The organism is Streptomyces sp. AC550_RSS872 (assembly GCF_019049285.1).
Taxonomy (GTDB): Bacteria; Actinomycetota; Actinomycetes; order Streptomycetales; family Streptomycetaceae; genus Streptomyces.
This window is the reverse complement of sequence record NZ_JAGMUL010000043.1, coordinates 1-113635: the sequence shown is the minus strand read 5'-3', so window position 1 is coordinate 113635 and position 113635 is coordinate 1. Positions and strand designations below refer to the sequence as shown.

Genomic DNA, 113635 nt, shown 5'->3' with positions numbered 1-113635 from the left:
CAAGATCCAGCATCGATCCACGCTCACGGAGGCCCGTGATGGGCACCATCGTCATGTCCGGGACCGTCGTCCTGGTGATCTTAGGATTCGACAACCACCTCTACTGGCTGGCCGCCGTCGCGGTGCTCTTCCTCTACCTGCAATACGGCCGGAGCGCCTCCGCGCCGAGCGGCGGATCCGGGGGAGGGGCCTCGGCGGGAGGCTCCGCGCCCGCGGACTACCGTTCCTACCGCGACCGCCGTGACATGCAGGCCAAGTGGGAGCGCCGCTACCGCCGCGAGCGCCCCCTCGAAGCCCGTCGTCAGGAGCGCGAGAAGAGCAAGTGAGACCAGTTCCGCTGGTAGCCCGTCGGCAGCCCGAGGCGCCCCCGGTCACAGGCCGGGGGCGCCCCACAGCGGGAACCAGCGGCCCAGGTCCTGCTCGATCCGCAGGTCGTTCGTGAGGGCCGCCTTCACCCGCAGCTCCAACGGGTTGTCACGCCGTTCCGCGGTGCCGGCCAGCGGCGCGAACGGGTAGAAGGTGCCCCGCTTGTAGAGGTAGACGAGGGCGAGCCGTCTGCCCGCGTCGTCCTCGAACCCGGCCAGCGAGCACAGCAGTTGCGGCCCGAAGCCGTTGACCTCCATCGCGCTGTTCACCGCGTGCAGGTCGTTGACCAGCTCCGGCAGATCGTCGGGCTTGCGGGTGGAGACCAGCCACGAGTAGCCGTAGTCGTCCCGGGCCAGCCGCACCGGCCGCCCCTCGCGCTCGGCGTCCGCGTCGAGCAGCGCCTGCACCTCGCGGTGCGTCTGCTCGAACACGGCGCCCTCGACCGTGGCGAAGCACACCGCCCCGCTTCCGGTCGGCCGGAACCCGGCCGACGCCTCCAGGGTCACCGCGGCCGACGGCAGCCCGAAGAGCTGGTCGAGATCGGGCGCGACCGGCTTCGTACGGCCGAACAGGATGTCCAGCAGCCCCATGCTCACACCCCTCCGGGAGCCGCCGCCTCGCCCAGCTCGGCGGAGATCCGCCCCAGTTGGTCGAGCCGCTGCTCCAGGCTGGGGTGGGTGGAGAAGAGCCGTGCGACGCCGGGCTCCCGGCCCAGGGCGGGCGTGAAGTAGAAGGCGTTGAACGCCTGCGCCGTCCGCAGGTCCTTGGTCGGGATCCGGGCGATGTCGCCGGAGACCTTGGTCAGCGCGGAGGCCAGCGCCGAGGGCCGCCCGGTGAGCAGCGCCGCGGCCCGGTCGGCGGCCAGCTCCCGGTAGCGGGACAGGGCCCGGATCAGCAGGTAGCTGATCGCGTAGACGGCCGCGGACACCCCCATGACGGCGGCGAAGACGACGGCGGTGTTCTGGTCCCGGCGCCCGCCGCCGAACAGCTGCGAGTAGAAGGCGAACCGTACGATCAGCCCGGCGATCACCCCGAGGAACGAGGCGACGGTGATCACGGCGACGTCCTTGTGCGCCACATGCGACAGCTCGTGCGCGAGCACACCCTCCAATTCGTCCGGCTCCAGCCGCCGCAGCAGCCCTGTGGTCACACAGACCACGGCGTGATCGGGATTCCGCCCGGTGGCGAACGCGTTCGGCATGTCCATGTCCGACACGGCGACCACCGGCTTCGGCATGTCGGCGAGGGCACACAGCCGGTCGACGACCCCGTGCAGCTCGGGAAACTCCTCCCGCTCCACGACCCGCCCCCGCATCGCGAACAGCGCGACCCGGTCGGAGAACCAGTACTGCGCCCCCAGCAGCGCCGCCGCCACGACCACGACCAGCACCCAGGACTTCAGCAGCACGATCAACGCGGCGATGAACGCCACGTACAACAACCCGAGCAAAACCAGAGTGATCCCCATCCGGGCGGTCAACCGCCGGTCACTCCGGAACCGGCTCTGCATCTCGCATCACCCCGCGCACACTCAGGCACTCGTCCCACTGCCCAGTGTGCACCCGGTGACCCCCATGAACGGGTCGTGATCGGCCCCAGGGCCGGCAAAGGCCGCCCGGTCTCAGTACGTGCGGAAGTTGATGTAGCCCAGCAGCACGATCACCCCGGCGACGCAGCCGAGCACGATGGCCGTGGACACCCAGCCCGACCGGCGCTGCCGCCGCGCCACATGATCGGGCTCGGCCCGGAACGGCACCGGACCGGGCGGGTTGTCCTTCCAGCGGGCGGCGAGCATCCGGGCCCGCGCCGAGGGCTCCTTGTGCTCGGCGTCGTCCGCCCACCTCAGGTCGAACTCGCGCTCCTGGTCGTCCTGTTCGCGGCGCTCCGGCATCCCGTCCACCCCCGTGTCGTCTCAACCAAAGAATAGAACATACGCCCGCGCCCCCGCCGTCGGTACGACAGCGGGGGCGCGGGCGCGATGCATGGATCAGGCGTCGACGGTGTCGACGGTGTCGATCACACGTCGAAGTACAGCTCGAACTCGTGCGGGTGCGGACGCAGCTGCAACGGAGCGATCTCGTTCGTGCGCTTGTAGTCGATCCACGTCTCGATCAGGTCCGGCGTGAAGACGTCGCCCTGGAGGAGGAACTCGTGGTCGGCCTCGAGCGAGTCGAGGACGGCCGGGAGCGAGGTCGGGACCTGCGCCACGCCCGCGTGCTCCTCGGGAGCCAGCTCGTAGAGGTCCTTGTCGATCGGCTCGGCCGGCTCGATCTTGTTCTTGATGCCGTCCAGGCCCGCGAGCAGCAGGGCCGAGAAGGCCAGGTACGGGTTGCCGGAGGAGTCGGGCGCACGGAACTCGACGCGCTTGGCCTTCGGGTTGGAGCCCGTGATCGGGATACGCATCGCGGCGGAGCGGTTGCGCTGGGAGTACACCAGGTTGATCGGCGCCTCGAAGCCCGGGACCAGGCGGTGGTACGAGTTCACCGTCGGGTTGGTGAAGGCCAGCAGCGACGGGGCGTGCTTGAGGATGCCGCCGATGTAGTAACGGGCGGTGTCCGACAGGCCCGCGTAGCCGGCCTCGTCGTAGAACAGCGGCTGGCCGCCGGTCCACAGCGACTGGTGGACGTGCATGCCCGAGCCGTTGTCACCGAAGATCGGCTTCGGCATGAAGGTCGCGGTCTTGCCGTTGCGCCAGGCGACGTTCTTCACGATGTACTTGAAGAGCTGAAGGTCGTCGGCCGCGGCGAGCAGCGTGTTGAACTTGTAGTTGATCTCGGCCTGGCCGGCGGTGCCCACCTCGTGGTGCTGGCGCTCGACCTTCAGGCCCTGCTTGTCCAGCTCCAGGGAGATCTCGGCACGCAGGTCGGCGAAGTGGTCGACCGGCGGGACCGGGAAGTAGCCGCCCTTGTAGCGGACCTTGTAACCACGGTTGTCCTCGAGGGCGCCGGTGTTCCAGGCGCCCGCCTCGGAGTCGATGTGGTAGAAGGACTCGTTCGACGTGGTGGCGAAACGCACGCTGTCGAAGACGTAGAACTCGGCCTCCGGACCGAAGTACGCGGTGTCCGCGATACCGGTGGAGGCGAGGTAGGCCTCGGCCTTCTTCGCCACGTTGCGCGGGTCACGGGAGTACTGCTCGCCCGTGATCGGGTCGTGGATGAAGAAGTTGATGTTGAGGGTCTTGTCGCGGCGGAACGGGTCGACCCGGGCGGTCGACAGGTCCGCGCGCAGCGCCATGTCGGACTCGTGGATCGCCTGGAAACCACGGATCGACGATCCGTCGAAGGCGAGCTCCTCGTCCGGGTCGAACGCCTCGACGGGCACCGTGAAGTGCTGCATGACGCCCGGCAGGTCGCAGAAACGGACGTCGACGAACTTGACGTCCTTGTCCGCGATGAACTTCTTGGCCTCGTCGGCGTTCTGGAACATCCAGCTCCTCCTACTCCCGACCGTCCGACCGGGGTGGTAGTTCGTTCGTGCGGCCAGTGCGGTGGCACACGCTGTCCTCGACCCTAGGGACGGGTGATTTCTCGGGCGTGACCCATTTGTTTCGCATACGTTAACCGGACATCCCGTACCGCACCCCACCTGTCCGTATCGCAAAACGCGCCCAGTACCGTGGATGCGTGGACAAGAGGCAAGCAATCGGATCCTGGCTCTCGGGCCCCCGCGCGGCCGCCGAGGACGCGGGTGTCGACTTCGGATACCGGGGTCAGCAACTCGGCCTTCCGCAGGAGGGGCCGGGCTCCATCGCCCGCCCGGGACGGCGGCTCGGAGCGCTGGCCGTCGACTGGGGCATCAGCCTGTTGATCGCATACGGTCTCATCACCGACGGCTACGGCCAGGCGACCAGCAACTGGGCGCTGCTCCTCTTCTTCCTGATGGGCGTCCTGACCGTCGGCACCGTCGGCTTCACCCCGGGCAAGCGCCTCTTCGGCCTCCGCGTGGTCACCCTGGAGACCGGCACGGTCAACCCGCTGCGCGCCCTGGTGCGCACGGCCCTGCTGTGCGTGGCGATCCCGGCCCTGATCTGGGACCGCGACGGGCGCGGCCTGCACGACCGGCTGGCGCGGACCGTGGAAGTGCGCATCTAGCAGTCGTACGAGAGCACGAGGAAGGGGGCGCCCGGAGTGATCCGGGCGCCCCCTTCCTCGTACGAGCTTTCTCGTGCGAGGGAGATCAACGGGCCTTCGGTCCGCCCTTCGGCAGCTTCATGCCCTTGGGCATGGGCCCCTTCGGCAACGGCATGTTGCTCATCAGGTCGCCCATGGCCTTCAGCCGGTCGTTGGTGGCGGTCACCTGGGGGCCGGTCAGTACGCGGGGCAGCTTCAGCATGGTGGTCCGCAGCTTCTTCAGCGAGACCTGGCCCTCGCCGACGCCGACGATCAGATCGTGCACCGGCACGTCCGCGACGATGCGGTTCATCTTCTTCTTCTCGGCGGCCAGCAGGCTCTTCACCCGGTTCGGGTTGCCCTCGGCGACCAGGACGATGCCGGCCTTGCCGACGGCCCGGTGCACCACGTCCTGGCTGCGGTTCATCGCCACCGCTGGGGTCGTCGTCCAGCCGCGGCCGATGTTGTCCAGTACGGCGGCCGCCGCGCCCGGCTGGCCCTCCATCTGCCCGAAGGCCGCCCGCTCGGCCCGGCGCCCGAACACGATCGCCGACGCGAGGAAGGCGAGCAGCAGGCCCAGGATGCCGAGATAGATGGGGTGACCGATCAAGAAACCGATCGCGAGGAAGACACCGAAGGTGACGATTCCGACAGCCGCGAGTACAAGACCGATCTTCTTGTCGGCCCTGCGGGTCATCTTGTAGGTCAGAGCGATCTGCTTGAGTCGCCCGGGGTTCGCAGCGTCCGCTGCCGTGTCCTTCCTCGCCATGCCACGAAGTCTACGTGGCCCGGGGAGCACCGACGACGGCGGTGCCGTGACGGAGGGGGGAGGGGTCAGGGGCGGACGACGGTGACCTGGTCCAGGACGCGCTGTGCCTCGACCCGGTCCTTGGCGCGACGGCGGTCCTCCAGCACGGACGTCCAGGCGTTGCGACGGGCGGTGCGCTGACCGCTGCTCATGAGCAGCGACTCGACGGCACGCAGTGCAGTGGTGAACGACGGGATGGCGGTGGCGCGAACGGGCGCGGCCTGCATGGTGGAGGTCCCCCCTCGGGAATGGCGGCTTCGGTGAGTGGTGCACGGGGTGTACAACCAGGGTCACTGATTGGTGTTACCAGGGCGTGACCGACCGGTCAAACACCAATGAAGCCTTGATGTGTGGCCCGAAATGCTTGACGCGGCCCTGATGGGCCCCCTATCTGCGGGGACGTCCAGGACCGCGTCAATCGGCGGCTACCGAGGGGTAGTTGCTTGTGCGCAGATTCACACGCACGCAGTGGCACTCCGTGCCATCAGACGGCTTGCGAGGCGACGTAGGAACCGCCCCGCTGCGGAGCAGCTGAGCGGCGCTGTTCGATGGCCATCTGGTAGAGCCGTCCGGCGCGGTACGAGGAGCGCACCAGGGGCCCGGACATGACGCCCGAGAAGCCGATCTCGTCGGCCTCCTGCTTCAGCTCCACGAACTCCTGCGGCTTGACCCAGCGCTCCACGGGGTGGTGGCGGACGGACGGGCGCAGGTACTGCGTGATGGTCACCAGCTCGCAGCCGGCGTCGTGCAGCTGCTGGAGCGCCTCGCTGATCTCCTCGCGGGTCTCGCCCATGCCGAGGATGAGGTTGGACTTGGTGACCAGGCCGTAGTCGCGGGCCTCGGTGATGACCTTCAGGGAGCGCTCGTAGCGGAAGCCGGGGCGGATGCGCTTGAAGATCCGGGGGACCGTCTCGACGTTGTGCGCGAAGACCTCGGGGCGGGAGGCGAAGACCTCCTCCAGGAGCTCCGGTACGGCGTTGAAGTCGGGGGCGAGGAGCTCGACCTTGGTACGGCCGGCCTCGCGCTCGGCCGTCTGCTGGTGGATCTGGCGGACCGTCTCGGCGTACAGCCAGGCGCCGCCGTCGGGGAGGTCGTCGCGGGCGACGCCGGTGATGGTGGCGTAGTTCAGGTCCATGGTGACCACGGACTCGCCGACGCGGCGCGGCTCGTCGCGGTCGAGGGCCTCGGGCTTGCCGGTGTCGATCTGGCAGAAGTCGCAGCGGCGGGTGCACTGGTCGCCGCCGATGAGGAAGGTCGCCTCGCGGTCCTCCCAGCACTCGTAGATGTTCGGGCAGCCGGCTTCCTGGCAGACCGTGTGCAGGCCCTCGCTCTTCACGAGGTTCTGCATCTTCGTGTACTCGGGACCCATTTTCGCCCGGGTCTTGATCCACTCGGGCTTGCGCTCGATGGGGGTCTGGCTGTTGCGGACCTCCAGGCGCAGCATCTTGCGTCCGTCGGGTGAGACTGCGGACACGTCGGCTCCCTGTAGCTTCGATTCTTCGGCGTACACCAGGGTACGCCCGTGCGTTTTGCGTCTCCGGGCTGGGCAACCTTGCGGAACGTCGGCGCATTCCTCCGAACCCCACGTTCCCTCGCCCCCGCCGCCCCTACCCGTCCCATCCCCAGGGGCTCCGCCCCTTCGACCCCGGGTCGTTCTTCGGGTGCGGGCGAGTGGGGGGGCGCGCCCACGCGGCGGAGCCGCATATCGATACAGCCCGAGCCTCTTTCCGGGGCTCCGCCCCAGACCCCGCTCCTCAAACGCCGGAGGGGCTGAGTTCTCCAGCCCGTCCGGCGTTTGAGGACGAGGCCCGGAGGGCCGATGCGGGGGTCTGGGGGCGGAGCACCCAGGGACGGGACGGGTAGGGGCGGCGGGGGCGAGGGAACGGGGTTGAGTTATGCGGCCGGGGTCTTGTCGATCTCCCGGGGTTTCAGGTCCGCGTTCTCCAGTACGTCCTTCAGGTGCCGCTCCATCACCGGCAGCACCTCGTCGATCGTCACGTCCCGCCCGAGCTCGCCCGCCAGCGAGGCGACCCCCGCGTCCCGGATCCCGCACGGGATGATCCGGTCGAACCACTTGTTGTCCGGGTTCACGTTCAGTGCGAAGCCGTGCATCGTGACGCCCTTCGCCACCCGGATCCCGATCGCCGCGATCTTGCGGTCCTCGCGCCGCTGGCCGGCGTTGGAGGGGGCGTACGCGGGGCCGTTCAGCCGCGGGTCGAACTCCTCGTCGGTGAGCCGGGGGTCGAAGTCCAGGGCGAGGCCGCCGAGCGCCGGACGCCGCTCCACGGGGTCGCCGAGGACCCAGACCCCGCTGCGGCCCTCGACCCGGCTGGTCTCCAGGCCGAACTCCGCGCAGGTGCGGATCAGGGCCTCCTCCAGACGCCGTACGTGCGCCACGACGTCCACGGGGCGGGGCAGCTTCTGGATGGGGTAGCCGACGAGCTGGCCCGGGCCGTGCCAGGTGATCTTGCCGCCGCGGTCCACGTCGATGACCGGAGTGCCGTCCAGGGGCCGCTCGTTGTCCGCCGTGCGCCGGCCCGCCGTGTACACCGGGGGGTGTTCGAGCAGCAGGACCGTGTCGGGGAGCTCGTCCTCGAACCGCGCCGCGTGCACCCGGCGCTGCTCGTCCCACGCCTCCTGGTACTCGACGGCGTCCGCGCCGAACCCCATACGGACGAACCGCAACTCACTCACGGCAAGCGCCTCCCTAGAAGCACCGGAAAGTCGTAAGGCACAAAGCGTGCCTACGCCACTGTACGACCGGCTTGTTCGGGTGACGTCTCACGGTCTGCGTCAGCCCAGTAGGGCAATCCTCACACGATCGGATGAATGGGCGGCGAAATGTGCGATCGACTGCTTACTCTCCGCTACATTCGCGCCGTTCGGGCAGGCCAAAAGGGCTGCTCACCGGCAATCCGGGCACCCGCGGCCGCACCGGCCAGGCGAGGGCCCAAAGGCAGGAGACCGCACCGCAGATGACGGAACGACCCGCGCAGCGCACTCCCAACCGCCAGCTCGCCGCGCTCATCGCAGAAGCGGGATTCTCCAACGCGGGTCTCGCCCGCCGGGTGGACCAGCTCGGCCTCGAACACGGGCTTGATCTCAGATACGACAAGACATCGGTCACCCGCTGGCTGCGCGGGCAGCAGCCGCGCGGCACGACGCCCGCCCTCATCGCCGAGGTCTTCACCCGTCGCCTCGGCCGCCGGCTCTCCGCCCAGGACCTCGGCCTGGACGCCTGCGCTCCCGTCTACGCCGGGCTGGAGTTCGCCGCGACCCCCGAGGAGGCCGTCGACATCGTCAGCGGGCTGTGGCGCAAGGACTCCGGCAGCCACGCCGAACTGCGCAAGATCGCCTTCACGCCGGCCGGCCTCGTCGTGCCCAGCCGGGACTGGCTGATCGGCCGCGCCGACGAGAAGGTCGCCCGGGGCGAACCGCTCGCCCGCATCCCGGTCCAGGGCCGCCCCGCGGCCGTACCCCGCCAGCGCAGCCAGGCCGAGCGCGGCCCCGGCCAGAAGGTCACCGGCGGTGACATCGCCGCGCTGAGGTCGGTCGGCGAGCTGTTCCGCTCCCTCGACGACATGTACGGCGGCGGCCACGCCCGCCAGGCGCTCGTGCGCTACCTGGAGCACGAGTGCGAGCCGATGCTGCGCGGCACCTACGGCGAGCAGACCGGCCGCCGGCTGTTCCAGGCCGCCGCCGACCTCACGAGGCTCGCGGGCTGGACGTCGTTCGACATCGCGGCGCACGGGCTCGCCCAGCGCTACTTCGTGCAGTCGCTACGGCTCGCGCAGGCGGCCGGGGACCGGGCGTTCGGCTCGTACGTCCTGGTCACCATGAGCCGCCAGGCCGTCTACCTCGCGCACGGCCGTGAAGCCGTCCAGCTCGCGCGGGTGGCCCAGCAGGGCGTGGGCACCAGCGCGCCACCGGTCGTGCAGGCCCTGCTGCACGCGTGCGAGGCGCGCGGGCACGGCGTACTGGGCGAGGTGCGCGCCTGTACGGCCTCCCTGGTCCGGGCCGAGCGCGCCCTTGAAGCGGCGCGGCCCGGCGACGACGTGCCGCACTGGGCGCGGTTCTTCGACGAGGCGCAGCTCGCCGACGAGTTCGGGCACTGCCACCGGGATCTTCAGCAGTTCCGGGCGGCGGCGCAGCACGCCGAGCGCTCTCTGCAACTGCGGGCCCCCGCCTATGCCCGCAGTCGACTGTTCTGCCGGGTCGTGCTCGCCTCCGCGCGGCTGGGGCTGGGTGAGCTCGATCAGGCGTGTGTGCTGGGGGCGGAGGCTGCGGGCGCTGCCGCGGAGATGCGGTCGGTTCGGGCGGCTGAGTATGTCCGGGACTTCGAGCGTCGGTTGGAGCCGTATCGGGATGCGGCCCCGGTGCGGGGGTATCGGGACAAGGTGGCGGCGTTGCTGTAGGGGGCTCGTCGTAACTTCGAGCGGTTGTGTGCCGCGTGCGGCTCTCGTCGTGGCTGGTCGCGCCCGCGGCGGAGCCGCAAATCGACACAGCCCCGCGCCCCTTGGGGCGTTTACGCCGCCGCCTTTAAGGGTTCAGCCCTGTTCAGTGAGCCCGCTGCCCCCAGGTCCGTCAGGATCGCCGCCGCGGCCCTGTGGGCCGAGTGCAGGGCGCCCTGGATGGTGCTGGTGTCGCGGTGGTCGCCGCAGACGTACAGGCCCGCCAGCAGGCGTACCGGGCGGCGCAGGTCGTGGGGTGGGCGCATCGCGGGGACGGCCTCCGGGGTGTGGTGTACGGCGAGGGTCTCCCAGCGCGTGGTGGAGGTGCCGTAGAGGCGGGACAGGTGCATGCGCACGGCCGTGTCGATGTCGGGCGACGGGGTGCCGAGGACCGTCGAGGAGACGAGTGCCCGGCCGGCCGGTGCGCGGGTCGGGTCCACCTGGCTGATCACCGCCGTGTGGGCGACCGGGCCGCCCCGGTCGGCGTCGAGCAGGAGCGAGGCGCCGGTCGTGGGCGGTTCGTCGGTCGTGTGGTGGACGACGGTCACCGGGTGGAAGTCGGGTACGCGCAGGCCGGGCAGGAGCTCGGCGGCGGTCCGGGCGTCCGTCGCCAGCAGGACGGCCCGGCACCGTAGCTCGCCGTGTTCGGCGGTGGTGACGGAGGTCGTGGCGATCGACGTGACGCGTACGCCGGTGTGCACGGTGCCCGGCGGCAGTGCCTGGGCCAGCAGCTCCGGCAGTGCCTCGGCGCCGCCCTCGGGCACGCACAGGCGTCCGCTCGCGAAGGCGCGCAGTGCCAGGTCCGCGCACCGGCTGGAGGTCGTCAGTTCCGGGTCGCACAGCAGCGCGGCGAGCAGCGGCCGCAGGAAGCCGTCGATCGTGCGGGTGGGGACGCCGCGCTCCGCGAGGGCCTGCGCGGCCGGCAACTCCGGGCGGGCCAGCAGCCGTTCTACGGGGGCGGTGGCGAGACGGGCGAGCGCGGCGCCGAGCCGGGCCTGGTCGACGGCGGTGCCCAGCGGGGCGCCGGCGCGCACCCTCGGCAGGGTCGCCGGCCCGGGCATGCCGCGTACGGAAGCCGTCCTGGGCGTCCTGGGGGCGCTCGCCAGGGCGCGCACCGCATGGAGTGCGCCCCTCGCGCTCCGTGGCTTGGCGAACGCGCCCGCGCGCTGCCGGCGCCCGTCGCTGTGCAGCAGTACGCCCGGCGCGAAGGTGCGCAGCGCCAGCGCGTCGAGGCCGGGTGTCAGACGCAGTTCCGGATACGACGTCGACAGGAGCTGTCCGATGCGGTCGAGCCGGAACCCGTCGACCTTCTCGGTCGACATGCGGCCGCCCGGACAGGGGGCGGCCTCCAGGACCGCGGTCCTCACTCCTGCGCTGGTCAGCCGATGCGCCGCGGAGAGTCCGGCGACCCCGGCTCCCACGATGACGACGTCCGCCTGGTAAGCGGGCTCAAGCACGTGCCCCTCCTCGAGGTTTGCGCGGCCGGTGGAGACGTCATGCCCCCAACAGGCGTCGGAGATACCCGAGTTCGGGTCGAGGTTAGGGCCGTGATCGGTCAGAAACAGTCGCGCATGGACAGAGCACGGTCGCACGACGGTCGCATACGGACGTCCGCTCCTGCTCGGGCGTCACTGTGCGGCCGCCACGCCGCCCCCTCCGCTACGCGAGGGCCGCCCGGATCGCCCCCTCGATGTCCGGGAACGCGAAGGTGAAGCCCGACTCCAGCAGGCGCTTCGGCAGGACCCGTTGGCTGCCCAGTACGTCCCCGGCCATCTCGCCGAGGACTGCGCGCAGGACGGGCGCCGGGACTGCCAAGAGGGTCGGTCGGTGCAGCACGCGCCCCATGACTTCGGTGATCTCACGGTTCGTCAGCGGCTGCGGTGCGGTCACGTTGAAGGGCCCCGACAGGCCGTCGGTGTCGATCAGATGCCGGATCGCGGCCACCTCGTCGTGCAGCGAGACGAACGACCAGTACTGCCGCCCGTCGCCCATGCGGCCGCCCAGCCCGGCCTTGAACAGCGGGAACAGCCGTCCCCAGGCCCCGCCCCGCCGGGCCACCACCAGCCCCGTGCGCGGGAACACCGTCCGGACGCCCGCCTCCTGCGCGGGCGTCGCCGCACCCTCCCAGTCCACGACCAGCGAGGGCAGGAAGCCCTCCCCGGGCGGCGCGCCCTCGTCGACGGTCCGCTCGCCGGTCCCGCCGTAGTAGCCGATCGCGCTGCCGTTCACGAAGACCCGCGGCGGCTTGTCCAGCGAGGCCATCGCCTTGGCGAGCGCCGCCGTGCCCAGCACGCGGCCGCTCCGGAGCTTCGCCTTGTACGCCTCCGTCCAGCGCCGCGAGCCCACGTTCGCACCGGCGAGATTGACCACGGCGTCGCACCCGGCGAGCCCGGCCACGTCCACGTACTGCCGCTCGGGATCCCAGCGGACCTCGTCCGCCGAACGGGGCGCGCGGCGCACCAGCCGCACCACCTCGTGCCCGTCCGCGACCAGGGACCGCACCAGGGCGCCGCCGATCAGCCCGGAGGAGCCGGCCACCGCGATTCTTGAGAGTTCCATAACCTCATCCTGCCTCTGACCACACAGAATCCCGGTCGGCTCCCCGGCCCCCGGTCGTAGGGTGACGCCCATGTCCGATCCGTACGTACCCCGTATACGCGCCGCCCTGCCCGACGACGAGGAGGAGCTGGCCCGTCTCGACCGAGTCACGTGGTCCCCGCTGCACTCGGTCATGCCGCGACCGCGGCCGCCCTACCGGCCGTTCTTCGACGAGCGGCACGCCCCCGAGGACCATCTGGTCGCGGAGTCGGAACGGCGCATCGTCGGCTACGTCCGGCTGGCCCTTGCCACCGCGCTCGCCTGCAACGCGCACGTCCGGCAGATCCAGGGCCTCGCCGTCGCCGACGAGGTCCGTGGCCGTGGCGTGGGCCGGGCGCTGATCCGCGCGGCGGTCGGGGAGGCCCGCCGCAGGGGCGCTCGCCGGCTCACCCTGCGCGTCCTCGGCCACAACACACCGGCCCGCAAGCTGTACGAGTCCGAGGGGTTCGTGGTGGAGGGGGTTCTGCCCGAGGAGTTCTTCCTGGACGGGGCGTATGTGGACGACGTGCTCATGGGGCGCGGTCTCTGACGGCGCGGACGCGTGGGTGAGGTGACGCCTCAGGACGTGACGAGGTCGCCCGTGTCCACCGGCGCCGTCGCGTTCGCCGCGCGCCTCGCGTCGGAGGCGACCTCGGCCGCCGTCAGGACGTAGCCCGTCTCGTCGTCGGAGGTGGAACGGGCGAAGACGACGCCGAACACCTTGCCGTCGGTGGTCAGCAGCGGACCGCCGGAGTTGCCGGGGCGGACGGTGGAGCGGATCGAGTAGATCTCGCGGGTGACGGTCGCGTCGTTGTAGATGTTCTGGCCGGTCGCCCGCACCCGGTTCGCGACGGTCGCCGCCTGGAGGTTGAGGTCGCCGTCCTCCGGATAGCCGGCCACGACCGCCGAGTCGCCGCGCGTGGCGTCGTCGTCGAACCGGAGGACGGGGGCGCGCAGATCGGGGACGTAGAGCACGGCCACGTCCCGCTGCGGGTCGAAGAGCACCACCCGTGACTCGTACGACCGCCCGACGCCGCCGACCCGGACGCCGGGTTCGTCGATGCCGGCCACGACATGCGCGTTGGTCATCACGTGCTGCGGGGCGTAGACGAAGCCGCTGCCCTCGCGGCCCTGGGTGCCCGAGACGCCCTCGATCTTGACGGTGCTGAGCTTGGCGGCGTTCGTCGCGGCGGCCGTGACGCTGTCGCCGGAGGGCTTGGCGACCTCGGCGGTCGACTCGTTCTCGAACGGGTTGAAGACCTGCGGGAAACCGGCTTCGGTGAGGGCGGTGGTGGCCCGCGAGAACCAGGCCGGTGTCGTGTCCGGCATGGCGTCCTGCACGGTGCCGAGCAGCCGGGAGTCCCGGATCGCGGAGGTGAGCATCGAGGAGGAGGACGCGGCGAGGACACTCGCGGCCACCCAGGCCACGATCAGCACGGCCACCGAGTTGGCCACGGCCCCGCCGACGCCGTCGGCCACCCGGAGCGGCCCGCGGTCCAGCTCCCGGCGCAGCCGCAGGGCCAGCCGGCCGGCCAGCTCGTGCACCACCACGGCCGGGACCAGCACCGTGAGCACAGCGGTCACGGTCGCCTGCGTCGTACCCGGTGTGACCAGGTCCATCATCCACGGCAGGATCCATACGCCGATCACCGCACCGCCCACGAAACCGGCCAGCGAGACGCATCCGGCCACCAGTCCGCGCCGGTAGCCGGACGCCGCGTAGGCCAGGATCACCAGCAACAGCAGGATGTCGAGCAGGTCCACAGAGCCGCCTTTCTCTCGGACCCCTTAGTACGCGCGTAAGGCGCCCGTTGATCAGCACACGAACACATGCCGCCAGGAACCGGCCACGCCGCGTTCACCTGGAGAAACGCCCCGGACCGGGACGATGGTTCCACGGCGTGTCACACCACACATCGCGGGCGGACGTGATCCGTCGGACAGTAGGACCATGCGTGCCTTCCGACGGACCACCCGAGGGGTCTTCCGGCGAACACGGGGGAGACGAGGACCTCGTGTCGTACGAATACCGTGGGCTGCGGGGACGGCGTGGGCTGTGCGAAGGGGCGGGCCGGTGCGGCCGGGGGCTGAGACCGCGTGCCGGGGGGTGGCCGAGGGCCCCTTGCCGGGGGCTTCCCGCGATCCGGGTGCGGGTGGCCGCGGGCGGGAGGTGCCGCGGGGACCGGGCGGCGTGGGTGGCGGGCAGGGGACGCCGCGCGTGCCGGACGTCGCCCCCTTGCAGGGCGGTGCGCACGGGCCCGGGGTGTGCCGGGCGGATGAGCGGATCGTCCGGGATCGGTCGGCCGAGGGCGGGCGACCGGCTCGGTGGGAGGAGCCGGGCGGGGGAGCGGAGCAGGCCGTGCCGGACGGGTGGGCCGGGCCGGCGCGCGGTGCTTCGCCGCGCCCTCGTACCCGTACCCGTACCGGTACCCATACCCGGCCCCGCCCCAGGCCCCGGCGTCGGCCACGGCCTCGGGCCCGGTGGCATGACCGGGCTCGACGGGTGTCCCGGGCCCGGGCGCAGTCCCGGAGCCGGCGCCCGCCCAGCGCCGGGTTGCAGTCCCTGGGCTGGTTGCGGGCCCCGCGGGGGTGGCGTGCTCCGCCCGTTCTGCTCGTGCTGCTCGGCTGTCTGCCCGGCCTCGCCGCCGTCCTCGCGCTGGCGTTGTGCGCGAGCGGGGTCGAACGCGTCGTCGCGGCCTCCGCGCGGCCCGTCGCGGCGCGTCCCGCAGCCTCGCACCAGGCACCCCGGCCGCCCATCGTCCCGAGGTCGGCCTGGCTGGACGACGACACCCGGCGTGCCCAGCCACCACCGCGCTACGACGACAGGGTCGTCGCCGTCTTCGTCCACCACACCGACTCGCCCAACGGCTACGACTGCGCCGACGTGCCCCGCATCATCCGGTACGTGTACGCGGGCCAGACCGGGTCCCGCGACTGGGACGACATCGGCTACAACTTCCTCGTCGACCGCTGCGGCACCATCTACGAGGGCCGTGCGGGCGGCATCGACCGCCCGGTCACCGGCGCCCACACCCAGGGCTTCAACCACCGCACCACCGGCATCGCCGCCATCGGCACCTTCACAGCCGGGGTGCCCGTGCCCCAGGCCATGACCGACTCGATCGCCGCGCTGGCCGCGTGGAAGCTGGGCATCTCCGACACGGACCCGCGCGCGAAGGTCCGGCTGACCTCCAGCAACAGCCAGAGCCGCTACGCCTCCGGCGCCACCGCCCCGCTCCCGGCCGTCGCCGGCCACAACGAGGGCTACATGACGAGCTGCCCGGGTGCGGCCCTCACCGCCCGCCTCCCGGAGATCAGGGCGACGGCGGCCCGGCTACAGGGCAGAGGCTGACCTGCACAGCGCCGTGAGTGCGGTCCGCGCCCCTCCCCATGACCTCCCCGTGCCGGCTCACAAGAGGGCCCTCACCGCCGCCCCAGATAGACCCCCAACGCCCGCTGAAGCACCTTCCCCTGACTCCCCACCGGCAGCTCCCACTCCCCGAGGTACTCCACCGCCCGGCCGCCCGCTCCCGTCTTGAACACGAGCCGGCCGCGCAGCCGGTCCTCGGTGAGGGTGGGGGTGATGGAGCGGAGATCGTAGGTCCTGGCGCCCGCGGCTCGCGCGTCGCCCAGCATGCGCCACAGCAGTGCGCTGCTGGGCCGCAGTTCGCGGCCCCGGCGGCCGGACGCGGCGTACGAGTGCCAGACGCGGGAGCCGACGCTGATCATGAGTGCCGCGGAGAGCACCTCGCCGTCGTACTCGGCGACGTAGAGCCGCAGCCGGTCGTCGTCCTCGGCGTTCAGGGCCGCCCACATGCGCCGGAAGTAGTCCAGCGGGCGGGCCCTGAAGCCGTCGCGGGCGGCGGTCGCGGTGTAGAGGCGGTGGAACTCGGGCAGGTCGGCGGCCGAGCCCCAGGAGACACGGACGCCCGCCGCCTCGGCCGTACGCAGGGACTGCTCCCAGTGCGGCGCGAGGGCCCCGCGCAGCTCGTCCACCGAGCGCCCCGCCAACGGGATCTCACAGCCGTAGCGCGGCTGACCGACGCCGAAGCCGCTCCCGTCGTCCTCCTCGCACCGCCGCCACCCGAGTCGCCCCAGCCGCTCCGCGACGTCGAGCGCGTAGCCGTCGATGCCGTCCGGCGGCAGATCGCGCAGATGACGTACGCCGGGGTCGGCGACGCCCTTCGCCACGGTCGCCGCGTCCCAGTGACGTACGACGAGGGGCGGGCCGATCCGGACCGAGAACGCCCCGATCTTCTTCAGGTGGGTGACCAGCGGGTCCAGCCAGCGCTCCAGGCGCGGCGTACGCCAGTCGATCGCGGGGCCGTCGGGCAGGTAGGCCAGGAAGCGCCTGGTCCCGGGCAGTGGCCGGTACAGGACGAGCGCCGTCGCGACCAACTCCCCGTCCTCGAACCAGCCGACGCTCTCCGGCAGCCAGTCGGGCTTCACGTCGCCCCACTCGGGGATCTGGAGATGGCTCGCGTCGGGATACCGCCGCAGCTGGGCGAGGTGCTCCGCGCGCGGTATCTCCCGCACGAACAGGCTGGTCATGGGCGGGGTGCTCCTGGTCGGGGGCGGCCACCCTAAGCCGGAGCTCACGGAACGGGTCAAGAGACGGGGTGTGAACGTTCCCGGCCCACCCGGTGATGTCGGTCACCAGGCACTGACCGGAGGGGATCATGAGCAACAGGTAAGCAACAGCGAGAGCGCACCACGCCGTGGCCCAGCCGCGACGGCTCAGTCCTTGAACCGTTCCCACAGCTTGGGATACCGCTCCGCCAGCGCCCGTTCGTTCTCGAAGTCGACCGGCGTGCCCTCCGGTTCCGCGGGGGCCGGCGGAATGCCGAGGTCGGGGGCGACGGCGCCGGTGAGCTGTTCGTAGGCCTCGTCCGCGGCGTAGCCGAGCTCCTCCGCGTCGCCGTCGAACTCCTCGTCGAAGTCGTCCAGCAGATCGGCGAGCGAGTCGGGGTCGTGCACACCGCCTTCGTAGATCTCGCGGCCCTGGCCGATCAGCCAGCACCGGAAGAAGTCGAACGCGTCGTCGCTGGCGCCGTCCAGCAGAACCCAGGCGGCGCCCCACAGATCCCAGGTGTACGCGCGGTTGTAGCGGGCCTCGAAGTGACGGGCGAAGTCGAGCACCGCGTCGGGGTCCTGCTGGAGCAGCCGGTCCACGAGCAGGTCGGCCTGCTCCTCGGGATCGCCCTCGGCCGCCTCACGGGCGCCGTCCACCAGCTCCCAGAACTCCGTCTCGTCCATCACGGGTCAAGCATCGGCCCTGTGGGGGTGGGACGCACGTGGAGTGAGGCGGATTGTTATCGGCGTGCCGTACCTGAGCCGTACAGCGCGGCCAGTCGTATCGCGTCCCTCGCGAAACGCTCCCGCAGTTCCTCCGGCGCCAGCACCTCGATCTCCGGGCCGAGTGCCGAGAGCTGGGTGTGGGCGACCTCCTCGGACTCCACCGGGAGCGTCAGTGTCACCCAGCCGTCCCCGTCCGGGGCGCCCGCCGCCCGGAGCGCCTCCCGCGCGGAGTGCGGATCGACGGCGTACGGCAACCGGCGCACCCCGTCCGGCGACACCCGCACCACGACCTCGGCCCGCAGCAGGGAACGCGCGAACTGCTCGGCCCGCTCGTCCCAGAAACCCGGCAGATCGAACTCCTCGTCCCGCTCGAACCGCTCGGCCCGCCCGTCGGCGGGGACCACTGCCGTGAAGCGGTCGATGCGGTACACCCGATACGAGCCGTGACCGCCGTGACCGCCGTGACCGCCGTGACCGTCGCGTCCGCCGTTTTCCGCGACCCGTGCGCACAGGTACCAGACCCCCGCCTTCAGCACGAGCCCGTACGGCTCCAGCTCCCGCTCGACCTCGCGCTCCCCGCGCCGGTAGCGGGCCACGATCCGACGGTCGTCCCACACCGCGTCCGCGACGGCCGGCAGCAGGTCGGGGGCCTTCGGTTCCTTGAACCAGTTCGGTGCGTCCAGGTGGAACCGCTGGGCGGCGGAGCGGGAGGCGTCGCGCAGGGAGGGCATGAGGGCCGCCGACACCTTCAGCCGGGCGGCGGAGGCGGCGTCCTCCAGGCCCATCTCGCGCAGCGCGCCCGGAACCCCGGACAGGAACAACGCCTCGGCCTCGCTCCGTCCGAGCCCCGTCAGACGGGTCCGGTATCCGCCGATGAGCCGGTACCCGCCGGCCCGGCCCCGGTCGGCGTACACCGGAACGCCCGCCTCCGACAGCGCCTGCGCATCCCGTGTGACGGTCCGCTCGGACACCTCCAGCTCGCGCGCGAGTTCGGCGGCGGTCATGGAGGGCCGGGACTGGAGGAGCAGCACCATCTTGATGAGCCGGGCAGCACGCATGCGCCCATACTGCCTCGCCCCCGCCGCCCCTACCCGTCCCGTCCCTGGGGGCTGCGCCCCCAGACCCCGCTGTCGGCCCTGCGGGCCTCGTCCTCAAACGCCGGACGGGCTGAAAGAACTCAGCCCCTCCGGCGTTTGAGGAGCGGGGTCTGGGGCGGAGCCCCAGAGGGATGGGACGGGTAGGGGCGGCGGGGGCGAGGAACCGCCGACTACAGGCCGTAGCGCTCCCGCGCCTCCTTCACCGCCGTCGCCTTGACCTCGCCCCGCTTCACGAGCTGGGCCAGGGCAGCGACGACGATCGACTGGGCGTCGACGCCGAAGTGGCGGCGGGCCGCCTCGCGGGTGTCGGAGAGGCCGAAGCCGTCCGCGCCCAGCGAGGAGTAGTCCTGCTCGACCCACTGCGCGATCTGGTCGGGAACCTGGCGCATGTAGTCGGAGACCGCCAGCACCGGGCCCTCGGCGCCCTGGAGCGCCTGACGGACGTACGGCACCCGCTCCTCGCCCCGCAGCAGCGCCGCGTCCGCCTCCAGCGCGTCCCGGCGCAGCTCCGTCCAGGACGTCGCGGACCAGACGTCGGCCGCCACGCCCCACTCCTCGGCGAGCAGCTTCTGCGCCTGAAGCACCCAGTGGATCGCGGTACCGGAGCCCAGCAGCTGGATGCGCGGGGCGTTGGCCGCCGGGGACAGCTCGGCCGACTCCGCCGTGTTGAAGCGGTACAGGCCCTTGACGATGCCCTCGTCGACGCCGAGCCCGGACGGCTTCGCGGGCTGGGGGAGCGGCTCGTTGTAGACCGTCAGGTAGTAGAAGACGTTCGGGTCCTCGCCCGGCGCCGCCTCGCCGTACATCCGGCGCAGACCGTCCTTGACGATCGTCGCGACCTCGTACGCGAAGGCCGGGTCGTACGTCAGCGCCGCCGGGTTCGTCGCCGCGATCACCGGCGAGTGGCCGTCGGCGTGCTGCAAGCCCTCACCCGTCAGCGTCGTACGGCCCGCCGTCGCGCCCACCAGGAAGCCGCGGCCGAGCTGGTCGCCGAGCTGCCACATCTGGTCGGCCGTGCGCTGCCAGCCGAACATCGAGTAGAAGATGTAGAACGGGATCATCGCTTCGCCGTGCGTGGAGTACGCGGTGGACGCGGCGATGAAGTCGGCCATGGAACCGGCCTCGGTGATCCCCTCGTTGAGGATCTGGCCGTTCTTGGCCTCCTTGTAGTACATCAGCTGGTCGCGGTCGACCGGCTCGTACGTCTGGCCCTTGGGCGAGTAGATGCCCAGCGACGGGAACAGGCTCTCCATACCGAAGGTGCGCGCCTCGTCGGGGACGATCGGCACCCAGCGCTTGCCCGTCTCCTTGTCGCGGACCAGGTCCTTGATCAGGCGGACGAAGGCCATCGTGGTCGCCACGTTCTGCGAACCGGAGCCCTTGTCGAAGGACGCGAACGCCTTCTCCGCCGGGGCCGGCAGCGGGGCCACCGGGTGCACGCGGCGGGCCGGGGCCGGGCCGCCGAGGGCCGCGCGGCGCTCCTGGAGGTAGCGGACCTCGGGGGAGTCGGCGCCGGGGTGGCCGTAGGGGACGACCCCGTCGACGAAGTCGCTGTCCTTGATGGGCAGCTCCAGCAGGTCGCGCATCGCCTTGAACTCGTCCACCGTCAGCTTCTTCATCTGGTGGTTGGCGTTCTTCGACGCGAAGCCCTCGCCGAGGGTGAAGCCCTTGACCGTCTGGGCCAGGATGACCGTCGGCGCGCCCTTGAACTCGACGGCGGCCTTGTAGGCGGCGTACACCTTGCGGGCCTCGTGGCCACCGCGGGAGAGGTGGAAGCACTCAAGGATCTTGTCGTCGCTCAGCAGCTTCGCCATCTCGGCCAGCGCGGGGTCGGCCCCGAAGAAGTCCTGGCGGATGTAGGCGGCGTCGCGGGTCTGGTACGTCTGCACCTGCGCGTCGGGTACCTCGCGCAGGCGGCGTACGAGCGCGCCGGTGGTGTCGAGCTGGAACAGCTCGTCCCACGCCGTACCCCACAGCGTCTTGACGACGTTCCAGCCGGCGCCGCGGAACTGGGCCTCCAGCTCCTGCACGATCTTGAAGTTGGCGCGGACCGGGCCGTCGAGGCGCTGGAGGTTGCAGTTGATGACGAAGGTCAGGTTGTCCAGGCCCTCGCGGGAGGCCAGGGCGAGTGCCGCCGTGGACTCCGGCTCGTCCATCTCGCCGTCGCCGAGGAAGGCCCAGACGTGCGAGTTCGAGACGTCCTTGATGCCGCGCGCCGTGAGATAGCGGTTGAAGCGGGCCTGGTAGATCGCCGACAGCGGGCCGAGGCCCATGGACACCGTCGGGAACTCCCACAGCCAGGGCAGCCGGCGGGGGTGCGGGTAGGACGGGAGTCCGTTGCCGCCGGCCTCCTGACGGAAGTTGTCGAGGTGTTCCTCGGTCAGCCGGCCGTCGAGGAAGGCGCGGGCGTAGATGCCGGGGGAGGCGTGGCCCTGGATGTACAGCTGGTCGCCGGAGCCGGCCGCTTCCCCGGAGTCCTTGCCCTTGAAGAAGTGGTTGAAGCCGGTCTCGTAGAGCCAGGCCGCGGAGGCGAAGGTGGCGATGTGGCCGCCGACGCCGTGTTTGCTGCCCCGGGTCACCATGGCGGCCGCGTTCCAGCGGTTCCACGCGGTGATACGGGACTCCATCGCCTCGTCACCGGGCACGGCCGGCTCGGCGGAGGTCGGGATGGTGTTGACGTAGTCGGTCTCGAGGAGCTTGGGCAGCGCGATGCCGGTGCCCTCGGCCCTCTCCAGCGTGCGGCGCATCAGGTATGCGGCGCGGTGCGGGCCGGCTGCCTTGGCGACCGCGTCCAGGGAGGCCTGCCATTCGGCGGTCTCCTCCGGGTCACGGTCGGGGAGCTGGTCGAGCGCGCTCGGCTGGATGGCGTTGGGGTCGGTCATGTCGCCGCCTTCCTCAGTCGAAGGGGGTTCCCTCATCGGTAAGGGTTCGGGGGTGCCCTTTGTCTTTGGCAGGACAGGGCGGAGGGCCTCGGTGCGGTGACACCTTGCGGCTCTGCCGCGTGGCCCGTCGGCGACAATAACTCGCTGATCGATGATCGATCAAAGGGTTGAGGGCGAAAAGCTCTTGATCGCGAGAAAGTCGGCACCCGGTGCCTTTCGGGCAGGCACCGGGTGCCGCGATCCCCTGGGGTTTTCGCAGGTGAGGCTACGTTTGAGCGGGGCCGCGCTCAGGCCTCGTGCCGCGGCGCGCACCCGAGTACGTGTGCCTTGACGATCTCGGCGATCCGCGGATCCCGGCGCTGGAACGCTGCCACCAGCTCCTCGTGCTCCTCCGCGTACGACTGCTGCACCGTCCCCAGCCACCGGATGGACAGCGCCGTGAACACCTCGATGCCGAGGCCTTCCCAGGTGTGCAGCAGCACCGAGTTGCCCGCGGCGCGCACCAGCTCGCGGTGGAAGGCGACCGTGTGCCGCACCTGGGCCGTGCCGTCGGCCTCGCGGTCGGCCTGGTACAGGGCGGAGACATGGGGCTCCAGGGCGGAGCAGTCCTCGGCGAGGCGGTCGGCCGCGAGTTCCGCGGCGATGGCCTCCAGGCCGGCCCGGACCGGGTAGCTCTCCTCCAGATCGGCGGCCGTCAGGCTCCGTACGCGTACGCCCTTGTTCGGCGCCGACTCGATCAGGCGCAGGGACTCCAGCTCGCGCAGCGCCTCGCGCACCGGAGTCTGGCTGACCTCCAGCTCGGTGGCGATCCGCCGCTCCACGATTCGCTCGCCCGGCTGCCAGCGCCCGCTGATGATCCCCTCCAGGATGTGCTCGCGGATCTGTTCGCGCAGCGAGTGGATGACGGGGGCGGTCATGAGTGCTCCTTAGGGCGCGTTGACGTTTAGACAATACGGCCGGGGCGCTCCGCTGTGAGGGCCGACAACGGTGCTTTGGTGCAGGTGAGACGAGACTTACACGGGGTTCGGGTGGGCCGGGCGCCTAATGGGGTGGGGTGATCTGTCGATTGGCGGGTGCGGGTTGTTTGTCGCGGCGGAGCCGGCAGGGGCGCGGGGAACTGCGCGACCAGCCGGCGACTACCCGCACCCGCCCGACGACAGCCCGGACCGAGCTCTCAGGCGCCCCAAAAAGCGGCGCCCCGCCCGGAGAAGTTCCGGACGGGGCGCACTCGCAGGCTCAAAGCCCTGGTGTTGCCTTACAGACCGAGCTCAACCTCGAACTCGCCCGCCTCCAGGATGGCCTTGACCGCCGTCAGGTAACGGGCGGCGTCGGCGCCGTCCACCAGGCGGTGGTCGTAGGACAGGGTCAGGTACGTCATGTCGCGGACGCCGATGACCGTGCCCTCCTCGGTCTCGATCACGGCGGGACGCTTGACCGTGGCGCCGATGCCGAGGATCGCGACCTGGCCCGGCGGCACGATGATCGTGTCGAAGAGCGCGCCGCGCGAACCGGTGTTGGAGATGGTGAAGGTCGCGCCGGACAGCTCGTCGGGCGTGATCTTGTTGGCGCGGACCTTGCCGGCCAGGTCCGCCGTGGCCTTCGCGATGCCGGCGATGTTGAGGTCGCCCGCGTGCTTGATGACCGGGGTCATCAGGCCCTTCTCCGAGTCCACCGCGATACCGATGTTCTCGGTGTCGAAGTAGGTGATCGTGCCCTCGGCCTCGTTGATCTTGGCGTTGATCGGCGCGTGCGCCTTCAGCGCCTGGGCCGCGGCCTTGACGAAGAACGGCATCGGGGAGAGCTTGACGCCCTCACGGGCCGCGAACGCGTCCTTGGCCCGGGCACGCAGCTTCATCAGACGCGTGACGTCGACCTCGACGACCGACGACAGCTGGGCCTGCTCGTGCAGCGCCTTGACCATGTTGTCGCCGATGACCTTGCGGATGCGCGGCATCTTGACGGTCTGGCCGCGGAGGGGGGAGGCCTCCAGGGACGGCGCCTTCTTGGCAGCGGCGGCCGGAGCGGCGGCAGCGGCCGGAGCCGGAGCAGCGGCGGCGGCCTTCGCGGCCTCGGCGGCGGCGATGACGTCCTGCTTGCGGATACGGCCGCCGACGCCGGTGCCCTTGACGGTGGCCAGGTCGACGCCGTTCTCGGCGGCGAGCTTGCGCACCAGCGGGGTGACGTAGGCGCCCTCGTCGGTCGCCTGGGCGGCGGCCGGGGCGGCCGGAGCCGGGGTGACCGGGGCCGGGGCGGCCGGCGCGGGAGCCGGAGCCGCGGGCTGGGCCGGAGCCGGGGCGGCAGCGGCGGGCGCGGCCGGAGCGGCGGGGGCCGGTGCCGGTGCCGCGGGGGCAGCCGGGGCCGGGGCAGCGGCGGCGGGAGCCGGGGCAGCCGGGGCCGGGGCGGCCGCCGGAGCGGCACCCGCGACGCCGATGACGGCCAGCTTGGCGCCGACCTCGGCCGTCTCGTCCTCGCCGACCACGATCTCCAGCAGCGTGCCGGAGGCGGGCGCCGGGATCTCGGTGTCGACCTTGTCCGTCGACACCTCCAGCAGCGGCTCGTCGGCCTCGACGCTGTCACCGACCGACTTCAGCCAGCGGGTGACGGTGCCCTCGGTGACGGACTCGCCGAGCGCGGGCAGGACGACGTCCGTGCCCTCGGCGGAGCCGGCGCCGGCAGCGGCCTCGGCGGTGGGCGCCGGAGCCGGGGCGGCCTGCTCGGTGGACGGGGCCGCGGCCTGCGGGGCCGGCTCCGGCTCGGCGGCCGGGGCGGGCTCGGCGGTCGGGGCCGGGGCGGCCGCCGGGGCGCCGGTGCCGTCGTCGATCACGGCCAGCTCGGCGCCGACCTCGACCGTCTCGTCCTCGGCGACCTTGATGGAGGCCAGGACGCCGGCGGCGGGGGAGGGGATCTCGGTGTCGACCTTGTCGGTGGAGACCTCGAGCAGCGGCTCGTCGGCCTCGACGCGCTCACCCTCGGCCTTCAGCCAGCGGGTGACAGTGCCCTCGGTGACGCTCTCGCCGAGCGCCGGAAGGGTTACGGAAACCGCCATGGTTTCGGTTGCTCCTTACGAATTGCGGAAGTCTGTGTCGTCGCTAGGACGCGGAGTCGCTTCGTCGACCGAGGGTCAGTCGTGCGCGTGCAGCGGCTTGCCGGCCAGGGCCAGGTGGGCCTCGCCGAGCGCCTCGTTCTGCGTCGGGTGGGCGTGGATGAGCTGGGCGACCTCGGCCGGCAGCGCCTCCCAGTTGTAGATCAGCTGGGCTTCGCCGACCTGCTCGCCCATGCGGTCGCCGACCATGTGGACGCCGACGACGGCACCGTCCTTGACCTGGACGAGCTTGATCTCGCCCGCGGTGTTCAGGATCTTGCTCTTGCCGTTGCCCGCCAGGTTGTACTTCAGAGCGACGACCTTGTCCGCGCCGTAGATCTCCTTGGCCTTGGCCTCGGTGATACCGACGGAGGCGACCTCCGGGTGGCAGTACGTCACCCGCGGGACACCGTCGTAGTCGATCGGAACGGTCTTGAGACCGGCCAGACGCTCCGCCACCAGGATGCCCTCGGCGAAGCCGACGTGCGCGAGCTGGAGGGTCGGGACGAGGTCACCGACGGCGGAGATGGTCGGGACGTTGGTGCGCATGTACTCGTCGACCAGGACGTAGCCGCGGTCCATCGCGACGCCCTGCTCCTCGTAGCCGAGACCGGCGGAGACGGGCCCGCGGCCCACCGCGACCAGCAGGACCTCGGCCTCGAACTCCTTGCCGTCGGCGAGGGTGACCTTGACGCCGTCGGCGGTGTACTCGGCCTTCGAGAAGAAGGTGCCCAGGTTGAACTTGATGCCGCGCTTGCGGAACGCGCGCTCAAGAAGCTTCGAGGAGTTCTCGTCCTCGACCGGGACGAGGTGCTTCAGGCCCTCGATGACGGTGACGTCCGCGCCGAAGGACTTCCAGGCGGAGGCGAACTCGACGCCGATGACGCCGCCGCCCAGGATGATCGCGGACTTCGGTACGCGGTCCAGGACGAGGGCGTGGTCCGAGGAGATGATGCGGTTGCCGTCGATCTCCAGGCCCGGCAGCGACTTCGGCACGGAGCCGGTCGCCAGCAGGACGTGGCGGCCCTGGACGCGCCGGCCGTTCACGTCGACGGAGGTCGGGGAGGAGAGACGCCCCTCGCCCTCGATGTACGTCACCTTGCGGGAGGCGACAAGCCCCTGGAGGCCCTTGTACAGACCGGCGATGACACCGTCCTTGTACTTGTGGACCCCGGCGATGTCGATGCCCTCGAAGGTGGCCTTCACGCCGAACTGCTCGCTCTCGCGGGCCTGGTCGGCGATCTCGCCCGCGTGCAGCAGGGCCTTGGTGGGGATGCATCCCCGGTGCAGGCAGGTGCCGCCGACCTTGTCCTTCTCGATCAGGGCGACGTCCAGGCCCAGCTGCGCCCCGCGCAGGGCCGCGGCGTAACCGCCACTACCACCGCCGAGGATCACTAGGTCGAAAACGGTGCTGGCGTCGTTCGCCACGTCACGTCCTCCATGCATGTGCGCCTACGCCGGTCAGCGGTGACCGGTCGGCGGCTGGTGTCCGGCCGCTCTTTCTTCGGCCCTGTGGTGGGGCCCTGTCCTGCCGAGCCCCATCTTCGCACTTGTCCACACCGAACGAGACGCCGGGCCGGTGTGTGAGACGCCCCACGTTCAGTTGAGCGGATGCCCGAGGCGCATGAAGGAGGGGGCCCCGCCCTACCCGCGCGCGGAGCCCCCTTTTGTTCAGAGCAACCTCACCCCAGGTCGCCGGCCGCGGTGAGTTCAGCGAGCCGGACCAGGGTCCGCACCGCGCTGCCGGTGCCACCCTTCGGCGTGTACCCGAAGGGGCTGCCCTCGTTGAACGCGGGCCCCGCGATGTCCAGGTGCGCCCACGTGATGCCCTCGCCCACGAACTCCCGCAGGAAGAGCCCGGCGACCAGCCCTCCACCCATCCGCTCACCCATGTTGGCGATGTCAGCGGTAGGAGAGTCCATCCCCTTGCGCAGGTGCTCCGGCAGCGGCATCGGCCACGACGGCTCCCCGACCTCCTCGGCCGCCTCCACGATCGCGGAGCGGAACGCGTCGTCGTTGGCCATGACACCGAACGTCCGGTTCCCCAGCGCCAGCACCATCGCACCCGTCAGCGTCGCCACGTCCACGATCGCGTCCGGCTTCTCCTGCGACGCCGCCCAGAGGGCATCCGCCAGCACCAGCCGGCCCTCGGCATCCGTGTTCAGGACCTCGACGGTCTTGCCGCTGTACATGCGCAGCACGTCACCGGGGCGCACGGCGGAGCCCGAGGGCATGTTCTCGGCCAGTGCCAGCCACCCGGTGATGTTGACCTCAAGGCCCAGCCGAGCGGCGGCGACCACGGCGGCGAACACGGCGGCCGCACCGCTCATGTCGCACTTCATCGTCTCGTTGTGCCCGGCCGGCTTCAGCGAGATGCCGCCCGAGTCGTAGGTGATGCCCTTGCCGACGAGGGCGAGGTGCTTGTCCGCCTCGGAGTGCGTGTACGACAGCTTCACCAGCCGCGGACCGGCCGCCGAGCCGGAGCCGACGCCGAGGATGCCGCCGTAGCCGCCCTTGGTCAGCGCCTTCTCGTCGAGCACCTGCACCTTGATGCCGTGCTCCTTGCCGGCCGCCGTGGCGATGGCGGCGAAGGACTCGGGGGTGAGGTCGTTGGGCGGGGTGTTGACCAGGTCGCGGGCGCGGTTGAGCTCCTCGACGACGGCGGTGGCACGCTCGAGCGCGGCCTTGTGCTCCTTGTCGCGGGGCTTGCCGCCGAGCAGCGCGGCCTCGGCGAGCGGAGCCTTGCCGTTCTTCTTCGCCGATGCGTTCTTGCCGTTGTCCTTGTAGGCGTCGAAGGAGTACGCCCCGAGCAGCACGCCTTCGGCGACGGCGCCGACGTCACCGGCGTCGCCCAGCGGCAGCGCGAACGCGGCCTTCTTGGAACCGGCGAGGGCGCGGGCGGCGACACCGGCGGCCTTGCGCAGCGCCTCGCCGTCGTACTCGGCGTCCTTCTCGGGCGCGGCACCCAGGCCCACCGCCACCACGAGCGGGGCCTTGAACCCGGCGGGCGCGGGGAGCTTCGTCACCTCGCCCTCGGCACCCGAGGCACCGAGGGTCTCCAGGACGCCGGCGAGCCTGCCGTCGTACGCCTTGTCCACGGCCTCGGCGCCCGGTGCGACGACCGGGCCCGCCGCCTTGGGACCAGAGCCCTTGGCGACACCGATCACGATCGCGTCGGCGCGCAGGCCGGGCGCCGCGGCGGTGCTGAGAGTGAGAGCAGTCACGGTGGTGAAATCTCGCTTCCGATGTGAAGTTTGCGATGGCCGAAACGTGTGGGTCGACCGGGCCCGACGGCCGACCCTAGTTCCGCCCTGAAGATGCGGTCTCAGTGGGTGCGGTGTCAGCGGGGCCTTCCCCGGTACGGCGAACACTCGGGACGAGCCTACGCTCGTGTGAGCGTTCGCTCATTCCTGCCGCGTTCACCTGTCGGTGGCGTCACGGTTGTCGGTGGCGTCACGGTCATTTCTTGATCCTCTGCCTACACGCGCGCACGGCAGCGGGAGCGGCGGGGCGGCACGGGCGTACGGCTGTGCGGGGTGCAGGGCATCGGGGTCATCCTCGGGGTGTGGCGCGGGGCGTGCTGAGCGCCGGGCAGACCGGTGTCAGCCCAGTGTCAGCACCACGAGCGCGGTGGTCGCCGCCGTCTCCGCGAGGCCGCCGAAGACGTCGCCGGTGACGCCGCCGAAGCGGCGCGTGCAGTGCCGGAGCAGCAGCTCGGCGGCGACGAGCGCGGCGAGGACCGCCAGGGCGGTGCGGGCGATGTCGTACGTCCCCAGCAGCGCCCCCGCCGCCGCGGCGACCCCGGTCACCACCAGGGCGGCGGCCGCAGCAGCCCGTACCGGAACGACGCCGGCGACCGCGGCCCCCAGCCCCTCAGGCCGGGCCGCGGGCACTCCGGTGCGGGCGGCGAGGGTGAGCGCGAGGCGGGCGGCGACGGCCGAGACGACGGTGGCGAGGGCGCCCCGGGTCCAGGAGCCGTCGTACAGCCGGGAGAGCGCGGCCACCTGCGCGAGCAGCACGAAGACGAGCGTGATGACCCCGAAGGGGCCGATGTCCGACTGCTTCATGATCCGCAGCGCGTCCTCGGCGGGCCTGCCGCTGCCGAGCCCGTCGGCAGTGTCGGCGATGCCGTCCAGATGCAGCCCACGGGTGAGTACGGCGGGGACGGCGGCGCCGGCGACGGCGGCGAGGAGCGGGCCCGCACCCAGGAACAGCAGCACGAGCGCGGCAAGGGCGGCACCGCAGCCGAGGACGACCCCCACCAGCGGGGCGCACAGCATTCCGGCGCGCGCCGCCTCCCGGTCCCAGCGGCTCACCTTGACGGGGAGAACGCTCAGGGTGCCGAAGGCGAAACGGAGACCGTGCAGGGGCGGCGGGGTCATGGACACGTCGGCACAGTAGCCGGACGTCCGCTCCGCCAGGCGGCCCGCCCCTGACCCGGAGACACTGAAACCATGGGTGACTGGTGGCAGCGCAACATCGTCGAACCGGGGAAGCTCCCGCTGCTCCTGGCCCTGACCGCCTTCGTGGTCACCTTCCTCGTCACCCGGATCATCACCCGTCTCATCCGCGCGGGCAAAGGACCGTTCCGCAACATCGAGACCGGCGCCGTCCACATCCACCATGTCGTCCCCGGAATCGTCCTCACGGTCATCGGCGGCTTCTGCGCGGTGGCCGGCGGACAGCGGGGCTTCGGGTCCGCCGCGGCCGCGGTGGTCTTCGGGATCGGCGCGGGGCTCGTCCTGGACGAGTTCGCGTTGATCCTGCACCTGGACGACGTGTACTGGACCGAGGCGGGCCGCAAGAGCGTAGAGGTCGTCGTGCTCACCGCCGCCGTGGTCGGCCTGTTCCTCCTCGGCTACGCGCCTTTCGGGGTCAACGACCTCAGCGACGACGAGCTCCAGAACCGCGGGACGGTGCTCAGCACGATCGCCGGGAACTTCCTCGTCGCTCTGATCGCCCTCTTCAAGGGCAAGGCCCGTATCGCGATCTTCGGGGTGGTCATCCCCTTCGTCGCCCTGTTCGGCGCCGTCCGCCTGGCCCGTCCCGTCTCCCCCTGGGCGAGACGCTTCTACCGGCGCCGCCCGCGCGCCCGCGCCAAGGCCTGGCTGCGCGCCTACCACCACGACAAGCGCTGGATCGGGCCCAGCCGCAAACTTCAGGACTGGATCGGCGGCGCCCCTGACGTGGACCCGTCCCGGGCCCTGGAACGCCGCTGACGCACCGCCGACACCGCGCACAGCACCAGCACCGCCGCGATGGCCGCCAGGTGCTCCTTCCCGGCGAGGTTGTCCTCCAGTACCACCTCGACCACCATCGCCACGATCACCACCGCGGCGGTGACATACGCGCCGTAGCGCCACCCGAGGAAGACCGCCAGCCCCACCACGGCCGCCGACGGCCCCGTGTCCACGACCCGCGCGTCCGAGGCGGGCAGCCCGATCGGGTGGTCCGGGCCGAGCGCGATGCCCGCGCGCGCGTACAGTGTGCCGGCGAGGGTCGCGACGTAGGCGATGACGAGCGTCCGCCACCAGCCCAGACAGAGCTCCGCGATCCCGAACACCACCAGGATCTGCGCGAGCGCGCCCCACACCGGCAGGTCGAGGGCGGGTGCGAACAGCGACAACGGCGTCCGCGCGAGCGCCTGCCACAGTGGATCCTCGGCGCGAACGGCCCCGAGGTCCTGGACGACCCGATACCCCCAGGACTGGTTCTGCACCCCCTGCACCAGCCCCGTCAGACAGACGGCTCCCATGGTCATCGGCGCGGCCGCCCACCAGGGCCGCTCGGCCAACGCCCCCCGAACGGCGAGGTACAACGCTCCCCACTCGGCACGGGCCCGACGGCCGAGGGCGTCAGCTCTCACGAGTGGGGATCATATGCCGACAATCAGGACGAATCGCCCTCCTGCTCAGGCTCGGGCTCCTCCTCCGCCGACGTCTGCGAGTCCTCCGGCTTCTCCGGCTCCGGCTGCTCCGGGAGCTCTGCGGCCAGTGCCGCCGCGGCCTGGACCAGGGAGAGGGTCAGCAGGCCGCCGGCGCCCTCGCCGACCTTGACGCCCGGGTCGAGCAGGGGCTCCAGGGCCATGCGGTCCAGGGCCTTCGCCTGGCCCGGCTCCCCGCTGTCGTGTGCGGCCAGCCACCAGTCCGGCGCCCGGAAGGCGACCCGCTGGCCGACCAGCGCACAGGCGGCGACCACGACCCCGTCCAGCACGACCGGCATCTTCCGCACCGCGCTCTGGAGCAGGAACCCGGTGATCGCGGCGAGGTCCGCGCCGCCCACCGTCGCGAGCAGCTGGAGCTGATCCCCGAGCACGGGCCGCGCCCGGCGCAGCGCGTCCCGGATCGCCGCGCACTTGCGCATCCACGCCAGGTCGTCGATGGCCAGCCCGCCCCGCCCGGTGACGACCGACGCGTCGGTCCCGCACAGCGCGGCGACCAGCACCCCCGCCGCCGTGGTGCCGCCCACGCTCACATCGCCGAGCACCACCAGATCCGTACCGGAGTCGGCCTCCTCGTCGGCCACCGCCACCCCGGCCCGGAAGGCCGCCTCGGCCTCCTCCGGCGTCAACGCGTCCTCGACATCGATACGCCCGCTGCCGCGCCGCACCCGATGCCGTACGACCGCCTCCGGCAACGACTCCGGGTCGCAGTCCAGCGCCATGTCCACGACCCGCACCGGAACCCCGAGCCGCCGCGCGAGCACCGACACGGGCCGGCCGCCCTCGAGGATCTCCCGCACCAACTCCGCGGCGCTGCCCGCCTCGCGCGCCGACACCCCCAGCTCGGCGACACCGTGGTCGCCGGCGAACAGAACGACCCGCGGCTGTTCGATCGGCCGCACCGGCACGGCGGACTGCGCGGCGGCCAGCCACTCACCCAGGTCGTCGAGGCGCCCCAGCGCCCCGGGCGGCACGATCTGACGCTCACGGCGCGCCTCTGCGTCACGGCGTACCCCTCCGTCGGGGCGCTCGATCAGATCAGTGAAGTCGTCGAGATTAAGCGAGCTCATTCGCCGAACAGTACCGGCACCGGTCGAACAGAACGGCGCCACATGGCCCCCGCGGATCCCGCCACGTCACCACCCCATCCGTGTGACGTCGTTGCACCCAAGATCGACATCCCATACGTTCCGTTTTGCAGTGGATTGTCGGGGCATGGTCCGGGCATGCTCGCTCCACCCGCCGTACCCCCCGGGCGTACGCCCCCGCCGTACGCCCTCGCGCCCGGGAGCCGCTCATGACCGCGACCGCACCCTCCGAACGACACCGCGCCGACTGCGCGTTCACCCTCGCCGCCTGCCGGGACCAGCGATTCGTCCCCCGGCACCTACGCCTCACCCGGCTGCCGTACCGCCGGCTGAGAGCAGCGGCCCGCGCCGCGCTCCCCTTCCCCGAGCCGGAGAGCTGGCTGGACGTCGGCACGGGCTTCGCCCGCTTCCCGGAGGCTGCCAAGGAACTCTTCCCGTACACGGCGTTCGACGGCCTGGACCTCACCCACCGCGTCCTGGACGCCCGCGTCGCCGAGCGGGTGGAGGAAGCCCACGTCGGCCACCTCACCGACCCCCGCATCACTGCCCGCCTGCGCGCCCGCTACGACGTCGTCAGCATGTTCCGCCACCTCGAACACGCCCCGGACCCCCGCGCGGAACTCCGCGCCGCCCTCACGGTCCTGCGCCCGGGCGGCCACCTCCTCCTCGAACTCCCCAACCCCCGCGGCGTGTTCGCCGTACTCCTCGGCCGCCTGTGGATCCCGCACAGCCGCCCGGGCCACCTCCACCTGATGCCCCTGCACACCCTCTGCGAGGAACTGGAACTCCAGGGCTGCACGATCGTCTCGACGGACCACCGAGCCGCGCACATCCCGTACGACATCGCAGCCACGACGTCCCTGGCCCTGACGCGACTCCTGCCCTCACTCCTGTCCCGAGCGTGCGCACCCGTCGTAGCCGTGGCCTGGGCCCTTGACCACCTCCTGGCCCCGGCCCTGCGCCGCACTCGCTTCTCGAACGCGTACAGAGTCATCGCCCGCAAGGAAGCGCCCCGTTAGGGGCGCGGGGCTGTATTTGATGTGCGGCTACCGCCGCGTGGGCGCGACCAGCCACGAGGCAGCCGCAGCCGCACAACAACAATCCGCGGCACCCCCGTAGGCGAATCACCCACGAAGCACAACCGCCTGCCCCGCCACCACCAGCACCACCTGCTCGCATTCACCCGCAAACGCGGCATTCAGCCGCCCGAGTTCATCCCGGTACCTCCGCCCCGAAGCCGTGGCCGGCACAATGCCCGACCCCACCTCATTGGACACGGCGACAACAGTCCGCCGAGTCGCCCGCACCGCCTCCGTAAGCTCGCGCACCCGCTCCCGCAGCGCCCGCTCCCCACCCTCCGCCCACACCGCGTCGTCCCACGCCCCGGCGGAGTCCATCGCATCCGTCAGCCACAAGGACAGACAGTCGATCAACAACGGCGCCCCACCCTCGGAGAGAAGCGGCACCAGGTCACATGTCTCAGCCGTACGCCACGACCCCGGCCGCCGCTCCCGGTGCACGGCGACCCGCGCCGCCCACTCGGTGTCCCCGCCCCGCGTACCGCCCGTCGCCACGTACAGCACATCCGGGAAGGCCTCCAGCCGCCGCTCCGCCTCCACCGATTTCCCCGACCGGGCCCCGCCCAGCACCAGCGTCCGGCGCGGCACGTCCGGCACGTCCTCGTACACCCCCACCACCAGCGTCGTCCCGTCCGGCACCGCCCGCGCCCCCGCAGCGGCCAGCCGCCGCCGCAGCTCGGCGCCCGGCGGAGCGTCATGATCCAGATGTACGGCGATGACATCCGTCGTCGGCCCGAGCGCCCCCACCGCCCGCAGCTTGGCCAGCGCGTCCGGACGCCCCACGACATCGGCGACCACCATGTCGTACATCCCGACGGCCCCGTTCTCCAGCCCGGCCGGCGCGCCCCCCGGCGGCAGGTACAGCAGCCGCTGCCCGTCCGGCCCGGTGACCGCGTACCCCGTGCCCGGCGAGTCCATCGCCACCGCCCGCACCCGATGCCCCGTCAGCAGCGCCAACTCCCGCCCGTCCGGCACCCGCCCGGGCTGCGGCACCCCGCCCGGCACCTCGACGGCGGGCCCGTCGTGCGGATGCGACAGCAGCACCTGCCGCACGTTCCCCAGAGAACGCCCGGCCCGGGCCGCCGCGAACGCCGCCCCGGGCGTCAGATCCAGCAGCAGCGCCCCGTCCACGAGCAACGCGGTCGCCGCCCGCGCGGCACCGCCGAGCGCGCTCGCACACGCCGCGCACGGACAGTCGGGGCGGGGGAGTCCCGCGGGGGCACCGGTGCCGAGGAGAGTCAGTTCCACAGACTGATTTTCGCGTGTCCGCGCAGGTCTCGCGCATCCGACTAGGCTCAGGGGCAGGAGCCGGACCTCGATCCGGCCTTGGCTCTGCACGTGCTGACACCTTGGAGGCGTACATGGCGGCATGGACGTGGCGGTTCGAGAAGGCCGACGGGGCGGAGGTCCAGCCCGCGGTGCAGCCCGAGGAGTTCACCACCCAGGGGGACGCCGAGTCATGGATCGGGGAGCACTGGAAGGCGCTTCAGGAGGGCGGCGCGGACCAGGTGCGGCTGTTCGAGGACGCCAGCGAGATCTACGGCCCGATGAGCCTGCACGCCGAGGCATGAGCCCACGGGGCGAGGGCGTCCGTACGCCCTCGCCCCGCTCTCCCGCTCACCGCACCCTTACTCACCGCGACCTGGCTCACCACGTCACTGCTCACCCAGCGTCACATCCACCGTCTTCTCACTGCCGTTACGGGTGAACGTCACCGTCGTCCGCTCACCCGGCTTGTCGGCCGCCAGCGCCTCGGACAGGGACGTGATGGTGGTGATGTCCTCGTCACCCAGCCGGGTGATGATGTCCCCGCGCTCCAGACCGGCCCGGTCGGCCGCCCCGCCGGTCAGCACCTCGACGACGGCCACGCCCGCCGCCCGGTAGTCGTCGTCCACGACCGTACGGCCGGTGATGCCGAGCGCCGCCCGGCCCGAGTCGGTGACCCGGCCGTCCCTGATGATCTGGTCGGCGATCGACTTCACCGTCGACGCCGGGATCGCGAACCCGATGCCGGGCGCCGCGCCCTCCCCGAGAGTGGGGTCGACGGCGGCCAGGGTCGGGATGCCGATGACCCGGCTGTCCAGGTTCACCAGGGCGCCACCGCTGTTGCCGGGGTTGATGGCGGCCGACGTCTGCACCATGTTGGCGATCGTCGCGCCCGTACCCCCGTTGCCACCGCCCTCGGTGACGGTCCGTCCGGTCGCCGAGACGATGCCCTGCGTCACGCTGGACGACAGCCCGAGCGGGGAGCCCATGGCCAGCACGATCTGCCCGACCGCCACCTTCGACGAGTCCCCGAACTCCGCCGCCTTCAGTCCGTCCGGCACCTTGTCCAGCTTCACGACGGCGAGGTCCTGCTCCGGGTACGAGGAGACGAGCCGTGCGGTGAGTTCGTCCTCGCTGTTGGCGGTCATCACCCGGAACGTCCGCTCGTCCCCGACGACGTGCGCGTTGGTGACGATGTGCCCCCGGCCGTCGTAGACCACGCCCGACCCCAGGTCGTTCCTGGCCTGGATCTGCACGACCGACGGCAGGACGTCCTCGATCACCTTCAGATAGCCGTTTTGGAGGTCGTCGACCGCGGCGACCGCCTTCGGTACGGCGGCCTGCCGCGTCGAGTCCTCGTTCTCGCGCGTCGCCGAGGAGCCGGAACACGCTGCGAGGAGGCCGAGACAGCAGACGAGGACGGCGACCGCGACGGCCGGGCGCCGGGCACGGAAACGGCGAGCATCCATGCCCCGAGTCTCACCGCGGGGCCAGGACGAGGCGCGTCCTGCTCACCCGAACGGGATCAGCCGCGCACTCCGCACAGATGCAGCAGGGCCGCGACACCGCGATAGGGATCCGTCTTCCCGGCCCGCTCCTCGACCGCCAGCAACGTCTCCACGTCCGCCGGGATCTCCGCCCCGTCGGCCGCCGTATCGGTGAACACCCGCACCCCGTACCAGGCGTGCAGCGGCGCCGCGATCCCCGCGAGCGTCGCCGTCAGATCCGCCAGCCGGTCGGCCCGCGCGTCGAGCCCCAGCCGGTTCCGGTACGCGGTCGTGTCGAAGGCGGCCAGCGCCCCCGCCCAGTCCCCGGACAGCCCGGGCCGCATGGCCGGCGCGTCGCCGTTGCGCACCAGCAGCGACAGCAGCCCGCCCGGGGCGAGCATCCGGGCCAGCCCGGCCAGCAGCGGGTCGGGCTCCTCGATGTACATCAGCACACCGTGGCACAGCACGACGTCGAAGCTGCCCGGCAGAAAGTGGACGCCGGTGTCGCGCCCGTCGCCCTGGACGATGCGCACCCGCTCCCGGATGCCCTCCGGCTCGCCGGCGAGCTCCTCGCGGGCCCGCGCGATCATCTTCGGGTCCTGCTCGACGCCGGTCACCTGATGCCCGGCGCGGGCCAGCCGCAGCGCCTGGGTGCCCTGGCCCATCCCCACGTCGAGCACGCGCAGCCGCTGCCCGACCGGGAACCGTCCGGCTATCTGCTCGTCGAGCTGCCGGCCCACCAGCTCCTGCCGTACGACATCACGCAGCCCGCCCAGTTTGCTGAGCCAGGCGTCGGCCGCACCCCCGGAAAATGCAGTTGTGCTCAGGGCCGCTCTCCGCGCTTGACCTGAGGCTTCGGCAGCCGGAGCCGGCGCATCTGGAGGGAGCGCATCAGCGCGTAGGCGACCGCGCCACGCCGGTTGGTGTCCGGGAAGCGCTCGGCGAGCCGCTTCTTCAGACGGAAGCCGGTGACCACCGAGTCGAGCACGATCAGCACGATCACGACCAGCCACAGCAGCAGCGCGATGTTTTGCAGCGAGGCCACGCGCACCATGCTCAGCACGAGGATGACCACGGCCATCGGGAGGAAGAACTCCGCGACGTTGAAGCGCGAGTCGATGAAGTCACGCGCGAACTTGCGGACCGGACCCTTGTCACGGGCCGGCAGGTACCGCTCGTCGCCCCCGGCCAGCGCCTGGCGCTGCTTCTCCAGCGCGGCCCGGCGCTCGTCGCGCTGCCGCTTGGCGGCCTCCTTGCGCGACGTCGGCGTGTTGGCGACGCTGCGGCGCTGGGTCTGGGCCTCACTGCGCTTGGGCGTGGGGCGGCCCTTGGGGGCCTCGGGGTGGCGGGTCTGAGTGGAGTCGGTCACCGGCGCCTTGTCGGCGTCCTGGGCCTTCTCTTCCTTGGCACGGCTACGGAACACAAAACCCAAGGGTACGGGGTGCCGGCGGTTGGACCCCAGCCCCATGGGGAACGATCCGGCAACACCAGTCGTCCTAGGGGGACAGAGGGGACGTTGCGGACGGTCCGGGAGTCACCTACTCCTTACGCCGGAGCGGGAGCGTCAGCAGTCGTCCTTGGGGATGAGCGCATCAGTCCCCGAACAGTGCGTCAATGGATGCAGGGCCCGTACTGTGGGTTCTGTCGCAGAGCTGGAGCTGGACGTCAGAAGGGGGCGCGCGAAGCCCATGAGCGGTGTCATGAAGCGTATGGGGATGATCTTCCGCGCGAAGGCGAACAAGGCCCTTGACCGGGCCGAGGACCCGCGCGAGACCCTCGATTACTCGTACCAGAAGCAGCTGGAGCTGCTCCAGAAGGTCCGCCGCGGCGTCGCCGACGTGGCCACCTCGCGCAAGCGCCTGGAACTCCAGCTCAACCAACTCCAGCAGCAGTCGTCGAAGCTGGAGGACCAGGGCCGCAAGGCGCTCGCGCTGGGCCGCGAGGACCTGGCCCGCGAGGCGCTGTCGCGCCGCGCCGCCCTCCAGCAGCAGGTGACGGACCTGGAGACACAGCACGCGACCCTCCAGGGCGAGGAGGAGAAGCTCACCCTGGCGGCCCAGCGCCTCCAGGCGAAGGTCGACGCCTTCCGCACCAAGAAGGAGACGATCAAGGCCACGTACACCGCGGCCCAGGCCCAGACCCGTATCGGCGAGGCCTTCTCCGGCATCTCGGAGGAGATGGGCGACGTAGGCCTGGCGATCCAGCGCGCCGAGGACAAGACGGCCCAGCTCCAGGCCCGGGCCGGCGCCATCGACGAACTCCTCGCCTCGGGCGCCCTCGACGACCAGTCCGGCATGCACAAGGACGACATCCAGGCCGAGCTGGACCGGCTCTCCGGTGGTACGGATGTAGAGCTGGAATTGCAGCGCATGAAGGCGGAGCTGGCGGGAGGCTCGTCCTCGCAGCAGGCGATCGAGGGCGGCAACGGCCAGTCGCAGGCCCAGCAGCAGCCGCAGGACACCCCGCGCTTCGACAAGCAGTAGCCGACGGCCGGGGCCCACGCCGAGGAGGCGAGATGGGCGACATGATCGTCCGGATCATGGGTGAGGGGCAGGTGAAGCTGTCCGACAGTCACCTGCCCGAGCTGAACAAGCTCGACGACGAGCTCCTGACGGAAATGGAGAACGGCGACGGCCCCGGCTTCCGCCGCACCCTCACCGCGCTCCTCTCCAAGGTCCGAGAACTGGGTGACCCCCTGCCCGACGACTCCCTGGAACCCTCGGAACTGATCCTGCCGTCGCCGGACGCGACGTTGGAGGAGGTCCGGGAGTTGCTGAGCGACGACGGCCTGATCCCGGGGTGACCTGATCCCGGGGTGACCTGATCCCGGGTTGAGCTGACCCCGGGTTGGGCTGTATCAGCCGGCCCGCATCTTCAGCCCGTCCGGCGTTTGAGGACGAGGCCCGAAGGGCCGACAGCGGCGGTCCCGGGGCACAGCCCCCAGGGACGCGGACCACAACGCCGGTCACAAACACACGGACCTCCACTCAGCCCCCGTTCCAAGCCCCGCAGGGACGCCGTACGGTAATCAACCGTGAGCACCCTCGAGCGCGTCCGCCGCCATCTGAAAGCGCATCCCATGGCGCTGGACGCGGCACTTGCCGCGGCCGTCCTGGCCTGCATGGTCGCCGGCTCCTTCGTGGACCCGCACGGGGAGAACGAGGTCACCTGGGCCCTGCGCACCCCGGACGCGCTCAGCCTGCTCCTCATCGCCCTCGGCGCCGCGGCCCTGGTCTTCCGCCGCCGCGCCCCCATGACGGTCCTCGCCCTCACCGGCACCGCCTCCGTCGTCGAGTCCGTCACCGGCGACCCCCGCGCCCCCGTCGCCATGTCCGCGGTCATCGCCCTCTACACCGTCGCCTCGACCACCGACCGCCCCACCACCTGGCGCGTCGGCCTGCTCACCATGACCGTCCTGACCGGCTCCGCCACGCTCGCCGGCCCCCTGCCCTGGTACGCCCAGGAGAACCTCGCCATCTTCGCCTGGACCGGCATCGGCGCCACCGCGGGCGACGCGGTCCGCAGCCGCCGCGCCTTCGTCGCCGCCATCCGCGAACGCGCCGAACGCGCGGAACGCACCCGCGAGGAGGAGGCCCGCCGCCGTGTCGCCGAGGAGCGGCTGCGGATCGCCCGGGACCTGCACGACGTCGTCGCCCACCACATCGCCCTCGTCAACGTCCAGGCCGGCGTCGCCTCCCATGTCATGGACAAGCGCCCCGACCAGGCCAAGGAGGCCCTGGCCCACGTACGCGAGGCCAGCCGCTCCGCGCTCAACGAACTCCGCGCGACGGTCGGCCTGCTCCGGCAGTCCGGCGACCCCGAGGCCCCCACCGAACCCGCCCCCGGCCTCGACCGCCTCGACGAACTCGCCGGCACCTTCCGCAGCGCCGGCCTCCAGGTGGAGATCGCCCGCGCCGACCAGGGCACCACGCTCCCCGCCGCCGTCGACCTGGCCGCCTACCGGGTCATCCAGGAGGCCCTCACCAATGTGCAGAAGCACGCGGGCCCGGAGGCGAAGGCCGAAGTCAGCGTCGTCCGCGTGGGCCCGGACATCGAGATCACCGTCCTCGACGACGGCGCCGGCGACGACGAGACCGCCGAGGGCGGCGGCCACGGACTGCTCGGCATGCGCGAGCGCGTCACCGCCCTGCGCGGCACCCTCACCACCGGCCCCCGCTACGGAGGCGGCTTCCGCGTCCATGCGATCCTGCCGGTCAAGAGCCGCACCCGGCCCGCGGAAGACGCCGAATGACCACCGCGGCGACCACCGGAACGACCACCGGAACGACCACCGAAGACGCCTACGCCCCATGACAGACGAGGACCCCGCATGACCATCCGCGTCCTGCTCGCCGACGACCAGGCCCTGCTCCGCAGCGCGTTCCGGGTGCTGGTCGACTCCGAGCCCGACATGGAGGTCGTCGCCGAGGCCTGCGACGGCGCGGAGGCGGTGCGGCTGGCCAAGGAGGAGCGGGCGGACGTCGTCCTGATGGACATCCGGATGCCCGGCACCGACGGCCTCGCCGCCACCCGCATGATCAGCGCGGACCCGGCGCTGGCCCATGTCCGCGTCGTCATCCTGACCACCTTCGAGGTCGACGACTACGTCGTGCAGTCGCTGCGCGCCGGCGCCTCCGGCTTTCTCGGCAAGGGGTCCGAACCCGACGAGCTGCTCAGCGCCATCCGCGTCGCGTCCGGCGGCGAGGCCCTGCTCTCCCCGGCCGCCACCAAGGGCCTGATCGCCCGTTTCCTCGCCCAGGGCGCCGACGACGACCACGACCCGGCCCGCGCCGAGCGGCTCGACGCCCTCACCGGCCGGGAGCGCGAGGTTCTCGTCCAGGTCGCCGGCGGGCACTCCAACGACGAGATCGCCGAACGCCTGGAGGTCAGCCCGCTGACCGTGAAGACGCACGTCAACCGGGCCATGTCCAAGCTGGGCGCCCGCGACCGGGCGCAGCTCGTGGTGATCGCGTACGAGTCGGGGCTGGTACGTCCAAGGGCGGAGTGAACTCCATCCCGCATACTGCGCCGGGAGTAGGCGCCGTATAAGGAAATGGACCTGGGGCCTACGAAACCGGGGTCCCCGATGGCTCAGGGTGTAAGGGCGGGCGCTCACTTGTGCGCCGCGGACGCACCTGCCCACTTCTGCCGCTCACAGAAGAGAGACCCTGAACCCATGTCCTGGCTGTCCCGATTCAGCCTTGCCCAACGTGCCCTGATAGGCCTGATGTCGATCATCGCCATCGCCTTCGGTGCGATCGCGATACCTCAGCTCAAGCAGCAGCTGCTGCCGTCCATCGAACTGCCCATGGTGTCCGTGCTCGCGCCGTACCAGGGCGCCGCGCCGGACGTGGTCGAGAAGCAGGTCGTCGAGCCGATCGAGGACAGCCTCGAAGCCGTCGACGGCATCACGGGCGTCACCTCGACTGCGAGCGAGGGCAACGCCGTGATCATGGCGTCCTTCGACTACGGCCCCGACACCCAGCAGTTGGTCGCCGACGTCCAGCAGGCCGTCAACCGTGCCCGGGTGCAGTTGCCGGACGACGTCGACCCGCAGGTCATCGCCGGTTCCACGGACGACATCCCGACCGTCGTCCTCTCCGTCAGCTCCGACAAGGACCAGCAGGCCCTGGCCGACCAGATCGACCGGACGCTGGTGCCGGACCTGAAGGACATCGACGGCGTCGGCCAGGTCACCGTCGACGGCGTACGCGACCTCCAGGTCACCGTGACCCCGAACGACGCCAAGCTGGCCAGGGCCGGCCTGACCTCGGCGGACCTGTCCCAGGCCCTCCAGGCCGGCGGCGCCACCGTCCCGGCCGGCTCCTTCGACGAGGGCGGCGACAACCGCACCGTCCAGGTCGGCGGCGGCTTCACCTCGATCCAGCAGATCGAGGACCTCATGGTCACCGGCCAGGGCGCCTCGGCTTCCGATGCCGAGCAGAAGCCGGTCCGCCTCGGTGACGTCGCCGCCGTCGAGCAGGAGCAGGCCGCGGCCGACTCCATCACGCGCACGAACGGCAAGCCGTCCCTCGCCGTCGCCGTCACCATGGACCGCGACGGCAGCGCGGTCGCCATCTCGGACGCGGTGCAGGACAGGCTTGCGGAGATGCGCGGCGACCTCGGTGCGGGCGCCACGGTCACGGTCGTCAGCGACCAGGGTCCGGCGGTCAAGAAGTCCATCGACGGCCTGACCACGGAAGGCGCCCTCGGCCTGCTCTTCGCGGTCCTCGTCATCCTGGTCTTCCTGGCGTCGATCCGCTCGACGCTGGTGACCGCGGTGTCCATCCCGCTGTCGGTGGTCCTGGCCCTGATCGTGCTGTGGACCAGGGACCTCTCCCTGAACATGCTGACGCTCGGCGCGCTGACCATCGCCATCGGCCGTGTCGTCGACGACTCGATCGTGGTCCTGGAGAACATCAAGCGGCACCTCGGCTACGGCGAGGAGCGCGAGGAGGCCATCCTCAAGGCGGTCCGCGAGGTCGCCGGGGCGGTCACCTCCTCCACCCTCACCACCGTCGCCGTCTTCCTGCCCATCGGCCTGACCGGCGGCATGGTGGGCGAGCTGTTCGGCTCGTTCAGCCTGACGGTGACGGCGGCCCTGCTGGCGTCGCTGCTGGTCTCCCTGACGGTCGTCCCGGTGCTGTCGTACTGGTTCCTGCGCGCCCCGAAGGGCACCCCGGCGGACGCCGACGAGGCGCGCCGCAAGGCGGAGGAGAAGGAGGCGAGGAGCAGGCTCCAGCGCCTCTACGTCCCCGTCCTGCGTTTCGCGACCCGCCGCCGTCTCACCAGCGTGCTGCTCGCGATCGTCGTCCTCTTCGGCACGTTCGGCATGGCGCCGCTGCTGAAGACGAACTTCTTCGACCAGGGCGAGCAGGAAGTCCTCACCGTCAAGCAGGAGTTGAAGCCGGGCACCAGCCTCGCCGCGACCGACGAGCAGGCGACGAAGGTCGAGAAGCTGCTCGCCGGCACCGAGGGCGTGAAGGACCACCAGGTCACGATCGGCTCGTCCGGCTTCATGGCGGCCTTCGGCGGCGGCACCGACACCAACCAGGCGTCGTACCAGGTCATGCTGGAGGACTCGGCGTCGTACGAGGACGTGCAGGACCGTATCGAGGCGGGCCTGAAGAAGCTCGACGGCGCCGGTACGACCACCATCGCGGCCGGTGACGGCTTCGGCGCCCAGGACCTGAGCGTCGTCGTGAAGGCGGCCGACGGGGACGTGCTGCGCAAGGCGGCCGAGCAGGTCCGCGAGGCGGTGGCCGGCCTGGACGACGTCACGGACGTGACCAGCGACCTGGCGCAGAGCGTGCCGCGCATCTCGGTGAAGGCCAACGACAAGGCGGCCGCGGCGGGCTTCAACGACCAGACCCTCGGCATGGCGGTCGCCCAGGCGGTCCGCGGCAACACGGCGGCCCAGGCGACCCTCGACGACACCGAGCGGGACGTCGTCCTCAGGTCGGCCAAGCCTGCTACGACGCTGAAGCAGCTTCAGGAGCTGAGCCTGGGCCCGGTGAGGCTCGGCGACATCGCCGACGTGAAGCTGGTGGACGGGCCGGTCTCGATGACCCGCATCGACGGCCAGCGCGCCGCCACGATCACGGCGAAGCCGACCGGCGACAACACCGGCGCGGTCAGCGCGGACCTACAGTCCAAGATCAACGAGCTGACCCTCCCGGCGGGCGCGACGGCCTCGATCGGCGGTGTCTCCGAGGACCAGGACGAGGCGTTCGCCAACCTGGGCCTGGCGATGCTGGCGGCCATCGCGATCGTGTTCATGCTGCTGGTGGCGACCTTCCGCTCGCTGGTCCAGCCGCTGATCCTGCTCGTGTCGATCCCGTTCGCGGCGACCGGCGCGATCGGCCTCCTGGTGGCGACCGGCACCCCGATGGGCGTCCCCGCGATGATCGGCATGCTGATGCTGATCGGCATCGTGGTGACCAACGCGATCGTGCTGATCGACCTGATCAACCAGTACAGGCGGCAGGGTTACGGCGTCGTGGAGGCGGTGATCGAGGGTGGCCGGCACCGTCTGCGGCCCATCCTGATGACCGCGCTGGCGACGATCTTCGCGCTGCTGCCCATGGCCCTGGGCGTCACCGGCGAGGGCGGTTTCATCGCGCAGCCGCTGGCCGTGGTCGTCATCGGCGGTCTGATCACCTCGACCCTGCTGACCCTGCTCCTCGTCCCGACGCTGTACGCGATGGTGGAGCTCCGCAAGGAGCGGCGCGCGAGGAAGCGGGCGGCGAAGAGGGCGAAGAAGGCGGGCGTCCCGGACGAGCCGACCTCGGGTTCGGGCTCGGCGTCCGACGAGCCGGAACCGGCCGGGGTCTGACGTCCGGTCCGACCGTGCGGACCCTCTGAGTAAGAGGCAGCCCGCCCCAGGAGCAGTCCTGGGGCGGGCTGAGCCGTTCCTGGACCGGGTACGTCAGTGACGGGTACGGGCGTTGAGCCGGGCGGCCTGGCGGGTCAGGTAGTCCCGCTCGGCGAGGTTGGACGCCTTCTCGGCCGCCTCGGCGTACAGCCGCGCCGCCGTAGGCAGGTCGCCGTCGCGTTCGTGGAGGTACGCCGCCACCGCGGTGTGCCGGGGCAGCGAGTCGTCCAGCGCCGCGAGCGCGGCCAGCCCGGCGCGCGGTCCGTCGGCCTCGCCCACGGCCACCGCCCGGTTGAGCCGGACGACCGGGCTGTCGGTGAGGCGCGCGAGCTCGTCGTACCACTCGACGATCTGCACCCAGTCGGTCTCCTCGGCGGTGAGCGCGTCGGCGTGCAGGGCCGCGATGGCGGCCTGGGCCTGGAACTCGCCCAGCCGGTCCCGGGCGAGGGCCGCCTGGAGGATCCGGACTCCCTCGGCGATCGACGCGGTGTCCCACCGGCCGCGGTCCTGCTCGGCGAGCGGCACCAGACTGCCGTCGGGCGCGGTCCGGGAGGCGCGCCGGGCGTGGTGCAGCAGCATCAGCGCGAGCAGCCCCGCCACCTCGGGATGGTCGATCGCGGCCGCGAGCTGCCGGGTGAGCCGGATGGCCTCGGCGGCGAGGTCGACGTCACCGGAGTAACCCTCGTTGAAGACCAGGTAGAGCACGCGCAGCACGGTGGCGACATCGCCGGGCTGGTCGAACCGCACACCGGAGACGGTGCGCTTGGCCCGGCTGATGCGCTGCGCCATGGTCGCCTCGGGGACCAGACAGGCCTGGGCGATCTGCCGGGTGGTGAGCCCGCCGACGGCACGCAGCGTGAGCGCGACCGCGGACGACGGGGTCAGCGACGGGTGGGCGCACAGGAAGTAGAGCTGGAGCGTGTCGTCCACGTCGGGCGTGGGCCCGGGCGCCGGTTCCTCGTCGACGCGGTCCTCGCGCCGGCGGCGGGCGCTGTCCGCCCGGGCCTGGTCGAGGAACTTCCGCCAGGCCACGGTGACCAGCCAGCCCTTGGGATCCCGCGGAGGGTCGGCCGGCCAGACGCGGAGCGCCTCGACGAGCGCGTCCTGCACGGCGTCCTCGGCCGCCGCGAAGTCGGCTCCGCGGCGGACGAGGATCGTGAGCACGCTCGGCGTGAGGCTCCTCAGCAGGGCCTCGTTCATCAATGGCACTCGTCGACGCTGGGGTTCGCGGCCAGGAACGGACGCACCTCCAGCCACTCGTGGATCGGCTTGCCACCCGCGCCCGGGGCGGCCGACAGCTCCCCGGCCAGCTCGACGGCCCGCTCGTAGGTGTCGACGTCGATCACCATCCAGCCGGCGATGAGGTCCTTGGTCTCGGCGAACGGCCCGTCGGTGACCGGCGGCCGCCCCTCACCGTCGTACCGGACCCACGACCCCTCCGGCGCGAGCGCCTGCCCGTCGACGAACTCACCGGTCTTCTCGAGCCGGTCCGCGAAGTCGCGCATGTACTGCACATGCGCCGAGATCTCCTCCGGCGTCCACTGGTCCATCGGCACGTCGTTCACGGCGGCCGGGGCACCACGGTAGTGCTTGAGCAGCAGGTACTTCGCCATGATGGTCTCTCCTCGATGCTGTGCGACCCATTCTGGTCGCGTTCACCTCGGGGACGGAGCCGATCACGGGTTCTCGACATCGCCGTCAGATTTTTTTGAGTCACTGTGCCGGGCCGGGCGAACAGCGAACGAGGGCGGGCCCGACCGGATGGCCGGGCCCGCCCTCATGCACACGGCAATCGGTGTTCGCTCCCGGCTACGGCAGCGCCAGCATCCGCTCCAGCGCCAGCTTCGCGAACGCCTCCGTCTCCTTGTCGACCTCGATCCGGTTGACCAGGTTGCCCTCGGCCAGCGACTCCAGCGTCCAGACCAGGTGGGGGAGGTCGATGCGGTTCATGGTCGAGCAGAAGCAGACCGTCTTGTCGAGGAAGACGATCTCCTTGCCCTCCGGCGCGAAACGGTTCGCCAGACGCCGGACGAGGTTCAGCTCGGTCCCGATGGCCCACTTGGAGCCGGCCGGCGCGGCCTCCAGGGCCTTGATGATGTACTCCGTCGAACCGACGTAGTCCGCCGCCGCCACGACCTCGTGCTTGCACTCGGGGTGGACCAGGACGTTCACGCCCGGGATCCGCTCGCGGACGTCGTTCACCGAGTCCAGGCTGAAGCGGCCGTGCACCGAGCAGTGCCCGCGCCACAGGATCATCTTCGCGGCGCGCAGCTCGTCCGCCGTCAGACCGCCGTTCGGCTTGTGCGGGTTGTAGACGACGCAGTCCTCCAGCGACATGCCCATGTCCCGGACGGCGGTGTTGCGGCCGAGGTGCTGGTCGGGCAGGAAGAGGACCTTCTCGCCCTGCTCGAAGGCCCAGTCCAGGGCCCGCTTCGCATTGGAGGAGGTGCAGATCGTGCCGCCGTGCTTGCCCGTGAACGCCTTGATGTCGGCGGACGAGTTCATGTACGAGACGGGGACGACCTGCTCGGCTATGCCGGCCTCGGTCAGCACGTCCCAGCACTCGGCGACCTGCTCGGCCGTCGCCATGTCGGCCATCGAGCAGCCGGCGGCCAGGTCGGGCAGGACGACCTTCTGGTCGTCGGACGTCAGGATGTCCGCCGACTCGGCCATGAAGTGCACGCCGCAGAACACGATGTACTCGGCCTCCGGGCGGGCGGCCGCGTCCCGGGCCAGCTTGAACGAGTCACCGGTCACATCCGCGAACTGGATGACCTCGTCGCGCTGGTAGTGGTGGCCGAGCACGAAGACCTTGTTCCCGAGCTTCTCCTTGGCCGCGCGGGCGCGCTCGACCAGGTCCGGGTCGGACGGCGAGGGAAGGTCGCCGGGACACTCGACGCCGCGCTCGCTCCTCGGGTCGGCCTCACGGCCGAGGAGAAGCAGGGCGAGGGGCGTCGGCTGTACGTCGAGCTCCTGGGTCTGGGCGGTGGTCACGGCACGCACCCTTTCTGTTCTGCGGCTCGCCGGGACCGGAGAATCCGGACCCGGCGGGTCATGCGGGACACCTTCATCGACCTTCTCGTCGATTTGACGCTATCTATCATAACCGGTTCACGTCAGTTTGACGATGGCCATCATGTCGATGTGACGTGAATCCCGGTGAGGGGTCGGCGTATTCCCGAACGAGGCGTTTTCCGCTTCGCACGCCGTGTGCGAGCATGAAGAAGGACCGAAAGACAAGCGCCCGGCCCTGGAATGAATCCGCGGCACCGCCGGTTGCACTCGTCGGCAAGCAGTCTCCGTACAACCCGGGAGAGATGTAGATGTCCGTATCGGACGAGACCAGCACCGCCACCGACGGCATCATCCTGAGTGACGCCGCCGCGGCCAAGGTCAAGGCCCTGCTCGACCAGGAAGGCCGCGACGACCTCGCGCTGCGTGTCGCCGTTCAGCCCGGTGGCTGCTCCGGCCTGCGCTACCAGCTCTTCTTCGACGAGCGCTCGCTCGACGGCGACGTCGTCAAGGACTTCGGCGGGGTCAAGGTCGTCACCGACCGCATGAGCGCCCCCTACCTGGGCGGCGCGTCCATCGACTTCGTGGACACGATCGAGAAGCAGGGCTTCACGATCGACAACCCGAACGCGACGGGCTCCTGCGCCTGCGGCGACTCCTTCAGCTGAGGCAGTCCCCGGCTGAGTCCGGCCGCTGACACGCGGAAAGGCGGCGACCCCCTCCGACGGGGCCGCCGCCTTCCCGTGTCCGCGGACCCTTACCGGGCCCCGGACGTCTGCGGTGTCGCCGGGAGCCGCGCCCCGGGCTTCTCCAGCGGGACCGCCTGGCCGTCCGTGCCCACGACCTTCCGGTCCCCGAGCGGCTCGTCCAGCTGCACGGTCCTGTGGAACACCTTGGCGATCTGGATGCACACCTGGTCCGACTGCGACGTCTCGGTCACCCGCACCGTCACCTCGTCAGCGCCCTCGCTCGCCGTCACCTTGTAGTCGGCGCACACCCCGCCCGTGAAGGCCACGGTGAGCTCCTTGCCGTCGGCCGTGTAGCCGTCCGCCGCCACGTTCCGGATGACCGGCGACGAACTCGGCTCGTCCTTCGGCTTGCTCGGCCGCGGGGAAGGCTGCCCGGACGGCTCCTCGGACGGCGTGGACGAGGCCAGGTACTTCGGGTCGATCGCCGGATACGTCACCGTGAAACCGTCCTGCGCACCCGGCGACCGCACCTCGAACAGCCAGGACGGCACCAGCGCCTGCCGCGCCTCCACCTGGTGCGCGGCCAGCCCGAACACCGCCTTCTCGACCGTCAGGGTGTCCTTCGCCGGCGCCCCCGTCGACGGCTCCGCCTCACAGGGCGCCTCAAGCCGGTCCTTCAGCGGTACGGGGCTGGCGCAGCCACCGATGCCCATGCGGTGGTCGGCCCCCGGCGCCGCGTTCATCAGCCCGAGCGTCTTCTCGGCGTCCAGCACGGGGTACGTGTCCCCCTTCACCGGCGCCTTCAACTGACCGCTGCCGCCGACCACTTCGCCCTGGGCGCTCACGGTCACCCCGGTCGTCCAGCCGTACGTCGGCAGACCGCCCACCACCGGATTCGCGTTCACCACCCGCTGGGCGCCCATGAGCTGGCCGGCGTCGAGCTTCGCGTCGCCCTGGCCCACCGCCTTGAGCACCGGCGCGGCGGCCTTCTTCGCGGCGGCCTCACTCACCGGGGCGTCGGTCTGCCCGGTGGGATCCTGCCGGCAGACGGTGGTGCTCTCACAGTTGTCGGTGCCGGGGGAGTACCGGGAGAACGTCCAGGTCCCCGGCGCCCGCTTGTTCACCTGGAGGCTGGGCCCCGCCCCGTCCGTGGCCCCGACCCGCCAGGTCTCCCCCTGCGCGACCGGCTTCCCGTCCACCCCGAGCGCCTCCGCCAGCCGAGCCACCTCGCCCGCGCCGACCTCGCCGCCCGCCCGGTACACGGGCGCCGACCCGGGCCCGTCCGACAGCTCCCCGTCGACCTTGTAGGTGACGCCGTACGGGTTGGGCTCCCCGGGCGCGATGCCACCCGTACCGCCCGTACCGCGCTCGCCGTAGCCGTCGAGACGCAGCGGCGGCGGAGAGCCACCGTCGGCCGCCCCGGACGCCGTACCACCGTCCGACCCACCGGACGTGCTCGCGGCGAGATAGGCCCCGCCGCCCCCGACGAGCAGTACGGCGGCGGCGACGGAGGCGATGATCGCGGGGGAGCGGCGCCGGGGCGCATCGGAGACATCGGCGCCCTCGGCGGCGGCGACATCAGGAACGCCTGCGGGATCCGGCCCTGCGGCACCACCGGCCTCGGCGGCATGCTTGTCCCCGGTCCGGTCCTCGGTCCCGTCCCCGGTCCGGTCCTCGGTCCCGGCCTCGGCGTGGTCCTCGGTCCCGGCCTCAGCGCCGTCCCCGGCGTCGTCCCTTGCGTCGTCCTCGGCGTCGGCAACGGAGGACGCACCGTCCTCCGCGCCGCCGCCCGAAACCTCGGCCCCAGCGGCGTCCGCGCCCTTCTCCTGCCCGGCCACCTGCTCCTCGGCGGAGCCGTCGGCGCCCGTGTCGTCGTTCTCGGGTCGCTCGGTGTTCACCGCATCGCTCCTTCGGCTGCGCACATGTCCCATGACCCTGACCCGACCCTGTCAAAAGAGTCGGTCCGTCGGGTCGTATCCCGCATCCCCTTTACGGGGGACGCCGATGGGACGCAGCGGGGGAGCGCGCGGTTCCCCGAACGGCGCAGTCGGCTCAGTCGCCGTAGTCCGACATCGCGTCCAGCAGCCGTGCGGACCTCGGCGGCACGGTCACCCCGTGGATGCGTGAGGGGGAGACGGGACGGGAAAGGACACGATCGGGAGCGGCCCAGTGAGGAGCCATCCGCGCGCAGTCGCCCAGCAGTGACGCCAGGTCGACCTCCGGGTCGGCCGGAGCGGGGGCGCGGACCTCGAATTTCGTCATAGCGGCACCGTAGACACGCCGGACCTCGCGAAGAAAGATCTACTATCGGGTAGTTTTGGCCGCTTCAGAGTGCCGGTCACGAACGGTAGCGTGGACTGTCAATTCCGCCTCCCCCGCAGGAGACTCCTCGCCGTGCGCATCGCAGTCACCGGCTCCATCGCCACCGACCACCTCATGACCTTCCCCGGCCGCTTCGCCGACCAGCTCGTCGCGGACCAGCTGCACACGGTCTCGCTCTCCTTCCTGGTCGACAACCTGGACGTACGCCGGGGCGGCGTAGGCGCGAACATCGCCTTCGGTATGGGCCAGCTGGGCACGCAGCCGATCCTGGTCGGCGCCGCGGGCTCCGACTTCGACGAGTACCGGGCCTGGCTGGACCGGCACGGCGTCGACACCGGCTCGGTCCGTATCTCCGAGACCCTGCACACCGCCCGTTTCGTCTGCACCACCGACGCCGACCACAACCAGATCGGCTCCTTCTACACCGGTGCGATGAGCGAGGCCCGCCTGATCGAGCTGAAGACCGTCGCGGACCGCGTCGGCGGTCTCGACCTGGTCCTCATCGGCGCCGACGACCCCGAGGGCATGCTCCGCCACACCGAGGAGTGCCGCGCCCGCCAGATCCCCTTCGCCGCCGACTTCTCCCAGCAGATCGCCCGGATGGACGGCGACGAGATCCGGATACTGCTGGACGGCGCGACGTACCTCTTCTCCAACGAGTACGAGAAGGGCCTCATCGAGTCCAAGACCGGCTGGACGGACGAGGAGATCCTCTCCAAGGTCGGCCACCGCGTCACGACCCTCGGCTCGCGCGGCGTCCGTATCGAGCGGGCCGGCCACGACCCGATCGAGGTCGGCTGCCCCGAGGAGGAGCGCAAGGCCGACCCCACGGGTGTCGGCGACGCCTTCCGCGCGGGTTTCCTCTCGGGGCTGGCGTGGGGTGTCTCGCTGGGGCGGGCCGCGCAGGTGGGCTGCATGCTGGCGACACTCGTGATCGAGACGGTGGGTACGCAGGAGTACCAGCTGCGGCGGGCGCACTTCATGGAGCGGTTCGCCAAGGCGTACGGGGACGCTGCCGCTGAGGAAGTACAGGCTCACCTGGGCTGATCTCGCGACCGTTCGCCTGCCTCAGCGGGTTCGTTGTCGACTGCGGGCGTGTGGGGGCTGCTCGCGCAGTTCCCCGCGCCCCTGAAAGACGGGACGTTCAGGCCAACCGGCGGACCACGTACGCCGTCCCCTCCTCAGCCGGCTCCTCGCCCACGTACTCCTGACCCCGCATCTCGCACCACGCCGGGATGTCCAGGCGGGCCGCCTCGTCGTCGGCCAGTACCCGCACCAATCCGCCCACCGGCACCTCGCCGATGACCTTCGCCAGCTCGATGACCGGGACCGGGCACAGCTTGCCCAGGGAGTCCACGACCAGGACGTCGTCCCGTACGACCGTCTCGGCGACCGGCGCGCCCAGCTTCTCCCGCACCCCGGCCACCGTCCCCGGCAGCACCTCCAGGAACCGCTCCACGTCCTCCGCCGCCGTTCCGAACGGCAACGACACCCGCACATTCCCCTCACTCAGCACCCCCATCGCCCTCAGCACATGGCTGGGCGTCAGCGTGCTGCTCGTGCAGGACGAACCGGAGGACACCGAGAACCCGGCACGGTCCAGCTCGTGCAGCAATGTCTCCCCGTCGACATAGAGACAGGAGAAGGTGACGATGCCGGGGAGCCGGCGCACCGGATCGCCGACCACCTCCACGTCCGGCACCAACCCCGGCACCTGAGCCCGGATCCGCTCCGTCAGCTCCCGCAGCCGTACCGCCTCTTGGGCCGCCTCGGCCCGCACGGCCCGCAGCGAGGCCGCCGCGGCGACGATCGCCGGGATGTTCTCGAACCCGGGCGCCCGCCCCGACTCCCGCTCGTCCACGGGCCCTTGCGCGGCGAACCGCACGCCCTTCCGTACGACGAGCAGCCCGACCCCCGACGGCCCGCCCCACTTGTGCGCGCTCCCGGTCAGCACCGACCAGTCGCCCTCGACCGGCCCCCACCCCAGCGACTGCGCCGCGTCCACCAGCAACGGCACCCCGGCCTCCCGGCACACCCCGGCCACCTCGGCCACCGGCTGCTCGGTCCCCACCTCGTGGTTGGCCGACTGGAGACAGGCGAGCGCGGTGTCCGGACGCAGGGCCTCCGCGTACCCCCGCACGCTCACGGCCCCCGCACGGTCCACCGCGACCTGGGTGACCGACCCGCCGCCGGCCTCGTGCGCGTCAGCCGCGTGGAGCACAGAGGAGTGTTCGACCGCAGACACGATCAGGTGGCGTCCAACGCGCCGCCGCCCCGCCAGCACTCCGGAGACACCCGAGTGGACGGCTCTCGTCCCCGATGAGGTGAACGCCAGCTCATCGGCACGGCATCCCACAGCCTCGGCAGCGGCCTCCCGGGCCGCGTCCAGCAGCATCCGGGCCCTACGGCCTTCCCGGTACAGACGTGCGGGATCAGCCCACCCTTCATCGAGCGAGGCCTGTAGCGCCTGCCGGGCAACAGGATGAAGAGGAGCACTGGAAGCAGCGTCGAAGTAAGCCACACAGCAACGCTAAACGCCCGGTCCCTGCAACGTCCTTTCAGGGGCGCGGGGAACTGCGCGACAAGCCACAACGAGCCCGCAGCCGCCAATCAAGCGAACCCCCCACCCCACTAGGCCCCCCTCCCCGCGAACCCCCGGAGGGCGTCGGCTAGGGTTTGGTCCGCATAAACATCCAAACCCCTGCCCGTCGCAGGGCGGCGACCGACCAGCGAGAAGGCCAGGCCGCAGCCGATCCGCGCGGGCGAGACTCTCGGGAAGGCGCTACGTGAGTCCCAACGGCTCCGACCGCTCGCCGCGGCGCCCGATGCGGCGGAAGCTGCTGCAGGCAATGACCGCGGGCCTGGTCCTGGCGACAGCCACCGGTTGCTCGTACAACTGGGAAGACTTCCCCCGCCTTGGTATGCCCACCCCGACCACGGAAGAGGCTCCGCGGATCCTCTCCCTGTGGCAGGGTTCCTGGGCGGCTGCGCTCGCCGTCGGCGTGCTGGTGTGGGGTCTGATCCTGTGGAGCGCCATGTTCCACCGGCGCAGCCGCACCAAGGTCGAGGTTCCCCCGCAGACCCGGTACAACATGCCGATCGAGGCGCTGTACACGGTGGTCCCGCTCATCATCGTCTCGGTCCTCTTCTACTTCACGGCCCGCGACGAGTCGAAGCTCCTCCAGCTCAAGGACAAGCCCGACGTCACCATCAACGTCGTCGGCTACCAGTGGAGCTGGGCCTTCAACTACGTCGAGCCCGTCGACGGTTCCAGCGGCGACGCGAAGACGGCCAAGGAACTGGCCGCGATCCCGGACCGCTTCAAGGAGGACTTCCCGGCGAACGCCGGCGGTGTCTACGACGCCGGCACCCCCGGCACCCGGAACCCGCAGACGGGCAACCCGGGCCCCACCCTGTGGCTGCCCAAGGGCAAGACGGTCCGCTTCGTCCTCACCTCGCGTGACGTCATCCACTCCTTCTGGGTGGTGCCGTTCCTGATGAAGCAGGACGTCATCCCGGGCCACACCAACGCCTTCGAGGTGACCCCCAACAAGGAGGGCACCTTCCTGGGCAAGTGCGCCGAGCTGTGCGGCGTCGACCACTCCCGGATGCTGTTCAACGTGAAGGTCGTCTCCCCCGAGCGCTACGAGCAGCACCTCAAGGACCTCGCCAAGAAGGGGCAGACCGGTTACGTTCCCGCCGGCATCGCGCAGACGAGCCACGAGAAGAACCGGGAGACGACAAACCTGTGAGCATCCTCAACGAACCCCAGGGTGCCGCGGCAGCTGAGGACTCGTACGAGAACGAGCTGCCGGTCCGGCGCCGGCAACCCGGCAACGTCGTGGTCAAGTGGCTCACCACCACCGACCACAAGACGATCGGAACGCTGTACCTCGTCACGTCGTTCGCGTTCTTCGTGATCGGTGGCGTGATGGCGCTGCTCATGCGCGCCGAGCTCGCCCGGCCCGGTCTGCAGATCATGTCGAACGAGCAGTTCAACCAGGCGTTCACGATGCACGGCACGATCATGCTGCTGATGTTCGCGACGCCGCTGTTCGCCGGCTTCGCGAACTGGATCATGCCGCTCCAGATCGGCGCCCCCGACGTCGCCTTCCCGCGGCTGAACATGTTCGCCTACTGGCTCTACCTGTTCGGCTCGCTCATCGCGGTCGGCGGATTCCTCACCCCGCAGGGTGCGGCCGACTTCGGCTGGTTCGCCTACAGCCCGCTGTCGGACGCGGTCCGCAGCCCGGGCATCGGCGCCGACATGTGGATCATGGGTCTGGCCTTCTCCGGCTTCGGCACCATCCTCGGCTCGGTCAACTTCATCACCACGATCATCTGCATGCGCGCGCCGGGCATGACCATGTTCCGCATGCCGATCTTCGTGTGGAACGTGCTGCTGACCGCGGTCCTGGTCCTGCTCGCCTTCCCGGTCCTCGCGGCCGCGCTGTTCGCCCTGGAGGCGGACCGCAAGTTCGGCTCCCACATCTTCGACTCCGCCAACGGCGGAGCGTTGCTCTGGCAACACCTCTTCTGGTTCTTCGGCCATCCAGAGGTGTACATCATCGCGCTGCCGTTCTTCGGCATCATTTCCGAAGTCATCCCGGTCTTCTCCCGCAAGCCGATGTTCGGCTACATGGGTCTGATCGCGGCGACCATCGCGATCGCGGGTCTGTCGGTGACGGTGTGGGCGCACCACATGTACGTCACCGGAGGCGTCCTCCTGCCGTTCTTCTCCTTCATGACGTTCCTCATCGCCGTACCGACAGGCGTGAAGTTCTTCAACTGGATCGGAACGATGTGGAAGGGCTCGTTGTCCTTCGAGACACCGATGCTCTGGGCGACCGGCTTCCTGATCACCTTCACCTTCGGTGGTCTGACCGGTGTCATCCTCGCCTCGCCGCCGATGGACTTCCACGTCTCCGACTCGTACTTCGTGGTGGCGCACTTCCACTACGTCGTCTTCGGCACCGTCGTCTTCGCGATGTTCTCCGGCTTCCACTTCTGGTGGCCGAAGATGACCGGCAAGATGCTCGACGAGCGCCTCGGCAAGATCACGTTCTGGACGCTGTTCATCGGCTTCCACGGCACCTTCCTGGTCCAGCACTGGCTGGGCGCCGAGGGCATGCCGCGTCGTTACGCCGACTACCTCGCGGCCGACGGCTTCACCGCCCTGAACACGATCTCGACGATCAGCTCGTTCGTACTCGGCGCCTCGATCCTGCCGTTCTTCTACAACGTCTGGAAGACCGCCAAGTACGGCAAGAAGGTCGAGGTCGACGACCCGTGGGGCTACGGCCGCTCGCTGGAGTGGGCCACGTCCTGCCCGCCGCCGCGGCACAACTTCCTCACCCTGCCGCGGATCCGTTCCGAATCCCCGGCGTTCGACCTGCACCACCCTGAGATCGCCGCCCTCGACCAGCTCGAGAACGCCCCTCACGGTGAGAAGGCCCTCGCTGGTGGCAAGGAGGCCGGCAAGTGAAGATCCAGGGCAAGATGTTCATCTGGCTGAGCGTCTTCATCCTCGCCATGGCGGTCGTCTATGGCGTGTGGTCGAAGGAGCCGGCCGGCACGACGGCCCTCTTCCTGGCCTTCGGTCTGTCCATCATGATCGGCTTCTACCTGGGCTTCACGGCCCGGCGGGTCGACACGGGCGCCCAGGACAACAAGGAAGCGGACGTCGCGGACGACGCCGGCGAGGTCGGGTTCTTCAGCCCGCACAGCTGGCAGCCGCTCTCCCTCGCGATCGGAGGCGCCCTCGCCTTCCTGTCGATCGCGATCGGCTGGTGGCTGATGTACTTCTCGGCGCCGCTGATCCTCGTCGGCATCTGGGGCTGGGTCTTCGAGTACTACCGCGGTGAGAACCGCACCCAGTAACACGAGCTGAGCTCACAGGGGCCCGGACACTCCGCCAGGAGAGTCCGGGCTCCCGCTTTTGCAGCAACGTCCGTCACCCGTACGCCCTATCCGGCGCGCCGTGGGTGACGTGGCTTCCTAGCGTGAGGCCATGAGCCAAACACCGCGCAAGAGCGCCGTCATAGGCTGCTCGCTGCTGCTGATAGCGATAGGCGCCGGCACCGCCGGATGCAGCAGCGACGGCAACCCGCTGTCCGCCGAGCCCTACGACGCGGCCGACCAGATCGCCTTCAACGGCCCCACGGGCGACGGCCGGAAGGCCGACCCCGACAAGCCCCTGGAGATCACCGCCGAGGACTCCGACGGCCGTATCACGGACGTCACCGCCAGGGACGCCGCAGGACGCTATGTCGCGGGCGAACTCTCCGCCGACGGCACCCGCTGGCACAGCACCTCCCCGCTCGCCGCCAACGCCCGCTACACGGTCCGCGTGAGCACCGAGGACGAGGACGGCGCCCCCGGCCGCAAGGTCCTCACCTTCGACACCAGCAAGCCGACCAGCAAGAAGCACCTGACGGTGACCTTCGGCCCCAAGGCGGGCACCTACGGCGTGGGCCAGCCCGTCACGGCCGAACTGAGCCGGCCCGTCACGGACAAGAACCAGCGGGCGATCGTCGAACGGGCCCTCAAGGTCGAGTCCACCCCCGCCGTCGAGGGCGCCTGGCACTGGGTGAGCGACAAGGAACTCCACTACCGCCCCCAGGAGTACTGGCCGGCCGGCGCCACCATCCAGGCCCGCAGCAACCTCGACGGCATCAAGATCAGCGACCGTCTCTGGGGCGGCAAGGTCAAGCCCCTGCGCATCACCATCGGCGACCAGGTCATCGCCGTCACCGACGCCGCGACCCACCAGCTGACGCTCTACCGCAACGGCGAGGAGGTCCGCTCGATCCCCGTCACGACCGGCAAGCCCGGCTTCGAGACCCGTAACGGCGTCAAGGTCGTTCTGGGCAAGGAGTACTTCGTACGCATGCGCGGCACGAGCATCGGCATAGCCGAGGGCTCCGCGGAGTCGTACGACCTACCCGTCTACTACGCCACCCGCGTGACCTGGAGCGGCGAATACGTCCACGCCGCCCCCTGGTCGGTCGGCTCCCAGGGCTACGCCAACGTCAGCCACGGCTGCACCGGCATGAGCACCGCCAACGCCGCCTGGTTCTTCGAGAACATCCGCGAGGGCGACATCGTCAAGGTCATCAACTCGTACGGCAACACGATGGAACCGTTCGGCAACGGCTTCGGCGACTGGAACCTGGAGTGGAAGAACTGGCGCGACGGCAGCGCCCTGGTGGGCGGCACCCCTGAGGGCCCGAGCCCGAAGGAGAGGGCAAGGCTGAGGCCACAGAGCGTGTGAACGCCCTCAGGGGCAACACCGCCCAGGGGCGCGGGGAACTGCGCGACAAGCCACAGACGACCCGCAGCCGCCGTAGAACCTGCCCAATCGAGCTCTCAGGCGCTCTGAAGCCTCTTCGTCCGCAGCAAAGACGCCAACGCCGCCGCGAACTCCACCGGCTCAACCGGCAGCGTCACCGCGGCCTCGGCCCGGCTCCACGTGGCCAGCCACGCATCCTGCGGCCGCCCGATCAGCAGCAGCACCGGCGGGCAGTTGAACACCTCGTCCTTGATCTGCCGGCACACCCCCATGCCCCCCATGGGCACGGCCTCACCGTCCAGCACACAGACGTCGATGCCCCCCTTGTCCAGTTCCTTGACGACGGCGGCCGGCGTCGCGCACTCCACGAACTGCACCACAGGCACGTCCGGAGCGGGCCGGCGTCCGGTCGCCAACCTCACCTGCTCCCGGGTGTTGGAGTCGTCGCTGTAGACCAGCACCGTGGCGGTCGGCTGCATTGTTCCTCCGTGACGTCAGCGTCGTAAGGACAGGCCCGTTGGGCCGGATGCTACTCCCTTGAACACCACGTCAACACCGGTATGAACGGGGAAGACACTCCGAACGGCACCCCCCGGAGTGAGGGCGGGATAAGCGACCGACATAATGTCGGTCGTGGCGACAGCAACGACAGTAGACAAGGGTCACGCGCACCCGTCGGTCAACCGACCGAACCTCACCAGCGTCGGAACCATCATCTGGTTGAGTTCCGAGCTGATGTTCTTCGCGGCCCTCTTCGCGATGTACTTCACCCTGCGATCGGTGACGGGGCCCGATTTCTGGCACGAGAAGGCCGAGGCCCTGAACTTCCCGTTCTCGGCGACGAACACCACGATCCTGGTGCTCTCCTCCCTCACCTGCCAGCTCGGCGTGTTCGCCGCCGAGCGCGGTGACGTGAAGAAGCTCCGGGGCTGGTTCATCGTCACCTTCATCATGGGCGCGATCTTCATCGGCGGTCAGGTGTACGAGTACACCGAGCTGGTCAAGCACGAGGGCCTCTCGCTCTCGTCCGACCCGTACGGCTCGGTCTTCTACCTGACCACCGGCTTCCACGGCCTGCACGTGACGGGCGGTCTCATCGCCTTCCTGCTGGTCCTCGGCCGCACCTACGCGGCGAAGAGGTTCACGCACGAGCAGGCGACCGCCGCGATCGTCGTGTCCTACTACTGGCACTTCGTCGATGTCGTCTGGATCGGCCTCTTCGCCACGATCTACATGATCAAGTAGCCGGGCCCGATCCCGCGCGCGTTCCACAAACGCACATACCGAAGCATCGACGCAGAAGATCCTGACACCGGGGTAATCCGTGAAAAAGCTCTCCGCACGACGACGCCATCCGCTGGCGGCAGTCGTCGTCCTACTCCTCGCGCTGGCGTGCACGGGGGGGCTGTACGCCGTGTTCGCTCCCGCGGGCAAGGCGCAGGCCGAGGAAACCGCCCAGTCCCTCACCATCGAGGAGGGCAAGAAGCTCTACACCGTCGGCTGCGCCAGCTGCCACGGAACCGATGGTCAGGGCTCCTCTGACGGTCCGAGCCTGGTGGGCGTCGGCGCCGCCTCCGTCGACTTCCAGGTCGCGACGGGCCGTATGCCGGCCGCCACCTCCCAGGGCGCCCAGGTCCCGAAGAAGAAGAACATCTACTCGCAGGCCCAGATCGACCAGCTCGCGGCGTACATCGCCTCGCTGGGTGCCGGTCCGTCCATCCCGACCGAGGCGCAGTACGGCCCCGAGGGCGCGGACATCGCCAAGGGCGGCGAGCTCTTCCGCAACAACTGCGCCCAGTGCCACAACTTCACGGGCAAGGGCGGCGCGCTGACGGAGGGCAAGTTCGCCCCGACCCTCGAGGGCGTCGACCCGAAGCACATCTACGAGGCCATGCAGACCGGCCCGCAGAACATGCCGTCGTTCCCCGACACCACGCTGTCGGAGCAGAACAAGAAGGACATCATCGCGTACCTGCACGCGGTCAACAGCGACGAGACGGTCAACCCGGGTGGTCTGGAGCTGGGCGGCCTCGGGCCGGTCAGTGAGGGCCTCTTCGCCTGGATCTTCGGGCTCGGTGCACTGATCGCGGTCGCCGTCTGGGTCGCCGCTCGGACCGCAAAGGCCAAGAAGTCATGAGTAGCCAAGACATTCCAGAAAAGAACCTGCCCGCTGAGCAGGACGCCCACGTCGCGGTAGCGGACGAGAAGAACCCGTTCGCCGACCCCGGTCTGCCGCCCCACGAGCACCGGATCCAGGACATCGACGAGCGGGCCGCCAGGCGGTCCGAGCGCACGGTCGCCATGCTGTTCACGGTGTCGATGCTGGCCACCGTCGGCTTCATCGCCTCGTACGTGGCGATCCCGCACGACAAGTCGGTCTTCGTCTTCCCGATCGGTCACCTCAACGCGCTGAACTTCGCGCTGGGCCTGACCCTCGGTGCGGCGCTGTTCTGCATCGGCGCGGGCGCTGTCCACTGGGCCCGCACCCTGATGTCCGACGTGGAGGTCGCCGACGAGCGGCACCCCATCGCGGCGGAGCCCGAGGTCAAGGCCAAGGTCATGGCCGACTTCAAGCAGGGCGCCAAGGAGTCCGCGCTGGGTCGCCGCAAGCTGATCCGCAACACGATGTTCGGTGCGCTGGCCCTGTTCCCGCTCTCCGGTGTCGTGCTGCTGCGTGACCTCGGCCCGCTGCCCGGGACGAAGCTCCGCCACACGCTGTGGCGCAAGGGCGCGCTGCTCGTCAACATGAACACCAACGAGCCGCTGCGTCCCTCGGACGTCGCGGTCGGGTCCCTCACCTTCGCCAAGCCGGAGGGCCTGGAGGAGCACGACCACGACTTCCAGAACGAGATCGCCAAGGCCGCCCTGATGATCGTCCGGCTCCAGCCCGCCGACATCAAGGACAAGCGCGAGCTCGAGTGGTCGCACGAGGGCATCGTCGCGTACTCGAAGATCTGCACCCACGTCGGTTGCCCGATCTCCCTGTACGAGCAGCAGACGCACCACGTGCTCTGCCCCTGCCACCAGTCCACCTTCGACCTCTCCGACGGTGCCCGAGTGATCTTCGGCCCGGCCGGTCACGCCCTGCCGCAGCTGCGCATCGGCGTGAACGACGAGGGCTACCTCGAGGCGCTCGGCGACTTCGATGAGCCCGTCGGTCCTGCATTCTGGGAGCGCGGATGAGCACCACAGAGACCACCACGGGGACATCAGCCGCTGACGCGGCGGGCCGCTCTCGCGGGAAGGCACCGGCCGGCGAGCGCGTAGCCGACTGGGCCGACGGCCGGCTGGGGATCTACTCCCTGGCCAAGGCCAACATGCGCAAGATCTTCCCCGACCACTGGTCGTTCATGCTGGGCGAGGTCTGCCTCTACAGCTTCATCATCATCATCCTCACGGGTGTGTATCTGACGCTGTTCTTCCACCCGTCGATGAACGAGGTGGAGTACCACGGCAGTTACGTCCCGCTCCAGGGACAGCTCATGTCGGAGGCGTTCAGCTCCACGCTGCACATCTCCTTCGACGTCCGCGGTGGTCTGCTGATCCGGCAGATCCACCACTGGGCCGCGCTGATCTTCCTCGCGGGCATGTTCGTGCACATGATGCGCGTGTTCTTCACGGGCGCGTTCCGCAAGCCGCGTGAGATCAACTGGCTGTTCGGCTTCCTGCTGTTCGTCCTGGGCATGTTCACCGGTTTCACCGGCTACTCGCTCCCGGACGACCTGCTCTCCGGCACCGGTGTCCGCTTCACCCAGGGCGCGATCCTGTCCATGCCGATCGTCGGCACGTACATCTCGTTCTTCCTCTTCGGCGGCGAGTTCCCGGGCGTCGACTTCGTGGCCCGCTTCTACTCGATCCACATCCTGCTGCTGCCGGGCATCATGCTCGGCCTGGTGGTCGGCCACCTGATCCTGGTCTTCTACCACAAGCACACGCAGTTCGCGGGCCCCGGAAAGAACAACAAGAACGTCGTCGGCATGCCGCTGCTGCCGGTCTACATGGCCAAGGCCGGAGGCTTCTTCTTCCTGGTCTTCGGTGTCATCGCGATCATCGCGGCGGTCGCGCAGATCAACCCGATCTGGGCCATGGGCCCCTACCGGCCGGACCAGGTGTCCACGGGCGCCCAGCCCGACTGGTACATGGGCTTCGCCGAGGGTCTGGTCCGGTACATGCCGGGCTGGGAGATCAACTTCTGGGGTCACACGCTCGTCCTGGGCGTGTTCATCCCGCTGGTCCTCTTCGGCCTGGTGCTGATGGCCATCGCGGTCTACCCGTTCATCGAGTCCTGGGTCACCGGCGACAAGCGCGAGCACCACATCCTGGACCGCCCGCGCAACGCCCCGACGCGTACCGCGTTCGGCGTCGCCTGGGTCACGGTGTACATGATCGGTCTGGTCGGCGGTGGCAACGACCTGTGGGCCACCCACTTCCACCTGTCGATCAACGCCGTCACCTGGTTCGTCCGGATCGGCTTCTTCGTCGGACCGGTCCTCGCGTTCATCATCACCAAGCGGATCTGCCTCGGCCTCCAGCGCCGGGACAAGGACAAGGTGCTGCACGGCCGCGAGTCGGGCATCATCAAGCGCCTGCCGCACGGTGAGTACATCGAGGTGCACGAGCCGCTCAGCCAGGACGCGCTGCACACCCTCACCGCGCACGAGCAGTACAAGCCGCTCGAGATCGGCCCGACGGTCGACGAGAACGGCGTCGAGCGCAAGGTGAAGGGCTCCGAGAAGCTGCGCGCCAAGCTCAGCAAGTCCTACTTCGGTGAGGACGGCCAGATCCCCAAGCCCTCCGTCGAGGAGTACAAGGAGATCACGAGCGGCCACGGTCACCACTGACGCTGCGCCAGCCACGCCACGGTCGAGGGCCCCGTCCGGACACACGGACGGGGCCCTCGGCCGTGCGCCGGCCCCGTCCGGTCTTCGGACGGGGCCCTTCTCCGTACCCCGGCGCTGGATAGGGTGGACCCGTTGAGACTCGCGTCCCGTAGTGCGGGACACCACAACTGACCCAGGAGCGGCTTATGAGCGCTGTGACCCCCGCTGGAGGCGACACCGCGGCGGTCCGTTCCTGGCCCGAGGTGCTGAGCGCCCTGCTCGCCGGAGAGAACCTGAGCGCCGGCGACACGGCCTGGGCGATGGACCGCTTCATGAGCGGCGAGGCCTCCGACGCGCAGATCGCCGGCTTCATGGTGGCGCTGCGGGCCAAGGGCGAGACGGTCGAGGAGATCAACGGTCTCGTCGAGGCGATGTACGCCCACGCGCAGCCGCTGGACATCCCCGGACCGGCCGTCGACATCGTCGGCACGGGCGGCGACCGGGCCAAGACGGTCAACATCTCCACCATGTCCGCCATCGTGATCGCGGGCGCCGGCGCGAAGGTCGTCAAGCACGGCAACCGGGCGTCGTCCTCCGCGAGCGGCTCGTCCGACGTTCTGGAGAAGCTCGGCATCAACCTGGACCTGTCGCCGGAGGGCGTGGCACGGGTGGTGGACGAGGCCGGCATCACCTTCTGCTTCGCCGCCAAGTTCCACCCCTCGATGCGCTTCGTCGGTGGCGTACGGCGGGACCTGGGCATCCCGACCTCGTTCAACCTCCTCGGCCCGCTGACCAACCCGGCCCGCGTCACCGCCTCCGCCGTCGGCTGCTTCGACACCCGCATGGCGGGGCTCATCGCCGGCGTACTGGCCGAGCGCGGCTCCTCCGCGCTGGTGTTCCGCGGCGACGACGGCCTCGACGAGCTGACGACGACGGCCACGTCGAAGGTGTGGGTGGTCCGCGACGGCAAGGTGACCGAGGCGGCCTTCGACCCGCGCGACGTCGGCATCGAGCTGGTGCCGGTGGAGGCGCTGCGCGGCGCGGACGCGTCCTACAACGCCCACGTGGCACTGCGCCTGCTGAACGGGGAGACAGGGCCCGTACGGGACGCCGTACTGCTCAATTCGGCCGCCGCACTGGTGGCGCTGAACCCGACGGACGCCCCGCTCACCGAGCAGATCCGGGTCGGGATGGCGAAGGCGGCGGAGTCGATCGACTCGGGGACGGCGAAGCGGACGCTGGACCGGTGGGTGGCTGCCAGTAACGCGTAACCGATGCGCAGGTGGTCCCGCGATGCGGACATGGGTTGCGGGACCACGATCATTTCGCGTACGTTCTCGAACAGGTCATGAGTGACAGTCATGAGGCCCCGGCCGACTGTCCGGCAACCCTCCGTCCGTGGCGGGGTGCCCCGGGTGAAGACCAGGCCGTAGGCAGCGAGGTCTACGGCAAGCGCGGGCCCCTCTCGAAGCCAGGGGTCCTGGTCGTTCGAGGGAGTCTTCCGTGAGCAAGCGAATGCGATAGGGCCGCCGAGCCCCGCCTCCGCGCACCCTCTTCTCTTTCCGCATGCCGTCAACTCGCATGCCTTTCACGGGAGTTCCCCATGTCTGTCTCCACCGCTGCCCTCGACCAGACCATTTGCGCCCCGCTGCCCGTTCTCGGCCGTGATGTCACCGTCCCGCTCGTCACCGGCGGCGAGGTCACCTACGCGGCGCTCGACTACGCCGCCAGCGCCCCGGCCCTCCAGCGCGTCTGGGACGACGTCGCCGCCTACGCGCCGTACTACGGCAGCGTCCACCGCGGGGCCGGCTACCTCTCACAGCTCTCCACCGACCTGTTCGAGAACGCCCGCAGGACGGTCGCCGAGTTCCTCGACTGCCGGGCCACCGACCAGGTCGTGTTCACCCGGTCCACCACCGACTCCCTCAACCTCCTCGCCGCCGCCCTCCCGGCCGACTGCCAGGTCTTCGTCTTCGAGACCGAGCACCACGCCTCCCTGCTGCCGTGGAAGAATGCGCAGGTCACCTACCTCAACGCGCCCCGCACCCCGCGCCAGGCCGTCGAGACCCTGGAGCGCGCCCTCGCCGACCGCACGGTGTCGAATGAAGAGGGATACGGCCCGGCCCTGGTCTGCGTCACCGGTGCCTCGAACGTCACCGGTGAGCTGTGGCCCGTACGGGAGCTGGCGGCCGCGGCCCACGCGCACGGCGCCCGGATCGTGCTCGACGCCGCCCAGCTCGCGCCGCACCACCCGGTGAGCGTCCAGGACCTCGACGTCGACTGGGTCGCCTTCTCCGGACACAAGCTGTACGCCCCCTTCGGCTCCGGCGTCCTCGCCGGCCGTGCCGACTGGCTGCGCGAGGCCGAGCCGTACCTCGCGGGCGGTGGCGCCAGCCGCAAGGTCTCCCGGCGCGAGGACGGGGGAGTGGACGTCGAGTGGCACGAGAACGCCGCCCGGCACGAGGCCGGTTCGCCGAACGTCATCGGTGCCTACTCCATCGCCTCCGCCTGCAAGGCGCTGACGGAGGCGGGCTTCGACACGCTGGTCGCGCGTGAGCAGTACCTGATCGAGAAGGTGCGGGCCGGTCTCGCCGACGTTCCCGAGGTCCGGATTCTCTCCCTCTTCGGTGACGACGCCCCGCGCGTCGGTGTCATCTCCTTCGTCGTCGACGGCTGGAACAGCTCCCACTTCGCCGCCGCGCTCTCCGCCGAGTACGGCATCGGGGTGCGCGACGGCCTGTTCTGCGCCCACCCGCTGGTCCGCACGCTGCTGGGCAGCGACCCGCAGACCCAGGGCGAGTGCGGTGCCCCGGAGGCGGCGCCCGGGGAGAAGTCCCTCAACGCGATCCGGGTGAGCTTCGGGGCCGGCACGCCGGACGAGCATGTCGAGCGGTTCGTGAACGCCGTGAAGGAGCTCGTGACGGACGGCGCCCGGTGGAACTACCGCACCGAGGACGGGCGTTGCGTGCCGGACACCTCCGCGTGAGCCGGTAGCCGGGCGCCCAGCAGGATCATCCGCAGGGCGCGTTCGGTGGCGTCCGTGAGGAGCTCGGAGGCCCGCACCAGGGCCTCCGCCAGGGCCATCGGCGCCGGCAGGATCCCGCTGAACGCGTCCACACCCGGCACGTCGCGGGCACCCTCGCCGAGCGTGCCCGCCAGCACGAGCACCGGACGGCCGTACAGCTTGGCCCGACGGGCCACCTCGGCCGGGACCTTGCCCCGGGGCGTCTGGTGGTCCAGGGCGCCCTCGGCGGTGACGACCAGGTCGGCGCGGGCGAGGCGGGCGTCCAGGTCGAGGTGGTCCAGCAGGACGTCGAAGCGGGGGAGGAGGCGGGCCCCGAGCGCGGCGAGGCCCGCGCCCAGGCCACCGGACGCGCCGGTGCCGGGGCCGCCGTACAGGTCCGTGTCCAGGACGCCCAGGTCGCGGGTGAGGACACGCGCCCAGTTCTCCAGCCCAGCCGACAACTCCTCGACCTGCGCGGGCGTCGCCCCCTTCTGCGGGCCGAAGACGCGGGCCACGCCGCGCTCGCCGCACAGCACGTTGTACGGGTTGCAGGCGACGAGCAGTTCGACGTCCCGCAGGCGCGGGTCCAGGCCGGACGGGTCGATCCGGGCAAGCCGCGTCAACTCCCGTCCGCCGCGAGGTAGTTCGAAGCCGTCGGCGTCCAGCAGTCGGGCGCCGAGTGCCTGGAGCGCGCCGGCGCCCCCGTCGGACGTACCCGAGTCGCCGCAGCCGATCAGGACGCGCCGTACGCCCGTGTCGAGCGCGGCGCGCAGGAGTTCGCCGACGCCGTACGTCGTCGTGGCGCCCGGGTCGCGCAGGGCGCGGGGCACCAGGGACAGCCCGGCCACCGCGGCCATCTCAACGACCGCCGTGTCCTGGGAGCCGAGCAACGCGAAGTGCGTGCCGATCGGCTCGCCCACGGGGCCGGTGGCGGGCAGCGCGACGAGCCGACCACCGGTGGCGTCGGCGAGCGCGGCAGCGGTCCCCTCACCACCGTCCACGAGGGGGATCAGGTCGAGCACGGCATCCGGCAGCACCCGCCGCACCCCGTCGGCAATGGCTTCGGCGGCGGCTTGGGCGGACAGCGACTCCTTGAAGCCACTGGGGGCTACGACGACGCGGCTCAGCATCAGAAGGCTCCTAAGCAGGTTTTTAGGGGCGCGGGGCTGTGACACATGCGGCTCCGCCGCGTGGGCGCGACCAGCCACGACGGCGCGGCAGACGACGAACTGCGGCACCCCAACGGCGCGTCATCGAGTCACCGGCACACCAAGCACCGGCCACACCGCAACGGCAAACAGCAGCACCAGCCCGGCGGTCAGCGGAGCCAGCACCGCAGACAGCCGCAAAAGGTCGCGCGGCGCATACGTCGGCGTCCCGGGAAGGTCGGAGAAGAGCGTGACCGGCTTCGCGGAGGCCGGAAGCGTGTGGCAGAAACCGGCAGCCGCAGTGGACGCGAGCGCCGCCGCGACCGGATTCACCCCGGCCCCCACCGCCGCCGCGACCACCAGCGGGACCAGGACCGACGAGCGAGCCGAGCGGGACTGGAGAACGAGGTGGGCCGCCGTGCTGATCGCGATCACCACGGCCAGGAACACGAGCGGGCCGACCCCCGACGGGAGCCCGTCGACCAGCCACTTCGCCGCCCCGGAGTCGGCGAGCGCGACGCCCATCGCCATCGTCGCCGCCATGAACAGCAGCAGCGACCAGGGCACCGTCTTCAGCGCGTCCTTCAGATGCACGGTGCCGAGCGCGGGAGAGGCCGCCACCACCGCGCCGATCAGGGCCACGACGGCCGGCGGCACCCGGTGCAGCGGCTCGCTGCACCACAGCACGACGACCGTGCCGAGCAGCAGCGCGCACCGCTTCTCGGCCTGCGACCAGGGTCCGGTGACCGGCTCGTCGCTGTGTTCCTGGATCTGCTCGGGCGTGATGTGCACGGCGCCCTTGCGGTCCGCGCGCCGCGTGGTCGTCAGGAGTACGGCCTCGGCGGCCAGGTGGGAGGAGGCCACGGCCAGCGGCAGGCCCAGCAGCAGCCACTCGGTGAACCCGATCCGGTCACCCGTCGCCTGCCACAGCACCGACACGGTGATCAGATGCGCGCCCGCCCCGATCAGGGTCGCCACCGCCGACAGCAGGATCACGGTCGGGAACAGCAGCGCCAGCATCACCACCAGTCGCCGCCGGTCGGCCAGCACCTTGGCGAGCGCCAGGAACACCGGCAGCGCGAGCGCGGCCCGCCCGGAGGTGGCCGGCACCGCGAACGCCGTGACGACCAGGGCGGCCGTGGTCAGGTGCACGAGCTGCCGTACCGTCCGGGCGCCGCCGACCAGGAACGCCGCCGCCCGCCCCGCGAGCCCCGTCCGGGTCACCGCGGCCGCCAGCACGAAGGCGCAGATCAGCAGCCAGACCGTGGAGTCGCCGAGGGTGCCGAAGAGCGTGTCGCTGCTGATCACCCCGGTCACCGTGAGCGCGAGTCCGGCACCGAGCGCGATGTACGTGTCGTCGACCGGTGTGGCGATCCAGGCGCAGGTGGCCAGGGCGAACACGGCCAGGGTGAGGCGGGCGTCGGCGCCGAGTCCTGGGAAGTTGCCGGGCACGGCGAGCAGCGCGCACAGGGAGAGCGCCACGCACAGGGCCGCGCCCAGTCGGAGGTTCAGGGTCACGTCATCGAGGGTTCACCTCGGCCGTGAGTCCTCGATGAGCCGTACATGAAGGAGACTTCACGCGGACGGGACACGTCACGCGGACAGGCGGTACCCCACGCCCCGCACCGTCTCGACCCGTTCGGCCCCGAGCTTCTTGCGCAGCGCCCGTACGTACACGTCCACGATGTTGGAGCCCGGGTCGAAGTCGTAGCCCCACACGTGCGACAGGATCTGCTCGCGGGACAGTACCTGCCCCGGATGCCTCAGGAACAGCTCCAGCAGTACGAATTCACGGGCCGTCAGATCCACGGTCCGCTCGTCCGCCCGTGCCCGCCGTGTGCGCAGGTCCAGGGTCAGCGAGCCGGACCGCAGAACCGTCACCTCGGGCGCCCGGGCCGCCGTACGCAAGCGCAGGCGCACCCGGGCGAGCAGTTCCTCGAAGCGGAACGGCTTGGTCATCCAGTCGTCGGCGCCGCCCTCCAGACCGGCCACCGTGTCCCGTACGGAGTCCCGCGCGGTCAGCACGATCACCGGGACCGTCACCCGGGCCTCGCGCAGTTCGCGCAGCACCGTGAAGCCGTCCCGGCCGGGCAGACCGATGTCGAGGACCACCAGGTCGAAGGCGCCCGTGACGGCGTACTCGTACGCCGCGTCGCCGTCGCCGACGACGGTCGTGGTGAAGCCGTTGGAGCGCAGGCCCTTCTCGACGAAGGAGGCGATCCTGTCCTCGTCCTCGACGATGAGAATGCGGTTCATGTGTGTGCCTCTCCCAGGAGCAGGACGAAGGTGGCGCCGCCGCCGTCGGTGTCGCGCAGCCGTACCCGGCCGCCGTGTGCCTCCGCGATGGCCCGGACGATCGACAGGCCGAGCCCCGCCCCGGAGCCGCGGGCGGCGCCGCGCCGGGGCGTGCCGCGCCGGAACCGTTCGAAGATCACCTCGCCGTCCTGCGGCTGGACCCCGCACCCGGAGTCGGCGACGTACAGCTCGATGTCCGGCCCGTCGGCGCGGGAGCCGATCCGGACGGTCTGGCCGGGCGCGGTGTGCTGCACGGCGTTCTGGGCGAGCTGGACCATGGCCTGGGTGATGCGCTGCGGGTCCAGGGCGGCCTCGACGTCGGCGACCTCGGCGAGCTGCCAGTCCCGTTCGCCGAGGGTGCGGGCCTTGACGTAGACGTCGGCGGTGAGTTCGGCGAGCTGGACCGGTTCGGGGGTGACGAAGTCGGGGCGTTCGGCCTTGGCGAGCAGCAGCAGGTCCTCGACGATGCGGCTCATCCGGTCCAGCTCGTCGGTGACCAGCCGTATCGTCTCCTCGCGCTCGGCGGGGTCGTCGCCCATCAGCTCCAGATGGCCGCGCACGATGGTGATCGGGGTACGCAGCTCGTGGCCCGCGTCGTCGACGAACTCGCGCTGGGCGGCGAAGGCACGCTCAAGGCGGTCGAGCATGTCGTTGAAGGTCTCCGCGAGCGCCGCGATGTCGTCCCGCCCGTGCACCGGGATACGGCGGGTGAGGTCCTGCTCGGTGAGCTGCGCCGCCGCGGTGCGCACCAGCCGCACGGGCTTGAGGATCCGCCCCGCGACCGCCCAGCCGATGCCGGTCGTCATCAGCAGGGCGACGCCGGAGATGGCGAGGAGGATACGGAACTCCTCGTTCACCGCGCTCTGTTCCCGCCCGGGGTGGAAGGCGACGACGAACGCGGCCTCCGCCTCGCCGCCCGCCCGGGCGACCGTGACCTTGGCCCAGCGGATCTCGCCGGACGCCCGGTGCAGCGTGCCCGTGGCGTCGGGCGAGTCGAAGATACGGCGCAGGGCGTCGCGGTCCTTGTACAGGGGAAGGGCGACGGGGATGTCGCGCGGCTGGCGGAAGTGCGCCGGGGCGCGGCCCGGCCGGTCCACCAGGCCGATCAGCTCCTCGTCCGGGTCGGCGTACTGCCGTACCAGGAACTCCTCCAGCAGCCGTGACGGGTCGGTGAACGGACGGCCGGTCTCCGGATCGACGCCCCGCTCCTCGAAGTTGGCGAACTCACCGGCCTCCTGAGCGAGCAGGCCGTTCACCCGGTGGTCGACGTCCCGCAACAGGATCGACCGCGTGGTCGTCGCCACGGAGACGAGCCCCACGGCCATCACGAACAGCAGCCACAGCAGAATCCGAACCCGTGCGGAAATCCGCCGCCGCACAGGGCTAGGCGACGTCGTCACAAACACCGCCCCTCATCGGCGCGGGGCTGTGACATGTGCGGCTCCGCGCTGTCTCTCCGGCGAAGCGCTCAGCCGTCGTCCCCGACCTCACCCCGGTCGTCGTCATCGTCGTCACTCGCGGAGCCGTCGGTCACCGGGGGCCGGGAGACGACCGCGTCGCTCGGCGTCGGCGTCGGCCGGGTGGGCGTCGGGGTGGGGGAGCCGCTGTCCAGCTCCACCTTGGCCGGGACCTTGGGGGACTCCGGGTTGTCGGTGAGGGCGAAGCTGGTCGCGGCGATGCCGAGCGGAATCGCCACTACGGCGGCCAGCGCCGCGATCCGGTGCGAGAAGACCATGTGACCGAGCCTGCCCCCGGCACCCGGCGGTCAGGATGAGCCCAGGATGAAGAACTCTTCATCCTGGGCCGCGCGGGTCAGCTGTCCAGCCCGATGGCGAACGCGGCCTCGATGTCGTGCTGCGAGTACGTACGGAACGCCACGTGCGTGTCCGTCGCCTCCACCCCGGGGATCTTGCTGATCCGGCCCGGAATGACCTCGGCGAGATCCTCGTGCTGCTTGACCCGCACCATGGCGATCAGGTCGTACGTACCGGTGACCGAGAAGACCTCGGTGACGCTCTCCAGCGAAGCGATCCGCTCCGCGATCTCGGGGATCCGGTCCACGCTGGTCTTGATCAGGACGATCGCGGTGATCACGGCTGGTTCTCTCCCTCGGAGGCCGGAGCTGGGGCGGGCTTCACTCTAGTCGCAGGCCCGAACCGGGCCCACGCGCAGCCGAAGCCCAGTCCGAAGCCCACCAGGTGCGCCAGGTAGGCCACCCCGGGTCCCTGCGTCGCCCGCCCCGCCGCCACCCATTGCAGGGCCGCCCAGAAGGGCAGCACCACCCACGCAGGGAAACGCAGCGGCAGGAAGAGCAGGAACGGCAGCAGGCTTGTCACGCGCGCCCCGGGGAAGAGGAACAGGAAGGCGCCGAGAACCGCCGAGATCGCCCCGGACGCGCCGACCAGGGACTGGGTGGAGTCGTCGTTGGCGGCCGCGTAGCCCAGCAGGGCCAGGTAGCCGCAGCCCAGGTAGAAGAGCGTGAACTGGACGCGGCCCATCCGTTCCTCGGTCATCACGCCGAAGACGTAGAGGAAGAGCATGTTGCCGAGCAGGTGCACCCAGCTGCCGTGCACGAAGAGGGCTGTGGCGGGGGTCAGGGCGGCCCGGGGCGAGCCCTCGAACAGTTCCGCGGGAACGACGCCCCAGCGGTGGAAGTAGGCCCGCTGCGTGGCGAGCAGCTCGTCGCCGGTGCCGTACGCCGGACCGAGCCCGGCCGCCGGGCCGATCAGAAAGACCAGGCAGCACACGGCGATCAGGGCATAGGTCACCGGCGCCGACGGCCCCCGGACCGCGTTGCCGAAACGGGCCGAGAAGCGCACCGCGCGCCAGTTGCCGATCATGAACACAGAGCATGACGTAACGGGACGCACGTGCACAGACCGCCTCGCCGCCGGGGAGGTCCTGGGAACGGACGGGCGACGAGTACCCGCCAGGCCGTAGGGTAACGAGCCACACGCACCGGGGGCCCGGCGCGTCGCTGACAATAGAGGCCTAGAAGGAAAGAGCACGGTCACGATGACGGTTCCCTTGCCGACCGACACCACGCGGTGGCGCTGCACCCTCTGCGGCAACCTCACGCGTTTCGACGTGACGCGCTCGTCCAAGGTCGTGGAGTACGTGCACCTCGATCTGGCCGGTGAGCCCAAGGTCGAGGAGCGCGAGGTGCTCAGTGAGACCATCGAGTCGGTGCGCTGCCGCTGGTGCAACGCCGTGGACAAGGTGGAACTCGTGGACAGGCCGGGCGCCGGCTCCTGAGGGGAGCCGGCCCCGCACAGCATTGGGGTGTGACGGATGGTGGAGACACAAGGCGGGGGGCCGGGCGACGGCGCCGCCGAGGTGCTCGACCGTCCGCTGCCCGACGGCGTACGGCGCAGAGTCGTGCAGATCGTGTCCGACGGGTTCGGCGGACTGACCGTCGGCGAACTGCCCGCGCAGCTTCGGCAGTACGCCCGGTTCGCCCCGAACCGCCGGGCGAAGTTCGCCGGCAACGCGATGGCGGCGGCGCTGGAGACCGATCCGCTGTTCCGTCAGCGCATCGGGGAGAAGTTCAGAGAGGCCCAGCCGGAACTCACCGGCGCCCTCGACTCCGGTTCGGTGCCCGCGGCCGCGGATCCGCTCGACGTGGCGGCCGCGGCCTATGTTCTGCGGCCCACCGGCTGGGTCAAGCTGGTCACCGCGGCCGGCGAGGAGGCCCAGCGGGCCGACGCCGAGCGGGCCGACGAGGAGACCCGCGCCGAACTGGAGCGGCTGCGCGAGGAGCTCGCCCACGCCCGTGAGCACACCCGGCACGAGACCGAGCGGCTGCGCACCGAGCTGGACGCGGCGAAGAAGGAAGCGGAATCGCTTCACCGGAAGCTGCGCTCCGCCCTCAGTGACGTCAAGCGCGGCGAGGCCGCCCTGCGCAAGGTCCAGGGCGAGATCGAGACCGTACGCGCCGAGGGACACGCCCACGTCTCCGCCGCCGAGAGCGAGTCACGGCGGCTCAGGGCGCGGCTGAGCGAGGCCGAGGCGGCCCTGGAGGCCACCCGCAAGGCCGCGCGCGAGGGGCGCAGCGTCGAGGACATGCGCGTCCGGCTGCTCCTGGACACCCTGCTGGACTCCGCCCAAGGGCTGCGCCGGGAACTGGCGTTGCCGCCGGTCTCCGTACGGCCCGCCGAGACCGTCGACGCGGTCGAACCGGGCCGCATGACCCCGAAGGACATCGCCGCCCGGGCGCTGTCCGAGAACGACCCCGCGATCCTCGACCAGCTCCTCGCGCTGCCGCAGGCGCATCTGGTGGTCGACGGCTACAACGTCACCAAGACCGGCTATCCCCAGATGCCGCTGGAGAAGCAGCGCCTCAGGCTCCTCGGCCAGCTCTCCCAGCTCGCCGCGCAGACCGGCGCCGAGGTCACCTGTGTCTTCGACGGGGCCGAGCTGGCCGCGCCGGTGCTGCTCGCGCCGCCGCGCGGGGTACGGGTGCTGTTCTCCAAGCCGGGCGTGACCGCCGACGAGTTGATCCGCCAGCTGGTGCGCGCCGAGCCGCCGGGCCGGCCGGTCATCGTCGCCTCGACCGACCGCGAGGTGGCCGACGGGGTGGCCCGGGCCGGAGCGCGGCCGGTGGCTTCTGTGGTGCTTCTCAAGCGGCTGTCCTGAAACGCCAACGTACAGGCGCAATGCCCGAATTGGCATGAACTCTGGTCAACGTAGTGTCAACCCCGTGTCACACGATGTGAGTTGTGTGTAAAGAATGACGCGTGTGACGAGAATTTTCGTGTGAGGATTTGATCTGATCACAACTGGGTCACTAGGGTCTGGCGTCGAACCTCCGAGCGGGTGATCACTCAGAAGAAGGAGTTCACCTCCGTGGCGTCCCACCGTCGACCCAAGCAGCCGAGCCGAGCACGCGTGACCGTGCTGACCACCGCTGCCGCTGCTGCCGTGGCCATCTCTTCTCAGGCGGCCAATGCCGCCCCCAGCGAGAAGCCGAGCAAGGACGAGGTCAAGGCCAAGGTCGACAAGCTCTACGAGGAGGCCGAGCAGGCCACCGAGAAGTACAACGGGGCCAAGGAGAAGCAGGAGAAGCTCCAGAAGGAGATCTCCACCATCCAGGACAACGTCGCCCGCGGCCAGGAAGAGCTCAACGAGCTGCGCGACACGATGGGCCTCGCGGCCGCCGCCCAGTACCGCACGGGCAGCATCGACTCCTCCGTCCAGCTGTTCCTGTCGTCCGACCCGGACGACTACCTGGACAAGGCGTCCACGATGGACCAGCTGAGCGCCCAGCAGGTCGACTCGCTGAAGGAGATCCAGGCCAAGCAGCGCCAGCTCTCCCAGCAGCGCGCCGAGGCCTCCGACAAGCTCAAGGACCTCGCCTCCACCCGCACCGAGCTGGGCAAGAAGAAGAAGCAGGTCCAGGGCAAGCTCGCCGAGGCCCAGAAGCTGCTCAACACCCTGACGGCCGCCGAGAAGGCCGCGCTCGCCGCCGAGGAGCAGCGCGCCAGCCGCTCCGCCGCCGACCGCGTGGACCTCGGCAACGTCGGCTCCGCATCCGGCCGGGCCCAGGCCGCCTTCCAGGCCGCCCAGAGCCAGATCGGCAAGCCGTACGTCTACGGCGCCACCGGCACCGCCTCCTACGACTGCTCGGGCCTGACCTCCTGGGCCTACGCCCAGGCCGGCGTCTCCATCCCGCGCACCTCCCAGGCCCAGGCCAACGCCGGTACGAGGATCTACTCGCAGAGCCAGCTCAAGGTCGGCGACCTCGTCATCTTCTACGACGACCTGCACCACGTCGGCTTCTACGCGGGCAACGGCCAGATCCTGCACGCCCCGCGCAGCGGCACGGTCGTCCGCTACGAGTCGATCAACAACATGCCGTTCATGTTCGGCGTCCGGATCTGATCCCGGCCGAACCCCTGCAAGATCAACACCATGTGCCGCCCGAACGGGCGAATCATGACAACTCATGCTGACCCCACGCCCCGCCCATGACCTGCGTCAGAGGCGGGGCGTCACTTTGTGTGCCCGGCGCGGTCGTTGGTCGGCACCCCGGCACGGAGCTACTGTCTGCCGCGTTTCCCCCTCGCCGGGGAAGGTCCTTGTCGTCAGCGGAAGGAGAGCGGCTTCCCGTGAGGTCCCATCGCCGCCTTGTATCGCCCGGGTTCGACCGGGGCGCCAACGCAGCCCTGTGCGTCATGTCGGCCGCCGCCGCGGCCATCGGGGTCGTACCGGCCACGGCCGCGCCGCACGACGACACCCGGGCCAAGGTGGACCGCCTCTACGAGGAGGCCGAGAAGGCCACCGAGGCCTACAACAAGGCCGACGAGCGCGCCGACAAGCTGCGGGAGCAGGTGAACGACGCGCAGGACCGGATCGCCCGGCAGCAGGAGGACATCAACTCCATGCGGGACGCCCTCGGTTCGCTGGCCGGTGCCCAGTACCGCTCCGGCGGCCTCGACCCCTCCCTCGCCCTGCTGCTCTCCGACGACCCGGAGGACTACCTCGACCGGGCCGCCCGGATCGCCCGGCTCAGCGCCCACCAGGCCGGCGAGCTCAAGGACCTCCAGGACGCCATGCGCGAGATCGCCCAGGAGCGGGCCGAGGCGGCCGGGAAGCTCGTCGAACTGGAGAAGAGCCGCAAGACCGTCGCCGCCCACAAGCGGACCGTCGAGCACAAACTCGCCCAGGCCCGCCGGCTCCTCAACTCCCTCACGGCGACCGACCGCGCCGCCTACGACCGCGCCTCCCGCTCCGGCCGTGACGCCATGCCCGACTTCGGCAGCCTCGCCGCGCCCTCGGGCCGCGCGGCCGCCGCCATCGCCGCCGCCCACTCCGCCCTGGGCAAGCCGTACGTCTGGGGCGGCAACGGCCCCTACGGCTTCGACTGTTCGGGCCTGATCCAGTGGTCGTACGCCCAGGCCGGGGTCGCCCTGCCGCGCACCTCACAGGGCCAGCGGTACGCCGGCCGGCAGGTCCCGCTCTCCGAGGCCCAGCCCGGCGACGTCGTCACCTACCGCTCCGACGCCAGCCATGTCGGGATGTACGCCGGCAACGGCCAGGTGATCCACGCGCCCTACCCGGGCGCCCCGGTGCGCTACGACCCGGTGGGCATGATGCCGGGCGCGACGGTCACCAGGGTCTGAGCCGGGACGCGGCCGGTCCCGGCGACGGTCCGACGCGGGTCCGACGCGGGTCTGACCTACGCGCCTCCCCCGCCGTACGATCGGGAAATGGCTGGTCGAAGGCGGGCGTCGGGAACGCGAGTCGTCATCGCGCTCTGTCTGCTGCTCGTGTCGCTGGTCGGCTGCGGCGGGCGGCCCGCCACCGACAGTGCCAAGGCCGAGGTGCAGCGGGTCCTCGACCGGCGGGCCGCCGCGATCCTCGACCACGACGAGACGGCGTATCTGCGCACGGGCGCGCGCGACCGGTACGGCAACCTGCGCGCGGTGCCCTTCGCCGCCTGGTCCTACCGCCTGACCGGTCTGCGGCGCACCGGCGACACCGCCCGTGCCGAGGCCGAGCTCCGCTACCGCGTCCAGGGCTACGACCGGGCCCCCGTCAGCGTCGGCCGCACCCTGAGCCTGAGCCTGGACGTGGAGGGCCGGTGGTACGTCGACGCCGAGCGGCCCGCGAGGGGCTCCGCCGAGCAGCTGTGGGACCAGGGTGAGGTGAGCGTCGTACGGGGGGACGGCAGTCTCGTCCTGGGCGTCGGGCAGTCCGGCACGGCGCTGCGTTCGTACGCCGAGCTGGCGGACCGGGCGGTGCCGGCCGTGTCCCAGGCGTGGGGCACGCGGTGGCCTCGGCGTGTCGTCGTCCTCGTGCCCAGGTCGCTGGAGGGGATGGCCGGGCTGCTGGGCGCGCCCGCCTCCTCCTACCGGGGGATCGCCGCGGTCACCACCGGGGAGACCGGGGCCCCGGCGAGTGCGCCCGCGGACCGGATCATCGTCAATCCCGATGCGTACGGCGTCCTCGGCGGCACCGGCAGGCAGGTCGTCCTCACCCACGAGACCACCCATGTCGCCACCCGCGCCCACACCACGGCTGCCACCCCGCTGTGGCTCTCCGAGGGGTACGCCGACTGGATCGGCTACCTCGGCACCGGCCGCTCCCCGTCCGAGGCCGCGCCCGAGCTGTCTCGCGCGGTGGCGGAGGGGCGGGTGCCGGAGGAGTTGCCGGTCGACGCGGACTTCGGTTTCAGCGGTGACGGGGGCAGGCTGGCGCGGGCTTACGAAAGCGGGTGGATGGCCTGCCGGATGATCGCGGATCGGTGGGGGGAGGTCAGGCTCGCGGAGTTCTATCGGGCTGTGGGGGAGCATGAGGGGCGGGCAGGGGCGGTGGAGGAGGCGCTGAAGGATGTGCTGGGGACGTCGCTGGAGGAGTTCACGGGGGAGTGGCGGGAGTATCTGCGGGCGCAACTGGGCTGACAACGGTTTCCTCGCCCCCGCCGCCCCTACCCGTCCCGTCCTTCTGGGGCTCCGCCCCAGACCCCGCTCCTCAAACGCCGGAGGGGCTGGGATTAACCCCCACCCACCGCAGGGGGCTACGCCGGGCCTGGATATCTCAGCCCGTCCGGCGTTTGAGGACGAGGCCCGGAGGGCCGACAGCGGGGGTCTGGGGGCGCAGCCCCCAGGGATGGGACGGGTAGGGGCGGCGGGGGCGAGGAAACTCGGTGTCAGGACGGCAGGGACGTTTCCTTGGCGCGGGGGGTCTGGGCCGGCATCTTGAGTGGGGGCGTCCTGGTGACCGTGGAGCGCCAGAGCTCACGGGCCGCGAGGAGGGTGGCGAGGACCAGCAGGCCGTTGCGGAGGAAGAGGAGCGTGACACCGAGGCCGTCACTGGCGACCACGTGGGAGAACCACACCGGGAACTCCAGCACCGTGACGAAGGACGCCACGAGCACCAGCCCCACGGGAAGCCTCATGCGGCTCTCCCGGAAGCAGAGGCACACGGCCGCGAGACCCACCAGCCACACCATGTACTGCGGACTGATCACCCGACTCGTCGTCACGAACATCAGCACCGCCACGAAAGCCCCGTCCGGGAGCGTGTGGACGTGAGACCGCCGCGCCCGCAGCCGCCACACCAACAGCCAGCCGAACGCCAGCCCGCTCAGCACGAGCGCCGCCGCACTCACGACGTCGACATACGGACCGAGGAACTCCACCGAGCCGTAGTTCAGCAGCACCTGCCCGTCCCAGCCGAACTGCCGGGCCACATGGAAGACCAGCGCACCCAGCGACTCCACCTCCGTGCCCCGATCGCGCTGGAAGGTCAGGAAGGCGAAGGCCCCGGGCATGGCGAGGGCGAACAGCGCCGCCAGCACGCCGGCGGTCAGCGCGGCCCAGAGCCAGGAACCGCGCCTGCGAGCCGCCACCAGCAGCAGCACCGGCCACACCTTCAGCATCGCCCCGAGGGCCGTCAGCGCCCCCATCACCCGGGGATACCGCGGGGCCGCGAGCAGCGCGGCCACGGCGACACCGGTGACCATCACGTCGTAGCGGGCGTACACGGTCGGCCCGAGCAGCGGTACGCCCACCACCCACACCCAGGCCCCGCGCAACGTCCGGCCGGGGCGCAGACCGGCGTACAGCAGGAGCAGCAGCACGACCAGGTCGGCGGCGAAGCACAGGACGAAGAACGCCGACGGATAGTCCAGCCAGAACACGAGCGCGGGGGACAGGATCGGCAGCGCCGCGGCGGGCGGATACTGCCAGGTCACGTCGTCCAGCGGGAACGTTCCGGTGCGCAGCACCTCGTACCAGCCCTGGTAGATCACCGACACGTCGCTGGTGACGTCCGGGCCGGGAAAGACGTACACCTTGAACACGAAGAGCAGCAGGACCACCCTGGTCAGCGCCCAGATGCCCACAAGCCACGCCAAGGATCGCCGCGTGCCTGTCGTCTCCACCAGAACCCCTGCCGTTCGCTGCCCGTCTCAGTGCAACATGATGTCGTGTCCAGCTGTGTGCGGGCCACACACGTGGCCGAGCCCCACCTGTAAACAGCGGCTTCGGTAGGGTCGGCGGCGATGCACCAGACGCTGATCGTGACCAACGACTTCCCGCCCCGCCCCGGCGGCATCCAGGCGTTCCTGCACAACATGGCGCTACGCCTCGACCCGGAGCGGCTGGTCGTCTACGCCTCCACCTGGAAGCGGAGCCGGGAGGGCGTCGAGGCCACCGCCGCCTTCGACGCCGAGCAGCCCTTCACGGTCGTACGGGACCGTACGACGATGCTGCTGCCGACGCCCGGCGTGACCCGGCGCGCGGTCGGACTGCTGCGCGAGCACGGCTGTACATCGGTGTGGTTCGGCGCGGCGGCCCCGCTCGGCCTGATGGCCCCGGCCCTGCGCAAGGCGGGCGCCGAGCGGCTGGTGGCCACCACACACGGCCATGAGGCGGGGTGGGCCCAGCTGCCCGCGGCCCGGCAGCTGCTGGGGCGGATCGGGGAGTCGACGGACACGATCACCTACCTGGGCGAGTACACGCGTTCGCGGATCGCCACCGCCCTGACGCCGGCCGCGGCCTCACGGATGGTGCAGCTGCCGCCGGGGGTCGACGAGAAGACCTTCCATCCCGGGTCGGGCGGCGACGAGGTCCGGGCCCGGCTGGGCCTGACGGACCGGCCGGTGGTCGTCTGCGTCTCCCGACTGGTCCGGCGCAAGGGCCAGGACACCCTGATCCAGGCCATGCCGCAGATCCTCGCCGCCGAGCCGGAGACCGTACTGCTGATCGTCGGGGGCGGGCCGTACGAGAACGACCTGCGCAAACTCGCCCACGCCACGGGCGTCGCCGACTCCGTCCACTTCACCGGCCCGGTGCCCTGGTCCGAGCTGCCCGCCCACTACGGCGCGGGCGACGTCTTCGCGATGCCCTGCCGGACGAGGCGGAAGGGGCTCGATGTGGAGGGTCTCGGCATCGTCTACCTGGAGGCGTCGGCGACGGGCCTGCCGGTCGTCGCCGGTGACTCGGGCGGCGCGCCGGACGCGGTGCTGGACGGCGAGACGGGGTGGGTGGTGAGGGGAGGCTCCCCGGAGGAGGCGGCCGACCGCATCATCACCCTCCTGGGAGACGCCGAACTGCGCGCTCGGATGGGGGAGCGGGGCAGGGAGTGGGTCGAGGAGAGGTGGCGCTGGGACCTGCTGGCGGAGAGGCTTCAAACGCTGCTGTAGCGCAACGCCCTTGTCTTTCAGGGGCGCGGGGAACTGCGCGACAAGCCACAAACAACCCGCACCCGCCCACAACGAATACGTGGCACCCACTAGGCGGAACCCAATAATCCGCACATGCTGCGCACATGACATCAAACCTGATGCAGCGTCAGCTGACAAGACGTCAAATCCTCGGCATGGCGGCACTCCAAACCGCAGCCACGCTCGGCTTCACCCGCATCGGCCTCCAGTCCGCCCGAGCAGCCCAGCCCGACGCCGTCGAATCCGCCCCCGCCATAGTCGTCGGTTCCGGCTACGGCGCCGCCGTGGCCGCCCTCCGCCTCGGCCAGGCCGGCATCCGCACCCTCGTCCTCGAAATGGGCCGCCTCTGGAACACCGCCGGCCCCGACGGCAAGGTCTTCTGCTCCACCGCCGCCCCCGACCGCCGCTCCATGTGGTTCCGCACCCGCACCGAGGCCCCGCTGGCCACCTTCCTGTGGCTGGACGTCGTCAACAAGGACATCAGCCCGTACCCGGGAGTCCTGGACCGCGTGCACTACGACCACATGTCCGTGTACGTGGGCCGGGGCGTCGGCGGCGGCTCCCTGGTCAACGGCGGCATGGCCGTCACCCCGCTCCAGTCCTACTTCGCCGAGCAGTTCCCGACCGTGGACACCGCGGAGATGTACCGCACCTACTTCCCGCGTGCCCGCTCCATGCTCGGCGTCAACACCGTCGACCCCGCGTGGTTCGAGTCGACCGAGTGGTACCGCTTCACCCGGATCTCCCGTAAGCACGCGAGCAACGCCGGTCTGAAGACCACCTTCGTGCCCAGTGTCTACGACTTCGGGTACATGCAGCGCGAGGCGGCCGGGACGGCCACCAAGTCCGCCCTCGCCGGCGAGGTCATCTACGGCAACAACCACGGCAAGCGCAGCCTCGACCAGACGTACCTCGCCTCCGCGCTCGGCACCGGGAACGTCACCATCCACACGCTGGAGCGGGTGAAGTCGATCAGCCGGTCCGCCGACGGGACGTACGTCCTGGCCGTCGACCGGACCGACGACACCGGTACCGTCGTGGAGACCAAGGAGTACGGCTGTACGTACCTCTTCCTCGGCGGCGGCAGCGTCGGTACCACCGAACTCCTCGTCCGGGCGCGGGAGTCGGGCACCCTGCCCGCCCTGGACGCCGGCGTCGGCACCGGGTGGGGGACCAACGGCAACGTCATGCTCGGGCGGGCCAACCACCTGTGGGACACCGTCGGGGCGAACCAGTCGACCATGCCGGTCATGGGCATCGACGACTGGGCCAACGCAGCCAACCCCGTCTTCGCCGAGATCGCGCCCTTGCCGACGGGCCTTGAGCACTGGGTCAGCCTCTATCTGGCGATCACCAAGAACCCGGAGCGCGCGTCGTTCTCGTACGACAGCGCCACCGGAGCCGTGAAGCTGGGGTGGAGTGCCGCCCAGAGTGCCGTGTCCGTGGGGATGGCGAAGAAGCTGTTCGACCGGATCAACCGGGCGAACGCCACGATCTACCGGTACGACCTGTTCGGCTCGGGCAACAAGGTCTTCGCCGACGACTTCACGTACCACCCGCTGGGCGGGTGCGTGCTGGGGAAGGCGACCGACGACTACGGCCGGGTGAAGGGGTACTCGCGGCTCTACGTCACCGACGGCTCGCTCGTGCCCGGGTCGATCGGTGTGAACCCGTTCGTGACGATCACCGCGCTCGCCGAACGCACGATGGCGCGGGTCCTCGTGGAGGACACCGCGCCATGACGCTTTTCCGGAAGGGGCCCTACTTCTGGTAGATCGCCTCGATCTCGTCCGCGAAGTCCTTCGCCACGACGTTGCGCTTGAGCTTCAGCGACGGCGTCAGATGGCCCGAGTCCTCCGTGAACTGGGAGGGGAGAATGCGGAACTTCCGCACCGATTCCGCCTTCGACACCGCGGCGTTGCCGTCGTCGACCGCCGACTGGATCGCGGCCAGCAGGTCGGGGTCCTCGTGCAGCGACGCCGCGGTGGAGCCCGCCGGTTTGCCGTGGTCGGCGCACCAGCGGCCCAGGAACTCCTCGTCGATGGTGACCAGCGCGCCCACGAACGGCCGCCCGTCGCCCACCACCATGCACTCGGCCACAAGCGCATGCGCCCGGATGCGGTCCTCGATCACGGCCGGGGCGACGTTCTTGCCGCCCGCGGTGACGATGATCTCCTTCTTGCGGCCGGTGATCCTGAGGTAGCCGTCCTCGTCGAGCGTGCCGATGTCGCCGGTGTGGAACCAGCCGTCGGCCAGCGCCTCCTCGGTCGCGCCCGGGTTGTTCCAGTACTCCTTGAACAGGTGCTCGCCGTGCAGCAGCACCTCACCGTCGTCGGCGATACGGATCACCGAGCCCGGCAGGGGCTGGCCGACCGTGCCGATCTTCTGGCGGTCCCAGGGGTTGAAGGCGGTGGCGGCGCAGGACTCGGTCAGGCCGTAGCCCTCCAGGACCGTGAAGCCGATGCCGCGGAAGAAGTGCCCGAGCCGCTCGCCCAGGGGGGCACCGCCGGAGATGGCGTACTCACCCTTGCCGCCGAGGACCGCGCGCAGCTTGCTGAAGACGAGCTTGTCGAAGACCTTGTGTTTGATCTTCAGGCCGACCGGCGGGCCGGACGGCGTGTCCAGCGCCTTGCTGTAGGCGATGGCCGTGTCCGCCGCCTTGTCGAAGATCTTGCCCTTGCCGTCGGCCTGCGCCTTGGCGCGTGCGCTGTTGTACACCTTCTCGAAGACGCGCGGCACGCCCAGGATCAGCGTCGGGCGGAACGCGGCGAGCTCGTCCGTGAGGTTCTTGATGTCCGGGACGGTGCCCAGCTTGATCGGCGCCATCATCGGCGCCACCTGCACCAGGCGGCCGAAGACGTGGGCCAGCGGGAGGAAGAGCAGGACCGAGCACTCGCCGGTGCGGAACAGGGGCCGCAGGCGCTCGACGATGTTGCCGCACTCGGCGAAGAAGCTGCGGTGGGTCAGCACGCAGCCCTTGGGGCGGCCGGTCGTGCCGGACGTGTACACGATCGTCGCCGGGTCGTCGGCCTTCGCCAGCGAGCTGCGCTCCTCGACGGTCGCGTCGCTGATGTCCTGCCCGAGCCGACCCAGCTCGTCCACACCTCCGGCCTCGATCTGCCAGACGTGCTTGAGCGCGGGCAGCCGGTCGCGCACCGACTCGACGGCGGCGGTGTGGCCGTCCAGCTCCGTGATCATGGCGGTCGCGCCCGAGTCGCCGAGGATCCACTGCACCTGCTCGGGCGAACTGGTCTCGTACACCGGCACGGTGACCGCACCGGCCGACCAGATCGCGAAGTCGAGCAGGGTCCACTCGTAGCGCGTACGGGACATCAGACCCACCCGGTCGCCCGGCCCGACCCCGGCGGCGATGAGCCCCTTCGCGGCCGCGTGCACCTCGGCGAGGAAGGTGGTGGCCGAGACGTCCTGCCAGGCACCGCCCACCTTGCGGGCGATGACGGCGACGTCCGGGTGCTGCGCGGCGTTTCTGCGGACGATGTCGGTCAGGTTGCCGTCCGCAGGGACCTCGTACAAAGCCGGAAGGCTGAACTCGCGCAAGACTGCTGCTCCTCATAGGGCGCCGGCGCCACGACGTTGTGCGATGCGACGGTGCGGTCCATGGCTCGGGCAAGTGCTCTGGGATTCACATGTTGAAATCCAGAGCACGACTGGACCGACCGGACGTTACCCGCCGGTATGGCCTCTTCGACAGGGGGGTCCGGCGAGATGTTCGCTGCGTCACACGGATTGGTACCTCTGCGCGCACAGTAGTCGAGCCATCTGACGACTGGCCAGTAACCATCGGTTCGGCCGCCACTGTTCACGTTTGCCGCACATGCTTACCCTTGATCGTCATGGCACCGACACCGACGGGAAACCGCAGGACCCGCGTCCACGTGGTCAGCGACGTACACGGCAACGCCCGCGATCTGGCCCGGGCCGGCGACGGCGCGGACGCCCTGATCTGCCTGGGCGACCTTGTGTTGTTCCTGGACTACGCCGACCACTCTCGCGGCATCTTCCCCGACCTGTTCGGCGTGGAGAACGCCGACCGCATCGTGGAGCTGCGCACCGCCCGGCGCTTCGAGGAGGCGCGGGAGCTCGGGGCGCGGCTGTGGGCCGGAATCGGCTCGGACCGGTGGGTGGTGATCGAGAAGGCGGTGCGCAAGCAGTACGCCGAGCTGTTCGCGGCGTTCCCGACACCGACGTACGCCACCTACGGCAATGTCGACATGCCGCCCCTGTGGCCGGAGTACGCCGGACCCGGCACGACGGTGCTGGACGGGGAGCGGGTCGAGATCGGCGGGTGGGTCTTCGGCTTCGTGGGCGGCGGCCTGCGCACACCGATGCGGACCCCCTACGAGATCAGCGACGAGGAGTACGCCGCGAAGATCGAGGCCGTGGGGGAGGTGGACGTGCTCTGCACGCACATTCCGCCGGAGGTCCCCGAGTTGGTGTACGACACGGTGGCCCGGCGCTTCGAGCGGGGAAGCAAGGCGCTGCTGGAGGCGATTCGCCGTACCCGCCCCCGCTACTCCCTGTTCGGGCATGTCCATCAGCCGCTGGTCCGCCGGATGCGGATCGGGGCGACGGAGTGCGTGAACGTGGGGCACTTCGCCGGGTCGGGGAAGCCGTGGGCGCTGGAGTGGTGAGGTGGGGTGAAGTCGGCTGGTCGGACGCGCGGTAGCCTTCACGCTGCGCACGCGTGCGCACCACGACTTCTTACCGGACCGCTTCTGGAGGAGCCACGGCGATGGCGGAACACACCAGCTCGAGCATCACGATCGAGGCGGCACCGGCCGATGTCATGGGGGTGATCGCCGACTTCGCGCGCTACCCGGACTGGACCGGTGAGGTGAAGGAGGCGGAGGTCCTCAAGACCGACGGCCAGGGGCGTGCCGAGCAGGTCCGGCTCGTCATGGACGCCGGCGCGATCAAGGACGACCAGGTACTGGGGTACACCTGGACCGGCGAGAACGAGGTGTCCTGGACGCTGGTGAAGTCCCAGATGCTGCGGTCGCTCGACGGCTCGTACATCCTGAAGCCGGCCGGGGCGGGGGCGACCGAGGTCACCTACCGGCTGACGGTCGACGTCAAGATCCCGATGCTGGGGATGATCAAGCGCAAGGCGGAGAAGGTCATCATCGACCGGGCGCTGGCGGGGCTGAAGAAGCGGGTGGAGTCCGCCAAGTAGGGGTTGCGCCGTGGGGGTGCCGGTGCCTTGCCGGGTGCGAGCCCGTCGTGGCTGGTCGCGCAGTTCCCCGCGCCCCTCAGGGCGTTGCAGCTCGGCCGCGGGCATGCGTGCCGCCTGGGGCGGCACGGGTGGGCGCGGGCGGCGCCCCGTCAGCGCCGGATTGCGCGACACCCCCCGCCCAGCCAGAGCGCCGGGCACCGCGGAACAGGGCTGAACCGCGACGTCCGTTACGGTTCACCCCCATGCGCACCATCCTGATCACCGGACCGGGCGGCAGCGGCCGTACCACCGTCGCGGCCGCCACCGCGCTCGCCGCCGCCCGCGAGGGCACCCGCACCCTCGTCCTCAGCGCCGACCGCACCGACACCCTGGGCGCGGCACTCGGCGCGAGCACGGGGCCGGACCCGACCGAGGCCGCGGCGAACCTCACCGCGTGGCGGCCCGACGCGGCGACCGGGTTCCGGGACGACCTCGCCGCCTTCCAGGAGCGCGCCTCCTCCGCCCTCGACCTGCTCGGCGCCTCCCGGCTCGACCCGGAAGAGGTCACCCCACTGCCCGGCGCCGAGGAACTCGCGCTGCTGAGGGCGCTGCGGGACGCCGCGCTGGCCGAGGCGCACGACCTCCTCGTCGTCGACCTGCCGGCCACCCCGCACGCCCTCGCCCTGCTCTCCCTCCCCGAAGAACTGCGCCGCTACCTGCGCCGGCTGCTTCCGCCCGAGCGGCAGGCGGCCCGCGCGCTGCGGCCCGTGCTGGGGCGGCTGGCCGGCGTTCCGATGCCCGCGGAGTGGCTGTACGAGACCGCGGCCCGCTGGGACCTCGACCTCGCCGCCGTCGAGGCCGTCGTCGCCGACCGCGACACCGTCGTACGGCTGGTCGCCGAGCCCGGCCCGGGCGGCGCCGACGCCGTACGGGCCGCCCGCCTCGCCCTCGCCCTGCGCGGCCTGCGCCCCGACCTGCTGGTCGCCAACCGGGTTCTGCCGGAGGCGGAGGCAGGGCCCGGCAGCTGGCTCGCCGGGCCCATCGCCCAGCAGCGCAAGACCCTGGAGGAGTGGCGGGAGGAGGGCCACGGCATCCAGGGTGTCGCCCACCTGGGGCGGGACCCGCGCGGCGCCCACGACCTCGCCGATCTCGCCGTGCCCACCGTCAACGACACGTCGTCCACGGTCGAGTGGCCCGTCACCGACCGGCTCGCCGAGGACGGCGTCCTCGTCTGGCACATCCCGCTGCCCGGCGCCGTACGCGACGAACTCGACCTCATCCGGCGCGGCGACGAACTCGTCGTCACCGCGGGGCAGTTCCGGCGTATCGTGCCGCTGCCGTCCGCGCTGCGCCGGTGCCGGGTGGACGGGGCCGCACTGCGGGACGGAGAGCTGCGGATCCGGTTCGCGCCGGACCCCGGTCTCTGGCCCGGCGCACGGTGAAGCAGGTACGCCCGTTCGGGTAACGTCGTAGAGACGAACCGTAGTCAGGAGTCCGTCATGAGCGAAGAGCTCCCCCCGTCCGACGCCGCGGAGCACGAGGCGATCGACGAGGTACGGGCGACCGACGCCGACGCCTGGGCGACGGCGTGCGCCGAGGACCTCGCCGAGGAGAAGGCGCGGCGCCGCGCCCAGTACGGTCCGCAGCCCGGCGCCGCCGCCGAGGAACTGCGCAAGCTCGTCGACGCCGTCGCGGACAAGCTGTCCACCCTCCAGTCCCCGCTGCTCGGCGCGGTCGCCGGACCCGCCGCCCAGCAGGTGGTCAAGCAGGTCGTGGAGCAGGCCAAAGCGGCCGTCGAGCCCGTGATAGAGCGCAACCCGGACGTCTTCGACCACCTCGCCGCGGCCGGCGGCGAACTCCTCGCCGCCTACCGCTCCGCGGTCCAGGCCCAGGAACGGCGCTGGACCACCCGGGAGACCGGCGGGCACGACCTGGACGAGCGCCCGGACCGCCCCGACCGGGGCGACGACGCCGGTCCCGGAGAACGCATCGACCTGGACTGATTCCCCCGGATCCAGAACCGTCGGCCGACCCCGTCCGCCGGGCGGACGACGGGGCCCCGACGACAGGGCCTCGGGTACGGTTGGCCGTAGCGGGGCTCGACCGAAACTGAGGGATTCATGGGACTCACCATCGGCGTCGACATCGGCGGCACGAAGATCGCGGCCGGCGTGGTCGACGAGGAAGGCAACATCCTCTCGACCCACAAGGTGCCGACCCCGGGCACGCCCGAGGGCATCGTGGACGCCATCGCCTCCGCGGTGGAGGGCGCGCGCGCCGGGCACGAGATCGTCGGCGTGGGTATCGGTGCGGCCGGTTACGTCAACCGCCAGCGCTCGGAGGTCTACTTCGCCCCGAACATCCACTGGCGCAACGAGCCGCTCAAGGAGAAGGTCGAGGCCCGCGTCGGCCTCCCGGTCGTCGTGGAGAACGACGCCAACGCGGCCGCGTGGGGCGAGTACAAGTTCGGCGCCGGCAAGGGCCACCGCAACGTCATCTGCATCACGCTGGGCACCGGCCTCGGCGGCGGCATCATCATCGGCAACAAGCTGCGCCGCGGGCACTACGGCGTGGCCGCCGAGTTCGGCCACATCCGCATGGTGCCGGACGGCCTGCTGTGCGGCTGCGGCTCGCAGGGCTGCTGGGAGCAGTACGCCTCCGGCCGCGCCCTGGTCAGATACGCCAAGCAGCGCGCCAACGCCACCCCGGAGCACGCCGAGATCCTGCTCGGCCTGGGCGACGGCAGCCCCGAGGGCATCGAGGGCAAGCACATCTCCATGGCCGCCCGCCAGGGCGACCCGGTCGCCGTCGACTCCTACCGCGAACTCGCCCGCTGGGCCGGCGCCGGCCTCGCCGACCTGGCCTCGCTCTTCGACCCGTCCGCCTTCATCGTCGGCGGCGGCCTCTCGGACGAGGGCGAACTCGTCCTCGACCCCATCCGCAAGTCCTACAAGCGCTGGCTGGTGGGCGGCAACTGGCGCCCGGTCGCCGACGTGATCGCCGCCCAGCTGGGCAACAAGGCGGGCCTGGTGGGCGCGGCGGACCTGGCTCGCGAGCCGGACCCGATCATGTAGGGGTCGGTTGTCCAGGGGTCGGTTTTCGACCTACGGGGCTGCGGTGCCCTCAGGGGCGCGGGGAACTGCGCGACAAGCCACGACGGACCGGTAGTCGCGCACAAACCTCGCGCCCCGAGCTGTTGGGCGTAAATTGATCGCCATGGAGTCGCTCCCCAATTCCCGTACGGAGCCCGACGGTTCAGCCGTGTTCCGAGTCCTCAGCTACAACATCCGCTCCATGCGCGACGACACCGACGCCCTCGCCCGCGTCATCACCGCCTGCAACCCCGACCTGGTCCTCATCCAGGAAGCTCCCCGTTTCTTCCGCTGGCGCAAGAAACTCTCCCGCCTGGCCCGCGCAGCGAACCTCGTCATCCTCACCGGCGGCGCCACGGCCGCCGGCCCGGCGATCCTCTGCAACCTGAGGGCCACCGTGGAGCGCACGGAGGACGTACTCCTCCCCCTCACCCCCGGACTCCACAGACGCGGCTTCGCCACGGCAGTGGTCCGTTTCGGCGCCGCCCGCCTGGGCGTCCTCAGCTGCCACCTCTCCTTGCAGAAGGACGAGCGCCATGAGCAGGGCGGCATGCTGCTCGACCGGCTCGCCGGGATGGGCGTGGAGCACGCCGTCGCGGGCGGCGACCTGAACGAACGCCCCGCCGGGCGCACCTTCCGCCGCATGGCCGACGATCTCCAGGACTGCTGGGCCACAGCGCCCTGGGGCGCCGAGTACACCTCGACCCCCGCCGACCCGCACCAGCGCATCGACGCGATCTTCGCCACCAAGGGCATCGAGGTGCTCGGCTGCGGTGTGCCCGTTGGCCATCCCGGTGTGACGGAGACAGACCTGAGGGCGGCCACGGACCACCTGCCGGTCCTGGCCGCCCTCAAAGTTCCGGCGTCCTAGAGCGTCCTAGACGACGGCGCCCCGCCCGGGATCGTCGTCGTCCTCGTCGTCCGTCTTCATCCGCATCACCAGCGTGGCGAACCCGCCCAGGAAGCCGCCGATGCCCAGCGTCGCCAGCCACCACGTCATGTCCCAGCCGAGCAGGACGGCGAGCAACAGCAGGATCGGCCCGCCGATCACCCCGAGCCAGGCGAACTTCGCGGTCGCGTCGGCGGCGGGCAGCGGCGGCGGCTCCGGCGGGACGAAGTGGCCCTCGTCGTCCGCGTCGAAGTCGTCCTCGGCCGGCTCGGGCACGCTGTAGTCGCGCGGGCCGACGCCGGGGGCGAAGGAGACGGAGCTGCCCAGCGGCTTGACCGGCTTGTCCTCCCGGGCATCCGTGGCCTCGTCGGCCTGCTTGGCCTTCGCGCCGTTCTCGCGTTTCTCGCTCTTCTCGCCCTTCTCGGGCTTGCGGTCCGCGTCCGCCCCGTCGCCCGTCCCGCCGTTCGTGCCGTCGTTCGTGCCGTCGTTCGTCTCGGACTCCAGCAGCGCCAGGTCCTCCACCGACTTGAACGGCTTGGAACCCGGAGGGTCCGGCGGCTCCTCGCCGTATCCGGCGACGATCGCGGCCCAGGCGGCGTCCTCGTCGAACGGGACGTGCTGCTCTTCCGGCTCGCGATCGTCGCGGTCCTCACGCTTCTCGCGGTCGGAGTCGTGCTCAGCCACGTGCAGTCGTCCCTTCTCTGCCGACGCCGGTAGCGAGCCGGTCGATGAAGCCGATGCTCTGCTCGAAGATCCGGTCCGCGTCATGGTCCAACGTCGCCACGTGATAGCTCTGTTCCAGCACGATCTCCGTTACGTCCGTGGACGACACCCGACTCAGGATCCGGGCCGAGTCCGCCGCCGGCACCGTGTGGTCCTGGGCGCTGCGCAGAAGCAGCAGTGGCTGGGTGACCTGCGGCAACTCGCCGTCGACCAGCCGGAAGAAGTTCCGCAGCGAGTGGGCCGCGTGCAGTGGCACCCGGCCGTACCCGATCTCGACGCCGCCCTCCTTGGCGATGTCGCCCACGATCCCCGGCGCCGTACGGACGAAGTGGCGGGACACCGGCAGGGTGTACGCGGAAAGGCCGTGCACCTTGTTCGCCGGGTTGACGACCAGCACGCCCGCGACGCCCTCCCCGTGCTTCGCGGCGAGCCGCAGGGCCAGGGTGCCGCCCATGGAGAGGCCGGCCACGAAGACCCGGGCACAACGGTCGCGCAGATTGCGCAGCTCGCGGTCCACCTCGGCGTACCAGTCCTGCCAGCCGGTGAGCCGCATGTCCTCCCAGCGTGTGCCGTGGCCCGGCAGCAGCGGCAGCGAGACGGTGTGCCCGCGCTCGGCGAGATACGCCGCCCAGGGACGCAGCGACTGGGGGGAGCCGGTGAAGCCGTGGCAGAGGAGAACCCCGGTCTCCCCGCCCTCGCGGCGGTACGGCTCGGCTCCAGGAAGGACCGGCACCTTACGGTCTCCTGTTCGTGAGAAGGGCCAGGTGTGGTTCACCGTACGCGACCGCACTGACACCGACCAGGGTCGCCGGACCCATTGACAGTGCTCCGGGTTAAGGTCTGATCGACAGACACAGGAGGCACTCGGTTGTTGTACGGCGCGATGAAGGTGGCCATCGGGGGACCGTTGAAGGTCGCCTTCAGGCCCTGGGTGGAGGGCCTGGAGAACGTTCCGGCCGAGGGCGCCGCGATCCTCGCGAGCAACCACCTCTCGTTTTCCGACTCGTTCTTCCTGCCCGCGGTCCTCGACCGCAAGGTGACCTTCATCGCGAAGGCCGAGTACTTCACGACGCCCGGCGTCAAAGGCCGGATGACGGCCGCGTTCTTCAAGGGCGTCGGCCAGCTGCCCGTGGACCGCTCCGGGGCGCGCGGGGCGGGCGAGGCGGCCATCAAGAGCGGCATAGAGGTGCTGGAGCGCGGTGAGCTGTTCGGCATCTATCCGGAGGGCACGCGCTCGCCCGACGGGCGTCTCTACCGGGGCAAGCCCGGCGGCCTCGCGCGCGTGGCGCTCGCCACCGGAGCGCCGGTGATCCCGGTCGCCATGATCGACACGGAGAAGATCCAGCCGCCCGGCCAGGTCATGCCCAAGCTCATGCGGCCGGGCATCCGGATCGGCAAGCCCCTGGACTTCAGCCGGTACCAGGGCATGGAGCACGACCGCTTCGTGCTCCGCGCGCTGACCGACGAGGTCATGTACGAGATCATGAAGCTCTCCGGCCAGGAGTACGTGGACATGTACGCGACGGCCGCCAAGCGGCAGCTCGCGGATGCCGCGAAAGCCGAGAAGGAACAGTCGAAGAAGGAACAGGCGAAGAAGCCGAAGTAGGCGGACGAGGAGCGGTCCGGGGCCCGGGCAGGGCAGTCCGGGCGGGCGACTCGAAAAACGGGGGTGGGGGAGATGGCCAAGCGTGAGCGGGTCATGAGGATGTCGGTCGAGCAGCCGCTGTGGCGTGCGCTCGCCGGTTACCGGGTGCTGACCATGGTGTACGCCATCGGCCTCTTCATCAGCGCCTACGACGAAGTCGCCCGCCCCTGGGTGGCCATCGCCTACTTCGTCGTACTGGCCGTCTGGACCCTGGCCACCCTGCCCAGGGTCGCGAACGCCGCGAGCTGCACCAAGCGTTTCCTCGTCCTGGACCTCACCGTCGCCCTGGCCGGCATCCTGCTCACCCGGCTCGCCGAGACGCCCGCGCGGATCGACGCCGGTTCCCCGACCCTGCCGTCGATATGGACCGCGGGCGCCGTGCTCGCGTTCGCCATCAAGGGCGGCTGGCGCTGGGCCGCCTTCGCCTCGACGCTGGTCGCCGCCGCCAACCTGATCCACCGCTCCGGCGTACCGACCCGCGACACCGTCCACATGGTGCTGCTCGTCTGGATCGCCTCCATCGCCATCGGCTACGTCGTCGAGGTCGCCCGCGCCTCCGAGCGCACCCTCGCCCGCGCCCTGGAGATCGAGGCGGCGACCCGGGAGCGGGAGCGGCTCGCCCGGGACATCCACGACAGCGTGCTCCAGGTGCTGGCGATGGTGCAGCGGCGCGGCGCGGTCATCGGCGGCGAGGCGGCCGAGCTGGGCCGGATGGCCGGTGAGCAGGAGGTCGCGCTGCGCACGCTGGTCTCGGGTGGGCTGCTGCCCGTGTCCCGGGTGTCGGAGGACATCGCCGAGGGCGCCGTCGTACGGGCCGTGGAGGAGCCGGACGACTCCACCGGGCCCGTCGATCTGCGCGCGCTGCTCGCCCCGTACGCCGGCGCCATGGTCAGCCTCGCCGAGCCCGGCGCGCCCGTGACGCTGGCCCCGCCCGCCGCGCGGGAGCTGGCCGCGGCCGTGGGGGCCGCCCTGGACAACGTCCGCAAGCACGCGGGGGAGCACGCGCGCGCGTGGATCCTCGTCGAGGACGAGCCCGACGAGGTGATCGTCACCGTACGGGACGACGGCCCCGGCATCCCCGAGGGCCGGCTCGCACAGGCCGAGGGCGAGGGCCGGCTCGGGGTCGCCCTGTCGATCCGGGGACGGCTGCGGGACCTCGGCGGCAGCGCCGAGCTGATCTCGGTGCCGGGCCAGGGCACCGAAGTGGAACTGAAAGTACCGAAGGCCGACAGCGCTTCACGGGGGAAGGCGGGACAGCGATGACGGACACCGCGACCGGGCAGGACGGACAGCAGGGCGCGATCAAGGTCATGGTGGTCGACGACCACCCCATGTGGCGCGACGCGGTCGCCCGCGACCTGGCCGAGTCCGGCCTCGACGTGGTCGCCACGGCGGGCGACGGCGACCAGGCCGTACGCCGCGCCAAGGCCGCCGCCCCCGACGTCCTCGTCCTGGACCTCAACCTGCCCGCCAAGCCCGGCGTCCAGGTCTGCAAGGAGCTGGTCGCGCACAACCCCGCGCTCCGCGTCCTGGTGCTCTCCGCGAGCGGCGAGCACGCCGACGTCCTGGAGGCCGTGAAGTCGGGCGCCACCGGCTATCTGCTGAAGTCGGCCTCGACGGAGGAACTCCTCGACGCGGTGCGCCGTACGGCCGTCGGCGACCCGGTGTTCACCCCGGGCCTGGCCGGTCTGGTCCTCGGTGAGTACCGCCGTCTCGCCTCCGACCCGGGTCCCGCCGCCCCGGACGCCGACCAGCCGAAGGCCCCGCAGCTCACCGAGCGCGAGACCGAGGTGCTGCGGCTCGTCGCCAAGGGCCTGAGCTACAAGCAGATCGCCGAACGCCTGGTCATCTCCCACCGCACGGTGCAGAACCACGTCCAGAACACTCTCGGCAAACTCCAGCTGCACAACCGGGTGGAGCTGGTGCGGTACGCGATAGAGCGCGGTCTCGACGACGAGTGATCCATCGGCCGTCCGGTTGACGGCGCGTAAACCGAACACCCGGCGGTTCACCGGAATTGCCGCTCCTACCCATCCCGCTGTGACCTGGATCACCATTAGCGTGGCCTCACCAGGCAACCGCGGCGAAGGGACATTTCCATGCGGGTCGGAGTACTGACCGGAGGCGGCGACTGCCCCGGTCTTAACGCCGTCATCCGGGCCGTCGTCCGCAAGGGCGTGCAGGAGTACGGCTACGACTTCGTGGGCTTCCGGGACGGCTGGCGAGGTCCGCTCGAGAACGACACCGTCCGTCTCGACATCCCCGCCGTGCGCGGCATCCTGCCCCGCGGCGGCACCATCCTCGGCTCCTCGCGCACCAACCCGCTGAAGCAGGAGGACGGCATCCGGCGCATCAAGGAGAACCTCGCCAAGCAGGAGGTCGAGGCGCTCATCGCGATCGGCGGCGAGGACACCCTCGGCGTCGCCGCCCGCCTCTCCGACGAGTACGGCGTGCCCTGCGTCGGCGTACCCAAGACGATCGACAACGACCTGTCCGCGACCGACTACACCTTCGGCTTCGACACCGCCGTCGGCATCGCGACCGAGGCGATCGACCGGCTGCACACCACCGCCGAGTCCCATATGCGGGTCCTGGTCTGCGAGGTGATGGGCCGTCACGCCGGCTGGATCGCCATCCACTCCGGGCTGGCCGGCGGCGCCAACGTCATCCTCATCCCCGAGCAGCGCTTCGACGTCGACCAGGTCTGTGCCTGGATCGCCTCCCGCTTCAAGGCCTCGTACGCCCCCATCGTGGTGGTCGCCGAAGGCGCCATGCCGAAGGACGGCGACATGGTCCTCAAGGACGAGTCGCTGGACTCCTTCGGGCACGTCCGGCTCTCCGGCGTCGGCGAATGGCTGGCCAAGGAGATCGAGAAGCGCACGGGCAAGGAGGCCCGCACCACGGTCCTCGGCCACATCCAGCGCGGCGGCACCCCGAGCGCCTTCGACCGCTGGCTCGCCACGCGCTTCGGCCTGCACGCCATCGAGGCCGTGCGCGACGGCGACTTCGGCAAGATGGTCGCCCTGCGCGGCACGGACATCGTCCGCGTCCCGATCGGGGAGGCGACGGCCAAGCTGAAGACGGTCGACCCGAAGCTGTACGACGAGGTCGGGGTCTTCTTCGGCTGACGGCAGGCGTGAGCGGAGGTCCGGGGGCGGCAGCCCCCGGACGACTAAACGGTCGTGTTCCGCAGCTGACCGACCAACTCCCGTACGAGGGCAGCCCCGTTCAGTGTCAGGACCGACTCCGGGTGGAACTGCACCCCGGCGAACCCGGGCCCCCGTACGGCGTGCACCTCCGCATTGTCGGCCCGGCTGACCTCGATGCCGTGTGCGCCCAACTCCTCGGCCACCTCGTCGTCGCAGCGCGCCACGAAGCTGTTGTAGAAGCCGACCGTCTCGGCCCGCCCGAACAGGTCGATCGTCGCCTGCGCGCCCTGGTACGGCACTTCCTTGCGTACGATCTCCAGGCCCAGCTCGGCCGCGATCAGCTCATGGCCGAGGCAGACTCCGAGGACGCCGTGCCGGTGGTTGCCGATCACCTCGGCGGTGAGGCCGCGTAGCAGCCGCATCTTCGGGTCGGTGAGATCGGACGGATCTCCAGGGCCGGGGCCCAGCACGACCGGCCCGTCGTGCGCGCGCACCGCTTCCCGCACCCCGTCCTCGTCGTACCGCCGGACGGTCACCTCCAGGCCGCTCGACCGCAGCACGTGGGCCAGCATCGCCGTGAAGGTGTCCTCGCCGTCGACGACCAGCGCGTGTCCGGTGAGCTCCTCGGACCGCTCCTGCAACCGCAGCCAGAAGGGGGCCAGCGACGCCCGGCGTCCGTCGAGCGCGGCACGCACGCGTGGGTCGTCGGCGAGACGTACGCGCGCGTGCTCCTCGCGCGGGCGGGACAGCCGTACGCCAAGAGCCGCCAGCACTCCCGCCGCCTTGGCATGCGTCTCCGCGACCTCGCTCTCCGGCTCGGACCCGCGCACGAGCGTCGCGCCGACCGGTACCCGCAGCCCGCCGTCCGCGTCGATGTCGGCGGTGCGGATGAGGATGGGGGAGTCCAGGGTCTGGGCCCCGCCGGCGTCCCGGCCGATCAGGGCCAGCGCACCGGCGTAGTACCCGCGCCCGCCGACCTCGTGCCGCTCGATGACCCGGCAGGCGTTCTGCACGGGCGAGCCGGTGACCGTGGCCGCGAACATGGTCTCCTTCAGGACCTCCCGCACATCCAGCGAGGACTTCCCGCGCAGCTCGTACTCGGTGTGTGCGAGGTGCGCCATCTCCTTCAGCCGGGGCCCCACGACCACCCCGCCCATGTCGCCGACGGTGCACATCATCTTGAGCTCCTCGTCGACGACCATCGACAGCTCCTCGATCTCCTTGCCGTCGGCGAGGAAGTCCAGCAGATGCTCGGGGGTGGGGCCCTCGGCGGGGTAGCGGTACGTCCCACTGATCGGGTTCATGACGACGGTGCCGCCGGACATCCGCACATGCACCTCGGGGCTCGCGCCGACCAGCGTCCGGTCCCCGGTGTGCACGACGAACGTCCAGTACGCGCCCCGCTCGCCCTCCAGCAGCCGCCGGAACAGCGCCAGCGCGTCGGCCCGACCGAACCCCGGGATCACCCCCTCGTACGTCCGCCGGATCACGAAGTTCGCGCCCTCGCCGCGCCCGATCTCGTCCCGCAGCACCCGCCCGACGATCTCGCGGTACTCCTCGTCGGCGACGTCGAAGCCACCGCCCTCGACCCGCACGTCGTGGGCCGGGAGCTGCTCCAGGGCTTCGGCGAGCGGGATGCCGTACGTCTCCTCGGGGGCCAGCACCGTGAGGGGCGTGCCGTCGTCGCGGACGTCGAAGCCGCGCTCGCGGATCTGCCGGAAGGGGACGAGCGCCAGGCCCTCGTCGGGGAGGTCGGCCAGGCGGTCGTACGTGGTGACCGGGCCGATCAGGACCTCGACCGTCGCGCTTTCTTCGACGGCGCGGCCCGGTGTGCGGCGGCGCAGCAGGGCGAACGGGCGGGGATCGTCCAGCAAGCCGAGCAGGTTCATGGGTCCGTGCTCCTTCTCAGTGAGACTCGGTGGTGCTCAGTCGGAGAGGAACGGACTTGGGAAACGCCGAAGGCCGCCCCTCGGGCGGCCTTCGCGAAGTCTGTCGTACGCGCGATCAGTGGGCCGCCGGATGAGCGGTCCACCACCAGTTCTGGGTCGAGTGCGCGAACATGCGAGGCACCCTACCCCAAAGCCCGGTGTCCGGGACGTGTACCCCGTGTCTCAATTGCTGGGCATGGGGCAGGACGCCCGACACGACCCCGTAATGTTGAGTGCGTGACCGTGAACGCTAAGACCAGCGCGAGCGCTGGCAACACCTGGCGAGACCTGCCCGCGGCGCAGCAGCCCGAGTACCCCGACACCGAGGCTCTGCGCGCAGTCGTTGCGGAGCTGGAGTCGTATCCGCCGCTCGTCTTCGCGGGCGAGTGCGACCAGCTGCGTGCCCGGATGGCGGCCGTCGCCAAGGGAGAGGCGTTCCTCCTCCAGGGCGGCGACTGCGCCGAGGCCTTCGACGCGGTGTCCGCCGACCACATCCGCAACAAGCTCAAGACCCTGCTCCAGATGGGCGCCGTGCTGACGTACGCCGCCTCGGTGCCGGTCGTGAAGGTCGGCCGTATCGCCGGCCAGTACTCCAAGCCGCGCTCCAAGGGCACCGAGACCCGCGACGGCGTGACCCTGCCGACCTACCGCGGCGACTCGGTCAACGGCTTCGACTTCAACGAGGCCGCCCGCGTCCCGGACCCCGAGCGCCTGAAGCGGATGTACAACGCCTCCGCCTCGACGCTCAACCTGGTGCGCGCCTTCACCACCGGCGGTTACGCCGACCTGCGCCAGGTGCACGCCTGGAACCAGGACTTCGTGAAGTCGTCCCCGTCGGGACAGCGCTACGAGCAGCTGGCGCGCGAGATCGACCAGGCGCTGAACTTCATGCACGCCTGCGGGGCCGACCCGGAGGAGTTCAAGACCGTCGAGTTCTACTCCTCGCACGAGGCGCTGCTGCTCGACTACGAGTCGGCGCTGACCAGGGTCGACTCCCGCACGGGCAAGCTGTACGACGTCTCGGCGCACATGGTGTGGATCGGTGAGCGCACCCGGCAGCTGGACCACGCGCACATCGAGTTCGCCTCGAAGATTCGCAACCCGATCGGCATCAAGCTCGGCCCGTCGACGACGGCCGAGGAGGCGCTGAAGTACATCGAGCGCCTGGACCCCGACCGTGAGCCGGGCCGGCTGACCTTCATCGTCCGCATGGGCGCCGACAAGGTCCGCGACAAGCTCCCCGAGCTGGTCGAGAAGGTCACCGCCTCGGCCGCGACCGTGGCCTGGGTGACCGACCCGATGCACGGCAACACCTTCGAGGCGGCCTCCGGTCACAAGACCCGCCGCTTCGACGACGTGCTCGACGAGGTCAAGGGCTTCTTCGAGGTCCACAAGGCGCTCGGCACCCACCCGGGCGGCATCCACGTGGAGCTCACCGGTGACGACGTCACCGAGTGCGTGGGCGGCGGCGACGAGATCTTCGTCGACGATCTGCACCAGCGCTACGAGACGGCCTGCGACCCGCGGCTCAACCGCAGCCAGTCGCTCGACCTGGCCTTCCTCGTCGCGGAGATGTACCGGGACCAGTGACGGGATCGCCTGTCACAGGAGCGTGAGTGGGGCGCGGATCACATTCGATCCGCGCCCCACAGCACTTTTACCGTTCCGGTGAGCCGGGTAAGGTTAGGTTAGCCTCACCGATCAAGGGGATGGCACGACTTCGATCCCGGCGGGAGGTGGTCCGCGTGTACGTCTGTAGTTGCTTCGGTGTCACCGAGCAGCAGGTCAAGAAGCACGCGGAGGACGGCGCCTGTACGCCCCGCCAGATAGCGTCCGCCTGCAAGGCCGGCACCGACTGCGGCTCGTGCGTACGCCGGATCCAGGCGATCCTGGGCCGGGCCGCGTGCCCCCGTCGTGAGCTGGCCGACCAGGGCAAGCCGGTGCTCACCGACCTGGCGGACGCGGCGTAGCTCCTGTCGCCTCGTCGGCTCCCTAGCTCGGCTGCTCGATCTGCTGCGCGAGGTACAGCGCCTCACCCAGCTTGTCGATGAGCTCCAGCTGGGTGTCCAGGTAGTCGATGTGGTGCTCCTCGTCCTCGAGGATCGACTCGAAGAGGTTCGCGGACGTGATGTCGCCCTTGGTGCGCATCACCTCGATACCCCGCTTGAGGCGGTCGATCGCCTCGACCTCGACCTGCCGGTCGGCCTGGAACATCTCGGTGACCGTCTGACCGACCCGCACATGGAACAGGCGCTGGTAGTTGGGCAGGCCGTCCAGCATGAGGATGCGCTCGGTGATCTTGTCCGCGTGCTTCATCTCATCGATGGACTCTTCACGCGTGTACTTGGCGAGCTTCGTCCAGCCTTTGTTGTCCTGGATCCGGTAGTGCAGCCAGTACTGGTTGATCGCCGTCAGCTCGCCGGTCAGCTGCTCGTTGAGGAATTCGAGGACCTCGGGGTCGCCCTGCATCGCAGAGGCTCCTTCCACGCGGGGGAACTGGCAGGTTGCGCCGCATGATTGCACCGGCAGGGAAGATCGTCCAGTAAGTCTTCACTTAGTAAGTTAGGGCATGCTTAGTCCGTTATGAGGTGAATTGGGGAGGGGTGTGGTCAGGTGCACTGCCCCGGGTCTGTCAGGATGGAGTCATGGGTCAGCCGGTGGAGCGCGAAGGTGGAGCAGCAGCACACTCCGAGCTTCCGCCGGGACAGCGCGTGCAGCGCGGCTGGCCCGTCACGCACTACGGACCGGTTCCCAAGTTCCGGCCCGAACGCTGGGAGTTCAGGGTGTTCGGGGCGACCGCCGACGGCGAGAAGCACTGCTGGACCCATGAGGAGTTCACGGCCCTGCCGTACAAGACCGTCCTCGCCGATCTGCACTGCGTCACGAAGTTCAGCATGCTCGGTGCGGAGTGGGGCGGCATTCCGGCCCGGACGATCCTGGAGATCGCCCCGCCGGCGCCGGCCGTCACCCATGTGATGGTGTGGGCGGAGTACGGCTTCAGCTCCAACCTGCGCCTCGCCGACTTCGCCTCCGAGCGCGCGATCTTCGCCACCCACAAGGACGGCGAACTGCTCACGGCGGAGCACGGTTTCCCGCTCCGCCTGGTCGTCCCCCATCTGTACGCCTGGAAGGGGCCCAAGTGGGTCCGGGGCGTGGAGTACATGACCGCCGATCGCCGCGGCTTCTGGGAGGAGCGCGGCTACCACAACATCGGCGACCCCTGGAAGGAACAGCGGTACTCGTACCAGGAGGAGCCCGGGGACGGGCCCGAGCTCTGACTCCCGTCGTCGGTCAGCCGTGGTACTGGTGCACCACCGCGTGGCCCTTTCCGCGCCCGATCATCCACTTGTTGACCGGTGTCGTCAGGACGAAGGCGACGGCCAGCGCGATGGCCAGCACCCACCAGAACAGCGGGTCGGCGAGTTCGGCGTCCATGGCGCCCGGCCACAGCACGATCACGCCGTTGTCGACCAGTTCCATCACGGCGATGGACAGGGTGTCCGCGGCCAGCGCCACCTTGAGCGCGGCGCGCAGGCCGACGCCCGCCTTCAGTACTCCGCGCAGGGTCAGGGCGTAGCCGAAGAAGAAGGCCAGGACAATCGCCAGGATCAGCGTGGGCGCCGCGGCCCAGCCGAGTGCGGTGCCGATCACCATGCCCAGCACCTCGCCGATGGCGCAGCCGGTGAGGCAGTGCAGCGTGGCCCGGACGGCCATCGCCCAGGTGCTGGTCGCCGCCACCTCCTGGTGGTGAGTGTGTGACACGTGCGCCTCGTGCTGCATGGCTGCCCCCAATGTCAGGTCACGGTTCCTGCATCGAGCGAGAACGGTATACCCCCTGGGGTATTCCCCAACGGCTTACGCGTCCCGAAGTTTCTTCAGCCGCTCCACGTCCGCCGCGTGTCCTTCCTTCCCTCCGGGAGTCTCGATGATCAGGGGTACGCCCGCCGTGGCCGGGTGGGTCATCAGCGCCCGGAACGGGTCCTCGCCGATATGACCTGCGCCGATGTTCTCGTGCCGGTCCTTGTGCGCGCCGACGACGTCCTTGGAGTCATTGGCGTGGATCAGCTTCAGCCGCCCCTCGCCGACGGTTTCCACCAGCAGGTCGAGCGTCTGGTGCATCCCGGACGGGCCGGTCAGGTCATGGCCGGCGGCGAAGATGTGGCAGGTGTCCAGGCACACGCCCAGCTTCGGATGGGCGTCCAGCGCCTCGAAGTACGGCCCGAAGTCCCAGGTGCGGGAGCAGAGCGAGGCGCCTTGGCCTGCGGTGGACTCCAGGAGCAGATACGGGTCGTCGTCGTGGGTCAGCTCGTCGAGCAGCGGCAGCAGGTGCTCCCGTACCTGCTTCAGAGCCACCGAACGCTCTCGGCCGCCGGTCGCGCTGCCCGTGTGGACGACCACGCCCAGCGCCCCGATCTCACGCCCGCGGCGCAGCGAGTGCCGTAGCGACTCCACCGACTTCTCGACCGTCGCCTCGGTGTGCGAGCCGAAGTTGATCAGGTACGGCGCATGCACATACGCCGGGATCGACTCGGCCGCGCAGATCGCGCGGAACTCCTCGTCCTGGCGCGGGTTCCCGGCCGGCGTCGCCCAGCCGCGCGGGTTGGCGACGAAGACCTGGACCGTCTCGGCCCTGAGGTCGTGGGCGTAGGTGAGCCCGACGGAGCTGAGGCCGCCGGCCACGGGGACGTGACCGCCGACGGGGTTGCGGGAGGGACCGGGAGGGGTTCCCGGGGCGGCGGACTGCTGACTCTTCACCTGTTCAGGGTGTCATGGCCGCCACCCGCCCCGGTCATCGGATGGTGATCGTGATCGTCGACCCCTTGGGCGCCGTCTTCCCGCCCTTCACGGACTGCTTCTTGACGGTGTCGCCGAACAGCCCGAGCAGGCCACGGTCCTCGTCGACCTCGAAGCCGGCGGCCTTCAGCTGCGCCGTGGCGTCGTCGACGTTGTCGCCGACGACGTCCGGGACCTCGATCATCTCGGGCCCCTTGGACAGCGTCAGGGTGACGGTGTCCCCCTCGGCGGCCGGCTTGCCGCCCGCTGCCGGGGTCTGCTGGGCGACCTGGCCCGCGTCGAACCCGGAGTTCACCCGCGTGGGGGCGATCTTCACCTTCAGGCCGGCCTGCTCCAGCTCGGCCCGCGCGGCGGCCGGGCTCTCGCCGGTGACGTCCGGGACGTCCACCGGGCTGCCCTTGCTGACGGTGAGCTCGATCGCGGAGCCGGAGCGGACCTTGGTGTCGGTTCTGGGGACCGAGGAGATCACTGAACCCCTGGTGACGTCGTCGTTGAACTCCCGGGTCACCCTGCCCGGCTCCAGGCCGATCTCCTTCAGCTCGCTCTTCGCCTTGTCCAGCGGATAGCCCTGGAGATCGGGCACCTTCACGGTCTTCGGCCCCAGTGAGAGGACCAGACCCACGGAGTCGTTGTGCCGGATGCGGGAGCCCGACTTCGGGTCCGAGCTGATGACGGTGCCACGATCGAAGGTGTCACTGTAGGCGCGCTCGACCTTGCCGACCTCCAGCCCGGCGTCCTCCAGCCGGTCCTTGGCCTGTGCCTCGGTCTTGGAGAGCAGCGGCGGAACCTCGGTGAACTGGCCGGAGTTGATGTACCAGATGCCGACGCCGAGGCCGAGGGCCAGCAGGACGGCGGCGACGATGATCAACGGGCCGCGCGGAGCACGCGCGGTACGCCCCCGCCGGCGTGGCGGGGGCGGGGGAGTCGCCAGCCGGCTGGTCCGGTTGAAGACGGCCTCGGGCTCGTCCTCGTTCACGGGCAGCGGCCGCTGGATCGTCAGCGCGCGCGGGATCACGCTCGTACGGTCGTCGGCGTTGCCGTGCTCCGTCGTGAGCGCCTGCGGCGGAACCGCGTCCAGCTGGTCCTCGCTCAGCGCGGCACGCGCCTGACGGACCTGCCCGAGCAGCGCCACGGCGTCGTACGGGCGGATCTCCGGGGTGCGTGCGGTGGCCGACGCGACCAGCTCGTCGAGCTCGTACGCCAGCCCGGGCACGATCGCCGAGGGCGGCGGGACGTCGTCGTGCAGGTGCTTGTAGAGCACCACAGCGGGGGAGTCGCCGTCGTGCGGCTTGTCACCGGTGAGCATCTCGTACAGCACGACCCCGCACGCGTACACGTCGACGCGGGCGTCGGCGGTGCCGGGCTGCTCGATCTGCTCGGGCGCGAGATAGGAGACGGTGCCGAGCACGGCACCGGTGGTGCTGGTCACGGTGTCCACGGACCGCACGAGCCCGAAGTCGGCGACCTTGACCCGGCCGTCGTCCCCTATCAGCACGTTCTCCGGCTTCATGTCCCGGTGCACGAAACCGGCCCGGTGCGCGGCGCCGAGCGCGGCGAGCACCGGCTCCAGGATGTCCAGGGCGGCCCGGGGCTGGAGCGCCCCGCGCTCGCGCAGGACGTCACGCAGGGTGCAGCCCGCGACGTACTCCATGGCGAGATAGACGTACGACCCGTCGGTGCCCTGGTCGAAGACCTGCACCACGTTGGGGTGCGCCAGCCGGGCGACGGACTTCGCCTCCCGGATGAACCGCTCGACGAAGACCCCGTCCACCGCCAGCGCCGGATGCATCACCTTGAGCGCGAGCACGCGGTCCAGGCGGGTGTCCACGGCCCGGTAGACCGTGGCCATCCCGCCGACGGCGATCCGCGCGTCCACGCGATACCGGCCGTCGAGCACCTGCCCGACCAGAGGGTCCTGAAGGGTCGTATCCACGCAGGTGAGTGTACGAGCCGTCACTGACACGCCGACGGGTTCGGCCGGGATCGGGCCGGTACTGAAGCCGACCTGTGACGGACGCCTCATGGGCCGAAGGCTTTCTGTCGAACGCGCGTTCAGAAGGCGGGGCGTTCCGGATCCAGCCGTGCCATGCCCTCAACCGGAGAGGACGCCTCCGCGAAGTGCCGCTTCGGAATCCGCCCCGCCCGGTACGCCAGCCGCCCCGCCTCCACCGCGTGCCGCATCGCGTCGGCCATCAGCACCGGCTCCTGCGCCCGCGTCACCGCCGAGGCGAGCATCACGCCCGCGCACCCCAGCTCCATCGCGAGCGCCGCGTCCGACGCCGTACCGGCGCCCGCGTCCAGAATCACCGGCACGCGCGCGTGCTCCATGATCAACTGGAAGTTGTGCGGATTGCGGATGCCGAGCCCCGACCCGATCGGGGAGCCGAGCGGCATGATCGCCGCACAGCCGACGTCCTCCAGCTTGCGCGCCAGCACAGGGTCGTCGTTCGTGTACGGCAGCACGGTGAACCCGTCGTCCACCAGCGTCTCCGCGGCGTCCAGCAGCTCGATCGGGTCCGGCAGCAGCGTCCGCTCGTCGGCGATGACCTCCAGCTTGACCAGATCCGTACCGAGCGCCTCGCGCGCGAGGCGGGCCGTCAGCACGGCCTCTCCCGCCGTGAAGCACCCCGCGGTGTTCGGCAGCACCCGGATCCCGAGCTTTTCCAGGACCGACAGCACGGAGCCGTGCACCGAAGGATCCACCCGCCGCATCGCGACCGTGGTCAGCTCCGTCCCGGACGCCACCAGCGCCCGCTCCAGGACCTCCAGGCTGGGCGCCCCGCCCGTGCCCATGATCAGCCGGGACGTGAAGGACGTGTCGCCGATGACAAAGGGATCGTCGGCCATGGTTCAGCCTCCTTGGACGGCGGTGAGGACCTCGACGCGGTCCCCCTCGGAGAGGGACGTCGACGGCCACTGCGCGCGCGGGACGACGGTTTCGTTGAGGGCGGCGGCCACTCCGGAGGGCGCCGCGGTGAGGGACTTGACGAGCGCGTCGAGAGCCGTGCCGGGCTCGATCTGCCGACGCTCGCCGTTGACCGAGATGGTGACCGGGGTGACCGGGAGGTTCATGCGGGCTGCTCCGTGAGTGCGGCGGCGCCGAAGCGCCGGGGCGTGAACGGCCGGGCCTCGTCCGGGAGTTCACCGGTGGTCAGGACCTGCGCCATGGCATCGCCGGTGACCGGCGTCAGCAGCACGCCGTTGCGGTAGTGCCCGGTGGCCAGCGACAGCCCGGCCAGCTCGGTCCGCCCGAGCAGCGGCGCGTTGTCGGGTGAGCCGGGGCGCAGTCCCGCGCGGGTCTCGGTGAGCGGCAGCTCGGTGATGCCCGGCACCAGCTCGTGGGCGTCGCGCAGCAGCTCGTACACCCCGCCCGCGGTCACCGTCGTGTCCCAGCCCAGCTCCTCGCTCGTGGCCCCGACGACCAGCTCCCCGCTCTCGCGCGGCACCAGGTACACCTGACTGCCCCGCACCACGGCCCGCACGGTCCGGCTCAGGAACGGCGCGTACCGCTTCGGCACGGTCAGCCGCAGCACCTGCCCCTTCACGGGACGCACCGGCGGCAGTACGTCGTCCGGGACGCCCGCGAGCCGCCCGCTGAGGCTGCCGGCCGCGAGGACCACCTGCCCGGCGCCGAGCTCGGTACCGCCCGTCGTGGTGACACCGGCAGCCCGGTCCCGTACCACGTCGAGGCGCGCGGCCCAGGTGCGGTGGAAGACGACCCCCGCCCCCTCGCACGCGGCCACCAGCGCGCCGGCCAGCCGCCGCGGGTCGATCTGGTGGTCGCCGTCCACCCGGAGTCCGCCGCGCACACCCGGCGCGAGCATCGGCTCCAGGCGCCGGCACTCACGCCCCGACAGCCACTCGGACTCCAACCCCGACCGGCGTTGCAGGGTGTGCAGTTCGCGCAGATGGGCGCGGTCGTCGGCGTCCAGGGCCACGGCGAGCGTGCCGCACCGGCGATAGCCGAGGTCGTGGCCGGTGAGGTCGGTCAGCTCGGCCGCGAAGTCCGGGTAGCGGCGGGCCGAGGCGAGATTCAGGCCGAGCAGGGTCTGCTCGCCGTAGTGCAGTTCCGTGACGGCGGCCAGCATGCCCGCGGCCACCTGGGCGGCGCCGCCGCCCGGCTCGGGGTCCACGACGGTCGTCGTGAACCCGTGTTGCGCGGCCCGCCATGCCGTGACCAGGCCGATGATTCCGCCCCCGATGACGAGGACGTCTGACGTTCGCGTATGCGACATGGGCGTCCAGCCCCTCCCTTCGCCGGCATGACCCGGATCAGGTTCGTACGGTCGGAGGCCGCCAGCCTCCCTCTCAGCCCGGTGCGTCCGGGCTCCCGCGAGTGCTCTACGTTGGCCACCCTAGCCGTCCGCCGTAAGTCTCAGTAAGGGAGCCTTCGCCCGTGGCCCGCCCGCCCGTCTCCCACCACCACCCTCAAACCAGGGGCTCCGCCCCGCCCCATAGATCTCTCGACGGTCTCGTCCTCGCCCCCGTGGCCGACCAAGCCCCAGGTCAGGTGGGTACCCGCACCCGGTTCACGTACCACGAGAAGGACGGCGAGATCTGGGCCGAGTACAGCGGCGGAGACGTCGTGCGCGGGCACCTGGTGGGCACCAGGGACGGTGACCGGCTGGACTTCCGGTACGTACAGCTGAAGCGGGACGGGACGACCTCGTCGGGGCACTGTGTGTCGACGGTGGTCGAACTGCCCGACGGGCGGGTGCGACTGGACGAGACCTGGGAGTGGGAGTCGCAGGACGGCTCGGGAACCAGCGTTGTGGAGCAGCTCACCCAGCACGCCCCCTGACTGACGAACAGTCACTTGTCTATGGTGATCAGGTGAGCGAGCAGACGCAGCAACTGGGCACGTCACCGACGTCCCGCGTGGTCATCGCCGGTGCGGGCATGGCCGGGGTGCAGACAGCGGTCGCCCTGCGGGAACAGGGCTTCACCGGGACCGTCACCCTGATCGGCGCCGAGCCCCACCAGCCGTACGACCGGCCGCCCCTGTCCAAGGCCGTACTGCTCGGAAAGGCCGAGGGCTCCGCCTTCGACGTCGACTTCGAGGCACTCGGCATCGAACTGCGGCTGGGCCGCGAGGTGCTGGGCGTGCGCCCCGCCGACCACGAACTGGACACCGAGGCCGGGCCGGTCCCGTACGACGCCCTCGTCCTCGCCACCGGCGCCGAACCGATCCGGCTGCCGGGCACGGAGGGCGTGGCCGGTGTGCATCTGCTGCGCACCCTGGACGACGCCGAGCGGCTGCGGCCGGTGCTCGCGCGGCAGCACGACATCGTGGTCGTCGGCGCGGGCTGGATCGGCGCGGAGTTCGCCACGGCCGCGCGCGAGGCGGGCTGCGCGGTGACCGTCGTGGAGGCCGCCGACCGGCCGCTCGCGGGAGCGCTGCCCGCGGAGGTGGCGGCGCCGATGAGCGCCTGGTACGAGGACAGCGGGGCGGTGCTGCGCACGCACGCGCGCGTGGAGCGCGTCGAGCCCGGGGCAGTGATCCTCGACGACGGCTCGCGGCTTCCGGCGGGCGCCGTCGTGGTCGGCATCGGGGCCCGGCCCGCCACGGCCTGGCTGGCCGGCTCGGGCATCGAGCTGGGAACGCACGGCGAGGTCGTGGCCGACGACCGCCTGCGCACCTCCGTGCCGGACGTCTACGCGGTCGGCGACTGCGCCTCCTTCCCTTCGGGAAGGTATGGCGAGCGCCTGCTGGTCCACCACTGGGACAACGCTCTCCAGGGCCCTCGTACGGTCGCCGCGAACATCCTCGGTGAGACCTCCGCGGTCTACGACCCCGTGCCGTACTTCTGGTCCGAGCAGTTCGGCCGTTTCGTTCAGTACGCCGGCCATCACGCCGCGGCCGACACGCTGCTGTGGCGCGGCGACCCGTCGGGGCCCGCCTGGAGTGTCTGCTGGCTGAAGGGCGAGCGTCTCGTCGCCCTGCTGGCGGTGGGCCGGCCGAGGGACCTGGCGCAGGGGCGGCGGCTGATCGAGGCGGGCACGCCGATGAACGCGGAGCTGCTGGTGGACCCCGCAAAGCCGATGAAGGCGGCGACGGCGTAGCGCGCCGGCCCTGCCCGGGTGGCCCGGCCTGGCTTCCGACTGTCAGTGGCAGATGGCAGGCTTGTTTCCGTGACCGAGATTGACGCAAAGATCGATGCTCTCGTCCCCGCCTGGCTCACGCTGCCCGACATCGCAGAAATGCTCGATGTCGAGGTGACGCGTGTGCGGCAGCTGGTCAAGGAGGGCCAGCTCATCGCCGTACGCCGTGGTGAGAACCGCGCACTGCACGTCCCCGCCGCCTTCATCGACGGGGCCGAGCAGAAGGTCGTCAAGGGCCTGTCCGGGACCCTGACGCTCCTGCGGGACGACGGCTTCACCGACGAAGAGATGCTGGAGTGGCTCTTCACCCCCGACGAGAGTCTGCCCGGCACCCCCGCACAGGCCCTCAGCGAGAATCGCGGCACGGAGGTGAAGCGCCGCGCCCAGGCGCTCGCCGTCTGATCCCACCAACAGATCCGAACACCGTCCGGCGTACGGGCCGGGGCGCCCAGCGGGCCACGGTCGCGGGTGACTGCGGCTGTGGCCCGCAGGGGCCGAGGGCGCGACTTGGCCGCGCCTGGCGAGGGCCTGTCGGCGGAGTGCCTGCCGCACGGGCCCCTCGGGTCCCGACCGTACGTCGGTGACACCTTGGCCTGCGCCGGGGTGGCATCCGACCCGGGTCGGCGGCAACACCCCTGGCTGGCCTGCATCGCACGCCCACCCTCGGGTGGCGGCCGTTGGTCGCGCTGCGGCTTCGAGTTTGCCGTGGGGCCACGAGCGGGCGACCGGCATGGCACGCCTGGGTTCCGGCCACAGTGCCGGTGCCGAAGTCTGTCGTGCGGGCAGGGCCGGGTGCTGACGGGCCGGGTGCCGGCCGTGGTGCTGCCACAGCGCCGGGCCGGTGTCGCTGCCCTGGCTCCGGGCAAGCGGCCAGCAGCCAGCAGCCAGCAGCCAGCAGCCATGAGTCCGCAGGCCCCGCGCCCACCGCAGCCCGCGGACCTCAAGCCCGCGGACCTCAAGCCCGCGGACCTCAAGCCCACCGCCCACCGGCCGCGACCCCGCGTCCTGCCCCAGGTACCGTGCCGCTCCGGATACCGTGCCACCGTCCGGCACCGGCCCGACGCATCCGCCCGGCAACCCGATCACAGGGGGCTCCCGCATGTCCGACACCGCCGCCTCAGGCACCGCCCGCGCTCAGCTCGCCGACGCCCGGCTCTATCTCTGCACCGACGCCCGTAAGCGGCAGGGCGACCTCGCGGAGTTCCTGGACGCCGTGCTGGCCGGCGGCGTGGACATCGTGCAGCTGCGCGACAAGGGCATGGAGGCGGCCGAGGAGCTGGAGCATCTGAAGGTCTTCGCCGACGCATGCGCCCGGCACGGCAAGCTTCTCGCGGTCAACGACCGTGCCGACGTGGCCCACGCCGCCGGCGCCGACGTCCTGCACCTCGGCCAGGGCGACCTCCCCGTCCCCGTCGCCCGCGCGATCCTCGGCGGCGACATCCTCGTCGGCCGCTCGACGCACGCCGAGTCAGAGGCCTCCGCGGCCGCCGTCCAGGAGGGCGTGGACTACTTCTGCACCGGCCCCTGCTGGCCCACCCCCACCAAGCCCGGCCGCCACGCCCCCGGCCTCGACCTGGTCCGTCGTACCGCCGCGCTGGGCACGGACCGTCCCTGGTTCGCCATCGGCGGCATCGACCTGACCAACCTCGACGAGGTGCTGGAGGCGGGCGCCCGCCGCGTCGTCGTCGTACGGGCGATCACCGAGGCCGCCGACCCGGCCGGGGCGGCGGCGGAGTTCGCGAAGCGGCTGCGGCAGGCGTAGGCCGGCGCCGCGTTTCCTCAAGGATCCGCGTCTCACTTTCGTCCCTGGTCCGTCTCAGCCAGTGGTCGGTGCCGTGGCGATTCACGGCCCCGGGGCTCCGTCCGGCCCCGGTGATGTTGCTCTGTTACCCCTTGTTGTCCAAGGCGTGGACAACAACCCGACAATTCGGGCAAATGTCCGGCGCCCGGTTGGGGGACCGAGGGCCCCTGGTTAACCTGCGAGTATGGCCCTCGGCACCGCATCCATCAGATCGGACCACGCTCGTACCGTGCGCGAGATGCTCGCGACCGGCAAGACGACGTACTCCTTCGAGTTCTACGCCCCCAAGACCCCGAAGGGCGAGCGGAACCTGTGGAACGCGCTGCGCCGGGTCGAGGCGGTCGGACCCGACTTCGTCTCCGTGACCTACGGCGCGGGCGGCTCCACCCGCGCGGGCACGGTCAAGGCGACCGAGGCCATCGCCTCGGACACCACGCTCACCCCGATCGCCCACCTCACCGCCGTCGACCACTCGGTGGCCGACCTGCGCAACATCATCGGCCAGTACGCCGACGCCGGGATCCGCAACATGCTGGCGCTGCGCGGCGACCCGCCCGGCGACCCGCTGGGTGACTGGGTGCGGCACCCGCAGGGTCTGACCTACGCCGCCGAGCTCGTCGAACTGATCAAGGCGTCCGGAGATTTCTGCGTCGGCGTCGCGGCCTTCCCGGCGATGCACCCGCGCTCCGCCGACTGGGAGACGGACGTCAGTCACTTCATCGGCAAGTGCCGTGCCGGCGCGGACTACGCGATCACGCAAATGTTCTTCGAACCCGAGGACTACCTGCGGTTGCGTGACCGTGTCTCGGCCGCCGGCTGCGACACCCCGATCATTCCGGAGATCATGCCGATCGCCAGCGTAAGGACGCTGGAGCGGATCCCGTCCCTCACCAACGCCTCTTTCCCGGCCGCCCTGAAAGAGCGGATCCTCACAGCAAAGGACGATCCGGCGGCTGTACGCTCCATTGGCATCGAGTTCGCCACGGAGTTCTGCGCACGGCTGCTGGCCGAGGGAGTGCCCGGACTGCACTTCATCACGCTCAACAACTCCACGGCGACGCTGGAAATCTACGAGAACCTGGGCCTGCACCACCCACCGCAGGCCTAGACCGGCCGTCCTGATATACGTCACACTGCGTAGGCGGCCACTGGGAGAGGGGCGTACATGGGCTGGACGGTCCTCTACATCGCGTTCGGCATCGTCGCGCTGTGGCTGCTGGGCGAAGTGCTGTTGCAGTACAAGGCGCGGCTGCGCTGGCGGCTGCTCGCCTTCGTCGGCTTCCTCGGCGTCGTGGTCGGGGTACTGATCCCGTCCGTCATCGTCATCGGCCTGGGCGCGGCGGCGTTCGCGGTCGGCCAGACCTACGTCACGCTGTCGTTCCGCCGCGGCTTCTCGGCCGGCTGGGCCGTCTCCGCACCGGCCCTCGGCCCCCTGGCCGCCGCCAAGCGCCGCCGCGGCGAACCGGACCGCCAGGAGCCGACCCTGGAGGTCTCCGACCTCGAGGCGACCGGCGGCTTCGCGGGCAACGACGCCAACCACAGCCAGGACAACCTCGGTTACGACCAGGACGACTACGACCGCGACGACGTCTTCACCCCCTCCCGCCCGGCCCGGCCCACGGCCGCGGAGACGACCTCCGTCTACGAGCCGCAGCCCCTCCCGGAGGACACCGGCTCGTACGGCATATACAGCGACCCCGCCTACGCCGCCGCCGACCAGAACTACGCGGCCGCCGGTCAGCCCCAGGACCAGTACGCGACGGCCGACCAGAACTATGGGTACGACGCCGGCTACACCGGCTACGACCAGCAGCAGTACGGCTACGACGCCACCGGACAGCAGCAGTACGCCGCCTACTCCGACCCGTACATCGGCACCCAGACCTACGGCGACGCCTCCTACGACGCCTACGGCCAGCAGCAGTACGGCCAGCAGGGCTACGCCCAGGACCAGTACGCGACCGGCACCGGCACCTACGGCGAGACCCCGCCCGGCGGCGTCTGGGTCCCGCAGCAGCGCACCGACGAGGCGTACGGCGGCGAACTCCCGCCGGAGCAGCAGTACCCGTACCAGGGCGACGGCCGGCAGCAGGGCCAGGGCCAGGGGAACGGGTACGACGAGCAGTACCGCTTCTGACGGCGGACGAGCCGATGGGCCGACGGGGCGCCCTCCGCGAGACGCCCTACGCGGGGATCACTGCGAGCCCCGGAATTCCGGCCCCTCCACGATCAGCCCGGCCACCAGCGCGCCCGACATACCGGCGTGAGGCAGACCGCCGCCGGGGTGGGACCAGCCGCCCACGGTGAACAGGCCGGGTATGGCTGTGCTGTTGGACGGGTGCAGCAGACGTCCTTCGCCCGCGGCGAGCGCAGGCGCCGGAACCGCTCCGCCCTGCGCGCCGGTCGTCTCCGCGATGTCGGCCGGAGTACACACCTCGTGCCAGAGGAGGCGGCCGTGCAGGCCCGGCACGGCACGCTCGGCGGCGGCGATCAGATTCTCGGCGTGCAGGTCGAAGACCTCCGGCTCCGCCCGGCTCCGGTCGGTCTGTGCGGGCACCACCGAGCTGAGCGTGATCGCCTCATGGCCGGGGTCCGGAACCAGTTCGGGGTCGTCGGGCCGCAGTACGGTGACCGTGGGCCTCGCGGGCACGCCGGGAGCGGTGCCGAACAGGGCGTCCAGCTCGGTCTCGCGACTATCCGCGTGCACGACTGTGCGGTGCGCCGCACCTTCCGGTCGGCCGCCTCGCAGGGCCAGCAGCACCGTCAGACGGCTCGCTGCGCCGTGCTGGGGCGCGACCTCGTCCGCGCCTCGGACCGGTGCTTCCCGGACGAGACGGTCCAGGACCCCGGGAGTCACCCCGGCGACCACGAAGTCCGCCTCCGCCGCCGTCCCGTCGGCCAACTCCACCCCCGCCGCTCGGCCGTCCTTGTCCCGAATGCGCACGACCTCGGCACCGAAGCTGAAGTCGACCTTCCTGGCCACGCACCGCTCGTACACGGCCCGCGCCAACTCCCGTATGCCGCCCCGCACATACCAGGTCCCGAACGCGTGCTCCAGGTACGGCAGCACCGCCGCGCTCGCCGGGGCCACGCGTGGGTCCAGGCCGTAGCCGAGCGCGTGGCTCTCCAGCAGGGCGACGAGCCGCGGGTCGCGCAGCTCCCAGGCGCCGACCTCGGCGAGGGTGCCGGCTCGGCGGGTGCGCAGGAGTCGCTTGTGGGGGACCGCGGGATAGGGCTCGCGGTCGGCCAGCACCTGCCAGTTCGGCCACAGGGGCTCCTCCAGCAGGGGCCTGCGCGTGCGGTCCCAGGCCTCGCGGGCGCGGACCAGGAAGTCGCCCCAGCGGGCGCCGGTTCCGGTGCCCAGCGCCTCGTCGAGGGCGGCCACGACGCCCGCGCGCGAGGCGTTCGGCAGGGAGAGCTCGGTGCCGTCCGCGAAGACGTGCCGCGCGGAAGGGTCGACCTGGACCAGCTCGACGCACGCCTCCAGCGGCTCCTTGCCGGTCTTGATGAACAGGTCGCGGTAGACGGCCGGGAGCGGGAGCAGCCCGGGGCCCGTGTCGAACGCGAAGCCGTCGCGCTCGAGGCCGCGCACCGCTCCGCCGTACGTCTCCGTACGCTCGTACACCGCCACCCGGTGGCCCGCGACGGCCAGCCGGGCAGCGGCCGCCATCGCGCCCATGCCGGCGCCGATCACCGCAATCCGTGCCATGCGTGGGACTTTATCGGCCGCCACTGACAACGGCCCACTGACCTCGAACGACAGCTCAGCCGGACCGCTGGGTCACCGTCTGACCGAGCCGTTTCTCGGCCCGCCGCTCGGCCCTGCGCCGCAGGAAGCGACGGATCCGCGAGACCAGGAAGAGGAGCAGCAGCAGCCCGGCGAGCAGCAGGGTGCCCGCGATGACCGCCGCAGCGACGGGGTAGAAGATCGCGAGGGTGATGAGGGCGCCGACCCCGAGATCCTCGGCGATGCTCACCACGATGTTGCTGAACGGCTCCGGCGAGGTGTTGACCGCCATCCGCGTCCCGGCCTTGACCAGGTGGCTCACCAGCGCCGTGGAGCCGCCGACCGCGCCCGCCGCCAGCTCCGGCAGCGACCCGCTCTGTCCGGCGAGCAGTGCCGCGACGACCGCGCCGGCCACCGGCCGGATCACGGTGTGCACCGAGTCCCAGGCCGAGTCCACGTACGGGATCTTGTCGGCGACGGCCTCGCACAGGAACAGCACACCGGCCGCGATCAGTACGTCCGGCCGCTGAAGCGCCTCGGGCACCTCCTCGCTCAGCCCGGTCGCGCCGAACACGCCGAGCAGCAGGACCACGGCGTAGGAGTTGATGCCGCTGGCCCAGGCGCTGGTGAAGATCAAGGGAAGTATGGACACGGACGTGATCGTAACCAGTCGGCGACAGAGGGGCTTGGGGATGAGTGCGCAGGCCTGAGTACGCGTACCTAGCCGGTGAGATGAGTATGCGCGCGGATGGGGGCCGAGGTGCGTGAACGAGAGAGTGGAGGCACGGAGAAGGGGTTCGGCTCCGGTACCGGCGACACGGGGCGCCGGAACGGAGCTACCCCGGATCCGCTCCTTCCGCCGGCCAGGCGTCGGCGGGAGCGAGACCGGGGGACCCGGGGGAACGACCGAACGGGGGTCCGGCGGGGGGACACGGGGGAGTACGGGGGAAACGGGG

106 protein-coding genes and 2 riboswitches are annotated in these 113635 nt (G+C 71.0%); of the genes, 51 read left to right on the top strand and 55 right to left on the bottom strand.

All coding sequences use genetic code 11. The annotated features are described in order from the left end of the window. Positions 1 to 38: 38 nt before the first annotated feature. A complete protein-coding gene (locus KUM44_RS20050; RefSeq protein ID WP_217209525.1) occupies positions 39 to 326 on the top strand; it encodes a hypothetical protein in 288 nt (95 codons plus the stop codon). Positions 327 to 371: 45 nt separating this feature from the next. Here KUM44_RS20050 and KUM44_RS20045 read toward each other — a convergent pair whose 3' ends face one another. The 4 genes from KUM44_RS20045 to glnA form a co-directional block, all read right to left on the bottom strand. Next, positions 372 to 956: a hypothetical protein gene (locus KUM44_RS20045; RefSeq protein ID WP_217209523.1), complete on the bottom strand. Its 585-nt coding sequence runs from the start codon at positions 954 to 956 to the stop codon at positions 372 to 374. 2 nt (positions 957 to 958) lie between these two features. Continuing rightward, positions 959 to 1876 carry a zinc metalloprotease HtpX gene (gene htpX, locus KUM44_RS20040; RefSeq protein WP_217209522.1) on the bottom strand — a complete coding sequence of 306 codons (918 nt, stop codon included), beginning with the start codon at positions 1874 to 1876 and terminating at the stop codon, positions 959 to 961. A gap of 111 nt (positions 1877 to 1987) precedes the next feature. Continuing rightward, positions 1988 to 2257 (bottom strand): hypothetical protein, encoded by a 270-nt coding sequence (locus KUM44_RS20035; RefSeq protein WP_217209520.1) that lies wholly within the window; start codon positions 2255 to 2257, stop codon positions 1988 to 1990. Between the two features lie 125 nt (positions 2258 to 2382). Beyond that, positions 2383 to 3792, bottom strand: coding sequence for a type I glutamate--ammonia ligase (gene glnA / locus KUM44_RS20030; protein ID WP_217209518.1), 1410 nt, complete (start codon positions 3790 to 3792; stop codon positions 2383 to 2385). Positions 3793 to 3989: 197 nt separating this feature from the next. Here glnA and KUM44_RS20025 point away from each other — a divergent pair, with 197 nt between their 5' ends. Then, positions 3990 to 4457 (top strand): RDD family protein, encoded by a 468-nt coding sequence (locus tag KUM44_RS20025; RefSeq protein WP_217209516.1) that lies wholly within the window; start codon positions 3990 to 3992, stop codon positions 4455 to 4457. 85 nt (positions 4458 to 4542) lie between these two features. On the opposite strand, the gene KUM44_RS20020 is transcribed toward KUM44_RS20025, so the two are convergent. The 4 genes from KUM44_RS20020 to lipB form a co-directional block, all read right to left on the bottom strand. Beyond that, on the bottom strand, positions 4543 to 5244 hold the full coding sequence (locus KUM44_RS20020; RefSeq protein WP_217209514.1) for a DUF4191 domain-containing protein: 702 nt from the start codon (positions 5242 to 5244) through the stop codon (positions 4543 to 4545). A 65-nt stretch (positions 5245 to 5309) separates the two neighbouring features. Continuing rightward, entirely contained in the window at positions 5310 to 5510 is a 201-nt protein-coding gene (locus KUM44_RS20015) for a hypothetical protein (RefSeq protein ID WP_217209513.1), read from the bottom strand. A gap of 257 nt (positions 5511 to 5767) precedes the next feature. After that, positions 5768 to 6757: a lipoyl synthase gene (gene lipA / locus KUM44_RS20010; protein WP_217209512.1), complete on the bottom strand. Its 990-nt coding sequence runs from the start codon at positions 6755 to 6757 to the stop codon at positions 5768 to 5770. A 419-nt stretch (positions 6758 to 7176) separates the two neighbouring features. Then, positions 7177 to 7977, bottom strand: a complete 801-nt coding sequence (lipB, locus tag KUM44_RS20005) for a lipoyl(octanoyl) transferase LipB (protein WP_217209511.1) — start codon at positions 7975 to 7977, stop codon at positions 7177 to 7179. Between the two features lie 281 nt (positions 7978 to 8258). Between lipB and KUM44_RS20000 the strand changes: the two genes are divergently transcribed. Further along, positions 8259 to 9698 (top strand): regulator, encoded by a 1440-nt coding sequence (locus KUM44_RS20000; protein WP_217209510.1) that lies wholly within the window; start codon positions 8259 to 8261, stop codon positions 9696 to 9698. A gap of 110 nt (positions 9699 to 9808) precedes the next feature. Here KUM44_RS20000 and KUM44_RS19995 read toward each other — a convergent pair whose 3' ends face one another. Both KUM44_RS19995 and KUM44_RS19990 read right to left on the bottom strand, forming a co-directional pair. Continuing rightward, positions 9809 to 11191 (bottom strand): NAD(P)/FAD-dependent oxidoreductase, encoded by a 1383-nt coding sequence (locus KUM44_RS19995; RefSeq protein WP_217209509.1) that lies wholly within the window; start codon positions 11189 to 11191, stop codon positions 9809 to 9811. 202 nt (positions 11192 to 11393) lie between these two features. Beyond that, positions 11394 to 12293 carry a TIGR01777 family oxidoreductase gene (locus tag KUM44_RS19990; RefSeq protein ID WP_217209508.1) on the bottom strand — a complete coding sequence of 300 codons (900 nt, stop codon included), beginning with the start codon at positions 12291 to 12293 and terminating at the stop codon, positions 11394 to 11396. A gap of 70 nt (positions 12294 to 12363) precedes the next feature. Here KUM44_RS19990 and KUM44_RS19985 point away from each other — a divergent pair, with 70 nt between their 5' ends. Continuing rightward, the gene (locus KUM44_RS19985) at positions 12364 to 12861 is read left to right on the top strand and encodes a GNAT family N-acetyltransferase (protein ID WP_217209507.1); all 498 of its coding nucleotides are present in this window, start codon (positions 12364 to 12366) and stop codon (positions 12859 to 12861) included. Between the two features lie 29 nt (positions 12862 to 12890). On the opposite strand, the gene KUM44_RS19980 is transcribed toward KUM44_RS19985, so the two are convergent. Next, positions 12891 to 14075: a MarP family serine protease gene (locus KUM44_RS19980; protein ID WP_217209504.1), complete on the bottom strand. Its 1185-nt coding sequence runs from the start codon at positions 14073 to 14075 to the stop codon at positions 12891 to 12893. A gap of 808 nt (positions 14076 to 14883) precedes the next feature. On the opposite strand from KUM44_RS19980, the gene KUM44_RS19975 reads away from it, so the two are divergent. After that, a complete protein-coding gene (locus tag KUM44_RS19975; protein ID WP_254389768.1) occupies positions 14884 to 15663 on the top strand; it encodes a peptidoglycan recognition protein in 780 nt (259 codons plus the stop codon). Between the two features lie 71 nt (positions 15664 to 15734). On the opposite strand, the gene KUM44_RS19970 is transcribed toward KUM44_RS19975, so the two are convergent. The 9 genes from KUM44_RS19970 to KUM44_RS19930 all read right to left on the bottom strand — a co-directional run bounded on the left by KUM44_RS19970 (position 15735) and on the right by KUM44_RS19930 (position 29052). Then, positions 15735 to 16862, bottom strand: a complete 1128-nt coding sequence (locus KUM44_RS19970) for a peptidoglycan bridge formation glycyltransferase FemA/FemB family protein (protein ID WP_217209502.1) — start codon at positions 16860 to 16862, stop codon at positions 15735 to 15737. A gap of 186 nt (positions 16863 to 17048) precedes the next feature. Next, the gene (locus KUM44_RS19965; protein WP_217209533.1) at positions 17049 to 17567 is read right to left on the bottom strand and encodes a DUF4240 domain-containing protein; all 519 of its coding nucleotides are present in this window, start codon (positions 17565 to 17567) and stop codon (positions 17049 to 17051) included. Between the two features lie 56 nt (positions 17568 to 17623). Then, a complete protein-coding gene (locus KUM44_RS19960; protein ID WP_217209500.1) occupies positions 17624 to 18667 on the bottom strand; it encodes a YafY family protein in 1044 nt (347 codons plus the stop codon). Between the two features lie 209 nt (positions 18668 to 18876). Further along, positions 18877 to 21588: a pyruvate dehydrogenase (acetyl-transferring), homodimeric type gene (gene aceE / locus KUM44_RS19955; RefSeq protein ID WP_217209498.1), complete on the bottom strand. Its 2712-nt coding sequence runs from the start codon at positions 21586 to 21588 to the stop codon at positions 18877 to 18879. 287 nt (positions 21589 to 21875) lie between these two features. Continuing rightward, positions 21876 to 22505, bottom strand: a complete 630-nt coding sequence (locus KUM44_RS19950; RefSeq protein WP_217209496.1) for a GntR family transcriptional regulator — start codon at positions 22503 to 22505, stop codon at positions 21876 to 21878. Positions 22506 to 22843: 338 nt separating this feature from the next. Continuing rightward, positions 22844 to 24634 carry a 2-oxoglutarate dehydrogenase, E2 component, dihydrolipoamide succinyltransferase gene (gene sucB / locus KUM44_RS19945; RefSeq protein ID WP_217209494.1) on the bottom strand — a complete coding sequence of 597 codons (1791 nt, stop codon included), beginning with the start codon at positions 24632 to 24634 and terminating at the stop codon, positions 22844 to 22846. 75 nt (positions 24635 to 24709) lie between these two features. Then, positions 24710 to 26098, bottom strand: a complete 1389-nt coding sequence (gene lpdA / locus KUM44_RS19940; RefSeq protein WP_217209492.1) for a dihydrolipoyl dehydrogenase — start codon at positions 26096 to 26098, stop codon at positions 24710 to 24712. Between the two features lie 254 nt (positions 26099 to 26352). Beyond that, entirely contained in the window at positions 26353 to 27894 is a 1542-nt protein-coding gene (locus KUM44_RS19935; RefSeq protein ID WP_217209491.1) for a leucyl aminopeptidase, read from the bottom strand. A gap of 378 nt (positions 27895 to 28272) precedes the next feature. Next, positions 28273 to 29052, bottom strand: a complete 780-nt coding sequence (locus KUM44_RS19930; RefSeq protein WP_217209531.1) for an adenosylcobinamide-GDP ribazoletransferase — start codon at positions 29050 to 29052, stop codon at positions 28273 to 28275. Between the two features lie 72 nt (positions 29053 to 29124). Here KUM44_RS19930 and KUM44_RS19925 point away from each other — a divergent pair, with 72 nt between their 5' ends. After that, positions 29125 to 29889 (top strand): hypothetical protein, encoded by a 765-nt coding sequence (locus KUM44_RS19925; protein WP_217209490.1) that lies wholly within the window; start codon positions 29125 to 29127, stop codon positions 29887 to 29889. Here KUM44_RS19925 and KUM44_RS19920 read toward each other — a convergent pair. Together KUM44_RS19920 and cobT are read right to left on the bottom strand one after the other, a co-directional pair. After that, entirely contained in the window at positions 29829 to 30536 is a 708-nt protein-coding gene (locus KUM44_RS19920) for a hypothetical protein (RefSeq protein WP_217209489.1), read from the bottom strand. The genes KUM44_RS19925 and KUM44_RS19920 overlap by 61 nt on opposite strands. 23 nt (positions 30537 to 30559) lie before the next feature. Then, positions 30560 to 31681: a nicotinate-nucleotide--dimethylbenzimidazole phosphoribosyltransferase gene (cobT, locus tag KUM44_RS19915; protein ID WP_217209488.1), complete on the bottom strand. Its 1122-nt coding sequence runs from the start codon at positions 31679 to 31681 to the stop codon at positions 30560 to 30562. A 227-nt stretch (positions 31682 to 31908) separates the two neighbouring features. Between cobT and KUM44_RS19910 the strand changes: the two genes are divergently transcribed. Next, entirely contained in the window at positions 31909 to 32718 is an 810-nt protein-coding gene (locus tag KUM44_RS19910; RefSeq protein WP_217209487.1) for a class I SAM-dependent methyltransferase, read from the top strand. Positions 32719 to 32823: 105 nt separating this feature from the next. On the opposite strand, the gene KUM44_RS19905 is transcribed toward KUM44_RS19910, so the two are convergent. Beyond that, on the bottom strand, positions 32824 to 34026 hold the full coding sequence (locus KUM44_RS19905) for a bifunctional adenosylcobinamide kinase/adenosylcobinamide-phosphate guanylyltransferase (protein ID WP_217209486.1): 1203 nt from the start codon (positions 34024 to 34026) through the stop codon (positions 32824 to 32826). A 113-nt stretch (positions 34027 to 34139) separates the two neighbouring features. Between KUM44_RS19905 and KUM44_RS19900 the strand changes: the two genes are divergently transcribed. Next, positions 34140 to 34349 carry a hypothetical protein gene (locus KUM44_RS19900; RefSeq protein ID WP_217209484.1) on the top strand — a complete coding sequence of 70 codons (210 nt, stop codon included), beginning with the start codon at positions 34140 to 34142 and terminating at the stop codon, positions 34347 to 34349. Between the two features lie 84 nt (positions 34350 to 34433). Here the strand turns inward: KUM44_RS19900 and KUM44_RS19895 are convergent, their stop codons facing one another. The 3 genes from KUM44_RS19895 to KUM44_RS19885 form a co-directional block, all read right to left on the bottom strand. Further along, positions 34434 to 35513, bottom strand: coding sequence for a S1C family serine protease (locus KUM44_RS19895; protein WP_217209482.1), 1080 nt, complete (start codon positions 35511 to 35513; stop codon positions 34434 to 34436). A 56-nt stretch (positions 35514 to 35569) separates the two neighbouring features. After that, on the bottom strand, positions 35570 to 36271 hold the full coding sequence (locus tag KUM44_RS19890; RefSeq protein WP_217209480.1) for a bifunctional 2-polyprenyl-6-hydroxyphenol methylase/3-demethylubiquinol 3-O-methyltransferase UbiG: 702 nt from the start codon (positions 36269 to 36271) through the stop codon (positions 35570 to 35572). A gap of 83 nt (positions 36272 to 36354) precedes the next feature. Then, entirely contained in the window at positions 36355 to 36999 is a 645-nt protein-coding gene (locus KUM44_RS19885) for a DUF3043 domain-containing protein (protein ID WP_217209478.1), read from the bottom strand. 232 nt (positions 37000 to 37231) lie between these two features. Between KUM44_RS19885 and KUM44_RS19880 the strand changes: the two genes are divergently transcribed. From KUM44_RS19880 to KUM44_RS19860, 5 genes are all read left to right on the top strand, one after another. Continuing rightward, on the top strand, positions 37232 to 38014 hold the full coding sequence (locus tag KUM44_RS19880; protein WP_254389766.1) for a PspA/IM30 family protein: 783 nt from the start codon (positions 37232 to 37234) through the stop codon (positions 38012 to 38014). 41 nt (positions 38015 to 38055) lie between these two features. Further along, complete coding sequence (locus KUM44_RS19875) at positions 38056 to 38334, top strand: hypothetical protein (RefSeq protein WP_062719341.1); 279 nt, start codon at positions 38056 to 38058, stop codon at positions 38332 to 38334. Between the two features lie 231 nt (positions 38335 to 38565). Next, positions 38566 to 39783, top strand: coding sequence for a sensor histidine kinase (locus KUM44_RS19870; RefSeq protein WP_217209475.1), 1218 nt, complete (start codon positions 38566 to 38568; stop codon positions 39781 to 39783). Positions 39784 to 39861: 78 nt separating this feature from the next. Continuing rightward, on the top strand, positions 39862 to 40539 hold the full coding sequence (locus KUM44_RS19865) for a response regulator transcription factor (RefSeq protein ID WP_217209472.1): 678 nt from the start codon (positions 39862 to 39864) through the stop codon (positions 40537 to 40539). A 168-nt stretch (positions 40540 to 40707) separates the two neighbouring features. Continuing rightward, positions 40708 to 43866: an efflux RND transporter permease subunit gene (locus tag KUM44_RS19860; RefSeq protein WP_217209471.1), complete on the top strand. Its 3159-nt coding sequence runs from the start codon at positions 40708 to 40710 to the stop codon at positions 43864 to 43866. A gap of 93 nt (positions 43867 to 43959) precedes the next feature. Here KUM44_RS19860 and KUM44_RS19855 read toward each other — a convergent pair whose 3' ends face one another. The 3 genes from KUM44_RS19855 to nadA all read right to left on the bottom strand — a co-directional run bounded on the left by KUM44_RS19855 (position 43960) and on the right by nadA (position 46899). Further along, positions 43960 to 45105, bottom strand: coding sequence for an RNA polymerase sigma factor (locus KUM44_RS19855; protein WP_217209469.1), 1146 nt, complete (start codon positions 45103 to 45105; stop codon positions 43960 to 43962). Then, on the bottom strand, positions 45105 to 45518 hold the full coding sequence (locus KUM44_RS19850; protein WP_217209467.1) for a YciI family protein: 414 nt from the start codon (positions 45516 to 45518) through the stop codon (positions 45105 to 45107). The genes KUM44_RS19855 and KUM44_RS19850 overlap by 1 nt, the downstream gene beginning before the upstream one ends. A gap of 196 nt (positions 45519 to 45714) precedes the next feature. Continuing rightward, positions 45715 to 46899, bottom strand: a complete 1185-nt coding sequence (gene nadA / locus KUM44_RS19845; protein WP_217209465.1) for a quinolinate synthase NadA — start codon at positions 46897 to 46899, stop codon at positions 45715 to 45717. Positions 46900 to 47228: 329 nt separating this feature from the next. On the opposite strand from nadA, the gene KUM44_RS19840 reads away from it, so the two are divergent. Next, a complete protein-coding gene (locus KUM44_RS19840) occupies positions 47229 to 47585 on the top strand; it encodes an iron-sulfur cluster assembly accessory protein (RefSeq protein WP_030951236.1) in 357 nt (118 codons plus the stop codon). A gap of 89 nt (positions 47586 to 47674) precedes the next feature. Here KUM44_RS19840 and KUM44_RS19835 read toward each other — a convergent pair whose 3' ends face one another. Together KUM44_RS19835 and KUM44_RS19830 are read right to left on the bottom strand one after the other, a co-directional pair. Beyond that, positions 47675 to 49504, bottom strand: a complete 1830-nt coding sequence (locus KUM44_RS19835; protein ID WP_217209464.1) for a hypothetical protein — start codon at positions 49502 to 49504, stop codon at positions 47675 to 47677. A gap of 154 nt (positions 49505 to 49658) precedes the next feature. After that, a complete protein-coding gene (locus KUM44_RS19830) occupies positions 49659 to 49868 on the bottom strand; it encodes a hypothetical protein (protein WP_062718930.1) in 210 nt (69 codons plus the stop codon). A 132-nt stretch (positions 49869 to 50000) separates the two neighbouring features. Here KUM44_RS19830 and KUM44_RS19825 point away from each other — a divergent pair, with 132 nt between their 5' ends. Beyond that, a complete protein-coding gene (locus KUM44_RS19825) occupies positions 50001 to 50975 on the top strand; it encodes a carbohydrate kinase family protein (protein ID WP_217209463.1) in 975 nt (324 codons plus the stop codon). Between the two features lie 97 nt (positions 50976 to 51072). Here the strand turns inward: KUM44_RS19825 and KUM44_RS19820 are convergent, their stop codons facing one another. Next, complete coding sequence (locus KUM44_RS19820; protein WP_217209462.1) at positions 51073 to 52449, bottom strand: cysteine desulfurase/sulfurtransferase TusA family protein; 1377 nt, start codon at positions 52447 to 52449, stop codon at positions 51073 to 51075. 265 nt (positions 52450 to 52714) lie between these two features. On the opposite strand from KUM44_RS19820, the gene coxB reads away from it, so the two are divergent. The 4 genes from coxB (at position 52715) to KUM44_RS19800 (ending at position 57201) form a co-directional block, all read left to right on the top strand. Continuing rightward, positions 52715 to 53680, top strand: coding sequence for a cytochrome c oxidase subunit II (coxB, locus tag KUM44_RS19815; RefSeq protein WP_217209461.1), 966 nt, complete (start codon positions 52715 to 52717; stop codon positions 53678 to 53680). Beyond that, on the top strand, positions 53677 to 55413 hold the full coding sequence (ctaD, locus tag KUM44_RS19810; protein WP_217209460.1) for a cytochrome c oxidase subunit I: 1737 nt from the start codon (positions 53677 to 53679) through the stop codon (positions 55411 to 55413). Before coxB ends, ctaD begins: the two co-directional genes overlap by 4 nt. Further along, on the top strand, positions 55410 to 55808 hold the full coding sequence (locus KUM44_RS19805) for a cytochrome c oxidase subunit 4 (protein WP_217209459.1): 399 nt from the start codon (positions 55410 to 55412) through the stop codon (positions 55806 to 55808). Before ctaD ends, KUM44_RS19805 begins: the two co-directional genes overlap by 4 nt. Before the next feature lie 130 nt (positions 55809 to 55938). Continuing rightward, positions 55939 to 57201: an Ig-like domain-containing protein gene (locus KUM44_RS19800; protein ID WP_217209458.1), complete on the top strand. Its 1263-nt coding sequence runs from the start codon at positions 55939 to 55941 to the stop codon at positions 57199 to 57201. Between the two features lie 95 nt (positions 57202 to 57296). Here KUM44_RS19800 and KUM44_RS19795 read toward each other — a convergent pair whose 3' ends face one another. Beyond that, positions 57297 to 57698 carry a hypothetical protein gene (locus tag KUM44_RS19795; RefSeq protein WP_217209456.1) on the bottom strand — a complete coding sequence of 134 codons (402 nt, stop codon included), beginning with the start codon at positions 57696 to 57698 and terminating at the stop codon, positions 57297 to 57299. A gap of 145 nt (positions 57699 to 57843) precedes the next feature. On the opposite strand from KUM44_RS19795, the gene KUM44_RS19790 reads away from it, so the two are divergent. The 6 genes from KUM44_RS19790 to KUM44_RS19765 all read left to right on the top strand — a co-directional run bounded on the left by KUM44_RS19790 (position 57844) and on the right by KUM44_RS19765 (position 65025). Next, positions 57844 to 58464, top strand: a complete 621-nt coding sequence (locus KUM44_RS19790) for a heme-copper oxidase subunit III (RefSeq protein WP_217209454.1) — start codon at positions 57844 to 57846, stop codon at positions 58462 to 58464. Between the two features lie 79 nt (positions 58465 to 58543). Then, positions 58544 to 59356 (top strand): c-type cytochrome, encoded by an 813-nt coding sequence (locus KUM44_RS19785; RefSeq protein WP_217209452.1) that lies wholly within the window; start codon positions 58544 to 58546, stop codon positions 59354 to 59356. Continuing rightward, complete coding sequence (locus KUM44_RS19780; RefSeq protein ID WP_217209450.1) at positions 59353 to 60402, top strand: ubiquinol-cytochrome c reductase iron-sulfur subunit; 1050 nt, start codon at positions 59353 to 59355, stop codon at positions 60400 to 60402. The genes KUM44_RS19785 and KUM44_RS19780 overlap by 4 nt, the downstream gene beginning before the upstream one ends. Beyond that, positions 60399 to 62060 (top strand): cytochrome bc complex cytochrome b subunit, encoded by a 1662-nt coding sequence (locus KUM44_RS19775; protein WP_217209449.1) that lies wholly within the window; start codon positions 60399 to 60401, stop codon positions 62058 to 62060. The genes KUM44_RS19780 and KUM44_RS19775 overlap by 4 nt, the downstream gene beginning before the upstream one ends. A 185-nt stretch (positions 62061 to 62245) precedes the next feature. Beyond that, positions 62246 to 63310, top strand: coding sequence for an anthranilate phosphoribosyltransferase (gene trpD / locus KUM44_RS19770; RefSeq protein WP_217209447.1), 1065 nt, complete (start codon positions 62246 to 62248; stop codon positions 63308 to 63310). A gap of 73 nt (positions 63311 to 63383) precedes the next feature. Further along, positions 63384 to 63500: riboswitch (SAM riboswitch) on the top strand. A 142-nt stretch (positions 63501 to 63642) separates the two neighbouring features. After that, positions 63643 to 65025, top strand: coding sequence for an aminotransferase class V-fold PLP-dependent enzyme (locus KUM44_RS19765; protein WP_217209445.1), 1383 nt, complete (start codon positions 63643 to 63645; stop codon positions 65023 to 65025). Here KUM44_RS19765 and KUM44_RS19760 read toward each other — a convergent pair. The 7 genes from KUM44_RS19760 to KUM44_RS19730 all read right to left on the bottom strand — a co-directional run bounded on the left by KUM44_RS19760 (position 64980) and on the right by KUM44_RS19730 (position 71326). Then, positions 64980 to 66173: a glycerate kinase gene (locus tag KUM44_RS19760; RefSeq protein ID WP_217209443.1), complete on the bottom strand. Its 1194-nt coding sequence runs from the start codon at positions 66171 to 66173 to the stop codon at positions 64980 to 64982. The genes KUM44_RS19765 and KUM44_RS19760 overlap by 46 nt on opposite strands. Before the next feature lie 120 nt (positions 66174 to 66293). Further along, positions 66294 to 67709: an SLC13 family permease gene (locus tag KUM44_RS19755; protein ID WP_217209441.1), complete on the bottom strand. Its 1416-nt coding sequence runs from the start codon at positions 67707 to 67709 to the stop codon at positions 66294 to 66296. A 75-nt stretch (positions 67710 to 67784) separates the two neighbouring features. Further along, a complete protein-coding gene (locus tag KUM44_RS19750; protein ID WP_217209439.1) occupies positions 67785 to 68447 on the bottom strand; it encodes a response regulator transcription factor in 663 nt (220 codons plus the stop codon). Continuing rightward, entirely contained in the window at positions 68444 to 69811 is a 1368-nt protein-coding gene (locus KUM44_RS19745) for a sensor histidine kinase (RefSeq protein ID WP_374202053.1), read from the bottom strand. The genes KUM44_RS19750 and KUM44_RS19745 overlap by 4 nt, the downstream gene beginning before the upstream one ends. 143 nt (positions 69812 to 69954) lie before the next feature. Then, positions 69955 to 70221 (bottom strand): small secreted hydrophilic protein, encoded by a 267-nt coding sequence (locus tag KUM44_RS19740; protein WP_217209435.1) that lies wholly within the window; start codon positions 70219 to 70221, stop codon positions 69955 to 69957. Positions 70222 to 70298: 77 nt separating this feature from the next. Beyond that, the gene (locus tag KUM44_RS19735; RefSeq protein ID WP_031483291.1) at positions 70299 to 70580 is read right to left on the bottom strand and encodes an Lrp/AsnC family transcriptional regulator; all 282 of its coding nucleotides are present in this window, start codon (positions 70578 to 70580) and stop codon (positions 70299 to 70301) included. After that, positions 70577 to 71326 carry a rhomboid family intramembrane serine protease gene (locus KUM44_RS19730; protein ID WP_217209434.1) on the bottom strand — a complete coding sequence of 250 codons (750 nt, stop codon included), beginning with the start codon at positions 71324 to 71326 and terminating at the stop codon, positions 70577 to 70579. Before KUM44_RS19730 ends, KUM44_RS19735 begins: the two co-directional genes overlap by 4 nt. A 175-nt stretch (positions 71327 to 71501) precedes the next feature. Here KUM44_RS19730 and KUM44_RS19725 point away from each other — a divergent pair, with 175 nt between their 5' ends. The 5 genes from KUM44_RS19725 to KUM44_RS19705 all read left to right on the top strand — a co-directional run bounded on the left by KUM44_RS19725 (position 71502) and on the right by KUM44_RS19705 (position 76888). After that, complete coding sequence (locus KUM44_RS19725; RefSeq protein ID WP_217209432.1) at positions 71502 to 71741, top strand: hypothetical protein; 240 nt, start codon at positions 71502 to 71504, stop codon at positions 71739 to 71741. Between the two features lie 36 nt (positions 71742 to 71777). Then, on the top strand, positions 71778 to 73121 hold the full coding sequence (locus KUM44_RS19720) for an NYN domain-containing protein (RefSeq protein WP_217209430.1): 1344 nt from the start codon (positions 71778 to 71780) through the stop codon (positions 73119 to 73121). A gap of 210 nt (positions 73122 to 73331) precedes the next feature. Then, a complete protein-coding gene (locus KUM44_RS19715; protein WP_217209530.1) occupies positions 73332 to 74366 on the top strand; it encodes a C40 family peptidase in 1035 nt (344 codons plus the stop codon). Between the two features lie 227 nt (positions 74367 to 74593). Then, the gene (locus tag KUM44_RS19710; RefSeq protein ID WP_217209427.1) at positions 74594 to 75607 is read left to right on the top strand and encodes an NlpC/P60 family protein; all 1014 of its coding nucleotides are present in this window, start codon (positions 74594 to 74596) and stop codon (positions 75605 to 75607) included. Positions 75608 to 75694: 87 nt separating this feature from the next. Next, positions 75695 to 76888 carry a hypothetical protein gene (locus KUM44_RS19705; RefSeq protein WP_217209425.1) on the top strand — a complete coding sequence of 398 codons (1194 nt, stop codon included), beginning with the start codon at positions 75695 to 75697 and terminating at the stop codon, positions 76886 to 76888. 248 nt (positions 76889 to 77136) lie between these two features. On the opposite strand, the gene KUM44_RS19700 is transcribed toward KUM44_RS19705, so the two are convergent. After that, the gene (locus KUM44_RS19700; RefSeq protein WP_217209423.1) at positions 77137 to 78372 is read right to left on the bottom strand and encodes a glycosyltransferase family 87 protein; all 1236 of its coding nucleotides are present in this window, start codon (positions 78370 to 78372) and stop codon (positions 77137 to 77139) included. A gap of 120 nt (positions 78373 to 78492) precedes the next feature. Here KUM44_RS19700 and KUM44_RS19695 point away from each other — a divergent pair, with 120 nt between their 5' ends. Together KUM44_RS19695 and KUM44_RS19690 are read left to right on the top strand one after the other, a co-directional pair. Next, complete coding sequence (locus KUM44_RS19695) at positions 78493 to 79635, top strand: glycosyltransferase family 4 protein (protein ID WP_217209422.1); 1143 nt, start codon at positions 78493 to 78495, stop codon at positions 79633 to 79635. Between the two features lie 176 nt (positions 79636 to 79811). Then, on the top strand, positions 79812 to 81398 hold the full coding sequence (locus tag KUM44_RS19690) for a GMC oxidoreductase (RefSeq protein WP_217209421.1): 1587 nt from the start codon (positions 79812 to 79814) through the stop codon (positions 81396 to 81398). A 19-nt stretch (positions 81399 to 81417) separates the two neighbouring features. On the opposite strand, the gene KUM44_RS19685 is transcribed toward KUM44_RS19690, so the two are convergent. Further along, positions 81418 to 83214: a long-chain fatty acid--CoA ligase gene (locus KUM44_RS19685; RefSeq protein WP_217209420.1), complete on the bottom strand. Its 1797-nt coding sequence runs from the start codon at positions 83212 to 83214 to the stop codon at positions 81418 to 81420. A gap of 296 nt (positions 83215 to 83510) precedes the next feature. On the opposite strand from KUM44_RS19685, the gene KUM44_RS19680 reads away from it, so the two are divergent. The 6 genes from KUM44_RS19680 (at position 83511) to KUM44_RS19655 (ending at position 88792) form a co-directional block, all read left to right on the top strand. Continuing rightward, the gene (locus KUM44_RS19680) at positions 83511 to 84308 is read left to right on the top strand and encodes a metallophosphoesterase (protein ID WP_217209419.1); all 798 of its coding nucleotides are present in this window, start codon (positions 83511 to 83513) and stop codon (positions 84306 to 84308) included. 101 nt (positions 84309 to 84409) lie between these two features. Further along, entirely contained in the window at positions 84410 to 84850 is a 441-nt protein-coding gene (locus tag KUM44_RS19675; protein ID WP_217209418.1) for an SRPBCC family protein, read from the top strand. Positions 84851 to 85092: 242 nt separating this feature from the next. Next, positions 85093 to 86271, top strand: coding sequence for an ArsA family ATPase (locus tag KUM44_RS19670; RefSeq protein WP_217209417.1), 1179 nt, complete (start codon positions 85093 to 85095; stop codon positions 86269 to 86271). Between the two features lie 57 nt (positions 86272 to 86328). Next, positions 86329 to 86832, top strand: a complete 504-nt coding sequence (locus KUM44_RS19665) for a DUF5304 domain-containing protein (RefSeq protein WP_217209416.1) — start codon at positions 86329 to 86331, stop codon at positions 86830 to 86832. A 117-nt stretch (positions 86833 to 86949) separates the two neighbouring features. Continuing rightward, the gene (locus KUM44_RS19660) at positions 86950 to 87903 is read left to right on the top strand and encodes an ROK family glucokinase (RefSeq protein WP_030047662.1); all 954 of its coding nucleotides are present in this window, start codon (positions 86950 to 86952) and stop codon (positions 87901 to 87903) included. A 142-nt stretch (positions 87904 to 88045) separates the two neighbouring features. Further along, entirely contained in the window at positions 88046 to 88792 is a 747-nt protein-coding gene (locus tag KUM44_RS19655) for an endonuclease/exonuclease/phosphatase family protein (protein ID WP_217209415.1), read from the top strand. 6 nt (positions 88793 to 88798) lie between these two features. Here KUM44_RS19655 and KUM44_RS19650 read toward each other — a convergent pair whose 3' ends face one another. Together KUM44_RS19650 and KUM44_RS19645 are read right to left on the bottom strand one after the other, a co-directional pair. Beyond that, on the bottom strand, positions 88799 to 89494 hold the full coding sequence (locus tag KUM44_RS19650; RefSeq protein WP_217209413.1) for a hypothetical protein: 696 nt from the start codon (positions 89492 to 89494) through the stop codon (positions 88799 to 88801). Beyond that, positions 89487 to 90266 (bottom strand): carboxylesterase, encoded by a 780-nt coding sequence (locus KUM44_RS19645; protein ID WP_217209412.1) that lies wholly within the window; start codon positions 90264 to 90266, stop codon positions 89487 to 89489. Before KUM44_RS19645 ends, KUM44_RS19650 begins: the two co-directional genes overlap by 8 nt. A gap of 150 nt (positions 90267 to 90416) precedes the next feature. On the opposite strand from KUM44_RS19645, the gene KUM44_RS19640 reads away from it, so the two are divergent. The 4 genes from KUM44_RS19640 to KUM44_RS19625 all read left to right on the top strand — a co-directional run bounded on the left by KUM44_RS19640 (position 90417) and on the right by KUM44_RS19625 (position 94306). Further along, positions 90417 to 91139, top strand: a complete 723-nt coding sequence (locus KUM44_RS19640) for a 1-acyl-sn-glycerol-3-phosphate acyltransferase (RefSeq protein ID WP_217209529.1) — start codon at positions 90417 to 90419, stop codon at positions 91137 to 91139. A 72-nt stretch (positions 91140 to 91211) separates the two neighbouring features. Then, entirely contained in the window at positions 91212 to 92441 is a 1230-nt protein-coding gene (gene macS, locus KUM44_RS19635; RefSeq protein WP_217209411.1) for a MacS family sensor histidine kinase, read from the top strand. Further along, complete coding sequence (locus tag KUM44_RS19630; protein ID WP_217209410.1) at positions 92438 to 93139, top strand: response regulator transcription factor; 702 nt, start codon at positions 92438 to 92440, stop codon at positions 93137 to 93139. The genes macS and KUM44_RS19630 overlap by 4 nt, the downstream gene beginning before the upstream one ends. Before the next feature lie 138 nt (positions 93140 to 93277). Continuing rightward, positions 93278 to 94306, top strand: a complete 1029-nt coding sequence (locus KUM44_RS19625; RefSeq protein ID WP_217209409.1) for a 6-phosphofructokinase — start codon at positions 93278 to 93280, stop codon at positions 94304 to 94306. A 44-nt stretch (positions 94307 to 94350) separates the two neighbouring features. Here KUM44_RS19625 and KUM44_RS19620 read toward each other — a convergent pair whose 3' ends face one another. Beyond that, the gene (locus KUM44_RS19620; protein WP_217209408.1) at positions 94351 to 96216 is read right to left on the bottom strand and encodes an anthranilate synthase family protein; all 1866 of its coding nucleotides are present in this window, start codon (positions 96214 to 96216) and stop codon (positions 94351 to 94353) included. Positions 96217 to 96331: 115 nt separating this feature from the next. Continuing rightward, positions 96332 to 96388, bottom strand: coding sequence for a trp operon leader peptide (locus KUM44_RS47595; RefSeq protein ID WP_071528813.1), 57 nt, complete (start codon positions 96386 to 96388; stop codon positions 96332 to 96334). 104 nt (positions 96389 to 96492) lie between these two features. On the opposite strand from KUM44_RS47595, the gene KUM44_RS19610 reads away from it, so the two are divergent. Further along, a complete protein-coding gene (locus KUM44_RS19610; protein WP_217209405.1) occupies positions 96493 to 97845 on the top strand; it encodes a class II 3-deoxy-7-phosphoheptulonate synthase in 1353 nt (450 codons plus the stop codon). A 119-nt stretch (positions 97846 to 97964) separates the two neighbouring features. Beyond that, entirely contained in the window at positions 97965 to 98225 is a 261-nt protein-coding gene (locus KUM44_RS19605) for a bacterioferritin-associated ferredoxin (RefSeq protein ID WP_254389763.1), read from the top strand. A 22-nt stretch (positions 98226 to 98247) separates the two neighbouring features. Here KUM44_RS19605 and bfr read toward each other — a convergent pair whose 3' ends face one another. Continuing rightward, on the bottom strand, positions 98248 to 98724 hold the full coding sequence (gene bfr, locus KUM44_RS19600; protein ID WP_030051286.1) for a bacterioferritin: 477 nt from the start codon (positions 98722 to 98724) through the stop codon (positions 98248 to 98250). A gap of 176 nt (positions 98725 to 98900) precedes the next feature. Here bfr and KUM44_RS19595 point away from each other — a divergent pair, with 176 nt between their 5' ends. Further along, positions 98901 to 99533: a sulfite oxidase-like oxidoreductase gene (locus KUM44_RS19595; RefSeq protein WP_062718982.1), complete on the top strand. Its 633-nt coding sequence runs from the start codon at positions 98901 to 98903 to the stop codon at positions 99531 to 99533. 13 nt (positions 99534 to 99546) lie between these two features. Here the strand turns inward: KUM44_RS19595 and KUM44_RS19590 are convergent, their stop codons facing one another. The 6 genes from KUM44_RS19590 to thiO all read right to left on the bottom strand — a co-directional run bounded on the left by KUM44_RS19590 (position 99547) and on the right by thiO (position 105284). Continuing rightward, positions 99547 to 100035 (bottom strand): DUF4396 domain-containing protein, encoded by a 489-nt coding sequence (locus KUM44_RS19590; protein WP_217209403.1) that lies wholly within the window; start codon positions 100033 to 100035, stop codon positions 99547 to 99549. Positions 100036 to 100110: 75 nt separating this feature from the next. Next, complete coding sequence (locus KUM44_RS19585; RefSeq protein WP_217209402.1) at positions 100111 to 101010, bottom strand: deoxyribonuclease IV; 900 nt, start codon at positions 101008 to 101010, stop codon at positions 100111 to 100113. Positions 101011 to 101044: 34 nt separating this feature from the next. Next, positions 101045 to 102982: a Stk1 family PASTA domain-containing Ser/Thr kinase gene (gene pknB, locus KUM44_RS19580; protein ID WP_308402668.1), complete on the bottom strand. Its 1938-nt coding sequence runs from the start codon at positions 102980 to 102982 to the stop codon at positions 101045 to 101047. A 119-nt stretch (positions 102983 to 103101) separates the two neighbouring features. After that, positions 103102 to 103896, bottom strand: coding sequence for a thiazole synthase (locus tag KUM44_RS19575; RefSeq protein WP_217209400.1), 795 nt, complete (start codon positions 103894 to 103896; stop codon positions 103102 to 103104). 3 nt (positions 103897 to 103899) lie between these two features. Beyond that, positions 103900 to 104121 carry a sulfur carrier protein ThiS gene (thiS, locus tag KUM44_RS19570; RefSeq protein ID WP_217209399.1) on the bottom strand — a complete coding sequence of 74 codons (222 nt, stop codon included), beginning with the start codon at positions 104119 to 104121 and terminating at the stop codon, positions 103900 to 103902. Continuing rightward, positions 104118 to 105284: a glycine oxidase ThiO gene (thiO, locus tag KUM44_RS19565; RefSeq protein WP_217209398.1), complete on the bottom strand. Its 1167-nt coding sequence runs from the start codon at positions 105282 to 105284 to the stop codon at positions 104118 to 104120. Before thiO ends, thiS begins: the two co-directional genes overlap by 4 nt. Beyond that, a riboswitch (TPP riboswitch) is annotated at positions 105282 to 105393 on the bottom strand. Its footprint overlaps the gene before it by 3 nt. 142 nt (positions 105394 to 105535) lie before the next feature. On the opposite strand from thiO, the gene KUM44_RS19560 reads away from it, so the two are divergent. The 6 genes from KUM44_RS19560 (at position 105536) to KUM44_RS19535 (ending at position 111089) form a co-directional block, all read left to right on the top strand. Beyond that, a complete protein-coding gene (locus tag KUM44_RS19560) occupies positions 105536 to 105850 on the top strand; it encodes a hypothetical protein (RefSeq protein ID WP_308402667.1) in 315 nt (104 codons plus the stop codon). Between the two features lie 32 nt (positions 105851 to 105882). Further along, on the top strand, positions 105883 to 107112 hold the full coding sequence (locus KUM44_RS19555; protein ID WP_217209395.1) for an NAD(P)/FAD-dependent oxidoreductase: 1230 nt from the start codon (positions 105883 to 105885) through the stop codon (positions 107110 to 107112). A gap of 69 nt (positions 107113 to 107181) precedes the next feature. Next, positions 107182 to 107553 (top strand): Rv2175c family DNA-binding protein, encoded by a 372-nt coding sequence (locus KUM44_RS19550; RefSeq protein WP_123760175.1) that lies wholly within the window; start codon positions 107182 to 107184, stop codon positions 107551 to 107553. 697 nt (positions 107554 to 108250) lie between these two features. Next, the gene (gene thiE, locus KUM44_RS19545) at positions 108251 to 108913 is read left to right on the top strand and encodes a thiamine phosphate synthase (RefSeq protein WP_217209393.1); all 663 of its coding nucleotides are present in this window, start codon (positions 108251 to 108253) and stop codon (positions 108911 to 108913) included. Positions 108914 to 109136: 223 nt separating this feature from the next. Next, a complete protein-coding gene (metF, locus tag KUM44_RS19540) occupies positions 109137 to 110060 on the top strand; it encodes a methylenetetrahydrofolate reductase [NAD(P)H] (protein WP_217209391.1) in 924 nt (307 codons plus the stop codon). Between the two features lie 57 nt (positions 110061 to 110117). Further along, positions 110118 to 111089, top strand: a complete 972-nt coding sequence (locus KUM44_RS19535) for a hypothetical protein (RefSeq protein ID WP_217209390.1) — start codon at positions 110118 to 110120, stop codon at positions 111087 to 111089. 57 nt (positions 111090 to 111146) lie between these two features. Here the strand turns inward: KUM44_RS19535 and KUM44_RS19530 are convergent, their stop codons facing one another. Both KUM44_RS19530 and KUM44_RS19525 read right to left on the bottom strand, forming a co-directional pair. Further along, entirely contained in the window at positions 111147 to 112661 is a 1515-nt protein-coding gene (locus KUM44_RS19530; RefSeq protein WP_217209389.1) for an NAD(P)/FAD-dependent oxidoreductase, read from the bottom strand. 55 nt (positions 112662 to 112716) lie between these two features. Continuing rightward, positions 112717 to 113331 carry a DUF4126 domain-containing protein gene (locus tag KUM44_RS19525; protein WP_217209388.1) on the bottom strand — a complete coding sequence of 205 codons (615 nt, stop codon included), beginning with the start codon at positions 113329 to 113331 and terminating at the stop codon, positions 112717 to 112719. Between the last annotated feature and the right edge of the window lie 304 nt (positions 113332 to 113635).

What these genes read in the sequence shown, in the direction of transcription:
- KUM44_RS19875 (WP_062719341.1), top strand. Translation starts at nt 38,056, where the DNA reads ATGATCGTCCGGATCATGGGTGAGGGGCAGGTGAAGCTGTCCGACAGT.
- KUM44_RS19765 (WP_217209445.1), top strand. Translation starts at nt 63,643, where the DNA reads ATGTCTGTCTCCACCGCTGCCCTCGACCAGACCATTTGCGCCCCGCTG.
- KUM44_RS19855 (WP_217209469.1), bottom strand. Translation starts at nt 45,105, where the DNA reads ATGAACGAGGCCCTGCTGAGGAGCCTCACGCCGAGCGTGCTCACGATC.
- KUM44_RS19860 (WP_217209471.1), top strand. Translation starts at nt 40,708, where the DNA reads ATGTCCTGGCTGTCCCGATTCAGCCTTGCCCAACGTGCCCTGATAGGC.
- KUM44_RS19680 (WP_217209419.1), top strand. Translation starts at nt 83,511, where the DNA reads ATGGCACCGACACCGACGGGAAACCGCAGGACCCGCGTCCACGTGGTC.
- KUM44_RS19910 (WP_217209487.1), top strand. Translation starts at nt 31,909, where the DNA reads ATGACCGCGACCGCACCCTCCGAACGACACCGCGCCGACTGCGCGTTC.
- KUM44_RS19535 (WP_217209390.1), top strand. Translation starts at nt 110,118, where the DNA reads ATGGGCTGGACGGTCCTCTACATCGCGTTCGGCATCGTCGCGCTGTGG.
- cobT (WP_217209488.1), bottom strand. Translation starts at nt 31,681, where the DNA reads ATGAGCTCGCTTAATCTCGACGACTTCACTGATCTGATCGAGCGCCCC.
- KUM44_RS19830 (WP_062718930.1), bottom strand. Translation starts at nt 49,868, where the DNA reads ATGACGAAATTCGAGGTCCGCGCCCCCGCTCCGGCCGACCCGGAGGTC.
- KUM44_RS19775 (WP_217209449.1), top strand. Translation starts at nt 60,399, where the DNA reads ATGAGCACCACAGAGACCACCACGGGGACATCAGCCGCTGACGCGGCG.
- KUM44_RS19790 (WP_217209454.1), top strand. Translation starts at nt 57,844, where the DNA reads ATGTCGGTCGTGGCGACAGCAACGACAGTAGACAAGGGTCACGCGCAC.
- KUM44_RS19640 (WP_217209529.1), top strand. Translation starts at nt 90,417, where the DNA reads ATGAAGGTGGCCATCGGGGGACCGTTGAAGGTCGCCTTCAGGCCCTGG.
- KUM44_RS19605 (WP_254389763.1), top strand. Translation starts at nt 97,965, where the DNA reads ATGGCACGACTTCGATCCCGGCGGGAGGTGGTCCGCGTGTACGTCTGT.
- aceE (WP_217209498.1), bottom strand. Translation starts at nt 21,588, where the DNA reads ATGACCGACCCCAACGCCATCCAGCCGAGCGCGCTCGACCAGCTCCCC.
- KUM44_RS19880 (WP_254389766.1), top strand. Translation starts at nt 37,232, where the DNA reads ATGAAGCGTATGGGGATGATCTTCCGCGCGAAGGCGAACAAGGCCCTT.
- sucB (WP_217209494.1), bottom strand. Translation starts at nt 24,634, where the DNA reads ATGGCGGTTTCCGTAACCCTTCCGGCGCTCGGCGAGAGCGTCACCGAG.
- KUM44_RS20020 (WP_217209514.1), bottom strand. Translation starts at nt 5,244, where the DNA reads ATGGCGAGGAAGGACACGGCAGCGGACGCTGCGAACCCCGGGCGACTC.
- KUM44_RS19720 (WP_217209430.1), top strand. Translation starts at nt 71,778, where the DNA reads ATGGTGGAGACACAAGGCGGGGGGCCGGGCGACGGCGCCGCCGAGGTG.
- glnA (WP_217209518.1), bottom strand. Translation starts at nt 3,792, where the DNA reads ATGTTCCAGAACGCCGACGAGGCCAAGAAGTTCATCGCGGACAAGGAC.
- KUM44_RS19970 (WP_217209502.1), bottom strand. Translation starts at nt 16,862, where the DNA reads ATGACCAGCCTGTTCGTGCGGGAGATACCGCGCGCGGAGCACCTCGCC.
- thiO (WP_217209398.1), bottom strand. Translation starts at nt 105,284, where the DNA reads ATGTCGCATACGCGAACGTCAGACGTCCTCGTCATCGGGGGCGGAATC.
- trpD (WP_217209447.1), top strand. Translation starts at nt 62,246, where the DNA reads ATGAGCGCTGTGACCCCCGCTGGAGGCGACACCGCGGCGGTCCGTTCC.
- KUM44_RS19690 (WP_217209421.1), top strand. Translation starts at nt 79,812, where the DNA reads ATGGCGGCACTCCAAACCGCAGCCACGCTCGGCTTCACCCGCATCGGC.
- KUM44_RS19750 (WP_217209439.1), bottom strand. Translation starts at nt 68,447, where the DNA reads ATGAACCGCATTCTCATCGTCGAGGACGAGGACAGGATCGCCTCCTTC.
- KUM44_RS19850 (WP_217209467.1), bottom strand. Translation starts at nt 45,518, where the DNA reads ATGGCGAAGTACCTGCTGCTCAAGCACTACCGTGGTGCCCCGGCCGCC.
- KUM44_RS19575 (WP_217209400.1), bottom strand. Translation starts at nt 103,896, where the DNA reads ATGGCCGACGATCCCTTTGTCATCGGCGACACGTCCTTCACGTCCCGG.
- KUM44_RS19665 (WP_217209416.1), top strand. Translation starts at nt 86,329, where the DNA reads ATGAGCGAAGAGCTCCCCCCGTCCGACGCCGCGGAGCACGAGGCGATC.
- KUM44_RS19965 (WP_217209533.1), bottom strand. Translation starts at nt 17,567, where the DNA reads ATGGACGAGACGGAGTTCTGGGAGCTGGTGGACGGCGCCCGTGAGGCG.
- KUM44_RS19725 (WP_217209432.1), top strand. Translation starts at nt 71,502, where the DNA reads ATGACGGTTCCCTTGCCGACCGACACCACGCGGTGGCGCTGCACCCTC.
- KUM44_RS19630 (WP_217209410.1), top strand. Translation starts at nt 92,438, where the DNA reads ATGACGGACACCGCGACCGGGCAGGACGGACAGCAGGGCGCGATCAAG.
- metF (WP_217209391.1), top strand. Translation starts at nt 109,137, where the DNA reads ATGGCCCTCGGCACCGCATCCATCAGATCGGACCACGCTCGTACCGTG.
- KUM44_RS19895 (WP_217209482.1), bottom strand. Translation starts at nt 35,513, where the DNA reads ATGGATGCTCGCCGTTTCCGTGCCCGGCGCCCGGCCGTCGCGGTCGCC.
- KUM44_RS19695 (WP_217209422.1), top strand. Translation starts at nt 78,493, where the DNA reads ATGCACCAGACGCTGATCGTGACCAACGACTTCCCGCCCCGCCCCGGC.
- KUM44_RS19620 (WP_217209408.1), bottom strand. Translation starts at nt 96,216, where the DNA reads ATGAACCTGCTCGGCTTGCTGGACGATCCCCGCCCGTTCGCCCTGCTG.
- KUM44_RS19985 (WP_217209507.1), top strand. Translation starts at nt 12,364, where the DNA reads ATGTCCGATCCGTACGTACCCCGTATACGCGCCGCCCTGCCCGACGAC.
- KUM44_RS19865 (WP_217209472.1), top strand. Translation starts at nt 39,862, where the DNA reads ATGACCATCCGCGTCCTGCTCGCCGACGACCAGGCCCTGCTCCGCAGC.
- KUM44_RS19675 (WP_217209418.1), top strand. Translation starts at nt 84,410, where the DNA reads ATGGCGGAACACACCAGCTCGAGCATCACGATCGAGGCGGCACCGGCC.
- KUM44_RS19655 (WP_217209415.1), top strand. Translation starts at nt 88,046, where the DNA reads ATGGAGTCGCTCCCCAATTCCCGTACGGAGCCCGACGGTTCAGCCGTG.
- KUM44_RS19840 (WP_030951236.1), top strand. Translation starts at nt 47,229, where the DNA reads ATGTCCGTATCGGACGAGACCAGCACCGCCACCGACGGCATCATCCTG.
- KUM44_RS19705 (WP_217209425.1), top strand. Translation starts at nt 75,695, where the DNA reads ATGGCTGGTCGAAGGCGGGCGTCGGGAACGCGAGTCGTCATCGCGCTC.
- KUM44_RS19745 (WP_374202053.1), bottom strand. Translation starts at nt 69,811, where the DNA reads ATGGCCGTGGGGCTCGTCTCCGTGGCGACGACCACGCGGTCGATCCTG.
- thiE (WP_217209393.1), top strand. Translation starts at nt 108,251, where the DNA reads ATGTCCGACACCGCCGCCTCAGGCACCGCCCGCGCTCAGCTCGCCGAC.
- htpX (WP_217209522.1), bottom strand. Translation starts at nt 1,876, where the DNA reads ATGCAGAGCCGGTTCCGGAGTGACCGGCGGTTGACCGCCCGGATGGGG.
- KUM44_RS19740 (WP_217209435.1), bottom strand. Translation starts at nt 70,221, where the DNA reads ATGGTCTTCTCGCACCGGATCGCGGCGCTGGCCGCCGTAGTGGCGATT.
- KUM44_RS19530 (WP_217209389.1), bottom strand. Translation starts at nt 112,661, where the DNA reads ATGGCACGGATTGCGGTGATCGGCGCCGGCATGGGCGCGATGGCGGCC.
- thiS (WP_217209399.1), bottom strand. Translation starts at nt 104,121, where the DNA reads ATGAACCTCCCGGTCACCCCGGTCACCATCTCGGTCAACGGCGAGCGT.
- KUM44_RS20050 (WP_217209525.1), top strand. Translation starts at nt 39, where the DNA reads ATGGGCACCATCGTCATGTCCGGGACCGTCGTCCTGGTGATCTTAGGA.
- KUM44_RS20035 (WP_217209520.1), bottom strand. Translation starts at nt 2,257, where the DNA reads ATGCCGGAGCGCCGCGAACAGGACGACCAGGAGCGCGAGTTCGACCTG.
- KUM44_RS19595 (WP_062718982.1), top strand. Translation starts at nt 98,901, where the DNA reads ATGGGTCAGCCGGTGGAGCGCGAAGGTGGAGCAGCAGCACACTCCGAG.
- KUM44_RS19990 (WP_217209508.1), bottom strand. Translation starts at nt 12,293, where the DNA reads ATGGAACTCTCAAGAATCGCGGTGGCCGGCTCCTCCGGGCTGATCGGC.
- KUM44_RS19885 (WP_217209478.1), bottom strand. Translation starts at nt 36,999, where the DNA reads ATGGGGCTGGGGTCCAACCGCCGGCACCCCGTACCCTTGGGTTTTGTG.
- KUM44_RS19670 (WP_217209417.1), top strand. Translation starts at nt 85,093, where the DNA reads ATGCGCACCATCCTGATCACCGGACCGGGCGGCAGCGGCCGTACCACC.
- macS (WP_217209411.1), top strand. Translation starts at nt 91,212, where the DNA reads ATGGCCAAGCGTGAGCGGGTCATGAGGATGTCGGTCGAGCAGCCGCTG.
- KUM44_RS20015 (WP_217209513.1), bottom strand. Translation starts at nt 5,510, where the DNA reads ATGCAGGCCGCGCCCGTTCGCGCCACCGCCATCCCGTCGTTCACCACT.
- bfr (WP_030051286.1), bottom strand. Translation starts at nt 98,724, where the DNA reads ATGCAGGGCGACCCCGAGGTCCTCGAATTCCTCAACGAGCAGCTGACC.
- KUM44_RS19590 (WP_217209403.1), bottom strand. Translation starts at nt 100,035, where the DNA reads ATGCAGCACGAGGCGCACGTGTCACACACTCACCACCAGGAGGTGGCG.
- KUM44_RS19760 (WP_217209443.1), bottom strand. Translation starts at nt 66,173, where the DNA reads ATGCTGAGCCGCGTCGTCGTAGCCCCCAGTGGCTTCAAGGAGTCGCTG.
- KUM44_RS19780 (WP_217209450.1), top strand. Translation starts at nt 59,353, where the DNA reads ATGAGTAGCCAAGACATTCCAGAAAAGAACCTGCCCGCTGAGCAGGAC.
- KUM44_RS19900 (WP_217209484.1), top strand. Translation starts at nt 34,140, where the DNA reads ATGGCGGCATGGACGTGGCGGTTCGAGAAGGCCGACGGGGCGGAGGTC.
- KUM44_RS20045 (WP_217209523.1), bottom strand. Translation starts at nt 956, where the DNA reads ATGGGGCTGCTGGACATCCTGTTCGGCCGTACGAAGCCGGTCGCGCCC.
- KUM44_RS19660 (WP_030047662.1), top strand. Translation starts at nt 86,950, where the DNA reads ATGGGACTCACCATCGGCGTCGACATCGGCGGCACGAAGATCGCGGCC.
- KUM44_RS19950 (WP_217209496.1), bottom strand. Translation starts at nt 22,505, where the DNA reads ATGACCGCCCCCGTCATCCACTCGCTGCGCGAACAGATCCGCGAGCAC.
- KUM44_RS19730 (WP_217209434.1), bottom strand. Translation starts at nt 71,326, where the DNA reads ATGATCGGCAACTGGCGCGCGGTGCGCTTCTCGGCCCGTTTCGGCAAC.
- KUM44_RS19625 (WP_217209409.1), top strand. Translation starts at nt 93,278, where the DNA reads ATGCGGGTCGGAGTACTGACCGGAGGCGGCGACTGCCCCGGTCTTAAC.
- KUM44_RS19795 (WP_217209456.1), bottom strand. Translation starts at nt 57,698, where the DNA reads ATGCAGCCGACCGCCACGGTGCTGGTCTACAGCGACGACTCCAACACC.
- KUM44_RS20000 (WP_217209510.1), top strand. Translation starts at nt 8,259, where the DNA reads ATGACGGAACGACCCGCGCAGCGCACTCCCAACCGCCAGCTCGCCGCG.
- KUM44_RS19960 (WP_217209500.1), bottom strand. Translation starts at nt 18,667, where the DNA reads ATGCGTGCTGCCCGGCTCATCAAGATGGTGCTGCTCCTCCAGTCCCGG.
- KUM44_RS19800 (WP_217209458.1), top strand. Translation starts at nt 55,939, where the DNA reads ATGAGCCAAACACCGCGCAAGAGCGCCGTCATAGGCTGCTCGCTGCTG.
- KUM44_RS19930 (WP_217209531.1), bottom strand. Translation starts at nt 29,052, where the DNA reads ATGACCCCGCCGCCCCTGCACGGTCTCCGTTTCGCCTTCGGCACCCTG.
- KUM44_RS19925 (WP_217209490.1), top strand. Translation starts at nt 29,125, where the DNA reads ATGGGTGACTGGTGGCAGCGCAACATCGTCGAACCGGGGAAGCTCCCG.